Consider the following 115,343-nt stretch of genomic DNA (forward strand, 5'->3'; position numbering starts at 1 on the left):
GTGTTCTGTTTTTGATATTTAATGCTTCCATAATTTCTTTTACAGTATATCCATCTTCTTTCATTTCAATAATTTTATATTTTGTTTCTATTGAATAAGACATTATTTTCATAGAAAAAACACTTTCGTTGAATTCATTTTAAATGAATTCAACGAAAGTGTTTTTATTTTATTCCCGTTATTTGGGGTCAGTTCAATGTATATGAGTGGTTTGTTGTTTATAGTCTTTGGAAGAAATCAATGTATTAATCATTAATTGTTGATTCTCTAAAATTAAAACATTTTGGCAAAAATTATTATAGTTTTAAATTTTCAAAATTGCCATTTGAATTGATAGTAAAGAGAATATATAACTAAAGAAACTTTTATTAGCAATTCTATAGGGCATTTCTTTCAAAATTGTCACATGTGAGTGATATTTTGTAAGGATTTTCGAACGATTCAATCATAATGAAATGTTAGTATTGAATTAAAATTTAGGAGGTTTAAATAATGAAAATAATTTTTAAGATATTTATATTTATAGTGGTAATAATTTTGGCATTATTCTTTTGGAAGCTATATGCTGAATCACATACAGATAGTAAAAACGTTAGAAATCTTGCTAATTTAAATCCTTTAATTACAAGTGAAAAATATTATATACAGACTAATGAGCCTAGAAGTGTAAAAGATTCTGGTAAAGGTACTAAACAATATGAATATACAAATAAAGCATATGATAAGGACGGTAATGAAAAAGAGATTACTTATACAGCTATTAAAAAATTAAAGACCAATCATTATTTAGAATTAGATTATAAAGTTGGAGAAGTTAAAGGGTATAGTGAAGTGAAAGAAAAAGATATACCTAGGAAAGCAAAAATTAAACTATAATGTCTAAACCTCATCATTATTGATGAGGTTTTTAACATTTTTGTATGTTAATGATTTTGATTAGAAGCGTGAAATGATGGTTATGTAACGAAAAACTAGGTATTCATTTCATAAAAAAGGATAAGTGCTGAATTTTTCACTTATCAATTGTAAATATAAGTATGGATAGGATATTTCTGTCTAAGAAATTATATAAGTATTTGCTAGAATTACATAAAAACCACTGCCTTGTTTATGCCAGTGATTAATATTCTGTATTCCATAAGTTAAATAATCGATAGTTTCATTAATCTTCAAGTGTTTTAAATTATTTATTGTTGTCTATTGCATCAGCAAGTTCTTCCAATTTAACTTTGACTTCTTTAAGCGTGTGACTATCTGCAAAAGTAAAACTAAATTGTTTCCCTTTTGCTGTTTCTGCCACAATAGTAACAAGTTCGCTAAAAACATCGTGTTCTATACTATAATTTAATATTTTCATATTAACTCCTCTAAGTTTGATTTCCCGTTTTGCTAAATGTAATAAGTTAGTTATTGTTGTTCAATTTGTCTTTCTCTTTGAAGTAATTCAGAATTAACTTTATTAGGTGGCATATCTTTGTGCACTGAATGAGAAAATACGACACCTGACATAGTTTTTACAATGTAAGTATAATTTTCGTGGTTATAACTAAAATCTACAATTTTCATAAATATGCTCCTTTAAATAAAATTTTAAGGATTTTTCGGATCTTATTAATTTTGTATTAATAATTTTTTAAATACTCCCAATACTAAAATTTATTAGTAACACTTATATGGGTTATTCTGCATACCTACGTAAAATAATTATATTAGTTAATTGTACTATATATAATTAAGTTTTGTGATAACAAAATCTTATATCTTGCAATATAATTACTTATAATTAAATAGGAACTTGATATTAACTACTTAATATTTTTTGTATATCAGTAATTTGAAGTAATTATTACTAATGATGTTTCTAAACGATAATATAAAGATAAGTATATATAAAGTAAGTGGGGGATTTTAAATGGAAAAGTTAAACCAAGTGATGTTATATGTTGATGATCAAGCGAAATCAGTTGAATTTTGGACCGATATTTTAGGGTTTATTGTAGTTTCTGAAGAAGAAATGGCAGAAGGCTTTAAAGCAGTAGAAGTGGCATCAAATTATAATGTTGAAACATCTATTTCAATTATTGAAAAAGAGTTTATGGAAAAATACAGTCCTGAAGTAAGTGTTACAACGCCATCTCTAATGTTCAAAGAAAAGGACCTTGATTCATTGTATGAAAAATTAAAAGAAAAAGGGTTAACTGGTCATGACATAATTGAAATGTCAGGTACAAGAGTGTTTAATTTTCAAGATGGTCAAGGCAATTATTTCGCAGTGAGTGACTAATTAGAGTTGTACAAAGTTATAGAAAAAAGAGCGCTATTTATGAATTTCAAAAATCATAAGAAGTGCTCTTTAATTTTATGTAAAAATGTTAGTGAATGATTATTGCGTTATTTCTAATATATTTAGTCCTTCAGATTCATTAGGTTCTTCAAAAAACTGGTTTACATAATTAAACGTTTCTAATGTGTCAAAATTAGCTCTTTCAGGATTTTCAATATTTCGCTGTTTTAACCTTTGTAAACATGTTTCGTCTGATATATTTAGATAAATGAGTTTATGACTAACGTTGATTTTTGAAGTCATATTGCTAAGCCACTTGCGTTGTTTTTGAGTGTTGCCTGGAAAATCCATGACCACATTTGTACCAACTCTTAATAAATTTTGAACGTGATTTTTAATAAAAGGTTTAATACGATTTGAATAAGTTAAGTAATCATCAAATGTCTTTATTTGATTTGGATAAAATTGTTCAAGAATTTCATCTTCTGATAATAGTACGGCATTTTTATCTTTAGCTATTTTTTTAGCAGTTGTTGATTTACCAGCACCCATTTTACCAGTGAAAAAATATAATGTAGCAAAATATTCCATTATGTTACCTCCGTTTATGTTTTGTGACAATAGTTTTAGTATAAAGAATTAATGAAATAAGTTATAGTGAAAATTAAAGGTACATAATAATTATAATAAACAAAGGGGCTTTGTATGTTTAGGTATATTTTAAAAATCAGTACGTTTTTAATGATGGCAACATTATACATATTTGTAATAAATCAATCTAGTAATGCTTCAGCTGCTACAAATGCAACACAACAAGATGCAATTAATCATGTTGAAACTTTAAACGGTCAAGGTTGGGATTATGATTCGGAATATGGATGGCAATGCTTTGATCTTGTAAATGAACAGTGGGATTATTTATATGGTCATGGATTAAAGGGTGATTATGCAAAAGATATTCCAGAAGAAAATAATTTTATAGGTGAAGCGACAGTTTATGAAAATACGCCTGATTTCAAAGCAACTGCAGGCGATATTGTGGTGTTTAATGAAAATTATGGTGAAGGTGCTGGTCATACTGCGATTGTAACTAACGGCAATTATGATGGTAATTATCTTCAATTTCAATCCTTAGACCAAAATTGGGAAGGCGGCGGTGAAGATAAAACCGAGGTTGCGCATAAGGTTGTTCATGATTATGAATCAGAATTGGTATTTATTCGACCACATTACAGTAAATAAATGAATAATTAAAAATTAATAATAAGACAGAAACCGAATCATAATCTTCAATTTCAGTTTTTAAATATGTAAGCATTTTACTGTAAATTCTATAAGCATACAGGATTAGATGTGATTCTTATTTTGACGGGGCATTAAAATCTTATTTTTTAAATTAGATTGATGTTCCGTATTTTTTGATTTTTAACTGAATATTGTGGAGTTATTGGTGGAGTATAAAAACTAAATTATATAGTAGTTAGTGGATTTTCTATTTAATTATGATGTTAAATATTATACAATACATTCAAAAGTATTTTTGAATGAGGTGTGTTATGCTACAAACTATTATTACAGCAATTATTCTGTACACAGCTACAGCGGTAGATTTATTAGTCATTTTATTAATATTTTTTGCTAGAGCTAATACAAAAAAAGAATATCGAGATATTTATATTGGCCAATATGTAGGTTCATTAGCATTAATTTTAATAAGTTTATTTTTAGCATTTGTATTAAACTATGTTCCTGAAAAGTGGATTTTAGGGTTATTAGGTTTAATACCAATTTATTTAGGGGTTCGCGTAGCTATTTCTGGTGATTGTGAAGGTGAAGAGAGAGCTAAAAGAGAATTAAATGAAAAGGGCCTAAGTAAGCTTGTTGGTATTGTTGCACTTGTTACCATAGCTAGTTGTGGCGCAGACAATGTTGGTTTATTTGTGCCTTACTTTGTAACTTTAAATACAGTAGAACTGATAACTACATTAATCATATTTATTATTTTAATTTTGCTATTAGTATTTTCAGCACAACTTTTATCAAAAATCCCAGGTATAGGTGAAGTAATTGAACGATTTAATCGTTGGATTATGGCTGTAATATACATAGGATTAGGATTATTCATTATAATTGAAAATGAGACAATACAAACTATTTATAATTTAATTATAAATTAAGGAAGTGGAAGAGATGGTTAATGATTATATTTGTGAAGTACAGTATATGCATAAACAAAAAATTGAAAACGCACAGAATTTCATTGAGGAAGCTGCACCTAAGTCGCTATTAAGTATTTTCAGAAAGATTTCTGATGAGACCAAAGTTAAAATTATACTTGGATTATTAAAAGAAAGTGAAATGTGTGTATGTGATATATCCGTATTATTAAATATGAGTATCGCAACTACATCACATCATTTAAGATTATTATATAAAAAAGGGGTACTTGATAAATACAAAGAAGGAAAAATGTCTTATTACTTTATAAAAGATGAACAAATAAAAACATTTTTTATAAATAATTTATAATGTTAGGTAACTAATATATTAGTTACCTAACATGAATAAGAATAAAGGAGTGGGTCAGCCAACTAATTGTATTAATAAGTAGGTCGATTCACTCCTTTGTTATACAAATTAAAAGTATTTATTTAATTTTTCCTTCATCCATAGTATTTGATAATAGTATCAAATAACGTTGAACATTATCTGATGGTGTATCTTTAGGAAAAGCATGCGTAAACACATGACCCTTAAATGTCTCGACTGTGTAATTAATGTTTATACTACCAATTTCATATTTAATAATTTTCATAATGTCCCCTTAAAATAACTTTTTAAAAATTTAGTTAAGTATATACTTTTAAATAAATCCACTATTTAACTATAAAACTAATATTCCTATAGAAATAGTATGTTTTGTTTAATTGTACTACATATAAACGCTTTTGCAACTATAAAGTGCACTATGTTTATATGTGGGATGATAAGGTCTAATTTTTAAAGAAATCTGTTTTGACTGTTTTAATGAATTGTTATAAAGTTATCTAAAAAAAGATCACAATAATTAGCATTGTGATCTTACATAAGTTATTATTAATTATTTAATTTATCGATAATGCCACTGATTTTGTCTTTAACGTTTTCAGTTACTTCTTTTGCTTTACCAGAAGCATTATCTTCTTTACCTTCTTTTTCTAATACTTTATTATCCATAACATTGCCTGTTGTCTCTTTTATGTTTCCTTTAACTTGTTCAAATTTAATTTCATCTGTCATGTTATTCACTTCAAAATATTTTTAGACCATTCTATAAATAATATATAAAATGATAAAATTTGAAACAAATCAAAAAGTATGTAACTTGGTATATTTGTATTTAAAATGAATTATATATGGTAGAAATAACGAAGTTTATAAGATAGAGAAAAGTGATGGTGAGCAGCATATGTTACTCTAATGAAAATTCATTTTTTCGCTCTGAAAAAGGAGGTTATGAATAAAAAAATATTCCTCCTAAGAAAGAGAGTGACAATAATTCAATATGTGCTATAAACGCATTTTTGAGTAGTAAACGCGTATAAGATGTATTATTAAGAAATATTAGATATTATCTAAATAAATCAATATTTTATGCATCTAGTAGTTTTTGAATTTCAGAATATTTTTTTGCATTTAATGTACCTGAAGGGCTTTGTTCAATTTCAAAAATTAGAAAATCATCAGTTGCATTAAAAGATGTTTTGATACTTTCACATATTGTATTTTTGTCTAAGTCGCTTTGCAAAAACCACAAACCACTATAAATAAATAGTGCATTACCTAAAGATTTTAATTGTGCAGGTAATTTTTCATATCCGTATGAAATGGAATTTAAATTATAAGATAAAATATATTTTAACATTTATATCACGCTCCCACACAAGCATATCATTATCTGTAATTTAAAAGTTGTAGGAGCCTAGTATTAACTTTATTTTTAGTTTTTTTAATTCTATCTGTAAATTCAATAATATAGATGTTGTTCTGGTTTGTAAAAATGAAAATAAGGTAATAATAGCTATAAAGATAAGAAAAATAAATATATATCATGTTTTTAACTTATATATTACATCAAAAATATGTTCTTCAATTAAAATATATTTTTTAATGGGAGTTAAAAAGGATGCATTACAATGAGTCAACAATATCAAATTGAGCAGTTATGGAAACAGCATAAATATGAGGTGTTATGGCATGATCAAAATAAATATAAATTGATTAGAGAACAATTGAAATACGATACAACGATAGAAGAAATTGAAACTTTAATTAATGAAGCACTAAATACTACACCAAGTAATGGGTCAATTATTAACGCATATGATCATATGTGGGGTTATTTTAAAAGAAAATGTAGTTCATCAGAAAAATGTTTACATAACTATTTAAAGGAAGCCTTTAAAAAAGAAGAAGTTGATGAAATATATCTATTACAATTTTTAAAAAGCATGGCAAATTATTATGATGTAAACTACATTAAAACTTCAACAATAATACAAAAATTAAACTAATGTTATGCATAGATTATAATTAGTTTTTTGATTTCCAAAAGTTGAAACGCAGAGAATATATGAAGTTATATTTTATAGTATTTAATATTATCTAAATATTGTTAGTTGAATTTTTCATTTTAACAATTTGTATAGTGAATCTTTATCAATATTATCAGTTAAATCAATAAAATAATTTGATTGCCAATTTTGAGTTTTAATTGCAGTTTGATTTAATTTGTGTTCCCAAGTTGGATAAATTCTTATTGCCATTTTTCCTTTTTTTCCTCCGTTAGCTATAATATTCTGTTTAGCTAACACGTCTCTTGGAAATATAAATAACCCTTTATGACTTTCATCAATTACTGTAATAATTAATTTGTCACATGATTCATTATAAGTAAAAGGTCTGTTTTTATTATTGTTATCTTTAGTCCAAAATACTACAAAATACCCTTGCTTATTTGGTGTTTTTTTAGCGATTCTACTTCTAAAAGATTGTTTATTAGCTTGAAAAGTACAACTCTCATACTCCTCATTAAAAAATTCTGTTTCCCAATTTTTAAAATTAATATTATTCGTAGATTTAAATATTGAGCTTATAAAGTCTATTGATTTATACATAATATAACCTTCTCCATTGAGTTTTGATTATTTTGAGTATACCAAATTCATTAGTGTATAACTATTTTTAAAAGTGCAAATCAAATAATATCTACAATAAAAAGGAAAGTAATTACATAAAAAGGTAAGTGTAAATTGATACAATAAGGGTAGACATAATTGCGAGTATAAAATTTATAAATTGAGGGGTGAACTATATGCATTATATTAAATATTTAAATTCATCAGATAATACGAAACTATATACTAAAATTAATGATACTCCAGAAGCGAATGCAAATATAATTATAGTACATGGGTTAGCCGAACATTTAGATCGTTATGATATTTTAACGGCATATTTAAATGAAAATGGTTTTAATGTAATAAGATACGACCAAAGAGGACATGGCAGATCGGGAGGAGCACAAACTTATTACAGTAATATGTATGAAATTGTTGAAGATTTAACAGCTATAATAGAATATGTAAAAACCACTTTCGAAGGGAAAGTATATCTCATTGGGCATAGCATGGGCGGTTATACAGTGACTTTATTTGAAACAATTTACCCTGGTACTGTAGATGGTGTAGTTACATCAGGTGCGTTAACAAGGTATAATAATAAATTATTTGGTAATCCTGATCCAAGCATTTCATCAGACACTTATATTAAAAATGAATTAGTGGATGGTGTATGTTCTGATGCTGAAATTATTAGAAAATATGAAATTGACCAATTAAACGCGAAACAGATATCTATGGGGCTTATTCGCACATTACTAGATGGCATAACATATTTGAAAAATAATGCGGAACGTTTTACTAACAATATTTTGATATTACATGGTAAAGAAGATGGATTAGTAAGTTATCATGATTCGCTACAATTATACGAAGAAATAGAATCTGAACATAAATCTATTCATATTTATGATAGATTACAACATGAGATATTAAATGAATCGTCTTATAATTTAAGTATTTTCAAAGAAATTGTTGATTGGCTAGATAACGAAATACGTATTTCTAAAATTTAAAAAGTATCCTTACAATAAAAGTGTTTAACCAAACTAAACAAGTATCGTAATGTTTGTTATGAAAAAATTAAAGATTTACAATTGGTTAAGGAAAAAATGGTTGAAAGGAAAGATAATAATGAAGATAAAAACATTACACATGCAATATGAAGAAAGTTTTGAAGAATTTGATGAACGTGTTAACGAATTCTTACAATATGTAGATGAGAAGCAACACTGGGAATTAGTGAGTGTTACACCATCTGTAACAAATAGTATTGAAGGCGTTGACTACTTTATTACGATTGTCTACAAAAAATAAATTGTAATGATATGAGTTGTAATGTAATTGATAGATATAGTTACTTTTAGTGAATTAGAGCCTGTTATTAGAGTTGTTTAATAATATCACTTACATGATGAAAGGCTATGACATTTGCTATGCCATAGCCTTATTAACAATTTGTTGTCCCTTAATTTATATTACATTCCGTTTAATGCAATTATGAATTAAATGTTTCTCCTGAAACATTAAAATAGTCTGCTAGCATTTCAGCATCTTTTTCTGAAATTGTGCGATAGCCATTTTCCCAGTCCCATATTTGGTAATTTCTGATATCTGTACCATAGCCATTGTTTAAATTAATAGCTAGTTTAGATATGCTTAAATTAGATTTCTCGCGTAATTCGTTAAGAATTTTCACAATCATTCACTCCTATAAATAGATAATACTAATACCACTTTTAATTATAATATATGGTTGCTATTATTACAAAATTTATGTTTTTTTATTTAAGTAAATTAAATAAAAAAATATATGTTTACATGTATTTTTTATCTTGATATAGAAAAGTGTAAATTGAATGGTTAATTGTAGATATGTGTCAAAATTATCTGATTTGGGAATATGTATAAAATAAATTAAAAATAAGGAGATTTATAATGAAAATAATTGCTATGAGTATTTTTGTTAATAATCAAGATGAGGCACAACAATTTTATACCAGAAAATTAGGGTTTAAATTAAAGCATGACATTGAAATGGGCGGTGGCTTTAGATGGTTAACGGTAACTGAAGATAATTCTAATAATCCGGTTGAAATCGTTTTGGAGCCTAATGAAAGTCCAATTGCAAAGAACTATCAAGATGGTTTATATGAAGCGGGTATACCGGTAACCATGTTTGGTGTAGATAACTTGGAGAAAGAACATGAATTATTGTTAAATAAAGGGGTTGAATTTCATACAGAACCCAAAGAGGTTGAAGGTGTGAAATTTGCCATATTTGATGATACTTGTGGTAATTTAATTCAAATTGTTGAACAATAAAATATAAATTTTTAGTTAAAGTCATCATCATGAAAAGTACAAATAATCTTATACTGAATGGTTTCAAATCGAATGAAAATTAAATATATATTGTTTGTTATTTAATGGATTAATTTCGTTGATAGTGCTAGATTTATGCTATATGTTCTCGTTTTAAGATGGTGAGGTAAATCTGGTGCTTTTTATTTATTGGAGGAACATAGGATGGAATTAGTTGTTAAGCACACAAAAGAAATGTCAAATATAGAATTGGTTAAAGTTTTTCAAGCTAGAGTCAATGTATTCATAGTTGAGCAAAATTGTACATATCAAGAAGTAGATGAATTTGATTTAAATACGTTACATGTAATGCTTAAAAACGGAGAAGAAATCATTGCATATAGTCGTGTTATTGAACATCCGTCTTATATTACTTTTGGTAGGGTACTAGTAGTAGAAAAATATAGAAAATCTCATTATGGTAGAAAAATTGTAAAAGTAACACTAAATAAAATTAAAGAAATCTATAAGCAAACGCAAGTTCGAATATCCGGTCAAGCATACCTTAAGTCATTTTACGAGTCATTTGGATTTAAAAGTGTCTCAGATGTTTACTTAGAAGACAATATTCCTCATATAACTTTTCAAATGCATTTAGATCGTTAATAACCTGATAATATAATGAGAAAAATGCGTGAATTCGAAATCTAAAACAATGTTTAGGTTTCATATTCACGCATTTCATATGTGTTAATACTCTCAAAATTATTTATTAGAAACATATTATTAAGTTTTTATCTCATTATATTACTACTGTTAATGTATTTTTTAACTTAAGAAGATGTTTTATTGTTTAATTGCCCCTTTCTTTAAACATGCACCTAATAAGTTACTGTATTATACATTTTGTAGTAGTCTATAAAATGTAATCGTTTATTTTTTCATTTTATCAATATCTTGAGATACTAGTGTTAATAGTTCTTCAGTTTCTTGGTCTGTTAATTCATCAGAACCTTTGATTCTAATAACTGATCCTTTGTCAGTCTTTACATGATAGACTGGTTCATCGTCCTTATAAACTTTACGTAGTACTTCCATTTCATCACCCTTTTATTGAAACATTTCTATTTAATCTACTACCTAACTAAATAGAAATGCGTTGTAAATTATTACTACGAATAACGCTTATTTATCACTTATTTCATTTAATGCTTTATATATAGGATAACTTTTTATTAATTTGTTTTCCAACAGTATGATTGAATTTATTTATTTTTTTTCTTAAACAGCAAAGTTTATATTATTGAAGGGGTTAAAATGAATTTGTAGAATTAATAAATAAATCTAAGGAATTTAATAATAAGTTAGTTATTTATGTTTTTATTAAATGAATTTGGGGTACATATTAATAAGCACAAGAAGTCCTCCAAACTCTAGTGTGGATTATATTTTCGAGATTTGCGTCATTCTTAAGGGTGGCGCTTTTTCTTGTTATTTAATCTCTAAGAAATTTTGAAGTTATTCTTTAATAAAATTATAAAACTGTGAAAAAATCTTTAATTATAGATTCTTTCACAGTTAATTTAAGTGTCTTATGATATTAATTCCTTAAGAAGTGAATAGTTTATAGAAATGAAATAGCTAATGGGGAAGGCATTAGACATAAGCAGTCATTAAATTCTCTAATATCGAGTCTGTTATTTATTCGATATTGCTCCTCAATTTATCATCCATTTCATTTGCTACATCAACCAGCATTTGTTTTGTTTCGGCTTTGTTTAAAGAGGGGTTAGCTTTAATTCTAATAATTAAGCCTAGGTCAGTTTTTACATAATATAAAAGACTGTCATTGTCAGTCACTTTTCTTAGTATTTGCATAAAATCACCTCAAATTTAGAAATTTCTCATGTATAGAGGGGTTAAAGGTTTAGTGAATTAATGGAATACAAAATCATTAGGAAAGAAAACTATATATCTATTTTATAGTAAAAATACACAAATTAACAATATTTGAATTGTGTTTAAAATTAGCAAAATAAAAAACCAACAAAATCTTAAGAGTTTGTCGGCGCTTTTGAATATATTTATAATTAACTTATTGTAATTTATAAATAGTTGAGTTTAAAATTGTTCGTTTGTTCGATCCTCATCAACACTTTCGTCTTCGTCATCGACTACAACTGTTAATAATGGTTTGATTAAAAATGCTATGCCTAATACCCCTAATAAAACTAAAATAAATTTCTTCAAAACATCCACTCCTTAGTTTAATAGTTTAATTTCAATATGAAACATAATGAATTCATATCCAAACGTATTAAAATATTAACTTATACGAAGATTTTAAACCAAAAGGTAATATTTTACTATTGATATCTATCATAACAAAAGTTTTAGTTGTATGATATGTAATCGCTAATAAATAAAAAACGTTTTTTATATCTGGGGGTGTTGAGTTTGTTGGTTTAAAGATTCTACAGAAAACTTTATTTGATTAATTTAGGTATGATTTTTATATAAAAGACCTCTCCTACTAATTCAACCAACGTTTGCGTGATAATCACAGTTGTTGTAATCGTTACCCAGCTATCTGGTAATGAAAGAGCTAAAGGTAATACAACCAAAGCGTTTCTTGTACTTGAACTAAAGGCTAATGTTCGTAAAGTCACAGTTTCTAATGCGAATATTTTTCCTGATAGATATCCAATGAAAGGAGCGATAATCATAAATATGATATAGATTGGGATAACAGTAACTAAGATGCTTAAATCATGAGTGATTTTATGTATTTGAGATCCAATGACTGCAAAAAGTACAAAAGACATAAAAATTTCTGGAAGCCATCCAGTAATTTTTAACGTTTTCTCAATAGGCAAAGCATGTTTACTAAAATATTGTAGTAATGCAGCAATCATAAATGGTAGAACGATAAAAATGATAAATGATTGAATAAATGGTGCTAAATCTCTGAAAGAAAAGGCGTTTTCGCTATTAAAGATAACAAAGTACAAGGGTAATAAGATGATTTGTAAAATAAATAAAATAGGTGTAGAAATCAACATATATTGTGCGTTGCCTTTGCCTAGTGAGGTGAAGACAATTACATAATCAATACAGGGTGTTAACAATACGAGCATTAGACCTATCAATATAGCAGGGGAAGTAATGTTGAATAACTGAATTAAACAATATACGAAGATAGGGATAAGTATAAAATTTGATAAAAATAGGGCCATAATAAATTTGCCACTGAGAATATTTTTGCGTAATTTAAAAAAAGGAACCTGTGCAAACATACTAAACATTAAAATTCCAATAAAGATAGGTATGGCAGATTCAAGTAATTTAGTTAAATGATCTGATGTTAATCCCGTAATTATAGCAAGTAATATAGCAGTAAAATATATGTAGATTTGGTAATTTTCAATTTTAGTTTTTAAATGTTGCATAGTTACCTCTCTTTAAAATATAAAATAAATCCTAGAATATAATACTAACAATCATTTTATAGAATTTTAATGATTGTTAGTTAAATTAATATTAATTTATTATTTTTGCTTATCTTGAACGTTAACTTTGTTTTCTACTTTTTCGTTAGTTGAACTATCAACACTTAATAACAGTGCACGGACAACTAATACACCAGATACGAGTAACAATAAATTTCTAAAGAATTTCATTCAAATCACTCACCCATCTTATATTAGATAAAATAAATAACTCATGCTATAAATATTATACCCGCTAATTACTTAAATAAGTGAAAATATAATTCTAATACTTCATCTTAATTTATGTTCAGAATATAGTATTTTAAATATCTTTAATTATTAAGTATTTCTTTGATTCGTCGATTTCAATATTTAAAGATTTGCTATTATTTTCTACTTTATAGTTTGTGACAGTCCCTTGTTCGATATCAAAAGATACCTGGCTTAAAATACCCATAGCGTAGTCATTTATAGGACTAACTATTGAAATAGACGTGGCATCATCTTGTATAACAAATTGCTTTTGACTTTGATTAATAACTGACCATTGTGGTAAGTAAGTTAAATTCAAAATGGTACCTCCTTTTAAAATTTTATCGAGTTAAATCGAAATTAATTTCATTATAAATCATAAAGCTGTAACACTACTTCTAATATATTTAATCAAATTTCCATTAAAGTACAAAATACAGGGAATAAGAATTAAGTAAACAATGTTTTTATAGAGGTGAACCTATGAACATAGTTATTATTGTAATATTAAGTCTTATTTTCGCGTTTTTAGCGACAATGCCGTTTTTATTTATTAACACTAGATTACATGAAAATAAAAATTACGCTAAAGATGAAATACGTCATGAAAAGAAACGTACTTTCCAACGATTTATTTATTTTTTTGTTTTAGCAATAGTGATATTAATCATTTACACCTTTCTTCAAGATTAAAAGGGGAAGTTTAAAATAATAGAAAAAGTAGTTTAATTTTATTAAAAAGGAACAGTACAACAATCAAAATTGATTTCTGTCTTGTTCCTAATTTAAAGTAATATGGACTTATTTTCTGAAATTACCATTAGATTTGTGTTTAGTATTTTGCGCCGATTAATCTATGTTAAGAAATAATATACGATATTTTTCGAAGTATAGTTTTATAGATACTTCGAAAAAATAAATTTTAAATTTATTTTTTAACTAAATATTAATGAGAATAGTATACCGACAATACCAAAAACAATTAGCATGACTGTAACACCAAGTAAAGATTCTTTAGCTTGTTGCGATTCTCTTACTTTATATGCGATAAGCGCACCTATACCACAAATTAAGAAAATTACCGATAACCAAAAAACAACCATGAAATGTAGACTCAAAATACTACACCTCCTTTTTATGTGTATGCACTTATGAAACTGCTAATTTTGTGCAAAATTTAACTGTAGTTACATTTAATCTTATAGCATTATCATCTTATCACTAATTTACAATCTCATATAGGATGAATTTTAAAGTTTCACTTATTAAAGAATGGATAATAAATAGTAACTTCTAATTATTTGAAGTATGAAAAGAGGGATAATAATGGAAGAATATGACAATAACTTTGCACAGATTGAACAAAAGATAGAAACATTAAAGTCGAAAAGCGTTAGTGATTTTGTTGAGTTATATAATCAAGTAGAAAATGATATTGTTGAACAAAAAAACATGATTCGTGAAGGATTAATGCCCAAAAATAAACAAGAAGATGAGAGAATTAGAGAAATCGCTGACAAAATGCATTTGCATATCCAAACTGGGCTTAAAACTTATAGTAGTGTAGATGACATGCTTAATTATTTAGAGCCAGCTTTTCAAAGAGGTAAAGTAGATAAAACTTATGGACGCGCATTAGTACTCTTAGAAGAAAATACGATAATTGAACAAATTAAACAAAAGTTTAAAGATGATAAGTATAACGTACGCTTGATAATTTTTATTTTAGACAAGTTTATCGAATTAAGCATTGAAATTATGCCAAATAGTTATTCAAATATTTTGAAGTTAGAACAGACATATTTCAAAGTATATTATGATAATATGTAATATTATTTAATTTATTAAATGGTTTGATGTATAATGAAGTCAATATAAATAAGTAAGGAGACAAAAATATGAATGAAGTTAATAAAGTTATTTACATTGTTTTAGCTGTTTTTTTAGGTAGCTTTGGAATTCATAAGTTTTATGCTAGAAAAACAGGAATGGGCTTATTATTCTTGGTCTTTTGTTGGACTGGCATTCCACAAATACTAGCTATTATAGGTGCAATATTAACATTATTTAAACCAGCAGATCAAAATGGTAACGTGTTAGTATAAGTACAACTAAAAAGTTTATGCATGTGAGCTATAAAGTAATCTGTTATTTTGGATTGCTTTATAGCTCTTTTTGTTTGAAAGGGAAAAGTGTATGTTCATGGTAAGTAGTTTTGGTGAATGACAAAGGGGGGCAAAAAGAAGTTATTAGTTGAAAAATATTTGTAATCAACTCGCTTGTACATATAGAAAGATTTGCTAGTTTAAGTAACAGTCAATATATATTAAGGGAATAGTGATTAGAGATTTTATTACTTTTTGCAATGTTATATTTAGTGCGTTTATTTTATTAGACACATTGAAAAGGTAGGTTATTTATACAGTCATATTATATAAATACCCCTACCTTTAGTTTAATTTATGAAATTAACATTAAATTAAAAAAACTTTGTAAATTTTACAATACAAATTAAATATTGTCATAGCAGTATTTAATTTGAAAACATTTAAATTTATAAATGTATCGTGATAGACAAAAAATTATTATTTGTTATGATTAAACAAACGCTCACATTTGAAAAAGACTGTAACGATTAAAATATAGATAATCGAGGTAATGCTTATGACATTTTATGATTTTGTAATCGGTTTTATAGAAGATGATACACCACTCGGGCAACTTGCGCATAATATTATAGGCGACAAAAATTTTCCGAAAAATGAAACAAGTTTTATTGCATTAAATTCATATTTCTATAGTAATTATTTTGATCACGAAGTTTTAGCTTCTGCAAAACGAGCATTAAGTTTATATCGAAATAACATAGAATTAGCTAACTAGTACTTTAATTGTCATAATACCAATTTTGTTTTTCTAAAGCAGCTTTTATATCTGTTGTTTTAAAATTAATCTCGTTGTTTCTAATAGAAAAAGGTTCAATGATATTTTGTGCCATCCAAGAATTAATGAGTTCCTTTGGCAATCCATCTAATTCCATGTCACTTTTGCTTAATACAAAGCATTCCCAATCAAGTGAAACTTTAGAAGGATTGATATAATTACATTCATTAATTTGATTCATAAAAACACTCCTCAATATTGTAAATCCGACGTTAACTTTTACCCATGTAAAACATAAATCAAACGGTTTGCATAATAAAAATTTATTTCTTCTAAAGTATTTTATTTGTTGTCTAAGTTTGTAATGGAATTTTATATTTAAAAAAGTTGCAGTGGGGTATGCAGGACAACCTAACATAAATATGGACTGACAAAAATTATAATCTTGCATATTGATACTATTTACCAAAAATGGGGCTATGTCATCTATCTTTTTTAGATAGGTAACATAGCCCTCATGTTATAATTTATTTTAAAAGTTTAATATATTGTTACCACGGTATAATTCCTAAAATACATGCCACAAGTATCATAAATAAACTAGATCCTACTGCCCATTTTATAACGATTCTTTGATTTTGTCCGTATTCTATATCAAGCATGCCGACTAGTAAATAACCAGCGGCATATAAAGGACTGAGCACATGTAATGGTTGGCCTAAAACGGATGCTCTTGCCATATCAACTTTTGAAATGCCGAATTGTTGTGCAGACTCGGCAAGAATTGGTAGTACACCGTAATAAAATGGATCGTTTGCCATGAAGTATGTAAATGGTCCACTTAATATGGCAGTTATTAATGCAAAGTGATTACCCATAGCATCAGGAATGATATTAACTAAGGTATTTGCCATTTCGTTAACCATTTTAGTACCGTTCATTACGCCTGTAAAAATACCTGAAGCAAATACTAAACTGATAACTGATAGGACGTCTCCTGCATGTTTTTTTACCACAGAATTTTGAATACTAAGATTTGGATAATTTAATAAAATCGCTACTCCAAACCAAAGCATGAACATTACTGGGATTGGTAATATACCAATTATCAAACAGACAATAAGTGAAATTGTAAGTATTGCGTTTGGTATAAGCATTTTTGGTCTTTTTAACAATGAGTCTTCAGTTGAAATTTCTGGCTTAATATCATTTAAATCTATATCGGTATAAGAAGTAATATGTTTTTTGGCACGCTTTCCTAGTATGAATGCAACACCGAAAGCAAAAACAATACCTGCCACCATTGCAGGTATGATTGGAATAAATACCTCTTCAGTTGTTACTTGTAATGAGGAAATAGCTCGTGCTGTCGGTCCGCCCCAGGGTAGCATATTCATAACGCCAATGGACAATAACGCGAGTGTTGACAGTGTATATAAGCTCATACCAATTTTTTTATAAAGTGGCATCATTGCTGTAACTGTGATGATAAACGTAGTCGTGCCATCTCCATCTAATGCTACCATTGAAGCTAAGATTACAGTACCAAATGCAATTTTAACTGGATCCCCTTTGACCACTTTAATGATTTGGTTAATTACAGGCTCAAATAAACCTGCATCTATCATGACGCCGAAGTAGAGAATAGCGAATGTAAGCATAATCCCAGTCGGTGCAACTGTTTCTATTCCTTCGAGCATAAATTTACCTAACCCAGCGTAGAAGCCACCAAGCAAAGCGAAAATCGTTGGTAAAACAATTAAAGCTGTTAATGCGGACATTTTACGTGTCATGATTAATATCATAAAAATAATAATCATGATAAAACCTAATAGTGCTAAATTCATAACGTTCTCCCCCTTATTTTTTATATTATAGCGTTTTCAGAAAATTTGTAAAATTAAAAATGTGTAAATTCATATTTATTGCATTAATAAACTATAAAAAAGCTTTATGATTACAAACAAAGTAAACATAAAGCTTTTATAAATAAGTAGGGATATTTATTTAGTAATATAAAAAACCAATTACAAAAGGTTTCCATAACGGATAGCTTAATAAGATGAATGAAAAGATGGAGACACATAAGGCAAATAAATTAGCAATACGGTCGCCACGTATTGCTGCATATATATTAATTAATATAACGCCTAAGATAAATAGTCCACCTGCTAATATTGGTAGGTTACCCTCTAAAACTTTATTAACTACTAATAATGGGGTAGCAAGTGTGATTAATGACAAGAACAGTGATAATAACGTTGTAGCATATTTCAAAATGTTCAGCCCTCTCTTAAATAATAAGATGAATAGAATATTTATTAATAAAATAGCACTTAACAAAAATAATATTTGTTTAGCAATATAATTGCAAGTCATTTTTAAGATTAGTAGATTAGGCTCATATTAATTAGGTACTTTGAAATAAAAAACAATTTATCAACTTTCATTTAAAATTAATTATGAAATAGGGGGGAGTTGCCCTGTGACAACGATTTAGCAATTATAGCTATTAAACAAATAAGTCACTGTCATTTCCATCAAAATAATAAATAAGCCAGTGCTCATCTACGTAATAATTATCGTATTTTCTAGCATGCTGTTCCAACACAAGTGTTTCAAAATTTAAGTTACTAAAAAAGACTTTACCACTAATGTTATTTGAAATAAGTGAAGTCATCAATATTTCAATTTCTTTTTCATTACAAATTTCAAATATCTGGCGCATAAGCATTTTTGAAATTTCTTCTTTAGAATTTTGATCTACATTTTTAATGCACATATTTTCTAAGGTTGCTTTATGAGACAAGCTATAGGTTTGATGATGAATTAGTGTAACAGCGCCAATAAGTATATCCTGTTCAAAAGCTCCAAGAACGATACAATCTGTTGAGTCTGAGGATAGTACCTTGTGTAAATCTGTATCATTTAAGCATTTCTCATTTTGTAATTTCCAGGCTAATACTTCGAGTTCTTTATTAATACCTTGTAGTAACAAGGATTTATAATTAGAAAAATCTTCAGTTGTTAAATAGCGAATTTGAGTCATTAAATGCCTCCTAACCTCTGCAAAGTATTTTTTAAAATGGATAAATAGTTCTCGTTTGCCAATTTAATTATAATATTAAAGGAAATAATTTATTTGAGCAATACTATCTTTAATTTTTTGCAAAAATATGTGAGTATTTTCAATTCATTATGAAAAAGAATTATTTTTTATAAACTTTATAATTAATATTAATAAATAATTTAAGCAAATAATATAGATATGATAATTATGGTATAATATATCAATATGCATAAATGTGAATGGAGGCATAAATTGTGGGAGCTTTAATAACTATTATAGTTTCACTGGTAGTGCTAATCCTGATTTCTTTTGCAGTGTTGATTACTTACATCTTATCTCACAATAAAGATGAAGGGGAAAATTAATTAAATATTCATTAAGTACTAAAACATCTAGATTGTACACCAGGAATAAAAAGACAAAAAAACTCCCCGAAAAGTTTCAATTAAGAACTTTTCGGGGGAATATATTAGTCAATAACTGCTACATTTAAGTCGACATCGATGTTGCCACGTGTAGCTTTTGAGTATGGACAAAATTCGTGTGCATCTTGTAAATATTTCTCAGCTTCTTCTTGAGATAATACATTTTTTACTTTTGCATCAATTGAGACACTTAATTTAGGACTTTCAGCCTCTGGGTCATCTTCTAAACGTACTGTCAAAGTAACTTCTGGCTCAGCGCCTCTCACTTTGTTTTGTTTTAAGATTAAATCAAATGCGCCATTAAAACATGAAGCATAACCTGCTGCAAACAATTGCTCTGGGTTTGTGCCTTTTTCAGCATCAGCTTGAGCCGGTGGTACAATTGCTACATCAATTGCTTTATCGTCAGTTTGAACGTGACCATTACGTCCACCTGTATTTGTTGCTTTCGTTTCATAATTTACTGCCATTTTATGACCTCCTTAAAAACTTCTAATTCATGTTTACCCAAGAAAAATTATTTAAATCATTTCACTGAGTAATTTATATGTTTTTTAATTGTATTATTTTTAGAAATTGTTATACAATAATTTCAATATTACTAATAAAAGGAAGTTTAAACATGGCCAAAGTTGATATAGCTGTTACAATTGCACCCAAACATGAACTTGCACAACATACAATTGAGGATTTAAAACAATATCAAGACTCCATAGATATTATAGAACTAAGAATTGATCAGTGGTTAAATTTTGATGAAGCATCTGTAGCAAAAATTGCTAAAGACATATATAATCTAAATTTAAATAAAAAATTGTTAGTAACATATCGAACAAAGATTCAAGGTGGAGAAGGTCAATTAGCAAATGATAAATACTTAAATGTGCTAGAGAAAATAATCCCATTAGATTATGTTGATATGATAGATATTGAATATGAAGAAGGGATGCCTATAGAAAAATATCAAACCTTGATAAAATCAGCTCATAGTGAAAATATAGAAGTTGTATTATCACAGCATAACTTTAAGAAAACACCTAAATTGGAAGTATTAAAACGTTTATATTATAAAATGCATCAGCTTGAACCAGATTATTTAAAAGTAGCAGTTATGCCTCATGATAAACAAGATGTTCTAAATCTATTAAATGCAATGTCTGAGACTGCAGACACAGTTTCACAACAAGTTGTTGGTATAGCGATGTCTAAGCTTGGATTAATTTCAAGAACTGCTCAGGGATTGTTTGGAGGCTCAGTTTCATATGGTTGCTTAGACGATCCAAAAGCACCTGGTCAAATCCATGTTGAAAAGTTAAAGCAACAAATTAAATTATATGAGTAGTTTGAAAATAGTGGTCGCCTGATTTATAATTGAAAATAATTATCACTAACGAAAGGGCGATAATCAATGGAACTACAAGATGCAATTGCACATCGTAGAAGTATTAAGGTTTTTAAAAGAGACATGACTATAGATGATAATGCTCTATATCAAGCGATACAGCAAGCGACAGATGCCCCTAATCATGGCATGAGAGAGCCTTGGAGAGTGGTTCATATTGCTAAAGATCGCTTGGGTTCTATGAGTAAACAACTCTCAGAGGTCGCATTCCCTAATTTAGATAAAAAACAAGAAAATCATTATAACACTGTTACAAATCTTGGTGGCATGCTTGCCTTAATTCTAAAAAGAGACCCAAGACAACGAGAAGATTTAGAGAATAATATGGCATTTGGGGCTTTCGCACAAAACTTAATGCTATTATTACATGAAGCGGGTATTGGCACATGTTGGAAATCACCGGCATATATATTTACCCCTGAAATAAGATCGATATTTAATGTAAAAGATGATGAACAACTTGTAGGTTTCTTGTATCTCACAGATTTACAGGATGAAATGCCACATAGAAAGCGTCATACTGATCAAGTAATAGAAAAGTTTTAAAGTTATTTTAAGAATGGGCAATCAAAATCAAAAGTGAAATTTGACTTTGATTGCTCATTCTTAATTTTTATAATTATATACTCAAATATTAAAAAGTTGCGTCATTATATTTCGATAAAGATGACTAATGCTAACAGGAGCTTTATCTGAGCTGAAATTCATATTCATGAATATATCACACTAACTTAAAACTGATTACAATAGCTTACGCTCATGCATAAGAACCACTAACTCAATAAATTGAGAAGTGGCTCTTTAAAGGAGTGGCTCTTTAAAATGCTGTCATTACAATGATTAAGGCTGGGACAATTAATTTCTCCCAGCCCATAAAATGAGATGAAATATCTCATTTATTAATCAATTATTTAAATGTTTCAGCTAAAAATGCTTCTACTTGTTCTGGTGATTTCGCATTAGCTGAGTGTAAGTGAGCTAATTTTTCTCCGTTTTTAAATACTAGTAAGCTTGGTATGCCCATCACATCGTTGTCAGCTGCAACATCTTCAAGCTCGTCACGATTGACTGTAAACCAGTCGTAATTATTATATTTTTCTTGGATAGGGTCAATCCACATATCCATTGCTTTACAGTCAGGGCACCAGCCAGCTTCGAATTTTACAATGACAGGGTTATCACTCTGTACAGTTTCTTTAAATGCATCATTTGTATTAATAGGTTTCATAATTTTCTCCTTTTTAAAAATATAATTAAGCTTATTATAACGGACATTTTGAAGTTATAAAAAAAATCAGCTTATTAATTAGAGCGTTTTGGCAATAAATTTGATATATTAATGTTAACTAGTTATAGGAGGTACAGAATAATGATAAAATTTTACCAATATCCTAATTGTACTACTTGTAAAAAAGCAGCAAAATTTTTACAAGACTACGGTGTGAGCTTTGAACCAATCGATATAGTACAACATACGCCCACTAAAAACGAGTTTAAAGAAATTTTAGAGGCGACAGATATCGATATAAATAAACTCTTTAATACGCACGGTGCTAAATATCGTGAATTAGGTCTTAAAGACAAAATGAAGGACCTTACTGATGATGAAAAGTTAGATTTATTATCAACTAATGGTATGTTGGTCAAAAGACCATTAGCTATTTCTGGAGACAAAGTTACAGTTGGTTTCAAAGAAGATCAATATAAGGAAACATGGTTATCTTAATTCCTCTTTTGGAGATAGAGCCATCTCTTTAAATAGAGCCATCTCTAAAAGTTGAAATTATAAGTTGTGTTTGTAAACGCTTCATCTATTGTTATGAAAAGATTATAATAATATTAATATGCTAAGAAATAGTTGATTGTATGGTATGCATATGGCATCATTAATATGTAAAATCATTTAGGAGGGGATTCTCGTGGCAGTACCGAGTGAATTAAAATATTCTAAAGAACATGAATGGGTAAAAGTTGAAAGTAATACAGTAACAATTGGTATCACTGAATATGCTCAAGGTGAACTTGGCGATATCGTATTCGTTGAATTACCAGAAGTTGATGACGAAATTAATGAAGGCGACACTTTTGGTAGTGTTGAATCCGTAAAAACTGTTTCAGAACTATATGCACCTGTATCAGGTAAAGTAGTTGAATCTAACGATGAGTTAGAAGATAGCCCAGAATTCGTAAATGAATCACCTTACGAAAAAGCTTGGATGGTTAAAGTTGAACTAAGTGATGAAAGTCAATTAGATGAATTATTAACTGCTGAACAATATTCAGAAATGATTGGCGAATAACATAACACTTAACTCCATGATATAACTATCTTGGAGTTTTTTCTTATCATTGAGGCTATTGGAGAGTTAGTGATTTTATAAGTCTAACGAGTTCACCTCAACTTTAAAAAATGATAAATTATTTTATTATAATAAGAAATATTTTAACTATGTAAATTATGTTTATTGTCATCACGGATTGTGAAGAACTAAGTAGAAAGATTTACTATCAACATTTAGAGGGTGGATGTCATGACGATACTGAACCAAGCAATTGTTGTCGAAGGAAAGTCAGACAAGAAGCGTGTCAAACAAGTGATTGATCAACCTATAGAAATTATCTGCACAAATGGTACAATGGGTGTGGATAAATTAGATGAAATGATCGATACTCTATATGACAAACAAGTGTATATTCTTGTAGATTCGGATGATGAAGGTGAAAGAATACGAAAATGGTTCAAACGCTATTTAAGTGAAAGTAGACATATAAGGGTAGATAAACAATATTGTGAAGTTGCCCGTTGTCCTAAACCATATCTATCTAGAGTATTAGAAAAACATGGTTTTATAGTAAAGGATGAGGAAAGGGTGGCGAAAGCAAAATTGGATTATATAGCTGAGAGGGTAAGTTTATTAACATGAATGTAACAAGTGAGCAACGCGTTGACGTCAATAAATATATAAATGAAGATAAGTATCTTATCTTTGGGTATACACCAACATGTGGAACATGTAAGGTTTCTGAACGAATGCTGGATATTGCTAACGATATCTTACAATTACCTACAATAAAAATGGACTTAAACTTTCATCCTGATTTTAGCCAATCGTATGAAATTCAATCTGTACCAGTTTTATTAGTAATGTCAAAAGGCGAAGAGCAAAAAAGGATTTATGCATTTCAATCGGTGCCTTATCTGTTAGAAAATTTAAAATAGTTATTGACGAAATATTAGTACAATGGTAGGATTAAAAATAATTAAATAATGAAACTCTTATCACGAGAGGTGGAGGGATGTGCCCTTTGAAGCCCGGCAACCGTCTTTAAAAGAAATGGTGCCAATTCACATAAAGTTTTAAAACTTTAGAAGATGAGAGAAGCTATTTTGCTTTCTCTATACTTCGGTGAACATAGGGGAAGCATTTTTTAATTGAAGGATTAGCAACACAAGGAGGAAACAGAATGATTGAGTTAAATCAAATAGTCAAAAAGTACAAAACGAAAAAACAGGACGTACTGGCGGTAGATCATGTTGATTTAAGTATTCAATCAGGCTCGATTTTTGGAGTAGTTGGTTTTTCAGGTGCGGGGAAAAGTACTTTAATTAGACTTCTAAATAACCTCGAACAACCAACTTCAGGAGACGTCATTATCGATGGAGATACAATTGGTAAGCTATCAAAATCACAGTTAAGAAAAAAACGTCAAAAAGTGAGCATGATATTTCAACATTTTAATTTACTATGGTCTCGTACTGTATTAAATAATATTACATTTCCATTGGAAATAGCAGGAGTGCCTCGCCGTGAAGCAAAACAACGGGCAAAAGAATTAGTAGAACTTGTTGGACTGAAAGGTAGAGAAAGTGCATATCCTTCAGAGCTATCAGGTGGTCAAAAACAACGTGTCGGTATTGCGCGAGCGTTAGCAAATGAACCAACTGTATTGCTTTGTGATGAAGCGACAAGTGCGTTGGATCCTCAAACAACAGATGAAATTTTAGAATTATTATTGAAAATTAAAGAAGAAAGAAATTTAACAATCGTGATTATCACACATGAAATGCATGTTATTAGACGTATATGTGATGAAGTAGCTGTTATGGAAAACGGTCGTGTGATTGAACAAGGTCAAGTTTCCACAGTCTTTGAAAATCCACAACATGCAGTTACAAAACGTTTTGTTAAAGATGATTTAAATGATGATTTTGACGAATCTATTAGTGACTTAGTATCACTTAATAAAGATGATTATGTTGTACGTTTGAATTTCACAGGGAATAATGCCACGCAACCCCTAGTGTCATACATAACAAAAACGCATAATATCGATGTGAACATATTAGAAGCTAATATTAAACATACAAAAGATGGTTCGCTTGGATTCTTAGTGATTCAATTGAGCAATGTAAATTCAGAAAAATTCGAAAAGTTCAAAAACGACTTAGAAGCGCAACATGTTTCAGTGGAGGTGTTAAGACATGGGTAATTCATTGAGTGACATCCTCCGCGAGATGTTTACAATGCCAAACGTCAGCTGGGATGAAGTTTGGTTAGCGACATATGAAACAATTTATATGACAGTTATTTCGACAATTTTTGCCTTTGTATTAGGTTTAATATTAGGTGTATTACTATTTTTATCAGCTAAAAGTAAATCACCTATAGCAAGAGTTTTCTATAGCGTTGTTTCATTTATAGTTAACTTGTTTAGAGCGATACCATTTATTATTTTAATACTTTTATTAATTCCATTTACAAGTTTAGTGTTAGGCACGATTAGTGGTCCAACGGGGGCATTACCTGCTTTAATCATAAGTGCAGCACCATTTTATGCCAGACTTGTAGAAATTGCATTTAAAGAAATTGATAAAGGTGTTATTGAAGCGGCTTGGTCAATGGGAGCTAATACTTGGACAGTAGTCAAAAAAGTACTTTTACCTGAAGCAATGCCAGCGTTAATTTCAGGTATTACTGTTACAGCGATTGCTTTAGTAGGTTCTACTGCAGTGGCCGGTGTTATTGGTGCAGGCGGTTTAGGTAACCTAGCTTATTTAACAGGTTTCACTAGAAATCAAAATGACGTTATTTTTGTTTCAACAATTTTAATCCTTATTATTGTGTTCATCATTCAATTTATTGGTGATTGGGCTACTAATAAAATTGATAAGAGATAATCTTAAAAAGGGGGACTTTTTATATGAAAAAATTATTTAGTTTAGCTTCTGTACTTGTATTAGCGCTTGTTTTAGCAGCCTGTGGGAATAGTGGAGGTAGTGAAGATAAAAAAATTACAGTAGGTGCTTCTCCAGCTCCTCATGCTGAAATTTTAGAAAAAGCCAAACCATTATTGAAAGATAAAGGCTATGATTTGAAAATTAAAACAATCAATGATTATACAACACCGAATAAATTATTAGATAAAGGTGAATTAGACGCAAACTTTTTCCAACATACACCTTACTTAAAAACTGAGAAAAAAGATAAAGGATATAAAGTAGAATCAGCAGGTAATGTTCATTTAGAACCAATGGCTGTTTATTCTAAAAAGTATAAGAGTCTAAAAGATTTACCAAAAGGTGCCACAGTTTATGTTTCTAATAATCCAGCTGAAGAAGGCCGTTTCTTAAAATTCTTCCAAGATGCAGGATTAATTAAAATAAAAGATGGCGTGAAGATTGAAGATGCTAAATTTGATGATATCGTAGAAAACAAAAAGGATATCAAATTTAATAATAAACAATCTGCAGAATACTTACCGAAAATTTATCAAAATGAAGATGCTGATGCTGTAATTATCAACTCTAATTTTGCAATCGATCAAAAATTAAGTCCTAAAGATGATTCTATTGTATTAGAGAAAGCTAAAGACAATCCTTATGCCAATTTAATTGCTGTTAAAGAAGGACATAAAGATGATAAAAAAATCAAAGCATTGATGGAAGTATTACAATCTAAAGAAATTAAAGATGAAATCAATAAAAAATATGATGGTGCGGTAGTACCAGCTAAATAACAGCGAAATATACAAATAAGCCCTTTAACTGTGATGGTTAGAGGGTTATTTTTGTGTCTGAAAAATAGAAAAAGGGAATAAAAAGGGCAGTGTGTGAAAATTATCGGATATAAGCATAAGAATACGCCCATCTTGGACGCATTAACCTAAATATACTTGTTCAAGTTTGTTCATCATCTCTGTCCATTTGTTCTGTAACGTGAGAATAAAACGTGGTAAATATGTTAAGAATCCAGACACAGGCAAGTACAATATTATTTATAATGAGAGTGTTGAGATGGTAGAAGTACCTATTAAGATAAGTGATCGTTTAAAAGCGCGTGATCTACTTGGTAAATATCATACTTTATTTACTGATAAGAAAGAAATTTCGGTAGAAATACCTATATTCATTAATGTTGAGGGATGGGATGATGAATCAGAAGATGAAATGGATAAGAAGTACCCGAACAGAACTAAAATTATAGATGATGTTCCATTGGAGGATTAGAAGAAAGCCCACTATCAATGAGAATGGGCTTATTATTATGTTAATAAATTTAATAAAAGTTCTGCTAAATAAGTTTCCATAAAGACTGCTATTACAATTAAATGTAAAGAAATAAAAAAATGAATTTTTAGTAAATTAAGTGTTGATAATTTGATAGATAGGTTTTGTTTTTATTTTTTCTAAAAATGTTACTTATTTTTCTAATGATAGATTGATTGACTTTAAATAAGGCACTAGCTATGAAGCAAAAACCTAATATTTCTATGATGAAGTGAGGCGTAGAAGCTACAATCATCATACTCCCTTTATATAAGTCAAAATTAAGTACAATGCCGAATGCTATACCCAGTGGTACTGTTGTAGTTATGATATTCAAATAATATAGAAAAGGAATTGGAAGTATGGTTAATATTAGCATTTGTAAAGGTACTTTAAAGCCATTATTTAGTATATATTCTCAAACTTTTTGCAATCCTTGTGCTTTTTCTAGAGTATTAGGTGTACCATTTGTAGCACTTTTAAAGGTTTTTATAGAGGGGCTAAATATAATGGTCAGAATAAAAGTGATTATGAAAATCAATAATGTTGTAGCTAAAAATCTTAATGTTCTTTTTATATAAGTACCATCTTGAATTTTAAGCATATGTGCCTCCATTTAATAAAGATTGTTTATATAACTAATATTACGCTATCAAATATTTATTAATATTAATAGGTTATTTAAATTAAATATGGTTTCTAACTTCCGGCCATCATTATAAGTTCTGGTGGGTGTTTTATTACTGTTACATTCAATTATTTAAATTAGACATTTAGGAACTCAATTTATACATATAGGAAATAAAAGGAAAATAAACAAAAGATTATGTACAATATGGTTGCGAAGAACTAAAAAAACAGGGGGTATAGGTTTGAAAAACAAATTTTTGAAATTTAGCACTGTATTTTTTAGCAAGTACGATATTATTACAACCTTTAACAATGAGTTCAGCGCAAGTGAAAGCAGCTACTACAGAGAAAAGTAATGACCAACAAGTAAAAGAAGAGTATATTAAGTATAAAGAAGCTTGGATTAAAGCAATTAATGAAATACTAGAGAGTGACTTTAAAGACCCATCAGTTAAACAAGAATTAAAGAATAACATAGCTAGCTTCAGAAGAACGTGGTAAAGCAACAATAGCTGCAAAAGTAGCAGCAGAAGGTATAAGAGCTGTAATGAAAAAGGTTGGCCAAAAAGGCTGGGATAAAATGATAAAAAAATAGAAACTACTTCTGGTCAAGAGCTTGTAGCATTACATTACAAATCGGTAACCAATTTAGTTAACATGCTTGCACAATCTCAGAAAAAAGCAACAGTAGTCATAAGTGATTATTTGCAAAAAAATGCTGGATTAAATAAAGTGGCAGCAGATGGAGTTGCAGCAACATTTGTTGCAGTCATACTATAATTTATAAATAGGAGCGTTTTTACGCCTAAATCACAACAAGTTTTAGTAGGAATTACTTTATTCTTACTAGCGTTTAATATAGTTATACCAGTTATAGGAGAAACATTAAATGTTGGAGTGATAGATTTTAGTTAAACATTAATAAGATGCACTCAAGGGCTATTTATTATAATCTTTGGTATTTTTACGTTTAGACAAATTAAGCGAAAAGGATTTAAGTAGCATTATGCAACCCACTACCTCTGATACGAGGAGTGGGTTTATTTAATGTTAGATCATTGCTTTAAATCAAAATGGAGTTAAGTTATATTGTATATAGAAATGTAAAAGCGCAATTGGGTTGGTAGTCCCAATGCAAATGAAATTATTTGTCAGTAACCTTCCTCCTCAGGTCGTCCATCATTTCTGATTAATTAAGAGGAGGGGTAGCGTGGAGCTATCTATATTTCATGATGGGCAATTTTTTATAGGTATAGTTGAATATAAGGTTGGAAATAAATCCAAGTTTGCCAAATACACTTTTGGAGCAGAGCCAGACGATGGAGAAATTCTCTGTTTTATTGAGAACTATTTGCTAATATTGATAGAAAACACTCAAACTAGTGTTAGAACTAAAAAACGAAAGCAAAAAGTTAATACTAAGAGGCTACAAAGGCAAATATCTAAAGAACAAAAAATGCCTGAAGATTTGACTAGAGCACAATTAGCCTTAAAAGAAGAACAAGAGTTAAAAAAGAAACAAAGTAAGAAGCGAAATAAAGCCAAAAAAGATGCTTTCAAAGAGAGAAAAAGAAAAATCAAGAAATACAAAGCAAAAGAAAAGCATAAAGGTCATTAATTGATTGTGTATAATGATGTATGCAATTAGTAGAATTTGTCTTGGTTTGGTATAATAAGAGTGTGTAGTAGCAACCAATGTCTCCCCGTTATTGGTTGCATTTTTTAAATCTCTATTCCTAGGATTACCAACAATAGTGAATAGATGCCGTTTTTGATACTCGAGCTATTTCCAGATTATAGATAATTTTTTAATAGCTTAATTTTACAATTAGCACAGTTATCTAATTTAAAATGTGAATGAATCAGTGCATTGAATTTTAAATGATAACTACAAATATCTTGAAATGAAAATTTTAAAGTTAAATTAGTGATTTTATTAAAACGCATCTTATTTAATAAATTACTTTTAAATATTAAGGAGTGGATTGAAATGAGTCTAAAAGAAATGTGGAATTACTTATTAAACAAAAAATGGCGTACTAATGATGTATTGACGATTATTGCCTGTATGTTTGTTGTAAGTTTGGTTACAACGCCATTGGTCGGGGTACCAGTTGGTGCTATCGTCTATTTACTTTGGTTTGATAAGAATTTTAAAAAGTAGGTCGAAATTAATTAATATTTAGAATTAATACTAACAGAAAAAGTAATAAAGTATTTCCTAGTAGTTAAGTTTGAATTGAACAATTATAAGGTGTAAAATATAATTAAGTTTTAATTAATATATTTGCTAAGTTAGATACCAAGGTACTACTGTTACTTTGAATATTTAATGTTATTAGTTTCAAATTGTTAATTTTAACTGTAATGGGAGAGCTTAAAATAATTAGAGGTATGAATCTTATTAAAGCTCTATTTATTGATATATTATATGAATGAAATATCATTTTCGCTATTGATATTTTATCATTATTAAACCCGACAATTATGTTATATAAATTTTCATTTCAGTATAGATGAAAACGTATATAAGTTATGTGTCGGGTTTTATTTATGATGCTTCACTTGATAAAAATTGAATAAAACTTCTTATGAGCTGGAGTTACAGAAATCAATTTTTGCAATAATAATTCCGCCATATAAATCTAATACTGACAAAGATGTTTAGCAGTAATTTTAGTATTTCTTGTTGAAATTTTAACAACAACTATTGATAGTAAAATACATAAAAAACCGAGACATTAATTATGTCTCGGAATCATTTGTACTTATTTGATTATTAAGATTGATCGTATTCGTCTTTAATATCGCCGACAATGTTTTCTAAGATATTTTCCATTGTGATAATACCAAGTGGACTTTGTTGTTCGTCTTCCACTAGAGCTATATGAATTTGGTGTGATTTCATTTGTTCTAAGACTTGATGATATTTTGAATTTAATTTGATTTTAAGAATACTATGAGTAATATCCTTAAGCGAATTTATATCATTACTTAATAGATCTTTTGCATGTATATAACCTACAATTTGTGTAGTGTTGTCTTTAATTACAGGAAATCTTGTGTAGTTTGCATTACTTACATATGCTTTAGTTTCATCAATATTACTATTGATATCAACAACTGAGACTTTTTCAAGTGGCAAGTACCCGTCTGCAATTTTCATTTCATCAAACGCGAAAGCACGATTAATGTGTGTTAACTCATTTTCAGAAATTTCTCCACCTTCATGGCTTTCTTTAATTAATAGTTTTAATTCTTCTTCTGAATGATATAATTCACTTTCTTTAGCAGGTTGCATACCAAACATTTTTAAAATTAATCTTGCCGAGCCGTTAAGAATGTAAATAAATGGATAAAATAATTTGTAAAACATGATAATTGGCTTAGCGATTAGCAATGTGATTTGTTCGGCTTTTTGAATTGCAATTGTTTTAGGTGCCATTTCACCGACAACCACGTGTAAATAAGTTGCAATTACAAACGCACTAATTAATGTGAATATATGAATCATTGTTTCTGAAAGACCTAAACTACTAAAAATAGGATGTAATAAAAACTCAAAGGTAGATTCACCGACCATACCAATACCTAAAGCTGTAATCGTAATGCCAAGTTGACAAGCAGCTAAATATTCATCTAAGTGTGAAACTACTTTTTGTGCGGCAATCGCTTTTTTATTGTCTCCGTTCGCCAGTGAGTTAATCCTAGATGTTCGAACTTTAACGATTGCGAATTCTGTCGCCACAAAGAATGCGGTTAACACCAATAATAAAATAAATATAATTAAACTAATAAAGGTTCCCAAAAATTAATTAATTCCTCCGATATATTTTTATTCAATCATTTCTGATTAGTATACTATTATATAAAAAGTACGAGTTCATAGCTAGTGTAAAGAATTACTTTATGTGAAATTAGTTGTTCGAACGATCAATTGAATAACTCTTAATTTAATTTGTAGATAAATATGATACAAATTAAAAATAATTAGTCATCTGCTGTAATTTTTCCTAGTTTATAACTAATAACAAATCCTAATATCAGTGTGATGATTGAAATAATCCAAGTTATAAATGTGCCAGGTAGACCTGGGAACACTGCGTAAAGTGAGCCAACTACAAAACCTATAATAAGAGCATATGTGAGAAAAGTATAATAGGATAGTAAATACTGAATTAATTTACTTGAGAATAAAAATCCGCAAATAATACCAAAACCTACAGTTAATAAAACAGGTATTGTCGCAAAGTTTAATGACATAAATTCTGAAATAGCAAACATTACTGTGCCATAAACTCCAAAGACGAGTAACATGAATGAACCTGATATACCAGGTAATAACATGGCACTAGAAGCACACATACCTGCTATAAAATATTTGATTATTAAACCAGAATTTAATGTTAAAGTTTCACCAGCGTGCTTATCTCCATTATTGAGTAATGTAATAACTACTATAATAACGATGCCTAGTAACAATAATATATAATGCTGTATACTAAACGTTTGTTTGAATTTAGACGTTTTCAATAGGTAAGGAATAATACCTCCGATAAGTCCAACAAAAAAGAACATTGTTGGTACTGTGTGTGTACTAAGTAAGTAATTAATGAGTTTACTTAATACTCCGATTGCGATAACCATACCCAGACCAATAGGGATTAAGAATTTCAGACTTACCCAAAATCGTTTTGAAAAAATACCGCTAATGGAACGTATGAAATCATCATAGATGCCTAGTAACAGTGCAATTGTTCCACCGCTTACTCCGGGGACTAAATCAGTCGTACCCATTGCAAAACCTTTCCATAAATTAGACCATTTAATTTTTGACATATCTTTCTCCTTTTTTAATAATGTAGTAATGATATTAGCATAAAAAAGTGAAATACAATATTATAAACACAAAGAAACAAAATGATGTAGATACCATATTTATAATGCGAATTAATATAAAAAAGAGCATTTAATGTATTGAGAACATTAAGGATACTTTTATCATTTACAGAAACCATAGTATTATTATCAAAAATCATTGTGTTTTAATAACGATTTTAATTTAGCACTAGAAAAGGTTTATATTCATATATAACTACGTTATAATTAGATGATGTAACAAGTGCTCAGTCTTTTGACTGTAGATTAAAATTATTATAAACTAGATAGGAAAAACATATCATATAATACGGAGGGAATATGTATGCCATCAACATTAGAAATTAAAGACCTACATGTGTCTATAGAAGATAAAGAGATTCTAAAGGGTGTTAATTTAACAATTAACACAGGTGAAATACACGCAGTTATGGGACCAAATGGTACTGGTAAATCAACATTATCATCAGCAATCATGGGCCACCCAAGCTTTGAAGTAACAAAAGGGGAAGTAATCTTAGACGGCGTTAATATCTTAGAATTAGAAGTTGACGAACGTGCAAAAGCTGGTCTTTTCTTAGCAATGCAATATCCATCAGAAATCACTGGCGTAACAAATGCAGACTTCATGCGTTCAGCAATAAATGCTAAACGTGAAGAAGGTGAAGAAATTAATTTAATGCAATTTATCAAAAAACTTGATAAAGAAATGGGTTACTTAGATATCGATCAAGATATGGCACAACGTTACTTAAATGAAGGTTTCTCTGGCGGTGAGAAGAAACGTAATGAAATTCTTCAATTAATGATGTTAGAACCAAAATTCGCAATTTTAGATGAAATTGACTCAGGTTTAGATATTGATGCATTAAAAGTTGTTTCTAAAGGGATCAACCAAATGCGTGGAGACGAATTTGGCTCATTAATTATCACGCACTATCAACGTCTATTAAATTACATTACGCCTGATCATGTTCACGTTATGTATGGTGGTAAAGTAGTTACTTCTGGTGGTCCAGAATTAGCTAAGCGTCTTGAAGAAGAAGGTTACGAATGGGTTAAAGAAGAGTATGGTGCTACAGAATAAGTCTCAACTCATATTAAACATATTAATTTAGATGAAGATTTAAGGTCTTGATTTATACCGATGAATTAAATCATACAATCATCAAATGGGAGGAAAAAAGTATGACGACTGAAACTTTGAACATTTCTGAAGCGCAACTAGTTGAATATTCACAAGCCCATAATGAACCTACTTGGCTAACAGAATTACGTAAAGAAGCGTTAAAATTAACTGAAACTTTAGAAATGCCAAAACCAGATAAAACAAAAATTAACAGATGGGATTTTGACTCATTTAAGCAACACGAAACAACAGGTAACGTATATCATACGTTAGAAGAATTACCAGAAGCAGTAAAAGATATTATCGATATAGATAATTCTGAGAATTTGATTATTCAACATAATAATACATTGGCTTTTACTAAAGTTTCTGATTCTGCAAAAAATGATGGCGTTATTGTTGAAGGTTTATCTGAGGCATTAGTTAATCATCCAGATTTAGTAAAACAATATTTCATGAATGAAACTGTTACTGTTGATGAACACAGATTAACAGCATTACACACAGCATTATTAAACGGTGGCGTATTTGTATATGTACCTAAAAATGTAGTTGTAGAACACCCAATTCAATATGTTGTCTTACATGACGATGAACAAGCAAGTTTCTACAATCATGTCATTATTAGTACAGAGGAAAGTGCAGAAGTGACATATGTTGAAAACTATCTATCAAATGCTAGTGGTGAAGGTAGCCAATTGAATATCATTTCAGAAGTAAATGCTGGAGCAAACTCAAAAATTACTTATGGTTCTGTAGATTATTTAGATAAAGGCTTTACTGGTCATATTATCCGCCGTGGTATTACTCAAGCAGATGCTACAATTAATTGGGCACTTGGACTTATGAATGAAGGTAGCCAGATTATTGATAATACAACAAACTTAATTGGTGACCGTTCAGAAAGTGAATTAAAATCTGTTGTTGTTGGTACAGGTAGCCAAAAAGTTAATTTAACATCAAAAATTGTGCAATATGGTAAAGAAACAAATGGCTATATTTTAAAACATGGTGTTATGCTTGAAAGTGCCTCAACAGTATTTAATGGCATTGGACACATCAAACATGGTGGCGCTAAATCAAATGCTAACCAAGAATCTCGTGTATTGATGTTATCTGAAAATGCTCGTGGAGATGCTAACCCAATTTTATTAATTGATGAAGATGACGTAGAAGCAGGACACGCAGCTTCAGTTGGCCGTGTAGACCCAGAGCAATTATACTACTTAATGAGTCGTGGTATTTCTCGTCAAGAAGCAGAGCGCCTAGTTATTCATGGTTTCTTAGATCCAGTAGTTCGTGAACTACCAATTGAAGATGTTAAACGTCAATTACGTGAAGTAATTGAATTAAAAGTAAATAAATAGACTTAAAATTGAAGTTAAGACAATAGTAATTAAAGCGGGAAGTCCAATTTTGACCGTAGCGACAAAGATAGTATAACGATCTATCAATTGTGACTGAACCTTTGCTAAGGTCTGCATATTGATTTTTAATAAAGGAAGGCCTGTGAGTAATTTGACTGATACTTTAAATGTTACTGAAATTATAAAAGATTTTCCAATTCTCAATCAACAAGTTAATGGCAATCGCTTGGCTTATTTAGATACAACTGCTACTAGTCAGACACCCGTGCAAGTTATTGATGCAATGGCTGATTATTATAAACGTTATAATTCAAATGTACATCGTGGTGTACACACATTAGGATCATTAGCGACAGATGGTTATGAAAGTGCTCGTGAGACAGTGAGACGTTTTATTAATGCAAAATACTTTGAAGAAGTCATTTTCACTAGAGGTACAACAGCATCAATAAATATTGTCGCTCATAGTTATGGTGATGCTAACATTGTAGAAGGTGATGAGATTGTAGTCACTGAAATGGAACATCATGCTAATATCGTGCCATGGCAACAATTGGCTAAGCGAAAAAATGCATCATTAAAATTTATCCCAATGACTGAAGATGGGGAGTTAGCGATTGAAGATGTAAAAGCTACAATTAATGATAATACAAAAATTGTAGCTATAGCACATGTATCCAACGTACTTGGCACAATTAATGATATAAAAGCTATAACAGAAGTTGCACATGAACATGGCGCAATCATTAGCGTGGATGGTGCACAAGCAGCGCCTCACATGGCATTGGATATGCAAGAATTAGATGTTGATTTTTACAGCTTTAGTGGTCATAAAATGCTTGGTCCAACAGGTATTGGTGTTTTATATGGTAAACGCGAGTTACTTAATAAAATGGAACCAATTGAATTCGGCGGAGATATGATTGATTTTGTAGGCAAATATGAAGCTTCATGGGCTGACTTACCTACTAAATTTGAAGCTGGTACACCATTAATAGCTCAAGCAATTGGCTTAGCTGAAGCTGTAAGATATATTGAAAACTTAGGTTTCGAAGAGATCCAACAACATGAAACAGCATTAACACAGTACGCTTACGACAAGATGTCAGAGATAGAGGGTATTGAAATTTATGGACCTGCGAAAGAAAGACGCGCTGGTGTTATTACATTCAATATGACTGATGTTCATGCGCATGATGTAGCAACTGCGGTAGATACTGAAGGTGTGGCCGTAAGAGCCGGACATCATTGTGCACAACCACTTATGAAGTGGTTGAATCAATCTTCTACAGCACGCGCAAGTTTTTATATTTATAACACGAAAGAAGATATTGACCAACTCGTCGAAGCGTTGAAACAGACGAAGGAGTTTTTCTCATATGAATTTTAATAATTTAAATCAATTGTATCGTTCAGTGATTATGGATCATTATAAAAGTCCAAGAAATAAAGGCACTTTAGATAATGGTTCCATGACCGTCGACATGAACAATCCAACGTGTGGTGACCGCATTCATCTTACGTTTGATATTGAAGATGGTTTCATAAAAGATGCTAAATTTGATGGGGAAGGTTGTTCAATTTCCATGTCTAGTGCTTCAATGATGACTGAAGCGGTAAAAGGTCATTCATTAGCAGATGCTATGAAAATGAGTCAAGAATTTTCTAAAATGATGCTTGGTGAAGACTATGAAATTAGCGAAGATATGGGCGATATTGAAGCCCTACAAGGCGTCGCTCAATTCCCTGCGCGTATTAAATGTGCCACATTAGCATGGAAAGCACTCGAAAAGGGTACAGTTGAAAAAGAAGGCAATACTGAAGAGTAAGATTAAACTGAAGTTGATGCATTGACAATGTGTAAAATTCCATTCAAACTAGGGATTACAACATGATATCTAATGTAGTTAAAGGTTTAATACATTGCCTATTTAACAGCATATAAAAAGTAATACACAAATGATTTTGCACGTAAGTCGTTTTTAATATATAAAAGGAGTGATTTAAATGGCTAAAAAAGCACCTGATGTTGGGGATTATCAATATGGTTTCCATGACGAAGATGTTTCCATTTTTAGATCAGAACGTGGTTTGACGGAAAATATTGTCCGTGAAATCTCAAGCATGAAAGATGAACCAGAATGGATGCTTAACTATAGATTGAAATCATTAAAACAATTCTACAAAATGCCAATGCCACAATGGGGTGGAGACTTATCTGAATTGGACTTTGATGATATCACTTACTATGTTAAACCATCTGAAAATACAGAACGTTCATGGGATGAAGTACCTGAAGAAATCAAACGTACGTTTGATAAATTAGGTATTCCTGAAGCAGAACAAAAATACCTTGCTGGTGTTTCTGCACAATATGAATCTGAAGTTGTTTACCATAATATGGAAAAAGAACTTGAAGATAAAGGAATTATCTTTAAAGATACAGATAGTGCATTAAGAGAAAACGAAGAGTTATTCAGACAATATTTCTCAACAGTTGTACCTGCAGCTGACAACAAGTTCTCAGCATTAAACTCAGCTGTTTGGTCCGGTGGTTCATTCATTTATATACCTAAAAACATTAAATTAGATACACCATTACAAGCATATTTCCGTATTAACTCTGAAAATATGGGACAATTTGAACGTACATTAATCATCGCTGATGAAGGCGCATCTGTTAACTATGTTGAAGGTTGTACAGCTCCTGTTTACTCAACAAGCTCTCTACACTCAGCAGTAGTTGAAATCATCGTTCATAAAGACGCACATGTTCGTTACACAACAATTCAAAACTGGGCAAACAACGTTTATAACTTAGTTACAAAACGTACGTTAGTTCATGAGAATGGTAACATGGAATGGGTTGACGGTAACTTAGGTTCTAAATTAACGATGAAATATCCTAACTGTGTATTGATGGGTGAAGGTGCCAAAGGTAGTACTTTATCTATTGCATTTGCAGGTAAAGGACAAGTACAAGATGCTGGTGCTAAGATGATTCATAAAGCGCCAAACACTTCTTCAACAATTGTTTCTAAATCTATTTCTAAAGATGGCGGTAAAGTTGTTTATCGCGGTATTGTTCACTTTGGACGTAAAGCTAAGGGCGCACGTTCAAATATTGAATGTGATACTTTAATCTTAGATAATGAATCTACTTCAGACACGATTCCATATAACGAAGTATTTAACGATAATATTTCTTTAGAACACGAAGCGAAAGTTTCTAAAGTATCTGAGGAACAATTATTCTACTTGATGAGTCGTGGTATTTCTGAAGAAGAAGCGACTGAAATGATTGTAATGGGCTTCATTGAACCATTTACAAAAGAATTACCAATGGAATACGCGGTAGAGATGAACCGTTTAATTAAATTTGAAATGGAAGGTTCAATCGGTTAAATTTAATCATTGAAATCACTATTTAAAAATAATAAAAGCACGAAGTGATACTAAATTAATAGCATTTATCTTTAAATGTTGTTAAAATTGCGTATCATTTCGTGTTTTTTATTTTGAAAATAAAAAATGAAATGAACTAATAGATTTTTCTTTTTTGAGGGGAGTAATAAATAGTGACAGACCAAAGATTTGATGAGATACAATTAATATGCGTTAAAAAGGATGAATTCGAAGCTTTCAAAAAACAATCTTCATTATCATTTTTGAAAGGTCTCCAAGCAACTTTCCCAGAACAAGAACACCCAGAAAATTTTGCACCAGTCCCATCAGAACAAGAATATAATGAATCTTTTTATTCAGATAATCCTCATATTTATTATTTTTATTTAAATGGTGGGAATATTGGTGGCGCTATCTTTGAAATTGATAAAGAAAATAAAAGAAGTCATGTCGATACATTATATATTAATGACAATGCACATGGCCAAGGGATTGGAACTAAAGTTTGGAAAGCGATTGAAAATCATTTTCCAGAAACTAAAGTTTGAGAATTACATACACCTTATTTTGAAAAGCGTAATATCCATTTCTACATAAATAAATGCAATTTTCATATCACAGGATTTTATAAAGAAATGTTTGATGTGAATGGCATGAAAAAAGAATTTGAGTTCTTTAAATTTGAAAAAATTATGAGCTAAGTTATTTAAAATTGAACAATATTAGCTCTACGTAAAAGGGGTTTTTTAGTAACACTACTAATATATTATTTAACTATAAAAGCCTAAACAAAGGGAGTGTTTAAAACAAAACATCTAATAGTATGAGAATTTTATAAAATAATATTAAATAAGACTGAATCGACTATGTGTGCTTATACTTGTTTTTAACTTGAGAGCAATTGTGTGAAAGTGGCTTAAATAATTCAATTGATTTTGTACTTTTGCATGCTACTAGCGTGTGTTATTTCCAGCGATCTAACTTGGCCATAAATTTTTTAGTATACATTTTGTTTGTTTAAAAAGAATTTTTGTATTTTATTCATGTTTGATTCTTGAAATCTTTTTAGATTATACTCGTACATATCATCAAATCCAAGATCCATAGTAAATGAACCATTTTGATAACAATGATGACAGTATTTTTCTGATGTTGAACCGTCACTTTCTATTACTGCAGGGGCTTTTTTATCTATAGGCATTCCACAACTTTGGCACTGTGTTACCTTAGCCATATGAAAAATTCATCTTCTGTATTATTTTCCTTATCATAACATAGTTACCTGTATCAATTAGCTATCAGTTGTGAGTTCTTTATACTGGGAAACGATATATTATATTACAAGAACAATGCGTTTATAAAGTTATTAAAGTGGGAAATAATATGAAAGTGAATTTATTAATAAAGCTTATTAAAGGAGTCATGAATTTATGGTTATTGGTATAATCATACTTTTGTTTGCCTCATTTTTCTTTTCGGGAAGTGAAACCGCATTAACTGCTGCAAACAGGATGAAAATACAAACAGATGCTCAAGAGGGAAATAAAAAAGCGGGGAAATTATCAAAATTATTAACAAAACCAAGTGAATTTATCACGGCGATACTGATTGGGAATAATATCTCGAATATTATTTTACCTACATTAGTTACAATATTAGCAGTAGACTTGGGTTTAAATGTTGGGATCGCAACTGCAGTAACAACAGTAGTTATCATTGTTATTTCAGAAGTTATTCCTAAGTCAATTGCAGCTACATATCCAGATAGAATTTCACGTTTAGTGTATACACCTATATCGTTTTTCGTCTTTATATTTAAACCAATCACTAAAATTTTAAATGGTATAACAGATGCAATTAACCGATTTTTATCTAAAGGACAGGAAGAGCAACAACGTTATTCAAAAGAAGAGATTAGACAGATGGTTACCATTGCAGGTAGCGAAGGCGCGTTTAATGAAATGGAGCGTAATCGTATTCAAGGGGTTATGGATTTTGAGCAATTAAAGATTACAGACATTGATACAACCCCACGCATAAATGTTACTGCATTTCCTTCAGATATTTCGTATGAAGAAACTTATGAGACTGTAGTTTCTAATCCATATACACGTTATCCTGTATATGGTAAAGATATCGATCAAGTTATAGGTATTTTTCATTCTAAATATTTATTAGCATGGAGCCGTGAACCTGAGAATGATATTTTAAAATATACATCGGAACCCTTATTTGTAAATGAGCATAATCGTGCTGAATGGGTGTTGAGGAAAATGACAGTTTCACGTAAACATTTAGCCATTGTTTTAGATGAGTATGGTGGTACGGAAGCTATTGTTTCTCATGAAGACCTTATTGAAGAAATGTTAGGTATGGAAATAGAAGACGAGATGGATGAAGAAGAAAATGAAAAACTAGAGGAACAAATGAAGGCGTACAATAAAAATAATATATGATTTTAATCGTGGTTTAATGGTGTTATTTTGTTAAAAAGGCAAAGGGGCAGATTAAATGAAATTATCGTCTAGAGTTACTAAATTATTAAATATTAAATATCCAATTATACAAGCTGGCATGGCAGGATCGACCACGCCTGAATTAGTCGCGACAGTGAGTAATAGTGGTGGATTAGGAACGATTGGCGCAGGATATTTTAGTGCAGAACGACTGGAAAAAGAAATCACTTATGTACAACAATTAACTGATTTACCATATTCAGTGAATTTGTTTGTGCCTAGTGAGAAGTTATTTATTCCTGAAAAAGTAGAGCACATGAATGCTTGGTTAAAACCATATCGCAGAGCATTAAATATAGATGAGCCTACTGTTAATATAAGTGAGAAACAGCAGTTTGAAGATACGATTGATATCGTGATTGAAAAAGGTGTGTCTGTAGTTTCGTTTACATTTGGCATTCCTGAACAATCAATACTTACCAGATTAAAAGAAAGAAATATTAAAGTTATAGGAACGGCTACAAGTGTGGAGGAAGCGATTGCTAATGAAAGTGCAGGTATGGATGCTATCATAGCTCAGGGCAGTGAGGCAGGTGGACATAGGGGAGCTTTTACAGAAACGTCCAGCAATCTTACCCCTCTCATAGGTACGATGTCACTCATACCTCAAATTGTCGACCAGGTGAGTATACCTGTCGTTGCAGCAGGTGGTATCATGGATGGCAGAGGTTTGGTCGCTAGTATGATTTTAGGTGCTGAAGGTATACAAATGGGGACGGCATTTTTAACATCGGAGGAAAGCGGTGCAAGCCAACTTTATAAAAACGCAATTCAACATAGTAAAGAAACGGATACTGTAGTTACAAATGTCTTTACTGGAAAACCTGCGAGAGGCATAGATAATGAGTTTATTCATAAGATGAGTGAATACAATGAAGATATCCCAGATTACCCTATACAAAATCAATTGACTAGCGCAATTCGCAAAGAAGCGGCTAGAGAAGGTAATGCGCAGTGGACACATTTATGGAGTGGTCAAAGCCCTAGATTAGCACAATATTCGTCGGCATCAACACTGATGGAACGTATTGTACAACAAGCAAACCAACTATTGAATCAGTGAATAACTATAAATATATGACTAACGCAATATGTAATTTACTTATTAACCTATAACTTAGCTTTAAAAATAGTGTTTTTTAGACAAGAGGAGTAGTATAAATTGAAATCAACTTTAAACTTTTGATTTCAATACTACTTCTCTTTTTTATTATTGAAAATTAACACTAACTATAATTAGCATGTCTTTATATGTTTTTAAATACATTCGATAAATTATAAAGTATCAACATTTACTTTTTTAAGTTATAGTAAATTAAATTTAATCAAGTGAATCCATTAAAACATATATGGTATCATTAACTTGGTGATACTATGATAAATATAGGGTTAACAGGTTGGGGGGACCATGATTCGTTGTATGAAGACTTGCAGCGTAAGACGGATAAATTAACTACATATGCAAGCCATTTTCCAATCGTAGAATTGGACGCAACGTATTATGCAATTCAACCTGAGAGAAATATTAGAAAATGGATAAAAGAAACACCTGAAAGATTTAAATTTATAGTGAAAATACATCAAGCATTAACTTTGCATGCAGACTATCATGACTTTGCTGATACAAGGCAAACTTTAGTAGAGCAATTTAAAATGATGCTTCAACCATTAAAAGATGAGAATAAACTTGCGATGGTGTTGGTACAATTTCCACCTTGGTTTGATTGTACTGTTCAGAATATAACTTATATTCGCTATATCCGCGCACAATTGGAAGCATTTCCTGTATGTGTAGAATTTAGACACCAATCTTGGTTTAATGAGTCTTTTAAAGAAGAAACATTGTCATTCTTAACACAGCAAGATATCATTCATGCAGTATGTGATGAACCTCAAGTTGGTCAAGGTTCTGTACCGATGGTTAACCGCATTACAAATGAAACTGCATTTGTACGGTACCATGGAAGAAATGTACATGGATGGACTAAAAAAGATATGATGGATGATGAATGGAGAGAAGTAAGGTATTTATATGATTATAGTGAACAAGAATTAAAAGCTTTAATTGATAAAGTAAAAGTACTAGAACATAAAGCCAAAGATATTTACGTCGTTTTTAATAATAATTCTGGTGGACATGCAGCACCCAATGCTAAAACCTATCAACGTTTATTGGGCATAGATTATCAGGGTTTAGCGCCACAACAATTAAAATTATTTTAGGAGCGATTGAATGTTAACAGTAATATTATTGATTTTAATTGGCGGTTTTTCAGCAATTTTAGGATCGTTAGTTGGTATTGGTGGAGGTATAATCATTGTACCTACGCTGGTTTATTTAGGTGTTGATCATGATTTACTTGAAGGTATAACGCCTCAAGTCGCTATAGGTACTTCATCAGTTATATTGATAGTAACTGGACTATCTTCAACGTTGGGATACTTAAAAACAAAACAAGTTGATGTGAAAAATGGCTCGATATTTTTATTTGGTTTGCTACCTGGGGCGTTGGTTGGATCTGTAATAAGCCGTTACTTAACATTAGCATCTTTTAACTTGTATTTTGGTTTGTTTTTAATATTAGTAGCAAGTTTGCTTGTAATACGAAAGAAAATAAGACCATTAAAAATATTTGCTAAAGCAAAGTACGAACGGAGTTATATTGATGGTTATGGTAAGCAATATTTTTATCATGTGCCACCCTTAATTTCTTTTATAGCAACATTATTTATTGGTATATTAACAGGGTTACTAGGTATAGGTGGTGGCGCATTAATGACACCACTAATGTTAATTGTATTTAGATTCCCGCCACATGTGGCGGTTGGTACAAGCATGATGATGATCTTCTTTTCTAGTGTTATGAGTTCAGTAGGTCATATTGCACAAGGTCATGTGGCTTGGTTATATGCAATTGTTCTAGTATTTGCAAGTTATTTCGGTGCGAAGATTGGCGTGAAAATTAATCATTCGGTAAAATCAGAGACCGTTGTAATATTGTTGCGTACAGTAATGTTAATTATGGGTATATATTTAATAATTAAATCATTTTTATAAAACGAAGGAGGGGAACTATAGATGAAATTAACAATTTATCACACAAATGACATACATAGTCACTTACATGAATATGCACGAATTACAGAGTATTTGACCCAAAAGAGATCAAAACTAAGACATCATTCACTATATTTAGATATTGGCGACCATGTTGACCTTTCGGCGCCTGTCACTGAAGCAACTATGGGGATAAAAAACGTCGAATTATTAAATACGGCGCATTGCGATATCGCTACTATTGGTAATAATGAAGGTATGACTATTTCTCATGATGCGTTAAATACTTTATATGACAATGCAACATTCGATGTCACTTGTGCGAATGTCTTTGATGAACATGGGCATTTACCCCGTAATATGTCATCATCATTCATAAAAGTTATAGACGGAGTACGCATATTATTTATTGCGGCTACTGCTCCATTCACTCCTTTTTATCGAGCTTTAGACTGGATTGTTACAAATCCTTTAGAAGCAATTAAAGATGAAATAAAAGCTAATGAAGGTGCTTATGATTTACTTGTGATTATGAGTCATGTTGGTGTATTCTTTGACGAAAAATTATGCCAAGAAATTCCAGAAATTGATTTGATTTTAGGTAGTCATACACACCACTATTTTGAAAATGGTGAGATTAACAATGGTGTTTTGATGGCTGCAGCAGGAAAATATGGGCATTTTTTAGGGGAAGTCACACTAGAAATTGAAAATAATAACATAATAAAAAAACAAGCAATACTCCATCCACTCGACAAATTACCAGAAGTTGAGACTCATTTTGATGAAGAAGGAAAAATGTTGTTAAATGATTCAGTGATTGATCGACCAATTTCTTTACCTAGAAAAACAGACACCATTACTCAAACAACTCATATTTTAGCAGAAAGTATTTTTGAATTTACGAATGCAGACTGTACAATTATTAATGCAGGACTCATCGTAAATGGCATAGAGGCAGAGCGATTAACGGAGTATGATATACATCAGATGTTACCTCACCCTATTAACGCAGTCCGTATTAGATTAAGTGGGCGAGAGTTGAAAAATATAATAATCAAAAGTCAAAAACAAGAATATCTTAATGAACATGCCCAAGGTCTGGGTTTTAGAGGTAATATTTTTGGCGGCTATATTTTATATAATTTAGGATTTATTGAGTCTGAATCACGTTACTTTATAAACGGTGAATTAATAAATGATGAAGAAACGTATATATTAGGAACGATTGATATGTATACGTTTGGACGCTATTTTCCTACTTTAAAAGATCAGTCTATAGATTACCTGATGCCAGAGTTTTTAAGAGATATTTTTAAAGAAAAATTATTGGAATATTAAAATATGACTTTATACGTTTTAATTTACCTGAATTTTCGTTATAATGATTAGAGATTTCAAATCAGGAGGATTGTGCGGTTATGGCTACTAAAAATGAAGAGATTTTACGTAAACCAGATTGGTTGAAAATAAAGCTAAATACTAACGAAAACTACACTGGTCTTAAGAAAATGATGCGCGAAAAGAATTTACATACAGTTTGCGAAGAAGCAAAGTGTCCAAATATACATGAATGTTGGGGAGAACGTCGTACAGCTACGTTTATGATTTTAGGTGCAGTTTGTACACGTGCATGTCGTTTCTGTGCAGTTAAAACAGGACTTCCAAATGAATTAGATTTAGATGAGCCAGAACGCGTGGCTGAATCTGTAGAATTAATGAATTTAAAACACGTTGTTATTACAGCTGTGGCTCGTGATGACTTAAGAGATGCAGGATCAAATGTATACGCTGAAACTGTACGTAAAGTACGTGAGCGTAATCCTTTCACATCAATAGAAATCTTACCTTCAGATATGGGTGGAGACTATGATGCTTTAGAAACTTTAATGGCGTCAAAACCAGACATTTTAAACCATAACATCGAAACAGTCCGCCGTTTGACACCGAGAGTTCGTGCTAGAGCAACTTATGATCGTACATTAGAGTTCTTAAGACGTTCTAAAGAGTTACAACCTGATATCCCAACAAAATCAAGTCTTATGGTTGGATTAGGTGAAACACACGAGGAAATCTATGAAACAATGGATGACCTACGCGCTAATGATGTTGATATTTTAACGATTGGTCAATATTTGCAACCTTCACGTAAACATTTAAAAGTTGAAAAATATTATACACCATTAGAATTTGGTAAATTAAGAAAAGTAGCAATGGATAAAGGATTTAAACATTGCCAAGCAGGACCACTTGTAAGAAGTTCATATCATGCCGACGAGCAAGTGAATGAAGCGGCTAAAGAAAAACACCGTATTGGTGAAGAGCAACTTGGTACAGAAATTGGTAAGCATTTAAATAAATAAGTTAGTTAAAGACTTAGTTCATTTGATACAGTTGTGGTGATGCGCAATACTAATGAGCTAAGTCTTTCTTAGAAGTAAAATATAATTACATACAAGTCAAAGAACTATTTATTAATAAATTAGCTAGTGAATAATAGTAATTTGATGCGTTTAGATTAGGTGAATGACATGATAAAGTTAAATGGACAATTTTTTGAAATCATAGAAGATTATAGAGAATGTTTTGATGAAGAAACATTTGTCAATCGCTATTCAGATATATTAGATAAGTATGATTTTATTGTTGGAGATTTTGGTTATGACCAACTGAGGTTAAAAGGTTTTTATAAAGATTCTAATAAGAAAGCCGAATTAAGCAAACGCTTCTCAACAATTCAAGATTATTTATTAGAATATTGTAATTTTGGTTGCCCGTACTTTATATTAAGACGTATTCCAGAAGCAGAAATGAAAAATTATGTAGAGTCAAATGACATAGTTGAAACAGATTTTGAAGAAGATAAGTTGCATGATGTTAAAATAAAGCCTAGTATTCAAGATACTGAAAAATAATAATTTTGATTATATAGTGCTTTAAATAATATTTACAATATACTTTAGTATTACGTGCGATAGTAATGTATGTATAGTGTATTTAAAAATTTGACACATAAATAGAATAGTCCGAATTAAAAAAGCAACTTTATTCAAAAAACGAATAAAGTTGCTTTTGGTTTATGTTGTAGAAGAGAACATATATACATAGCATTGATTTACTAACATTAATATAAGTATTTTTACTTAGCTAAAGTTTGTTACGTTAATAATATTTATATACTAGTGCGCGTTTATTGAATCACTTCATTAAGGTATTCTGAAATTTCATTGCCTTCGTCTTCATTAACTCCTAAGATGTGGGCAATATAACCTTCTTCTTCTAAATCGTCGGTACCTATTATACCAAATTGATTCGTTTGCATATTTAATACAATCGTTTTACCGAAATGACGGTTTGTTTGGACTAACATTAGGTCATAGCGACTATGCTCACCAACAAAACCAACAAATTGCACCTGAGCAGATTCATCATCATCATAAAGATACATATCAATCACTTTGAAACACTCCTTACTTCTTCTATTTTACAAATCTAATTATTATAGATATTTAATTTAGTTAAAAAGTCTTAATTTACAGTATAACCATAAATGAATTCGACTGCAAAGGTATGGTATGATGAGATTGATAGGGGTGAAAAGATGTATTTCGTGAATAAAGATCAATTAAATACAAAATTAAATTACTTGCAACAACTTATTGAAGATTATCCGCAAAACAAAGAGAATGTTTATGCGTTCGAGCGTATAGCACAAATGTTTATTGAATCAGCAGTAGACATAGGAAACATGATTATTGATGGTTTTATCTTAAGAGACCCAGGAAATTATAGAGACGTAATAGATATCTTAGCTTTGGAAAAAGTGATTTCAGAAGATACACAAAATCAAATCAATAAAACTGTAGATGTTAGAAAACAATTTGTTCATTATTATGATGAACTTGATACCGTTAAATTAGTACCACTTTTTGATGAATCGGTATCTTATTATCAAACATATGTAGAAGAAGTTATACAATTTTTAAAGAGTGAAGATGTACCTGTAACTGCATTTGGCAAAAAAGGAGAATAAGTAATATGAAAAAATATCAAGCTTACCTAATTGATTTGGATGGTACTTTATATAAAGGTGATGAACATATAGATGGTGCGTCTCAATTTATATCATATTTAAATCAATACAAAATTCCACATTTATATGTGACTAATAATTCTACCAAAGATCCAGAAGAAGTAGCTGCAAAGTTAAATAAAATGGGATTAGTCGCACAAGCTGATGAGGTGGTTACATCAGCGCTAGCTACTGCAGAATATATTGCTGAGGAATCTCCAGGAGCAAGTGTATATATGCTAGGTGGTAGCGGGCTGAAACATGCGTTAACAGACAAAGGATTAGTAGTTAAAGAAGATGAATTTGTAGATTATGTTGTTATTGGTTTAGATGAAGCCGTTACCTATGAAAAATTAGCAACTGCTACTTTAGGTGTGCGTAATGGTGCGAAATTTATTTCAACTAACCAAGATGTATCTATACCAAAGGAACGTGGATTTTTACCTGGAAATGGCGCGATTACAAGCGTGGTCACAGTGTCAACCGGCGTTCAACCCACATTTATCGGTAAACCAGAACCAATTATTATGAAAAAAGCGTTAGACATTTTAGGATTAGAGCGCTCAGAGGTTGCGATGGTCGGTGACTTATACGACACAGATATTATGTCGGGGATCAATGTGAATATTGATACGATTCATGTACAAACGGGTGTAACAACCAAAGAAGAAATTGGACAGAAGCCAGTACCTCCGACATATACATTTAAAGATTTAAATGATGTTATCAAAGAACTCGAGAGTTAGGAGTGATTGAATGGAAAAAATCATTGTAAGTAGAAGTATTCCACAACCATTTATAGATCAATTAGAGACTATTGCACAAGTTGAAATGTGGGAAGAGTCTTTAATACCAATGCCAAGAGAGCAATTTCTAGAGTCTATTAAAGATGCAACTGCTTGTTTGATTACTTTAAGTGAAAAAATAGATAGTGAAGTTATCAAAGCTGCTTCAAAATTGAAAGTGATTGCTAATATGGCAGTTGGTTTTGATAATATAGATGTACCCCTTGTAAATAGCAAAGGGATTACTGTAACTAATACACCTAGTGTACTTACTGAAACAACTGCAGAACTTGGATTTACATTAATGTTAACAGTAGCTAGACGTATTGTGGAAGCTGAAAAGTATGTTCAAAATGGAGAGTGGAAAAGTTGGGGACCATACTTGTTTGCCGGAAAAGATTTGTCTAATGCCAATGTAGGAATATATGGTATGGGCGAGATTGGTAAGGCATTTGCAAGAAGATTAAAAGGTTTTGATACTAAGATAATGTATCATAATAGATCTAGAAATAAAGATACTGAAAAAGTACTTGGTGCATTGTACGTTCCTTTTGATACTTTGCTTGAACATAGTGATTTTATTATTTGTACTGCACCGCTTACAGAAGAAACTAGAAATAAATTTAATGCTCAAGCATTTGAAAAAATGAAAAATGATGCTATTTTTATAAATATAGGACGAGGTTCTGTCGTAGATGAAGAGGCACTTGCATTTGCGTTACAAAACGGACAGATTGCAGCTTGTGGACTAGATGTTCTGCGTGAAGAGCCTATAGACATGGCACACCCTTTATTATCAATGGATAATGCGGTTATCGTCCCACATATTGGAAGCGCGTCTGTTATAACTAGAAATCGTATGATTCAATTATGTGTTGATAATATAAGATTAGTATTAAATAATCAACGAGCTAAAACACCCGTCAATGTAAAATAAATTTTGTAAATAGATAATATATCTATGCTTTGTATTATTATATCCTAATTTAAAATAAAAAGGTTAGAGCATTAATTACTTAACGATAATATAGAAATACGCCTCTGTTAAAAATAGAGGCGTATTTTTATGTGAAATTTTAATTATTAGACTATCAATAATGACGGAAAGACTATCATATAAAAACTAAGTGAATAAGAGTCAAATTTGTCATAAATTTGACCCAATTAAATACCTATATATTAAATTTAAAAGTAAGGATATAATGAATTATTTTCAAAATAACTTATTATTTTTACACATTACTTTGTACATTTTCCGTAGCAATATAATTAATCTATTGCATATTTTATATGCGATAGATATCAACTACATCGTGAAATTATAGCGTTAGTCAAGCGTTTTTAATATTAATTTATAACTAGTCATTACATGATTTTCACAATAATAAAATATAACTTTGAATCATGTTATGTAAAACAAACTAAGGATTGACAGTAGTTTTGGTTTTATAAAACTCTATAAAATGAACAATCTAACATTTTTGTTATATATAAAAATGTTAATTCGATTGTCACAACATCATAAAAAATGTATAATAAGTTGGTAAAATGTTAAAGTAGTGTAAATAGCACTACAACAAAAAACTTACTTATGTAATAAATAGTTAATAATATAAAAAAATAATCTAAAAGAAGAGGTGAAAAATGCGTACAGAGATGGAAAATACAACGAAATATCAAAAAATTAAACCATGGTTATTAACGCTTTTATATTTTGCAATATTTATAGCACTGTATTTAATTTATGGTTCTGGAGATACGCATAATAACTTTATTTATAATGAATTTTAGTTGAGGAGAATAGTATGAAGGATATTATATATTCATTAATTGAAAATGAAAAAATGCACCCTGAGCAAATAGCGATAAAGCATAATACAAATGTATTAACGTATCGAGAGTTAAATCAATATGCAAATAAACTCGCCGATTTAATCAAAGATACTAAAAGTCCATTAATTGTATATGGTCATATGTCACCATTTATGATTGTTGGAATGATTGCTAGCATAAAAGCGGGGTGTGGTTATGTACCACTTGATATATCAATGCCTAAAGAACGTATTAATACTATTATTGAAAAAATTAACCCAGATTTTATTTTTAATACAAGTGAACATTCACTAGATAGTAATGGCAGAGAAATCATTAATACTGAAACACTTTTGACGGATAATCGTACAGTTGAACTTGAATCTAAAATTAAAGATCAAGATATTGCGTATACTATTTTTACATCGGGTTCTACTGGGGAACCTAAGGGTGTACAAATTAGGTATGAAAGTCTTAACGAATTTACGAACTGGATGGTAGATTTGAATAAATTAGGTGAGAATCAACAATGGCTAAATCAAGCACCATTTTCATTTGATTTATCTGTAATGGCAATTTATCCATGTATAGCTACTGCAGGCACATTAAATTTAGTAGATAAGACAATGATTAACAAACCAAAATTATTAAATGATATGTTAGAGCAATCCAATATAAACGTTTGGGTGTCTACACCATCCTTTATGGAAATGTGCTTAATGTTACCTAATTTATCTGAAGCACACTATGAAAGCTTAAAAGAATTTTTCTTTTGTGGTGAAATTTTACCTCATAAAACTGCTAAGATGTTGTTGCAATGTTTCCCATCTGCATATATTTATAATACATACGGGCCGACAGAAGCGACAGTTGCAGTTACAAGTATCTTAATTACTGAAGCAGTTATTAATCAATATAATCCATTACCAGTAGGTAAAGTGAGACCGAGAACGCAATTGTCTTTAGCCGAAAATGAAGAATTAATCATTTCTGGACAATGCATAAGTGAAGGTTATGTGAAAGATGAGCAACGCTCTAATGCAGTGTTTAAAAATATAGATAATAGCAGGGCGTATTTTACTGGTGATAAAGCAACAGTTCAAGGTGACCTATGGTTTATCACAGGGCGTATAGATTTTCAAGTGAAATTAAATGGATACCGTATGGAACTAGAAGAAATAGAATTTCATTTAAGACAATTAGATGTAGTCAAAGAAGCAATTGTTGTACCAGTGTACAAAAACGATAAAGTAACGCAATTACAAGGCGTTGTAGTGTTGAATGACTTAAATGATAACAAAGATGAACAAACGTTGATACACGATATTAAACAAGAACTTAAACAAGCGATGCCAGAATATATGATTCCGAGAAAGATTATATTTAAAGAACAATTTCCTTTAACAATAAACGGAAAATTAGATCGTAAGCAGATTGCCGAGGATGTATTAGCATGATTCCATATGGTACATTTACGTTCTTTCTTATAGCATTTATAGTTTTAATTCCGGTAATTATATTAGGTTTAGCTGGAAAAAGAAGCCGTATTTATAATGGTATAAGTACAGCTATTATGATTGTGCTCATTTTTTCCTCAGATAAACATAATTTGTTTGGTCAAGCATACTTAAGTGTTCAACTTATAAACTTTGTTTTATATCTATTATGGCAAGTAGCAATCATTATGTTTTATTGGAAATCACGTTCAAAAAACAACTCATTTATAAAGTTTTTCACGGTTATTGTTTTATCAATCTTGCCACTTGTAGTGGTGAAAGTAATGCAAAGTTCATGGTTTGGTGCTGCACAATTAAAGCTCCATGAAAATAAAGTAATTGAATTTATAGGTTTCTTAGGTATTTCTTATGTTACTTTCAAAAGTGTTCAATTATTAATGGAAATTCGTGATGGTTCAATAAAAGAAGTGAAAGCTAGTAAAGTATTTCAATTTATTTCGTTTTTCCCTACAATTTCATCTGGTCCAATTGACCGCTACAAACGTTTTGTTAAAGATGAAAGTAAAATACAAAGTAGCGAAAGTTATCGAGCATCACTTAATAAAGCAATACATTTCATCATGTTAGGTTTTTTATATAAATACATTATTGCTTATTTAATACAAGTTTATACAATTAATCCATTAATGTTAGATTTTTCAAATTTCACTGCTAAATGGTTATATATGTATGCATATAGTTTGTATCTATTCTTTGATTTCGCTGGTTATTCATTATTTGCGATGGCGTTTAGCTATTTATATGGCATACAGACGCCACAAAACTTTAAGCAACCGTTTAAAGCAAAGAATATTAAAGATTTTTGGAATAGATGGCATATGTCCTTGTCTTTTTGGTTTAGAGATTGTATCTATATGAGATCGCTATTTTTTATGTCGAAAAAACGCTTATTAAAAAATCAATTTACAATGTCTAATATTGCTTTCTCATTAAACTTTTTAATTATGGGTATTTGGCATGGTATTGAAGTTCATTATATTTTGTATGGTTTATATCACGCAGTTTTGTTTATTGGTTATGGTTATTATGAAAAATGGCGGAAAAATCATCCGCCAAGGTGGTCTAACCAATATACATCAATGTTAAGTATTATTGTTACATTCCATTTTGTAACGTTTGGTTTTCTTATCTTTTCTGGGAAACTGTTTTAATTATAAGGAGGATTTATTATGGAATTTAGAGAACAAGTATTAGATTTATTAACTGAAGTTGCTGAAAATAATGTCATTAAGGAAAATCCAGACGTAGAGCTTTTTGAAGAGGGGATTATTGATTCGTTTCAAACGGTAGGTCTTTTGTTAGAGATTCAAAATAGATTAGATATTGAAGTATCGATTATGGATTTTGATAGAGATGAATGGGCGACACCTAACAAGATTGTAGCGGTATTAGAAGAATTACGATGAAATTAAAACCGTTTATACCTATTATTTTCAGTCTTGTATTGTTTGGAATTTTCTTAGTGTTGCCAGCAAGTTGGTTCACTGGGTTAATTAATTCCAAGACAGTAGCTACGCAAAGTGTTGCTCTAACAGATCAAGTACTAAAAGGAATTTTAGTGCAAGATAAAATGTATCAGTCTGATGCTTATTATCCGATATATGGTTCTAGTGAATTAGAAAAAGATGATCCATTTAATCCAGCAATTTTATTAAATAATCGAAATCAAGTTAGTAAGAAACCATTTTTAATTGGTACTGGTGGTTCGACAGATTTAGTAAATGCTGTGGAACTAGGTTCACAATATGGGAATTTGAAAGATAAGAAAATGGCATTTATTGTTTCACCACAGTGGTTTACAAAAAATGGCTTAACACAAGATAATTTTAAGGCGCGTATTTCAAAGGCACAGCTCAATCAATTGTTTAACCAAGAGCAATTAAGCCCTGAACTTAAACAACGTTATGCCAAACGATTATTACAATTTAAAGATGTGGAGAATCGTGCATATTTAGAAAAAGTGGCACAAGGAAAAACACAAAAAAATAAAAATTATCTTTCAAAATTTAATGATGAACAATTGAAGAAAATTGAAGCTATTAAATCTGTGTATCCATTGAGAAAATCGCCTGTATCGCATATCGATCCTATTACTTCAAAAAATGATTCTTGGAATGATATGATGACAGAAGCTGAAATCTATGGCGCGAAGCATACAAAAACAAATGAATTTGGTATTAGAGATGAATATTGGGATTTAATCAAAAAACATAAACGAAAAATTAATAGAAATCATGAATTTAGGGAAAATTCTCCTGAATTTAAAGATTTAGAATTACTCGTAGATACATTACGAGAAGCTGGTGCGGATGTTGACTATATAATTATACCTTCTAACGGTAAGTGGTATGACCACATCGGTATTGATAAAGATAGACGTCAGAAAATATATAAAAAAATTGATAAAACTATAGTGGATCATGGCGGACAGACATACGATATGTCAGATAAAGACTATGAACCATATGTTGTAAGTGATGCAGTACATATTGGCTGGAAAGGCTGGGTATACATCACTAAAAATATCGATGAACATATGGACCAAAAATAACATACTAAAAATAAAAATTCCTTTCAATATTTAAACAATTAAGTGAAATATTGAAAGGAATTTTCGCATGAAAATTAAAACAAGACAATGAAATCAATCGTATTGAAGGTTCATTGCCCTGTTTCTTATAAAAGTGTTCGAAAGGAACCAAATTTTCTGATGTTATATTTAAAGCATCTATTATTTAGAATACTTGTTCTACTTCGATTACTCCTGGTACTTCTTCGTGTAAAGCACGTTCTATACCTGCTTTTAATGTAATTGTTGAACTTGGGCATGTACCACAAGCACCATGTAATTGTAATTTAACAATTCCGTCTTCTACGTCAACAAGGGAACAGTCACCACCATCACGTAGTAAGAAGGGACGTAATTTTTCGATAACTTCCGCTACTTGATCAAACATTGTTACGTTTTCAGTTGGCATGGAAATGCCTCCTTTCAAGTATATTATTTCATTTTCTACTTATCTTTTTATTATAATAGAAATGTAACGAAAAATCTATAATTCAAGATAAAAGGGGAAAAGATATATGGACAAAATAAGTGTTGTTGTTTATGGGGCAGATGTTATTTGTGCAAGTTGTGTCAACGCACCGACGTCTCGTAATACATTTGACTGGTTGCAACCATTATTACAGAGAAAGTATCCAGATAAACAATTTGAATTTACGTATATCGATATCGAAAAAGATACCGAAAATCTGTCAGATCATGATCAACAATTTATTGAGCGTATTCAAGATGATGAACTCTTTTATCCACTCATAACTATGAATGACGAGTATGTTTCTGATGGATATGTACAATTGAAGGATATAACTCGCTTTTTAGATAATCATTAAATCAATTAATTCGATTAAAAAGATACTTAAGTTATGACTATTAATCATATAAAGTTTACGGTACTAAAATCTTATTTTTAAAAACACAGGCACCGTCATTAACAAATGACGGTGCCTGTGTTTTTAAAAATAAAATGGACTTTCAATAAAATTAATTCATTTAGTTTATATTTACTAAAGTCATTAATTAACCGTTATGATATTTATACATCCAAAGTACACCGGATTTTAAAATGGAAGCTAAGCGACCTGTAACGGTACGATCCATAATATAAGCAAATCCCTTTTTGTCTCCTAAGGAACCAAGGAAACCTTGTATTTTGATTTCTGGCATCTTTTCAGGTAGAGGTTTACCTTGCCATTGTAATTTCATAACATCTGCAATTTGGTCGCCTTGAGCTTCTGCTAGTTGAGCACTTGGTGCATGTGGTAATTCTGCACAATCACCTACGACATACACATTTTTGTAAGTTGGTACTTGGTGATATTGGTTTAAAATCACACGACCACTTTTACTAATGTCTATAGGTAAATTTCTTACTAACTCTACTGGTTGAATTCCAGCAGTCCAGACAATTAAATCCACATCTTCAGGTACGTCATTATTATAAATGCGACCTGGTTCCACGCGATTAATATCAGAATTAGGAACAACTGTTACATCATGCTCGTTGAACCATTTTTCAATATACTTACTAAGTTTTTCAGGGAAACGATATAAAATACGTTCGCCTCTATCGTAAAGAAAGATTTGAAGGTCTTTACGGCTTTCTCTTAATTCACTAGCTAATTCAATACCACTTAATCCAGCACCAACGATACCTACTTTGGCACCATTTGGTAGTTCGCTTAAATGATGGAAAGTCTCACGTGATTTAGAAAGTGTTTGAATACTATGCGTGTATTCTTCAGCACCAGGGACATTATGATATTTATCTTCACAACCTAAACCAATCACTAATTCATCATAGTCTACTTTCGTGTTACCAACAGAAACAATTTGATCTTCTAAATTAATATCATTGATTTCACCATAGACATTGTTAATTCTATCTGAATCAGGAAAGTTCATGCGAATATCTTTATCTGACTTTGTACCAGCTGCTAATTCATAAAATTCTGGTTTTAAACCATGATAAGGCATACGATCTATTAATGTAATCGTATAATTTTCAGGCAGTGCAGATGGTAAGATATGTGACATGATACGCATATTTCCATAACCGCCACCTAATAATACTAAGTTTTTCATTTGTGATACCCCTCTAGTAAAAATTGTATTGAGCATAAACATACAATTACTTACTTCTATAGTAGGTAATTGAACTTGTTATCTCGTCAATGTAAGTTATTAAATATAATTTGGTTAAATCATATTTCGTCCTGCATCGATATACCAATTTTCTATAATCAGCTTACTTATATTTATTATATGCTTTTTTATTTGTTACTACAAATAAAGAAGACAAATTGTAATTATTAAAAATATATATTTTATTTTAACGGACATTATTTCTTGCAATTTTATTGTGTACGTAATGCAAAGTGCATATTATTTCTAACTATTTATCAAGTTATATTTTATAAGCTAGTATGTAGAAATAACAATAACGTTTTTGTTATAATTGCTTAACTGATATTTTATGAGAGGGTGTATTATGAATCCAATAATCGAGTTCTGCATTTCGAATTTAGCGAAGGGTGGAGATTATGTATATAATCAGCTTGAAAATGACCCAGGTGTAGACGTATTAGAATATGGTTGTTTACAAAATTGTGGCATTTGTTCTAGTGGGTTGTATGCATTAGTGAATGGTGATATCGTTGAAGGTGATTCGCCGGATGATTTATTACAAAAAATTTACGCACATATAGAAGAAACATGGATTTTTTAGGGAGGTAAAAATAATGGCTATTATTGAAATGACTGAAGCTGCTGCATATGAAGTTAAGGATATGTTACAGCAAAATGATATGGCAGATGGTTATTTGAAAGTTAAGGTGAACGGTGGCGGTTGTACCGGATTAACTTATGGTATGTCTGCTGAAGCTGAACCTGCTGAAAATGATGAAATATATGAGTTTCATGGTTTGAAAGTATTAATAGATAAATATGATAAACCAGTTTTAGATGGAACAACGATTGATTTTAAACAATCACTAATGGGCGGTGGCTTCCAAATAGACAACCCTAATGCAATTGCTTCATGCGGTTGTGGTAGTTCGTTTAGAACTGCAAAAGTTGCTGGTTCACCAGAAGATTGCTAAATTATAGTATCTAGATTAAAAGACTATAGTTCACTTAAAATAAGTGTAAACTATAGTCTTTTAATCTTTTATGTGAAATAATAAACAATATGGTCGTTGGTGCTTGAAAATCAGCAGTAAAAACTATAAAATTAGTATTGGATGAAAAATGTCTTTTTTGTGAATTACTATATTGCGAATGGGGTATAGAAAAAGACTATAGCAACAAAAAAATTAAGAAAGCTTAGGTGAATGAAATGGCTCAAGATCGTAAAAAAGTATTAGTTCTAGGCGCTGGTTATGCCGGTTTACAAACTATTACAAAATTACAAAAGCAAATTTCAGCAGATGAAGCTGAAATTACATTAATTAATAAAAATGATTACCACTACGAAGCAACGTGGTTACACGAGGCTTCAGCAGGTACTCTTAGCTATGAAGATTTACTATATCCAGTTGAAAGTGTTGTAGACAAAAACAAAGTTAACTTTGTTAAGGCAGAAGTTACTAAAATTGATCGTAACGCGAAAAAAGTCGAAACAGATGCTGGAATCTTTGACTTTGATATCTTAGTTGTAGGTTTAGGCTTTGAAAGTGAAACGTTTGGTATCAAAGGTATGAAAGATCATGCTTTCCAAATTGAAAACATATTAACTGCTCGTCAATTATCTCGTCACATCGAAGATAAATTTGCTAACTATGCATCTTCAAAACAAAAAGATGATAAAGATTTAGCAATCATTGTTGGTGGTGCTGGATTTACTGGTGTTGAATTCTTAGGTGAATTAACTGATAGAATTCCAGAATTATGTAATAAATATGGTGTTGAGCAAAGCAAAGTGAAAATTACTTGTGTTGAAGCTGCTCCTAAAATGTTACCGATGTTCTCTGACGAACTAGTTAACTATGCAGTAAGTTACTTAGAAGATAAAGGTGTAGAATTCAAAATTGGTACACCGATTGTTGCAGCTAACGAAAAAGGTTTCGTTGTAAAAGTTAATGACAAAGAAGAACAATTAGAAGCTAATACAGTTGTATGGGCTGCTGGTGTTCGTGGTAGTAAATTAATGGAAGAATCATTCGAAGGCGTAAAACGTGGACGTATTGTAACTAAACAAGATTTAACTATCGAAGGTTATGACGATATCTTTGTTATTGGCGACTGTTCTGCATTTATCCCTGCTGGAGAAGAACGCCCATTACCAACTACAGCACAAATCGCTATGCAACAAGGTGAACATACTGCTAAAAACATTAAAAATGTATTAGAAGGTCAACCAACTCAAGAATTTGATTATGTTGATCGTGGTACTGTATGTTCATTAGGTGCGCATGATGGTGTTGGTGTTGTTTATGGTAAAGATATCCAAGGTAAAAAAGCAGCATTCATGAAGAAAGTTATTGATACTCGTGCAGTATTTAAACTTGGCGGTATCGGTTTAGCATTCAAAAAAGGTAAATTTTAATATAGAATTTAAACATGTAATTCACATATCTAACTGTGATGAAAATTTTTAAAGGAGCGGGATGAAAAAAACACTTTCTAAAATGATTTTATTGTCCCGCCAAGACCTTGATGAAAAGTGGATGAAAGGGAAAAGTTTCTATACTACAGTCATCATTATCTAAAACATATCTGAGGCCGAGACATGATTTATGTCCGGTCTCTTTTTATTATACTTTTTAATAGTATTACTTTAAAATGCATTAAAAAGAAGTTCAAACTAATAAAGGAGAGATAGTATATGTTAGTTAACCTTAAAAATACTAACGACATAGCAACAAACACCCTGATTATCGGTTTGCCTGAACATTTAAATCAGTTAGGGGAAATCATTATTAATGGTGAAAATATTAATGATAAATTAAAATTATTAAAACAAAATCAAATAGTTAATACTACTATTGGTACAGTTTCCAGCACGATGTTTACAATACATGATGAATATATCAAACTGATAACTGTTGGCATAGGGAATATCAAAACCTTGGCTTATAATGACTATTTGAAAATATTTGGAAATCTGTTTCAATACTTAAAACAAAACCGTATTACACAAGCCTCTTTTAAATTAGAAACTTTTGAAGCGCAAGCTTTAAATAGAAATGCAGTTGCAGAGATATTAGGGCAACAAGGTGTTCGTGCGATCTATCAATTTGATAACTATAAAACAGATAAATCTACGCCTTATGAACTAACATTAGATATACATACAGACGATGATGACATACTGAAATCTGTTGAAGAAGGTCAAATTATTGGCAGTTCAATAAATTTAGCGCGTGACTATAGTAATATACCACCAAACATTTTAACTCCTGAATATTATGCAAACTCTATTTGCGATTATTTTAAAGAGACAGAAGTAGATGTTGATATTAAAGATCATGAGACTTTACAAAATGAAGGGTTTGGCTTAATTCATGCAGTAGGTAAAGGTTCTAAACATGGACCAAGAGTCATTACATTAACATATAATGGTGGAAAAACAGATGAAGCACCTATTGCATTAGTAGGTAAAGGTATTACTTATGATTCAGGTGGTTATTCTATAAAAGGAAAAGTAGGCATGCAAACGATGAAATTCGATATGTGTGGATCTGCTAACGTCGTAGGAATGATAGAAGTTGCTCGCAAACTTAAATTGAAAATAAATATTGTCGGTGTTATTGCTGCAGCAGAAAATATGATAAATGAAACTGCAATGAAACCGGATGATGTATATACCGCTTTAAGTGGCGAATCAGTTGAAGTGTTGAATACAGATGCAGAAGGTCGCTTGGTATTAGGTGATGCAGTATTCTATGCGAATCAATTCCAGCCACAAGTGATTTTAGATTTTGCAACATTAACAGGTGCAGCCATTGTAGCTTTAGGAGATGATAAGGCTGCCGTGTTTAGTCATAATGCAACAAATCATTTACAAACAATACTTAATTATGCACAGACTAATGATGAATTTGTATTTGAATTACCTATGACAACTACTGAACGTAATTTAATCAAAAATAGTGATGTTGCAGATTTAGTTAATCATACAAATGGGCAAGGCAAAGCTTTATTTGCAGCAACGTTTATCAATCATTTTGCAGGAGATACACCTCATATGCATTTTGACATAGCTGGCCCTGCAACCATCAATAAAAATACGTATAAAGGTCCAAAAGGGCCGACAGGATACTTAATTCCTACAATAGTTGAATGGTTACGCAATTTAAAATAATTATGAAAGTTTAGAAACACGCTAACATAACGCGTTCTCTTTAATTTGTTGTATTTGTTAATAATATATCATAACTAATACTTTAAAAATTAATAGAAATATAGTTGTTTTTGAGTGGAAGTATGAAGTTAATTTTAAAATATTGATTTTATACTTCCACTTTTTTAGTTATTTAAAACACTAAAAGAGATGAAATGATGATGCTATTAATCGTGCGTAATTAGGCTTTTAAAGATACAAAATGAACATCATACAATTAACTATTAAAAGTAGAATAAGAAATCAATGAATAAATTATTTGTTGTGTTTGACAAGTGCTCATGTTATTGATATTATAGTTTTCATGATGCTTTAGTTCGATAACGTGGTAAAGGAGTTGTGCTTTGTGATAAATGCTGTAGTAATAGCAGTGGTACTGATGATTATTTTATGTTTATGTAGATTAAATGTAGTAATCAGTTTGTTTATCAGTGCCTTAGTAGGTGGATTAATTGCAGGTATGAGTGTTTCAGATATCGTGTCTGTTTTTGGTAAGAATATTGTAGACGGTGCAGAAGTAGCACTAAGTTATGCATTGCTTGGTGGCTTTGCAGCGCTTATTTCTTATAGTGGAATTACCGATTATTTAGTGAATAAAATTATAAATGGTATCCATGCTGAAAATAGCAAGATGTCACGTATTAAAGTGAAAGTAATCATCATATTAGCTTTATTAGTGATGAGCATTATGAGTCAGAACTTAATACCCGTACATATTGCGTTTATTCCTATTGTAATACCACCGTTAATTAGTTTGTTTAATGAACTGAATATTGATAGAAGACAAATAGCAATTATAATAGGATTTGGTTTATGTTGGCCTTATGTCTTATTACCTTTTGGTTTTGGTCAAATATTCCACCAAATTATTCAGAATGGTTTTACCAAAGCAAATCACCCAATTGAAATGGACATGATTTGGAAAGCGATGATTATTCCATCTTTAGGTTATATTTTTGGATTGTTTGCAGGTATCTTTTATTATAGAAAGCCAAGAAAATACATTCAACATGAAGAGATTAAAGATAATAGCCAAATAGAAATTAAACCCTACGTACTTATAGTTACTGTTATTTCAATTATAGCAACATTCTTAGTGCAATTATTAACAGACTCTATGATCTTTGGTGCGTTAGCAGGTGTGCTTGTATTCTTTGTTTCAAGAGCATATAAATGGACAGAATTAGACAAGCAGTTTGTTGATGGTATAAAAATCATGTCATTTATCGGAGTAGTAATTTTATCGGCTAATGGTTTTGCAGGAGTAATGAATGAAACCGGAGATATTAGCAAGCTTGTTGAGAGTTTAAGTGGTGTTGTTGGTGATAACAAGTTATTGAGTATTATAGTGATGTATATAATTGGCTTAGTAGTTACCTTAGGCATTGGTTCGTCATTTGCTACTATTCCAATCATTGCTACGTTATTTGTACCTTTAGGAGAATCGTTAGGTTTAAGCACTATGGCATTAATTGCTTTAATAGGTACAGCCAGTGCATTAGGGGATTCAGGTTCGCCGGCAAGTGATTCTACTCTTGGCCCTACTGCAGGTTTGGATGTTGATGGACAACATGATCACATTAGAGATACTTGTATACCTAACTTTCTATTTTACAATATTCCATTAATTATTTTTGGAACAATTGCTGCTATGGTACTATAAAAGGTATATAAAGAAAATGAGGTGACACAATGGCTAATATGTTAGATGCGTTAGATATTAAAGTTGTGAAACAAGAACGTGGTTTAATGGTAATGTCTATGCCTGTGACAGACAATGTAAAACAGCCATTTGGCTATTTACATGGAGGTGCTAGTCTAGCACTAGGTGAAACAGCATGTTCTATGGGAGCTGCTTATTTAATTGATACTGAACAATATGTACCACTTGGTTTAGAAATGAATGGCAATCATATAGGTTCAACTACTGAAGGGACTATATTTGCAACTGCTACGATTATTCATGAAGGAAAAACCACACAGGTATGGTCTATTGATATTAAAGATAATAAAGATAGATTAATTTGTGTAATGCGAGGTACTATTGCTATAAAACCATTAAAACGTTAATTAATAAAAATAGAGGCCAGAAACATCTATTGAGATGGTTCTGGCCTTTATTTTTGTCTTATTTAGTAGTGATATTTTTAATTATAGACATCTTTAATTATAATGAAATGCTTTATCTAGAATAAAAAAATAAAAATTTCGTTATTGTGTTTATATTTTATTGCTTTATGCTTTGCTTGGTATTTAAGGGATCATGATTATAATAATGCTTCTGTGATTTGTTGTACTGTTTATGTTCAAAAGCTTCTCCGATTCTTAATGAGGCTTCACGTCCTCCCATAATATTACGCGCAAATGGCCCAAGTTCTAAATCAGCCAATCCACCACTTACATAAAGGTTAGGGAGCCATTCTAAATTTGATGTAATTGAAGGTAGCCCACAGCTACATACAGGAGCTTGATATTCTGTTATTAATTGCTGGATTAAAGGTTGTTGCATAATCGTTTCTTTAAAGCCTGTAGCTAATAATATATGGTCGTAATGTATACAATAAGTGTCAGTGCAAATATGGTGATTAACTATATCTGTTATTTCGTTGATATGTACTTTAAGACGACCGTCTTTAATATACTTTTTAAGTCTTAATTCTAGTTCTTTTGGCATAGAGCCTTTATGTCTCTCATTTTTAATTGTGTTTAAACGATCAATAGAAGATTGCATAGCACTAAATTTTTTCATATTTTTAGGTCCTAGCCATCCAGGATCTGCGTCAAAGTCATGGACATTTATAGCTTTATTCATCCATAAATGAATCTGATTATTACTGTTTTCCTTTAAAAGCCTTAACGTGAGGTGAGCTGCAGAAATACCGCTACCAACGACATGCGATGTACCTGCATAATTATTTTGTTCATTTTCAAAAATGTGAGAAATGTCAGGTTGATTTTGAAATAGTTTAGGAACATATATTTCATGATTACAACCAAATGCAACTACTACATGGTCTGAACTGATCCAGCTTTGATTGTTCAATTGCATATGCCATTGTTGTTTATTCAGCTTAATATCACTGACATATCCTTGAATATGACAGGAATTTAAATGATATGAGTGAATTAAATCATGTGTATGGTCGATAAACATATTTCGGTTAGGTCGTTTGTATTGTCCATATGCAGCATTAGTATAATGCATTTTTTTAGCATATTGATTTAGATGAAAAGGGTTAGGATGTACATGGTGTACACATGGTGAACGTAAATAAGGCATGTCGATACGTTGTGAAAAATTATCGAATTGAGCACATAAATTAGGGTTTGGGTCAATAATTGATAATTGTGATGCTTTTAAACCTAAAGATCTTAATTTAATAGCGATAGTTACTGCATGTAATCCACCACCAATAATTGTCCATGTTGTCATAAAATCACTCCTGTTTATTTAAATCGTAACAATTACGATTTAATATATCATGTAATATACTTTATAACAACTGATTTTGTAAATAAATTATGAGAGTAATAAACATATGAATATGAAAGTTTAGTAAATAAAAAAATGGGAGAGACACATGTCTCTCCCACAAATATTTTATAGACAGCACTTGGAGAATGGGAAATGTACTAAACCAAATCCAAGTAATCTATTTTTATAATTTTGTATCTTTCAAATCTTCTTTAATTTCATCATGCTTCGTTCGCTTTGAAGCAGGTGTTTGTAAATTATAAGCTGATTTGATAATTAAATGACTTGCTAAGGGCCCAGTAATTAGAATAAACAAAATACCTATAAGTAATTGCATATTTACATAACCTTCTCGACCGATAAAAAATAAGAATACACCACTAATTAGTAGCATTGAACCTAGTGTTGCAGCTTTACCGGCTGCGTGAGCTCTGGCGTATACATCGTCTAAACGTAATAGACCAATAGCTGCTAGGGCACTGATAAGGGAGCCTAAAATGACTAAGATAAGTGCAATACTAATGACGATCGTCGTTATCATTTTCAATCACCTTACCTTTATCCATATATTTTGCAAATACTGCTGTGCCAAGAAAGGCTAAAATACCTATCAATAAAATGGCAACAATCATATACTTTGTACCTAAGAAAATACTAAATAGTGCAACAATAGCCATGAGTTGAATACCCATTGCATCAAGTGCGACGACCCTGTCAGCAAGAGAAGGGCCGATAATTACACGAACAAGCATGCCTAACATTGATAAAGCTACAATAACTAGCGCAATGATTAAAATAATATTATAGTTCATTAATTTTCGCCTACCTCTCTGACCACTTTTTCAAGGGATGATTTGATACTTTCTATTTCTTCTTCTTTTGTAGTGAAATCGATACTGTGTATATATATTTTTGTACGATCATCACTAACACCTAACACAATTGTGCCTGGTGTTAGTGTGATTAAATTGGATAATAATGCAATTTGCCAGTCATTTTTTAAATCTGTATGGTACGTAAAGAAGGCTGGCTCATTATCAATCTTTGGCTTAATTACAATACGTATAACATCTATGTTTGCTTTTACTAATTCAATTAAAAATACCAAGAATAGTTGCACAATTTTATAGACGGTGATGATATAGAATCTACCTGGTAATACGCCACGCATTAAGTAAACTAATAAAAGTGCGAATAAGTAACCTAAAATAAAGTTATTAAATGTATAGCTGCCTGTGACGAATAACCAAAATACAGAAAGCATCAAATTTACTAATATTTGAACTGCCATATTATTTACCTCCCAATACTGCGTCTCTATAGATACTAGGATTGTAGAATGTCTCAGCAGCATCTTTAATAATTGGTTGCAACCAATCTGCAGAAAGTCCGAAAACAACTGTAATAATGACTGAAACGATTGCTATTGTAAGTATTCCTTTATATTGCAACTTAGGATTTACTTGATAACCTTCAGATTTTCCGAAAAAGCCTAATAAGAAAATACGAATTACAGAATAAAGAACTACTAAACTTGAAAGTAAAACAACAATACCGCTTAGGTAAAATCCTTTTTCAAATGTAGCTTGTACAATATAAAATTTACCATAAAAGCCACTTAGCGGTGGTATGCCTGCTAAACTTAGCGCAGCGATAAAGAATGTCCATCCTAAAACTGGATAATCTTTAATCAGACCGCCATATTTACGTAAATCATGTGTTTTCGTAATTTTATACATAACTCCAATTAGGAAAAATAATGCTGCTTTTACTAACATGTCATGTAGTGTATAGTATATCGCACCCATCATTCCTGCTTGATTCATCATAGCAATACCAACTAGGATAACGCCTACAGCAATTACGATGTTATAAAGTATGATTTTTTTAGTATCAAAATAGCTGACAGCACCGACACACCCGAAAATAATAGTAAGTAATGCTAGGAATAATATTGTATAAAATGAGAAGTTCGATGAATCATTAAAGAATAAACTAGCTGTTCTTGCAATGGCATATACGCCCACTTTTGTTAATAAAGCACCAAAGAATGCAATAATTGCAATCGGTGGGGCATAATATGCACCTGGCAACCAAATATACATTGGAAATGCACCAGCTTTAGTTGCAAAAACAAAGATAAACATGATAAATATGATTGTTATTATACCGCTATCTTCAGCAGATAGTTGGCTTATCTTTTCGCTAATATCAGCTAAATTCAAAGTACCGACTACAGAGTAGAGCATAGCTACAGCTATAACAAAGAATGCTGAAGAAGTCACATTTACTAGAACATATTTAATCGTTTCACTCAATTGAACTTTTGTGCCACCAATAACCAACAAGATATAGGATGCCATCAAGAATACTTCGAAGAATACGAATAAGTTAAAGATATCACCAGTAATAAATGATCCTATAACACCAGTCAACATAAACATGACGGCGAAGTAATAATAATACGTTTCGCGTTCAATACCTACAGACTGATAGGAATATAAGATGATGAGCATTGTGACGATGAGACTTGTGATGACAAGTAATGCACTAAATATATCAAGTACAAAGACAATACTATAAGGTGCATCCCACGAACCAAGCTCTAAAGTAATAGGACCATCTTTTAAAACATTATTTAAATTAATAAAAGCAAAAATTAAAGTTAATGCAGTACCTGCTAAGGCAACATAGCGTTTGATTTTAGGCCGCTTACCAATGAAAATGAGTGCGATAATCGTGATCATTGGTATGACGAGTAATGAAATAATGAGATTACTCTCTATCATCTTCTAGCACTCCTTTCATGCTTTCTACGTTGTCAGTGCCTAATTCTTTATAACTTCTAAAAGCAAGTACTAAGAAAAACGCTGTGACTGAAAATGAAATAACAATGGCAGTTAAAATGAGTGCCTGTGGTATAGGATCAACGTAAGATGTGATTCCTTTTTCATAAATAGGCACTTCACCTTTTTTTAAACCACCCATTGTAATTAAAAATAAGTTTGCTGTATGTGTTTGTAATGTAGTACCAATAATAATGCGTATCAAACTTTTAGAAAGAATGAGATAGACACTCATTGCAGTGAGGATACCACATACGAAAATCATCAAAATTTCCATTACTCATTCTCTCCAATCGCTAAGATTATAGTCATTACTGTACCTACAACTGCACACATAACACCTAAATCAAAGAATGTAGCCGTGTGCATCTCCATTGGTGGTAAAATACCTAATGGAATTTCAAACGGTGTATGTGTAAAGAAGTTTTTATTATAAAACCAACTTGCCATTGGTGTTGCTAAACAAAATAATAACCCGATGCCGATTAATTTTTTAAAATCCCAAGGGAAAATCTTACGCATAGTTTTAATATCAAAGGCTACCGTAATAATAACAAGGGCACTTGATAATAATAAACCGCCAACGAAACCGCCACCTGGCGTATAATGCCCAGCCAAGAATAAAGATAAACCGAACATCACAATGAGGAAGAAGATAACAACTGCTGAATATTGAAAAATCAAATTATTCTTCTGTCTGTTCAACATTTTTACCTCCTTCATCCGTTTTATTATTTTTCGTACGTAATTTAATCATTGTATAGACACCTAAACCAGCTATACCTAATACAGAAGATTCGAATAATGTATCGGTACCACGGAAGTCAACAAGGATAACGTTAACCATGTTGGTACCATGGGCTAAGTCATAAACATTTGATTTGTAAAATTCAGCGATAGAGCCGAAATGTCTATTACCATAAGCAATTAAACCAAGTACCGTTACAACGATACCTGCGCAGACCGCAATAACAATATTTACTAATTTAAAAGAACGTGTTTCTTTATGTCTATTTAAATTAGGTAAGTGATAGAAACATAATAAGAACAGTGCAGTTGAGATAGATTCAACTACAAATTGTGTAAGGGCTAAATCTGGTGCACCAAAGAAAATGAAGAATATGGCAACAGAATAACCTACAGCGCTTGCCATGATAATGCTAAATAATCTAGATTTAGCAAATATAATCATAGAAGCAGCAGTAATAATTAATACTACAATGATTAATTCGAATGGACGTACTGCACTGACATCTTTAAAATCAATATTAAATGGTGTAACTAAAAGTGTTACTAACGTAATTACTATTAATGAAGCAAAGATAATAATTAAGTTATTACGAGTAAATCCAGTGACATAAGATTCGGTAAATTTACCTGAATAATCCGGCGTAACTTGGCCAAATTTGTCATACCAATAATTTAATGTGAGCTTGGTTGGTTGTAAATGCAATAAACGAATCCAATAACCAAAAGTTAATATGAGCAGAATACCTACAACATAAATAACAATTGTTGAGAAGAATGCTGGTGTAAAGCCATGGAACATATGAAATTCTGCAGGTTTACCTGTTGTTTGGCTAATTGCATTTACTGCAGGATCAATTATTGTGCCAGTTAATATTGAGGGAAAGAAACCAAACACAATAACTAATACAGCTAAAATCGCTGGTGAAATTAGCATGAGTATAGATACTTCATGAGCTTTTTTAGGTAATTCATCAGCTTTATGACTACCTAAAAAGATTTGACCAATAAATCTGACAGAATAAACAAATGTAAAAATACTACCAATAATTGCGATAATAGGAATTAATATGCCAAGCGTATTTAAACTAAATATATTAGCATTTGTAATTTCAATCATACTTTCTAAAAATGACTCTTTAGATAAAAAACCATTAAATGGCGGTATACCAGCCATACTTAATGAAGTGATGATTGTAATCGTAAATGAAATCGGCATGATAGTTAATAGTCCACCTAATTTATTTACATCACGTGTGCCTGTTGAGTGATCAATTGCACCAGTTACCATAAATAAAGCGCCTTTAAAAGTGGCATGGTTAATTAAATGGAAAACAGCAGCAGTAAATGCAGCAACATAAAGTTGACTTTCAGAGCCTTCAAAATGATAGCTAACTGCTCCGATACCTAACATAGACATGATCATACCTAATTGTGAAACTGTAGAAAACGCTAAAATACCTTTTAAATCTTGCTGTTTTGTAGCATTAAAAGATGCCCATAATAATGTGATTAGACCAATCAAAGTTACTGACCAAATCCAACCTTGTGAAACAGCGAAAATTGGAGTCACTCGCGCAACTAAATAAAGGCCAGCTTTAACCATTGTTGCTGAGTGTAGGTAAGCACTAACTGGTGTTGGTGCTTCCATGGCATCTGGTAACCATATGTAAAATGGGAATTGTGCCGATTTGGTAATAGCCCCAATTAAAACTAAAATCAACGAAAGAATAAAAAATGGGCTAGTTTGAATTTCAGAAACATTGTGAATTAATTCTTGAATACTTGTTGTCCCACCGGCGATTGAAAGTAGTATAATACCACCTAAAAGAGACAATCCTCCGAATACCGTAACGAGCATAGATTTTTGAGCACCATATATAGATGCTTGCTTATCACGCCAAAAAGAGATGAGCAGGAAACTAGAAAATGAAGTTAATTCCCAAAATAAATATAAGATAATTAAATTATCTGATAATACAACACCTAACATAGCACCCATAAAGAGCAATAGGTAACAATAAAAATTCCCAAGTTGCTCTTGTCGACTTAAATAACTTATGGAATAAAGTACAATTAAACTACCTATGCCAGTTATTAACAAACTGAATAATAAGCCTAAACCGTCAACATATAAATTGAAATTCATACCGAAGTGCGGCATCCAATTGGCTTTTTGCATTATGTTATTTCCTGACATGGTTAGCGAAATATATGATAGGAAATATATAAATAAGACGACGGGGATAGGTAACACAAACCATCCTAAATGTATGCGTTTATAAAAACGATATACAATTGGAATAATGAGTGCGAATATTAACGGTAAAAGTACCGATATATGTAACAAACTCATTATTTTATCCTCCTTTAAAAATGTATTATAAAACCATTATACATGAAGTCGACTATTCTGAAAAACGTCAGGAAGCCTTGAAACACTTGTGTTAGATGTTTTATTAAATAAGAAGAAACACGGTATTTTTATTCAAAATTTTGTTTATATTGAATGGAATAATCATGCTTTAAGCGCTGTAAATTGTCGAGAGACATAGTTGCATGCAATGTATCTTGCCTTTTTAATTGAGCTTCTAATTTAGATATAGCTTGTTGTAATGATTCTATGTAAGACATAGTTTCTACATTGAACTCTCTAAGATGTGATTTTGTCGTATAGCGTTTTTCAAAATGACTAAGTGCTTTACGTTCATGAAAAAAAACATTTTCAGTTTCAGTAGGATTGTGTAAATCTCCTTGTTTAGGGTGATTAATTACTTGTTCAACTTGAACGAGAACTCTATTTTCATTTTCTTCCTTAATTGTTACGCCATAACTGCCAGTTTTATGTGAAAAACGGTATAACATAATTCAATACATCCCTTCATTTGTGTTAGAATACATATATCATCTTAACATGAAATGGAGAATAAAAATGACGAACTATCCTCAATTGAACACAGAAATAAATGACAATGAAATTAAAATGGTAATGCATACAAATAAGGGAGATATGACCTTTAAATTATTACCAGATGTTGCACCGAAAACAGTAGAAAACTTTGTTACACATGCTAAAAATGGTTATTATAATGGCGTTACTTTCCACCGTGTAATTAATGACTTTATGGTACAAGGTGGAGATCCAACTGCTACAGGTATGGGTGGCGAAAGTATCTTCGGTGGACCTTTTGAAGATGAATTTTCAAGAGAAGCGTTTAATATCTACGGTGCACTTTCAATGGCAAATGCAGGTCCAAATACAAACGGTTCTCAATTCTTCATTGTTCAAATGAATGAAGTACCAGAATCAATGCTTAGTCAATTAGCAGACGGAGGTTGGCCAGAGCCAATTGTAAAAGCTTACGGTGAAACTGGTGGCACACCTTGGTTAGATCAAAAACATACTGTATTCGGACAATTAATTGAAGGCAAAACTACGTTAGAAGACATTGCTAATACAAAAGTAGGTCCACAAGATAAACCATTATATGATATTACAATTGATTCAATCGATATTATTGAATAATAAATGAAATATATGAAATTGTAGATAACTATCTTTTTTCAGTATATATAAGCTGATTGATTATTTAGTTTAACTTTAGGAGAAGAGCTTAGAAATCAATGTGGTGTTGATTTCTACTCTTCTTCTTTTTTTATGGATATTTAAAAATGATGTGGTATAGAATTGCCAACAATGAATGGTGGATATTTCAACAGCAATATATTTTCAATAGGAAGTAATAGGATTTTCTAAGAACTAAAATATTCATCTTTAGCTGAAATAGGAGTAATCATTTGTTCAAAATTACTATGAAAAATAGCTGTCAAAGACAATTTCTCAATGTTTAAACATCGTATTTAGTAATAGTTTTATCAATATAAAATTGTAAAATGTGAAATTTTTCTATGTTTATGTTAGTGCCTGCCTATAATGTATGCTATTATAATAGTGTTAAGTAAAACGAATTAAGGGGTTATCACGTTGAATAATCACTATAAAGTAGGTCAACATATTAAAGTTCGTGTGACTGGTATTCAACCGTATGGCGCTTTTGTAGAAACCCCTGACAATGCTGAAGGATTAATCCATATTTCTGAGATTATGGATGATTACGTCCATAATTTGAAAAAGTTTTTATCAGAAGGACAAATTGTAAGAGCGAAAGTAATTTCAATTGATGATGAGGGGAAATTAAACCTTTCATTAAAGGATAATGACTATTTTAAAAATTATGAGCGTAAGAAAGAAAAGCAATCAGTATTAGATGAAATTAAAGAAACCGAAAGATATGGGTTTCAAACAATTAAAGAACGCTTACCGGTTTGGATTAAACAGTCCAAAAATGCGATCAAAGATGAATGAAATCATCTTTTCTTAAGGCTGAGACATAAATTTATGTCTCAGCCTTAAGTGTTTTATAGGGGGTTTTTTAATAGTTATGTTTGGACCGTTTACGCTTTATTGAACAACTTCGATAAACCGAAGTATTGTTAGATTAAGAAGTTAAATAGTTTTTTTCATACGTATGGAAAGAAGAATAATTAGTAAAGAGTTAAAACGACAAATGTCTAATTTGTATTAATTATTATTTCAGTATCTATAGGATTGTCTTCTTTATCTTTTTCAATAAAAAATTTATAAGAAATAATAAGCTACAGAAATAAATATTTCATATATATGTAATTAAAAATAATGAGGAGCGCTTTTTAGAGGAAGACTTTTATTTTTAGTATTCATATATTAAAAGGATTTAAAAAACAGCTATTTAGAAACTAACTTTGGAAAATTACATAAATATATGCGTGAGCATATTTATTTATATATCAGATTATTATAGTTAGAATTATAAAAGCACTAAAAACTTTAAGTGTTTTAAAGATGTTCGAATGTTTTAACGCATAGGAGGAAAAGTAAAATGAATAAAAAGTTTCAACCACTTTTTGAAAAATTAACATTACCTAATAAAGTTGTTTTAGATAATAGATTTGTTTTAGCACCACTTACGCATGTTTCATCAAATGATGACGGATCTATTTCAAATGAGGAAGTTGTTTATATGGAACAACGTTCGAAAGATGTAGGCTTAGCTATTTCAGCTGCTAGTAATGTTACAGATTTAGGGAAAGCATTTCCTGGACAACCATCTGTAGCACACGATTCAAATATTGATGGACTAAAACGTCTAGCTCAAGCTATGAAGAAAAACGGGGCAAAAGCTGTCGTTCAAATTCATCATGGTGGTGCACAATCATTACCTAATTTAACTCCAAATGGAGACGTAGCTGCACCAACGCCAATTTCACTAAAAAGTTTTGGTGAGCAAGAAGAACATCATGCACGTGAAATTACACAAGATGAAATTAAGCAAACAATTAAAGCTTTTGGCGAAGCGACCCGAAGAGTTATAGAAGCTGGATTCGATGGTGTTGAAATCCATGGCGCCAACCATTACTTAATTCATCAATTTGTATCACCATATTATAACCGTCGTGAAGATGAGTGGGGCGAAGACCGTTTGAAATTTGCATTAAACGTTGTTGATGAAGTAACAGAAAAAGTTCAACAATATGGTAAGGAAGACTTTATTGTAGGTTATAGATTTTCACCTGAAGAAGCAGAGTCACCTGGTATAAGTATGGAAATTACCGAATCTTTAGTCAAACACTTAATTGATAAGCCTTTAGACTATTTACATGTTTCACTAATGGATATACATTCAGAAACACGTGAAGGTAAATACAAAGGCCAAGAACGAATTAAATTATTATTAGAGTGGATAGATGGTCGTATGCCTTTAGTAGGTATTGGTTCTATTTTTACTGCGGAACAAGCTCTTGAAGCGATTGAGTCTACTAATGTTGAACTTGTTGCATTAGGTAGAGAAATATTATTAGACCATAACTTTATAAGTAAAATTAAAGATGGTAAAGAAGATGAAATTATTTCACACTTCGATCCAAATAGACAAGATAGACATCATTTACCACCTAAACTTTGGGAACAATTCAATAAAGGTTTTTATCCATTACCTAGAACAGATAATAAGTAAAATATTTATCAAAGTATTCGAGGCCGAAACATATAATTGATGTTTCGGCCTCGAATATTATATAAATTTATGAAATATTCGTAAATTCACGATTGTAATTATAAAAGAAAAATTTTTAAGGAAAACGATGAACGTATGATTAAATATGCAATTTTGTGAAATAATAATAAAAAATAATTAAATTTTAAAATTAATAAAATGGGCTTGTGCTAGTATTAGCAAATGTGTCATTATATATGTAAGGGTTTACAACGGTGTTTTAGTGTTTCATAATTATATTATTTACGCTAATTTAACTGATATAACAGTGTTTATTACATAAAGTCCAAGTAGTTTTAGAAAATAGTTTCAGTTAATCGATAAATACGTTATGCTATGAATGAGTATTACTTAAGAGTCTTTTTACTCTTAAATTTTTACAAAGGGGAGATATCATGTCGAGATCAGAAGAAATCATTGAAGTAACAAATCATTATGGAGCACAAAACTATGTACCACTTCCAATTGTTATATCGGAAGCTGAAGGCGTTTGGGTTAAAGACCCAGAAGGTAACAAATACATGGATATGTTGTCAGCATATTCAGCTGTAAACCAAGGTCATAGACATCCAAAGATTATTCAATCATTGAAAGATCAAGCGGATAAAGTTACTTTAGTTTCACGTGCATTTCATAGTGAAAATCTAGGTGAATGGTATGAAAAAATTTGTAAGCTTTCAGGCAAAGCTAAAGCTTTACCAATGAATACGGGTGCTGAAGCAGTTGAAACAGCTTTAAAAGCAGCTCGCCGTTGGGCTTACGATGTTAAAAAAATAGACCCAGATAAAGCAGAGATTATTGCTTTCAATGGTAACTTCCACGGTCGTACAATGGCACCAGTATCTTTATCATCAGAACCAGAATATCAACGTGGTTATGGTCCATTATTAGATGGTTTCCGCAAAGTAGATTTTGGTGATATTGAAGCTGTTAAAAATGCTATTACTGAAAATACAGCAGCAATTTTAATTGAACCAATACAAGGTGAAGCAGGTATTAATGTTCCACCTGAGGGTTATTTAAAAGAAATAAGAGCTCTATGTGATGAACATAACGTGTTGTTTATTGCTGATGAAATTCAAGCTGGCTTAGGACGTTCAGGTAAATTATTTGCTACGGACTGGGATGACGTTAAACCAGATGTATACATTTTAGGTAAAGCATTAGGTGGGGGCGTATTACCAATATCTGTAGTATTAGCTGATGAAGAAGTACTTGGTGTGTTCTCACCAGGGTCTCACGGTTCTACTTTTGGTGGTAATCCACTAGCTTGTGCGGTTTCAAATGCAGCATTAGATGTAATAATTGACGAAGATTTACCAGGGCGTTCATTAGAATTAGGTAACTATTTCAAAGAAGAATTAGAAAAAATAAATCATCCATCAATTAAAGAAGTACGCGGACGTGGCTTGTTTATTGGGGTTGAATTAAATGAGGAAGCGAGACCTTATTGTGAATCATTAAAAGAAAAAGGTTTATTATGTAAAGAAACGCATGATACGGTCATTAGATTTGCACCGCCACTCATTATTTCTAAAGAAGAATTAGACTTTGCATTAGACAAAATTAGAAGTGTTTTTGAGTAAATTCACAGTTCTGTAACATATGTTTTGAAAACCCTTTAAAAAGGAAAATCTTATGTTACAATTATCATGAAAGCGAAATCATTAGTAACGAAAAAGAGGCGAAATGAATCATGACTGAGAATAATAATTTAGTTACTTCGACGCAACAAATTATTAAAGAAGCATTGCACAAACTGGGATTTGATGATGGGATGTATGATTTAGTAAAGGAACCTTTAAGATTCCTTCAAGTTAGAATTCCTGTGCGCATGGACGATGGTACTGTACAAACTTTTACTGGTTATCGTGCGCAGCACAATGATGCTGTTGGACCTACAAAAGGTGGCGTACGTTTCCATCCAGATGTGGACGAAGAAGAAGTTAAAGCATTATCAATGTGGATGACATTGAAATGTGGCATTGTTGATTTACCATATGGTGGTGGTAAAGGTGGTATCATTTGTGATCCACGTCAAATGAGTATTCACGAAGTCGAACGTTTATCTCGTGGATATGTGCGTTCAATTTCTCAATTCGTTGGACCAACGAAAGATATTCCAGCACCAGACGTATTTACAAACTCTCAAATTATGGCATGGATGATGGATGAATATAGTTCATTAGACAAATTCAATTCACCAGGATTTATCACTGGTAAACCAATCGTGTTAGGTGGTTCACAAGGACGTGACCGTGCGACTGCGTTAGGTGTTGTTATTGCTATTGAACAAGCAGCGCAAAGAAAAGGTTTAGAACTTAAAGGTTCTCGTATTGTTATACAAGGATTTGGTAACGCGGGTAGTTTCTTAGCGAAATTCTTGTATGATATGGGAGCAACAATTGTTGGTATTTCTGACGCTTACGGCGCTTTACATGATCCAGAAGGATTAGATATTGATTATCTTTTAGATAGAAGAGATAGCTTTGGAACTGTGACTAATCTATTTGATGAAACAATTTCTAATAAAGAATTGTTTGAAATTGACTGTGACATTCTTGTGCCAGCAGCAATTGCAAATCAAATTACTGAAGAAAATGCACATGACATTAAAGCTGACATTGTCGTTGAAGCGGCAAATGGACCAACGACACCAGCAGGTACTCGTATCTTAACTGAACGTGGTAAGTTGCTAGTTCCAGATGTATTAGCTAGTGCTGGTGGTGTAACTGTTTCATATTTCGAATGGGTACAAAATAACCAAGGTTATTATTGGACTGAAGAAGAAGTAAACACGAAATTACGTGAAAAACTTACAACAGCATTTGATACAATCTACGAACTAGCTCAAAACAGAAAGATTGATATGCGCTTAGCAGCTTATATTGTTGGTATCAAGCGTACTGCAGAAGCAGCACGTTATCGTGGATGGGCATAAATAAATATTTGAATAGTAATAGTAAGTTTAAAGTCCGAGACATTTATTGATGTCTCGGACTTTTTTGGATTTTATAAATAAATTGTTAAATGTAAGTTATCAGTTATTGTTCGTTTGTGACTTGTTTATATAAATCAGGGTAATTCGTAAATAACCCATCGATTCCATAGTCATTAAGTCTTTCCATGTCGGCTACTTCGTTTACAGTGAAAGGATGAACTAGAAATCCAGTATTTTTAAGATTGGCAACATTTTGTTTAGTTAAATCTGTATATTCAGGACCGACACCGATGGCATATTGTTTAATATAATTCAAATCTTGTTGTGACATATTTGGTAGTTCACCTTTGTCTAATAATCTTATAAGTGGCACATTTGAATTTAAATCTTTCATTTTAAGTAAGCTTTCTTGTGAAAATGATTGAACCATAACATGACCTTTTTTGAGAGACTGTTCATTTAATAATTGATGTTTATTAAGTGTATCTAATAATTTTTCTTCCATACCAGGGTATACATCAGGAGATTTTGTTTCTATATAATAATTGGCATCAGTGCCATAACGTTCTAATATTTCATCTAATGTCGGTACTTTTGCACCTTTATAATTTGAATTAGCATATTGTGGATTTTGTTCATTAAATTTGCTTCCAGCATCAAGTTGTTTTAATTCTTTAAGTGTATACTGATCAACCCGACCGGTGCCATTGGTAGTTCTATCAACTGTTTCATCATGCATGGCTATTAGGTGGCCGTCTTTAGTCATTTGTAGATCAATTTCAATATACGACGCACCTATAGCGTTATGACTTTTGTCGTATGAGTAAAATGTATGTTCTGGAGCGTAGCCACTAGCACCTCTATGGGCAATTGTTGTGAATTTCTCTCCAGTTAAATTATGTATCCAATTTTGTTGATCTGATTTATTATTCTCATTAACTGTTTGAACTGAAGTATTTTCATTTTGGTTGTTTACACCAAGCGAGTTACTAGACGCTTCAGTAATTGTTGAGCTCCCTATACCAGATAAAGCCAATATTGCTATGCTTGAAATCAAAAATTTATTCGAATGTTTCACAAGCTGTCACTCCTTAATATGAACTTTCTTTTTACATTACATAAAAAAACTTAAATTGAAAATAGTATTTACAATATTCTAATTTAAACTATAAAAAATTAATTTTAACATTACATACAATCAATGAATGCTATTACAATGTTTTAACTATATAGAAATATTGTGTTTGAGTTGGCATACAAAAAAGCACAGACACACCTATTAAATAGAGTATCCGTGCAAAAATTTTAATTTAAGTTTTGTTTTATAATTTCTAATTGTTTTTTTACAGCTTCTTGTCCAGTAGAACCGTGACTTATTCTACGGCTGATACAATTTTCAGGTTTTAAATAATTGTAGATATCCGATTCGATACTTTCGTGTGCACTTTGATACTGGTCTAAAGGTACATCTAATAAGTATACGTTATGCTGAATAGCCCAAAGTACGATTTTACCAACAATTTCATGAGCGTTTCTAAAAGGAACTCCTTTGTTGACTAAGTAGTCAGCAAGTTCTGTTGCATTGGAAAAGTCATTATATACAGTTTCTTGTAAATGATTCACATTTACAGTCATCGTATCTATCATTCCTTCAAAGATACGTAAAGAACCTTTTAGTGTATGAACTGCATCAAATAGACCTTCTTTATCTTCTTGCATGTCTTTATTATATGCTAAAGGCAACCCTTTAAGCGTCATTAACATACTCATTAAATTACCTGTTGTACGTCCAACTTTACCTCTGATTAATTCAGCCATATCAGGATTTTTTTTCTGTGGCATAATTGAAGAACCAGTTGAAAATGCATCTGATAATGTAATAAAGTCTGCTTCCGCAGAGGACCAAAAAATAATTTCTTCTGCAAAACGTGACAGGTGAACCATTGTTAATGAAATATTATGCAGCGTTTCAACAATATAATCTCTATCACTAACGGCATCCATACTATTCTCATAAACAGCAGAAAAGTCTAATAATGACTGCGTTTCGTGACGATCTATTGGATAAGTAGTACCACTTAACGCAGCGGCACCAAGTGGAGAGATATCAATACGTTTCAAACTATCTTGAAAGCGTGATTTGTCTCTTTCTAGCATCCAATAGTATGTCAAGATATGATGCGCAAATGAAATAGGTTGAGCTCTTTGGAGATGGGTATAACCAGGCATGATCGTATCTACATGAGACTCAGCTATTTTTACAATTGTTTGTTGAAACGAAATAATTAAATCGATTAATTGAGATACTTCTGCTTTTGTATATAAATGCATATCAGTTGCAACTTGATCGTTTCTGCTACGTCCTGTATGCAATCTACCACCAGCATCACCAATACGTTTTATTAATTCATGTTCGATATTTAAATGGATATCTTCCAATGAGACATCAAGTGCTAAGTTGCCTTGTTCATAATCAGCTAAAATTGCATTTAAACCTTCAATAATTTGCTCGCAGTCTGAATCAGAAATAATATCTTGTTTGGCTAACATGGTTGCATGAGCAATACTACCTTGAACATCATATTTAATTAATGTTTTGTCAAAGTGTATAGAAGCATTAAATTCATCAACCCATGCTTCTGGTTGCTCACTAAATCTACCACCCCAAGCTTTACTGCTCATCTTTGTATCCACCATGTAACATTGAGTTTACTTTAGTTGGTAAGCCAAAGATATCAATAAAGCCAACTGCTGATTCTTGATTAAATGCATCTTCTTTTGTATAAGTAGCTAATTTTTCATTATAAAGTGTATGTGGTGACTTTCTTCCATTTACAATAGCGTTGCCTTTATATAATTTAAGACGTACATCGCCAGTTACATAATCTTGAGTACTATCGACAAATACTTTGAGACTATCTGTTAAAGGTGAGAACCATAAACCGTTATAAATTTGTTCTGAAAATTGCTTTTCAATTACTGGTTTAAAGTGTGCAACATCTTTAGTAAGCGTAATTGTTTCAAGCGCTTTATGAGCATTGACAATTACTTCTGCTGCTGGTGTTTCATAAACTTCTCTAGACTTAATGCCAACAAGTCTGTTTTCAACATGGTCGATTCTGCCAATACCATGTTTACCGGCAAGTTTATTGAGCTCTAAGATGAGTTCGCTAAGTTTATAAGATGTGCCATCTAAAGCAGTTGGTATACCTTTTTCAAATGAAAGTACAATTTCATCAGCTACATCTGGTGCGTCTTCTAGTTCGTTTGTTAAGTCAAATGCATCCTTTGGAGGTGCAGCATAAGGGTCTTCAAGTATGCCACATTCATTACTTCTTCCCCATAAATTTTGGTCGATAGAGTAAGGAGAATCATGTTGGATTGGAACTGGGATATTATGTTTGATTGCATAGTCAATCTCTTCTTCACGGCTCCATGCCCATTCTCTTACTGGTGCAAAAACTTTTAATTCAGGATCTAAAGCTTTAATTGCTACTTCAAAACGTACTTGGTCATTACCTTTACCAGTACAACCGTGTGCAATACCAACTGCATTTGTTTTGCTAGCAATTTCAACTAATTTTTTTGAAATTAATGGTCTTGATAATGCAGAAACTAAAGGATATGTACCTTCATACATTAAGTTACCTTTAATTGCATATGATACGAAATCTTCACTAAATTCTTCTGTAGCATCAATGATATGACATTCGATTGCACCCATATCTAAAGCTTTTTGATGTACTAAATCTAAATCTTTACCTTCGCCGACATCTAAACAACAAGCTACGATGTCATAACCTTTATCTAATAACCATTTTACTGCCACACTTGTATCTAAACCACCAGAATATGCTAATACTATTTTCTCTTTCATAAGTTCCACCTCAATTGAATTTTTATAATTTATTAATATGAATTTGATATTGATTAGTATAGCAGAAAGTGAATGAAAATAAAACCATTTTTATACATAAATATACAAAAATATGAAATGACTTATTTGGAATATATTTTAAATAGCTGTTTTAAAAGCATTCTTAACACTTGAAGGATGTTTGTTTTTGTATAAAATAATGAATAATTAATTCGGGGTATTGAGTGATTTGCTGTTTTAATAGTTAAATTATCAATATAATATAGGCTAGTTGTTTGAATACTCAAAATAAACTTAGTAAAATAATGATGAAATTAAAAACACTGGAGGCAATTCAAAATGACTCATATTCAATTAGATTATGGTAAAACTTTAGAATTTTTCGGCGAACATGAATTACAGCAACAAAAAGATATAGTTAAGTCAATTCACAAAACAATTCATGAAGGAACTGGTGCTGGTAGTGACTTCCTTGGGTGGATTGATCTTCCTGTAGACTATGATAAAGAAGAATTCTCGCGTATTTTAGAAGCTTCAAAACGTGTCAAAGAACATTCAGAGGTGTTTGTAGTAATTGGTATCGGTGGCTCGTACTTAGGTGCACGCGCGGCTATCGAAATGCTAACATCTTCATTTAGAAATAGTAATGAATTCCCAGAAATCGTCTTTGTAGGTAATCATTTATCTTCTTCATATACACAAGAGTTAATCAATTACTTAGATGGTAAGGATTTCTCAGTGAATGTTATTTCTAAATCAGGTACTACGACTGAACCAGCAGTTTCATTCAGATTGTTTAAGCAATTATTAGAAAATAAATATGGTAAAGAAGAAGCGAAAAATCGTATCTTTGCTACTACAGATAAAGAAAAAGGTGCATTAAAGCAACTTGCAACTAATGAAGGTTATGAAACTTTTGTCGTACCAGATGATATAGGCGGTCGTTATTCAGTATTAACTGCAGTTGGTTTATTACCAATCGCTGTTGCGGGTATTGATATTAAAACAATGATGGAAGGTGCTGCAAAAGCACGTGAAGAATTGTCTTCAGAAGATTTAGAAGAAAATATTGCGTATCAATATGCAACAATTCGTAACGTTTTATATGCAAAAGGTTATGACACTGAAATGTTGATTAACTATGAACCATCAATGCAATATTTTAATGAGTGGTGGAAACAATTATTTGGCGAATCAGAAGGGAAAGACTATAAAGGTATTTATCCTTCTAGCGCTAACTATACAACAGATTTACATTCACTTGGACAATATGTTCAAGAAGGTCGTCGTTTCTTATTTGAAACAGTTGTGAAAGTTAATAATCCTAAACATGATATTACTATCGAAGAAGATAGTGATAATTTAGATGGTTTAAATTATTTAGCTGGTAAAACTATAGACGAAGTAAATACGAAAGCATTTGAGGGTACATTGTTAGCTCACACTGACGGTGGTGTACCTAATATTGTCGTCAATATTCCTCGTTTAGATGAAGAGACATTTGGCTATATCGTTTACTTCTTTGAATTAGCATGTGCTATGAGCGGTTATCAATTAGGTGTTAATCCATTTAACCAGCCTGGAGTTGAAGCATACAAACAAAATATGTTTGCTTTATTAGGTAAACCAGGTTTTGAAGATAAAAAAGAAGAATTAGAAAAACGTTTATAATTCTTCAATGTAATGCTATATAGCATTTAATTTAGTAGATGTTAAATTAATTTTTAAGAGGCTGGGACAATTAATTGTCTCAGCCTTAATCATTATGTTGAGATAGAAGAACTTATGTATGATATTCAACTCAGGTAAACTTTTTATTTCTTTCGACTTTAGTCATCTTTGTCAGAGTAGGAAGATGAAAGTTTTTAAATAATTCAAATACGTTTCATCCTTTCTTTTTCTAATTCATATACATAAAAGTATTGCGCAAGCTTAATAACTCAAAGTCAATATTATAGTGGTTATGATTTTGCTTAATATCTTTAAAATTAGTGTTATATTGAAAGCGTGGATAGTCATTCAATTTCGGTTTCGAAAGCATGTCGTTCTTAAGACTGATTTATATTAGAAGGAACGCTTTATAGTTTTAAAAAAGCAACTTTACACTTATAATTATAAAGAATAGTGATGACGAGGATGGGTTTGATGACAGAGGAACAAGTACAGTATTGGTTTGATATATTTGGGAGTTTAGGATATATCGCAGGATTTCTATTACCATTTATTGAGGCTTTTATTCCTATTTTACCAATCATTGTGTTTGTAATTGTAAACGTTAATGCTTTTGGTTGGTTCATTGGTACTTTATTAGCTTGGTTAGGCACTGTAGCTGGAAGTTATATTGTATTTTTATTTTTTAGAAGATTAACACATACAAAATATATGAAAAAAATTCAGCACCGGACATCAGTTCAACGTTTAATACATTTTATTGATAGAAAGGGTGTCATACCTATTTTTATCTTAATGTGCTTTCCATTTACACCAAGTGCTTTAGTTAATATTGTGGCAAGTTTATCCCATATTAAAGCGCATGCCTATCTAATTGTATTAATAGCATCTAAGTTTATAATGATTGGTCTTGTAGGCTGGTTAGGTAATGATATTACAACACTTTTTACTAATCCGATCAGGCTGATAACAATAGTGGTAGTAATTGCTGTAGTATGGCTCGTTGGTAGAAAACTAGAGAAACATTTTATGCATTCGTCAGAGGAGTGACAACTTGCGAAAATTATTAAAACATTTGATTTCCATAATATTTGCGCTTATTATTGTACTATTGATTCAGGCATTTGTGCTTAAAGGATCAGTTATAAAAGATGATAAAATGGCTCCAAATCTAAAACAAGGTGATCGTATTATCGTTAATAAAATAAAAACGACATTTAATTTTTTAGATAATAATGATATTATTATGTATCGTAACGGAAAAGAAATCCGGTTTAGTAGAATCATCGGAAAACCTGGACAATCTATTTCATTTAAAGACGGCTCATTGTACAGAGATGATAGAGAAGTAAATGAACCTTATACAAACAATAGCATCAATAACTTGTCACTTAGAAACATCAAAGGTTCTGAAAGTGATATTATTCCGCCGAATGCTTACTTTGTACTTAATGATAATCGTGATAATAAAAATGATTCAAGAACATTAGGTTTCGTGCATCAGAAAGATATCATTGGCAACACAAGTTTAAGATATTATCCGTTTGAAAAATTTACAGTGACTTTTAATTAAATAAACGAGGTGAAGGAATTGAGAAAAGAAATCGTAGAATGGATTGTGTCCATCGTTGTTGCAGTGGCCTTAGTATTGCTAATTGTTAACTTCGTGGGGAAATCATATACAGTTAAAGGCGACTCTATGGATCCTACATTAAAAGATGGGGAACGCGTTATTGTCAATTTGATTGGTCAAAGATTTGGAGATGTTGAAAAAGGCAATGTGATTGTCTTCCATGCAACTAAGGATAATGATTACGTCAAACGCGTTATCGGTACAGCAGGTGATAACATCGAATATAAAGAAGATCAGTTATTTGTTAATGGTAAAAAAGTAGACGAACCATACTTAGATTATAATGAAAAACATAAAGATTATAATTATATAACGGGTAGTTTTACAACAAAAGAGATGAACGAACAATCTGAAGGTGTAGACAAAGTAAAAGATAAAAATAAAATCCCAGAAGGTAAATTACTTGTACTTGGGGATAACCGTGAAGTAAGTAAAGATAGTCGTTCGTTTGGTTTAATTGACGAAGACCAAGTTGTTGGTAAAGTGTCATTTAGTTTTTGGCCGTTAAGCGAAATGAAATTTGGATTTAATCCAGATACAAAATATGAATAATAAAATTTCATTGCCCTAACTTATTAATAAAGTAAAAGTTCCAAAATTAGAATAGTGTTTATTGACTAACAATAATATGTACAATTCAGTTGCTATTGCAATGAGCATAGAAAAAAGGATCGAGATAACTATCTGTGTCTCGATTCTTTTTGCTATAAATTACTAACAAATAATCAAATTTATAGCAAAGCCATATTCTAATTTATTCGACCTTCAAGGTATAAGAATAGTTATACACAACCATATATATGTTAAAATGTGAGTCAAAGGAGTTGGCGTAAATCATGGAATTAAATGCTTATATTGGCAGAGCAGGCACAGGGAAATCGAAAACAATGATTGAAGAAATTAAAACAAAAATGCGAGAAGACCCATTAGGCGATCCTATTGTCTTAATTGCGCCTACACAAAACACTTTCCAGCTTGAACAATCATTCGTAAGTGATGAATCATTAAATGGTAGTATGAGAACCGAAGTTTTACACTTTGAACGATTAAGTTATCGTGTGTTTCAAGAAGTCGGTGGTTTGATAGAACAACAATTATCTAAAGCAGGCACTGAAATGATGATTTATGACATCATACAACAACATCAATCAGAATTGAAACTATATCGTTCTCAAGTTAAATACTATGGATTTAGTGAAAAGCTTTATGAACAAATACAAGATTTTAAAAAATATGCAGTTACTCCACAACAATTAAATGATTATATTTCAGAAAATGACTTACAAACAAGAACAAAGCATAAATTACAAGATATTGCGCTGGTTTATAAACATTTAGAAGATAGAATTGACGGGACTTATGTATCTACTGAAGATAGTTTACAAAGATTCATTACGATGATGGATCAATCTGAATGGTTAAAGCGAGCGGAAATTTATATTGATGGCTTTCATAACTTTTCGACATTAGAGTATCAAATTATCCGTAGTTTAGTTAAATACGCTAAAAAAGTTACGATTGTATTAACAACTGATGGCGATAAAGATATGTTTAGTTTATTTAGAAAGCCTTCGGAATCACTGACACACATAGAAGAAATTGCAAGTGACCTCAATGTACAATTACGTACGAAGCGTTTTGATGAAGTATATCGCTTTGATAATGCTGACCTAGCCAATTTAGAACGTAATTTTAATGCATTACAATTTGAGCCGACAGTTGCAAATGGTGATATAGCAATTTTAGAAGCGAGTGGGATGAGAGAAGAAATAAATGAAGTTGCTCGTCGTATTTTAAGAGAAATACGTGAGAAAGGCTATAGATATCAAGATATAGCAATTTTATATAGAGATGAAGCTTATGCCTATCTCATGGAATCAATTTTGCCACAATTTGGCATACCATATAACATCGATGTGAAGCCGTCAATGACACATCATCCAATAATGGAAATGATAAGATCACTTATTGAAGTAATACAAACCAATTGGAATTTTGATCCACTTATGCGGCTTTTTAAAACAGATATTCTATCGAAGAAATTTAAAGATAGTAATTACTTGATAGACATATTAGAGAATTTTGTTCTAGAACGTGGTATTTATGGCAAACGCTGGTTGGATGAAAAATATTTTGATATTGAGCAATTTAGAAAAATGGGGCTAAAACGTCAACAATTAACAGATGAAGAACGTGAGACCTTTGAGCGTGTTATTCAAATGAAAACAGATGTTATCAATAAAGTGATGTTATTTGAAGAAAGTATGAATCGTGCAACTACAGCTATTGAATTTGCCACTGCTTTCTATGAATCGATGGAAGCATTCGACTTACCGAGCCAATTAATGACTGAACGTGATACGTTAGATTTTAACAGTCAACATAGAGCGGCTGAGGAAATTGACCAAATATGGCATGGCTTTATTCAAACGTTGGATGACTTAGTTACGGTATTTGGGGAGCAAACAATGTCTAAATCGCGTTTTCTAGAATTGTTTGATATTGGTTTAGAACAGTTAGAATTTGTAATGATTCCTCAAACGCTTGATCAGGTGAGTATTGGTACTATGGATTTAGCAAAAGTAGATAATAAACAACACGTATATTTAGTAGGAGCGAATGATGGTGTTATACCACAAACTGTTTCATCTTCAAGTTTAATTACGGATGACGAAAAGAAATATTTCCAAGAACAATCCTCTATAGAATTAAGTCCTACGGCAGATATACTGCAAATGGATGAAGCATTTGTAATTTATATTGCAATGACGCGTAGTTGTAAACAAGTTACATTTTCATATTCACTTATGGGTTCTAGTGGTGATCAAAAAGAACCAAGTCCATTTTTAAGCCAAATTCAACAATTATTTACTAATTTAGAAGTTCAAAATATACATCATCAACATCAAGCACAACCACTTACTTTAATGGAACATCCACATCAAACTAAAATTGCTTTATTTGAATCGTTAAAAGCTTGGTTAGATGATGAAATTGTTGCGGAAACTTGGTTAGATACGTATCAAGTGATGCGAGACGATGAAAGTTTAAATGACGGTTTAGATTACTTATTAACTGCCTTAACTTATGATAATGAAACGGTTCAATTAAGTGAATCATTATCTAAAGAATTGTATGGTTCTACAATTAATGCAAGTGTTTCTAGATTTGAAGGCTATCAAGCTTGTCCATTTAAACACTTTGCATCACATGGTTTACGTTTAAATGAACGTACAAAATATAAGTTGGAAAACTTTGATCTAGGAGATATCTTCCATCAAGTATTGAAATTTATATCAGAAAAAGTAAATGGTGATTTTAAAAATCTAAACCCCAAAAAAATTCATAAGCTAACAGTTGAAGCTCTAAGTGAAATATTACCTGAAGTCCAATTTAATTTATTAAATTCAACAGCCTATTACCGTTATTTATCACAGCGTATTGGTGCAATTGTAGAAACGACTTTAACAGCATTAAAATATCAAGGTAGCTATACTAAATTTACGCCACAACGGTTTGAAGCTGGTTTTAGAAGAAAACCAAGAGATAATAGTGAGTTATTAGCTGAATCGTTACATACAAAACAAGGTATACCTATAAATATACGTGGACAAATCGATAGGATAGATACGTATAAAAACGGGGAAGAGAGTTTTGTAAATATTATTGATTATAAGTCATCTAAATATAGTGGTACGTTGGATTTAACAAAAGTTTATTACGGTATGCAAATGCAAATGATGACATATATGGATATTGTACTTCAAAATAAATCACGTTTAGGGTTAACAGAGTTAACTAAGCCTGGCGGGCTATTATACTTCCATGTACATGAACCGCGCATTAAACTCGCATGGAACCAATTGTCGGAAGAAAAAAGAGACTCTGAATTCATCCAATCCTTCAAGTTAAGCGGCTTACTAAATAATGATGAATCAGTATTAGACGCTTTTGATACTAGACTGGAGCCAAGTTATAATTCTGATATTGTACCTTTAGGATTAAAGAAAGATGGCGGTATTAAAAGTAATAGTAAGGTTGCAGATGAGGATACCATTTATAAATTAATTCATCATAATAAACAAAACTTTATTGAAACGGCATCAAATATCATGGATGGACATACAGAAGTGGCACCAATGAAATACAATCAGACATTACCGTGTGATTTTTGTAGCTATAAATCAGTCTGTCATGTAGACGGTATGATAGATAGTAAACGTTATCGTACAGTTGACGAATCTATTGATCCATTAGAAGCGGTACAAAATGTAGTTTTAGAAAGTGAGGACGATGGAGAATGAGTCAAATACCAGTGAAACCTGGGAACACGAGATGGACAGACAACCAATGGAAGAGTATTTATGCAAAAGGTCAGGATATACTTGTTGCTGCTGCCGCAGGTTCTGGAAAGACTGCCGTACTTGTAGAACGTATTATACAACGTATTATTAAAGATGAAGTTGATGTGGATAAACTGCTTGTTGTTACATTTACGAATGCAAGTGCAAGAGAAATGAAACACCGTGTAGACCAAAGGATTCAAGAAGCTTCGAATGAAGACCCAAATAACACACATTTAAAGAATCAGCGTGTGAAGATACATCAAGCACAGATATCTACGTTACATAGCTTTTGTTTGAAATTAATTCAACATCACTATGATGTGTTAGACATTGATCCTAACTTTAGAACAAGTAGTGAAGCTGAAAATATATTGCTACTTGAACAGACAATAGATGAAGTGTTAGAAAAACATTATGACCAACTTGATCCTAATTTCATTGATTTAACGGAACAACTATCTTCAGATAGGAATGACAATCAGCTAAGAAACACCGTTAAAGAAATGTTTTATTTTAGTGTGGCGAATCCTAACCCGTCGGCTTGGTTAGAGCAGCTATCAGCACCATACGATGATATTACAAAACAAGCTGACTTACTAAAACTATTAAATGATTTAGCTATGATTTTTATGAATTCTGCATTGGAAGCTTTGAATAAAAGTTATGATTTGTTCATGATGCTTGAAGAAGTAGATAAACAACTTGAAGTCTTAGAAAAAGAACGGCATTTTATTGCTCAAGCAATGGAAGACGGTATATTAAACACACAAGTTATTGCAGAACACCAATTTGAAGCACGTTTTCCAGCTAAGAATAAAAAAATAAAAGAAGCTAATGAAATGATGTTAGATGCATACGATGATGGTAAAAAACATTACGATCAATATAAAGCGTTGGTAACTAAGGTGCAAGAAGATTATTTTTCACGTAATGCTGAAGATTTAAAAATGGATATGCAGCGCTTAGCGCCTAGAGTAGCATATTTAGCACAAGTAACAGCGGATGTAATTGATCTATTTAATCAAAAGAAACGCAGTAGAAACTTACTTGATTTTTCAGATTATGAACATTTTGCATTGCGGGTATTGATGAACGAAGATGGCACACCATCAGATATTGCTGATATGTATTGTAAACAGTTTGAAGAAATACTTGTCGATGAATACCAAGATACTAACCGTGTACAAGAGCAAATTATTGCATGTATTAAACGAGGTAGTGAGGCAGATGGGAATTTATTTATGGTAGGTGACGTAAAACAATCTATTTATAAATTTAGGCAAGCGGATCCCAGTTTATTTATAGGGAAGTATAACCGTTTTACATTAGATGGTTCAGAGAATGGTATACGTATTGATTTATCACAAAATTTCCGTTCTAGAAAAGAAATTTTGACTACCACGAACTATTTATTTAAGCATATGATGGATGAAGCGGTTGGAGAAATTGTCTATGACGATGCTGCCCAACTTTATTATGGTGCTCCTTTCGATAATGAGCCACATAATGTCCAGTTGAACATGTTAGTGGAAGATGCTTCTTCGGACTTAAATGGTTCGGAACAAGAAGCAGAATATATTGTCCAACAAGTGGAAAAGATTATGTCAGACCATGAGATATATGATATGAAAACTGAGCAATATCGTAAACCAAGTTATAAAGATATTGTCATTTTAGAACGTTCTTATGGGCAGGCACGTAAGATACAACAAGCGTTTAAAGATCATAACATTCCATTTCATGTAAATAGTAAAGAGGGATACTTTGAACAGACTGAAGTTCAACTCATATTATCCTTCTTAAGAACGGTAGATAACCCATTACAAGATATTTATTTAGTTGGGCTCATGCGTTCTGTAATATATCAGTTTACTGAAGATGAGTTATCAAATATAAGGGTATTTAGTCCAAATGATGATTATTTTTATCAATCGATTCAACATTATATAGCTAATGATGCTGCTAATAAAAAATTAGTCACTAAACTCGAAACTTTCTTGAAAGATATTGAAATGTATCAACGCTATAGCCAAAGTCACCCTGTCTATCAACTAATTGATAAGTTTTATAATGATCATTATGTTATTCAATATTTTAGTGGCATCATTGGTGGTAAAGGTAGACGTGCAAATTTATATGGACTGTTCAATAAAGCAGTAGAATTTGAAAGTTCTAGTTTCCGTGGATTATATCAATTTATTCGTTTTATAGATGAATTGATAGAACGAGGTAAGGACTTTGGTGAAGAAAATATTGTAGGACCAAATGATGACGTTGTGCGAATGATGACAATTCATAGTAGTAAAGGGTTAGAATTCCCATTCGTGATTTACTCGGGGTTATCGAGACGTTTTAGAAGAGATGATTTGCACAGACCAGTAATCTTAAATCAAAGCTATGGTTTGGGTATGACATATTATGATATTGATAGTCGTTTGTCTTATCCATCATTATCATCTGTTACGTATAAAGCGATAGCCGAAAAAGAAATGGTTTCAGAAGAAATGAGGTTAATTTACGTTGCATTGACACGCGCTAAAGAACAATTGTTTTTAATAGGCCGCGTAAAAGACGAAAAAGAACTAACTCAATTTGAACAGGTTTCAGTGTCGCAGACGCACTTACCCGTGAGCTACCGTTTAACCGCGCAACGACCGATTGATATGATTTATCCAATATTGGCAAAATATCAATCTACCTCACTGCCAAAAGAATTACGTTTTGAAACAACAATTAATGACATTGATGGCTCAATGATGCCTTTTGTACAGTTTAAAACAGATTTTTATGAAGATATTGCGTCAGAAATCGTTATAGCCGAAAGTGAACAACGTACGCTAGTAGATATACAGTCAGCTCAGACTGGTAATGATGAGCTTAAGTCGCAGATTCATGAACAATTAAGTTTCAAATACCCACATCAAGTAGCTATTGAAAAGCCGTCAAAACAATCCGTATCAGAATTGAAACGACAACTTGAGACAGAACAAGCTGACACTAACTACGATAGAGTTAGACAATATCGAATTGGCTCAGCTTCATATGAAAGACCGGGATTTTTAAGCCATACTACGAAACGAAAAGCAAATGAAATTGGTACTCTTATGCATACGGTAATGCAACATTTACCTTTTAAAAAGGAAGGGTTGTCTCATAGTGATGTGGATGTACTTATCAATCAGTTAATAGACAAGCATATTATTGATGAAGATGCCAAAAAGGATATCCGGTTTGAAGATATTTATCAGTTTATTGAAAGTGAATTATATTCAACGATTGCTACGAGTGAACGTATATATCGTGAGTTACCATTTGTTGTCAATCAAGCTAAAGTAGACCGTATTGAAAATATGGAAGAAGATGCTTCTATTATTCAAGGTATGATTGATCTTATATTTGAGAAGGATGGCCAATATTACTTTGTCGATTATAAGACAGATGCCTTTAATAGACGTCGTAATATGTCAGATGAAGCAATAGGTGCACAGCTAAGAGAACGTTATAAGGTACAAATGGAATACTATCGAAACACTTTAGAAACTATATTGAAAACAAATGTTAAAGGCTATTTATATTTCTTTAAATTTGGTCAACTTTCTATTGATGAATAAACTAGAGTATAAGGGGTGCTTGTTGTGTCATCGCAGCAAAGGTTATATGAAATAGATGCATTACGTGGATTAAGTTTGCTAGGTATTATTTTAATGAATATATTAGTTTTTAGTTTTCCGTACGAGGAAAGTTTATTGTCTGATGTTGTGCAGGGAAGCGATGCTATTTTATTACACGGAATTACCTTATTAATTATTGGTTCATTTTATCCTATTTTTACATTTTTATTTGGTTATGGCTTGAGCATCATGTATGACAATTGTCAGATGAAAGGCATTAACTATTACCCAATAATATTTAGAAGATTAATTTTTCTAATGCTTATGGGTGTGTTACATGGATTTTTTGTGTTTTCAGGAGATATCTTATTTGGCTACGCATTTACAGGTTTAATAGCGGTGTTATTTGTTAAAGCCAAAACAAAACGTTTAATAAAGGCAGCAATCATCTTATTTATCCTAAAAATCTTATTGCTAGTCATACCGTTTGCAGTATTTTCTTTAATAAATGATCCATATACCCAGCATAATTTTAGTGGTGTATCCTTATCTAAATTGATAGAAATTAAACAACAAGGACTTTATACAGATTTTCTGAAAATAAATGCACTAGAAAATTTATATAATGTGTTAGATGTTGTGACAGGGTCTGCCTATTTTGAATTTTTACCATATATTCTTTTAGGTATAGCTGCACAAAAATTAAAGCTAGTTAAGAAAATACAACTACGAAAACAAAGTGCAATTAAATGGGGAACTTTATGCCTTATTATAGGTTATATAGTGAAAATGCCTTTTGCACTTGATTTTTCAAATAGTGCATACCAGAATATCAATATCATTGGTGGTCCAATTGTTGCTGCCGGCTATATATTAATTTTTATTGCTATGTATCAAAGTACACGTATTGCACACTTGCTCAAAGTATTTACATATCCAGGTAAATTAAGTTTATCTGTATATTTAACTCAGAGTATAGTTTTATCATTAATATTTTTAGGTATAGGTGGAGGGTTATATAACCAATTGCCACTATATCAATCATATATCATTGCATTACTTGTTTATGTCTTACAATTAGTAGGCTGTTACTATTATTTAAAACATTTTAAAATGGGGCCTTTTGAATGGCTATGGCGAAAGATCACATACCTTAAATGAATTATAAAAATTATTAAATGAGTATAGGACATCATTAATATGTAATATGTTAGTGGGAGTTATGGATGAGAGGCAGCTCATGCGTAGAATTTATCTTTATTACTCCTAGTCATCTTTGCAGAGATAGGATGGTCAATCTTTTAAATAAATTAGACTGCCGTTCTACTCTCATTTGTTAACTTTAAAATTGTTTTTTTATGTTTAAAAGGACAAATAATAAGTTGAAGTTATAATCAAATCAGACATACAACATGAAAAATACGTTTTGATTGAGTTCAGGAGAATTTTTGTAAGCGCTAGTTATTTATTTGTTATTTCTGGGTAAATATAGTTATAATATGTAATAAGATATAGATGAGGAGCTGATATTGAATGAAATTCCTATCATTCAGACATGAAGGACAGACATCTTATGGTGTGAAAGTTAAACGTGAAGAGGCTGCATGGGACTTAAAAAAAGTTTTTGCAGATTTTGCTGAAGGCGAATTCCACCCGAAAACATTATTAAACGGACTTCAACAAAACCAAGTTGTCGATTTTCAAGAACAAGTTCGTAAAGCTGTTGTTGCAGCAGAAGATAGTGGCAAAGGTGACGACTATAAAGTACAATTTAGCGAAATAGAGTTTTTACCGCCAGTCACGCCAACAAATAATGTGATTGCCTTTGGACGTAATTATCAGGATCATGCTAGTGAGCTAAACCATGAAGTTCAGCGATTATATGTGTTTACAAAAGCTGCTTCGTCATTAACTGGTGATAATAGCACGATACCTAACCATAAAGATATTACTGAACAGTTAGATTACGAAGGTGAACTTGGTATTGTAATCGGTAAATCTGGTGAAAAAATTCCTAAAGGTTTAGCACTAGATTACGTATATGGTTATACTATTATTAATGATATTACAGACCGTAAAGCTCAAAATGAACAAGACCAAGCATTCTTATCTAAAAGTTTAACTGGTGGTTGCCCAATAGGTCCTTATATTGTGACAAAAGATGAATTACCTACACCAGAAGATGTGAACATTGTTACGAAAGTAAATAATGAAATCCGTCAAGATGGTAACACAGGTCAAATGATTCTTAAAATAGATGAATTGATAGAAGAAATTTCTAAATTTGTGGCATTACATCCAGGTGATATTATTGCAACTGGCACACCAGCAGGCGTTGGTGCAGGTATGAATCCACCTAAGTTTTTACAACCAGGTGATGAGATTAAAGTTACCATCGATAATATTGGTACATTAACTAATTTTATTGCTGATAAATAAAAAGTATTAAGACAATATAGAGCGCGGGTATACGTATCAAATTTAAAATTTTGATTTGTATCCCGCTCTTTTTACTTAATCTTTAGTAGAGTAATATAGAATTCTTTTTGAAAAATGAAGTGATTTTAAGTATGATAAGGTAAGTAATCTTTTGATTTTATAATTAAAAGACTACAATATACTTTTGTTTTATATACTTTTGAAGTGAAAAATGTGTGGGGGTTATATTATATGTTACATATGCATATAGCAAGTTGGGTATTATTAATTATTTTATTCTTTGCAGCTTACTTTAACTTTTCTGAAAAACAAGGTGCTTCACCTTATTTTAAACCGATTCATATGGTTTTAAGATTATTTATGTTACTTGTGTTAATTTCAGGTTTTTGGGTTTGGATTCAATCATTCTCATCTGATAATGCAGGTGGACATATGTTACTGACATTGAAAATGATTTGCGGTGTGGCAGTCGTTGCATTGATGGAAGTGACAATTACTAAACGTAAAAAAGGTCAACCAAGTCATAGTTTATTATGGACTACTATCGTAGTTATTATCTTGACTATCATTATTGGAATTATTTTACCGATGGGGCCAATTACACAAATGTTTGGTTTGTAAGTTATATAAAAGAGGCTATGACTTCATTGTCATAGTCTCTTTTTTGTTTTTTTGGTAGATATATTTAAACTAATAGGTATTATAGTGTGAGACAACAAACGTTAATATAGAGTATCAAAGTTGCGATGAAACTTTTCCATTTAATCTATAGAAATACATCAATATGTGGCTCTAACAGATGCCATAGTTCATTACTTAATTCATCAATAGAGCACGGTCTAGACTGCTCTATCCACCATATAATAACACCTACTATTGCCGAACCTAAAAATTGTAACGCTATTTCATTATCTTTTTGCTTTATGTTTTGCATGAATTTCTCAGAAAGTGTTTGTCTTAATATATTTAAATCAGATTTTTGTATTAATTGTTTCAAGATAAAATATTGTTTATCTATAGCTATGAGTATTTCACCCATATTTGCTTTACCATCTTGTTGAAGGTTCATCGTACTCTCGCATTTTTCAATTGCTTCGGCTAATATAAAATCTAATGACTGATTAAGTATGTCGTATTTATCTAAAAAGTTTAAGTAAATCGTTCCTCTATTGATATTAGAAGCTTCGGCAATATCTTTCATAGATATTTTAGCAATGTCCTTTTTTTGCATGAGCTTTATAAAATTTTCGATAATAAGTTGACGTGATTTTTCTTTTCTTTTATCCATAACTATTCCTCATTTATCAACGATTTTTGAAATCTGTACAATAAGCATCAACATACTTATTTTGTTTATTGAGTTTAACTTTTTATAATGATAAGTTCAAGTTAATGAACAAATGTTCATTAAAAAGGAGGACGTATATGAATATACTTATTTATGGCGCTGGAGTACAAGGGCAATATTTAGCACATGTATTAAATCAACCAGAAAATAACATAACACTATTAGCTAGAGGTCAAAATTATAAACACTTAAATGATAGAGGGGTTGTACTGAATCATTATTTACAAAATAAAAGAACTACGGATCACTTTAACTATGTAAGTAATTTAGGTAAGAATGATAGTTATGATATTATCTTTGTAACAATGAAGTATTCAGATTTTTACTCAGTTGTACCTTCAATAGCTCAAAATATAAGCACCAATATTATTTTTATAGGTAATAACACCGATCCTCATAAGCTTCGTGAAACAGTACTTCACCAATCCATCACACATAAAAATATATCTTTTGGTTTTTTAATGACTGGAGGAAATAGAGGGGATAGTGCAACAACTGTTATTCGATTTAATGCAGGGGAATTAAAAGTAAGCCATCTTAATGGAGTAATACCATTCCATAATAAACTTGATGCAATTTTTAAAAATTCATCTATAAAATTAACTTATGAAACAAGGTTCGAAGATTGGTTAATGTCACATGCCGCAATGATAATACCTCTAAACGCAGGGATATCATTGAAAAATAAATATAAAGAAAATCAAAAACAACTTCTAAGTAATATGATTAAGTCATATAATGAATTACATTTATTAATTGGGCATAGTAACTATAATATTGTCCCAAAATTACAGTCAACGCTTTTTAAGAATTTTAAATGTCTTGCTTATCCACTATTAAAATTAATTATTAATATCAAAATAATGAATCAAATTCAAGGTTCCAATTCAGAAGTCAATGCTTTATATAAAGATATAAAATTGTTAAATAAACAAACAGCGTTAACAACAAATTATTTAGATGAAATGATTATAGAATCAAGATAATAAAGTTTAACTATATTATCATCAATTTTTTTCGATATAAAGAAGATTATTCATAAGTATAATTGTTAAAAGTGTAGTTAAGTAAAATACGAAAATTTCTAGAAAAAGAAAGCAACGTTTTAGAATTATTCTGTTTTATAGCAAATCTAAACGATAAATTACTAATAAAAACCGATAATTTCTACTCAGTATGTGATTAGAAATTATCGGTTTTTATTTTCTGTGTTAGTAAAATAAAGTTGATTTTTTATTTATTTCGAGCTTTATAGCCTATCATATTAATAATATCTTTAGGTCTGCTGTATGGTGGTGCATAAGCAACTTCAAATTCTGTCAGTTCATCAATTGTTAATTTTTGCATCATTGCCATCGATAAGACATCGATACGTTTGTCTACGCCTTTTTCTCCAACTGCAGCAGCACGAATAATACGTCTGTTAGCTTTGTCAAAATAAACACGTAAGTGTAATTTTTTATTTCCAGGGTAATATCCCGCATGTTCACCTTGATTAACTTCGACTATTCCATAATCAAAATGTTTTAATTCTTGTGGCGATAATCCCACGCTAGCAAAGGTATAATCGAAGAATTTTACGATATTTGAACCTAAAAAGCCTTTGAATTTTACTTTAGGGTTACCCGCCAATTGTTCAGCAATGATACTTGCACCACGATGTGCTCCCCATGCAAGGGGCACGTGTGCATTTAAGTCAACGTGTCTATAATGTGATGTTATGATATCACCAAGCGCATATATATTTGGTATATTAGTCTGAAATTGGTCATTAACAGGGATATAACCTTTGTCATCTAAAGTGATATTCGATGATTGAATAAACCCTGAATTTGGTTTTACACCGACACCTTCAATAATTAAATCAAATGTTTCTACTTTACCAGAGGAGAAATATACTTCGTTACCATCTACTTTTGTGATTTCTTCATTAAAGTGATAAGTGATATGACGTTTATCCATTTCATCAATAATAGCTTGGTTCATATCTTGATCCATCAATTTATTAATGTGAGTTGAGCGATGGATTAGAGTAGGCGTGATACCGCGTTCATAAAGGTTATCTAAAATTTCTAAGCCTATATAACCCGTACCTACAACAAGTGCTTTCTTTACATTTTGTTGTTCAATAAAAGTCTCAATTGCATCTGTATCTTCCATATTTCTTAAAGTAAATGCTATAGGACTATTTAAGTTCAACGAATTTGCACTACATCCAGGGCTTAATATTAAAGTATCATAGTGTTCTTCAAACGAAGTATCGTTTACGTGATCATAGACTGTAATTGTTTGTGAATCATCATTTATAGATGTCACTTCATGATATGTTTTTACAATAATATTTTTAGAATCATAAAAAGCTTCTGGCGTTGCTTCAAGTACTTTGTCGCGTGAATCAACGACATTGCCTAAATAGTAAGGTAACGCACAGTTAGCGAAACTCATATCACGATCTTTTTCGAAAACAACAATTTCGCTTTCTTGATCCAATCTTCTTATTTGACTAGCTACAGTTGCGCCTCCAGCAACTGCACCAACGACTACAATTTTATTCATATTGAATGGCCTCCTCAAATTAAAATCGCAAATTAAATTTGAGATTTTATAGTTTCTTTATAAGGCATATTTAATTGGAAATAATCATTTAAATATCGTCCAATACCATCTTTATTATTAGAATATGTAACTTGGTTTGCGACGTGTTTAAGTTCGTCCAAGCCATTGTCCATGGCAATACCGTATTTAGCATATTTAATCATTTCTAAGTCATTATCTTCATCACCGAACGCGATAATATGATTTCTGTCGATACCTAAATGAGTCTTTACGTAATCTATACCGCGTGCCTTACTAATTCCTTGTTTAACAATTTCAATGACTGGAAATGGTGATCCCCATCTACGATGCTCTATGTTTTCTGCGTAAAAGCGTGTTAACATTTGTTTGACTCTAGGAATCATGAATTCTTCTGCTTCAACTAAAATAGATGTAGGGGGTTCAGTTAATGAAGTGAGTAAATCTCCAGTTTCTACTTTTGGATTGCCCATTGAAAATCCATCAAATAATCTTTGATCATAGTTATTAATAAACACGTAGTCTTTGACTTCTGCAATGATATTAGATACACCATAATCATTCAAACTTTTTATAATATTTTTTGATAAATCTAAATCTAATACATCATGTTTGATTTCAAATTGATCATCTTTGGGATGATGTACGAATGCACCATTAAAGTTAACAACTGGCGTATCCATATTCAATTCATGGTAATAAATTTGGCTAGCTCTATATGGTCTACCAGTGGCAATCATTAATTTATGCCCTTGTATTTGTAATTTAGTTAATACTTCTTTTGTATAAGGTGTGATTTCTTTTTCATCATTTAAAAGTGTTCCGTCTAAATCTAGACAAATTAAATAAGGTTCCATTGAATTCTCCTTAATGTTTAATAATTGACGTATGAATATCATAGCATTTTATTGGCGTTTTGTAAGATATTTGATATATTGTTAGTATGATTAATTACAAAGAGGTGAAATGTATGGATGAAGGATTAAAAGATAGCATATTGAATGCTTTAGAAATGGTTATTGACCCTGAGTTAGGTATCGATATCGTAAACTTAGGTTTAATATATAACGTAGACGTAGATGACGAAGGCTTATGTACTGTAGAAATGACTTTAACATCTATGGGGTGTCCAATGGGACCTCAAATTGTAAATCAAGTTAAAATGGTGTTAGCAGAAATTCCAGAGATTTCAGATACAGAAGTAAATATTGTTTGGAGTCCACCATGGGGCAAAGAAATGATGTCTCGTTATGCTAAAATTGCTTTAGGTATCGGTTAAACAAAATTAAAATAGTAATTATAAAATAGTCTAATGTACTTAATTGTACATTGGGCTATTTTTTTAGCTAAAATTCAGGGCATTTAAAAACATATTTTTTCTGTAGTGCAATTCATTAAAATAATTGCAGTTGTATTACAGAAGCATTACAATAATTGAGTGTATGATGAGGAATAATAATAAAATATTTTATTTTGGGGATGAAAGAATGAATAGAAATGAACAATAATTTAAATAAGCATAAGCAGTTAAAGTATAATACTCGCTATATGCCAGGTTTAGATGGATTGCGAGCAATCGCGGTCATAGGTATTATAATCTATCATTTAAACAAACAGTGGTTGACTGGTGGCTTTTTAGGTGTAGATACATTCTTTGTGATTTCCGGTTATTTGATAACTAGCTTATTACTTTTTGAATATGAGTCCACAGGTATTATTAATTTAAAACAATTTTGGTTAAGGCGAATTAAAAGGTTAATCCCAGCCATGTTGGTACTTGTGATGGTTATAACGGTAGCAAGTTTAATATTTAAACCTGCTGAAATTGTAAATATTAAACAAGATGCCTTTGCAGCTATTTTTTATGTATCTAATTGGTGGTACATTGCAACAGATGTTAATTATTTCGAACATTTTGCTTTTATGCCATTAAAACATTTATGGTCACTTGCAATTGAAGAACAATTCTATATTATTTTTCCTATCGTCTTTATTTTATTACTGCTCACAATAAAGAAATATAGAAATGTAACTTTAGTGCTTTGGATAATCTCATTAGTTTCTTTATTAACAATGATTATTATTGGCCAAGCACAAACCGGCCATTCACGCGTTTATTTTGGTACTGATACACGGTTACAGACCATGCTATTAGGTGTGATTTTTGCATTTGTTTGGCCTCCGTTTAAATTAAAGAAAAACCCAAACTATATATTGAGAACTATCATTGATAGTATAGGCATTATTGGAATCGCACTATTATTAATGCTGTTCTTTAAAGTGAATGAAAATAGTAATTGGATATATAATGGTGGTTTTTATTTAATTTCAGGATTGACGTTATTTGTAATTATTAGCGCAGTACATCCTTCTGGTTATTTTGCTAAAATATTAGGAAACCCGTTATTTATTTACATAGGGAAACGTTCTTATAGTTTGTATTTATGGCATTTTCCTGTAATTAGCTTTATACATTCATATTATGTAGATGGACAATTACCTGCTTATGTTTATGTTATTGATATTATTTTAACTATTGTGTTGGCAGAAATGTCTTATCGTTATATAGAGACACCGTTTAGAAAACAGGGTATAAGAGCATTTAGTATCTCACGTGGAAATAAACAGGCAGTAATTAGATCAATCGTGTTAATTCTATTTTTATTGCCTGCAATATTTGTCTTTGTAGGGAGCTTTGACAAACTAGGGAAAAATGATATAAATCATAAAGCAACGTCGTACAATACGAATGAAATAGATAAATATTTAGTCAGACCAATTCCAGTTGATAATGTTAACTTTTTAGGAGGTTCTGACTCTAAAAAAGATAAAGATAATGAAGTATATGCAGATTTAAAACCATTACTAATTGGAGATTCTGTAATGGTTGATATTGGAGAAACCTTTAAAATGAAAGTACCACATGCTAATATTGATGGCCAAGTTGGTAGGAATTTATATGAAGCGACACCATTAGTTGATCAAAAATATCAAAATTATAATCAAAAATCAGATCAAGTTATCTTAGAGTTGGGAACAAATGGAGATTTTTCCGAAGAACAATTAAATGAATTAATTAAAAAATTCGGTGAAGCTCAAGTATATTTAGTGAATACTCGAGTACCTAGAAATTATGAAAGTCACGTTAATGAGTTGATGTCAGACGCTGCCAAAAAACATGATAATGTTACTTTAATTGATTGGTACAAAAGATCTGAAGGTCATTCAGAATATTTTGCACCTGATGGTATACATTTAGAAAATACGGGTATCAAAGCAATGATAGATGAAATATTAAAACATATTACTCCTAAAAAGGATAAATAGAGTTTGCATGACTTTACAAAAGAGAATGACAGTGGGGTTAGATGAATCTATTATAAAGAATTAGTATGTGAAGTTGGTAAGTAATAGCATCTCATTTCAATTTTAAAGCTAGTTTACTAGCATAGCTTGGCGAGATTATCTATTCATTTTAAAAAATGGAGTAGTGTGTTCTCGCTTTTTTAATTTTTAGTTATTCATTAAATTAAAACTTATTAAAAAGTTACTAAAACGTTAAGTACTTTATTAGTAATAAAATAGTTAATGATATTATTTTGTAAAAATTTATGGAGGAAAAGGGGTGTTTATTTAATTTAGATAATGGGGAAAACATTAATATAACAAGCTTTAACAATGTTGAAAAAATTTAAAAATTATAATCATAAGTGTTGAAAAGTAACATTGAAAGGACTATAATTAAGTTAAGGTCAAAGAAAGTCAAAGTCAAACTTAAAGACGCTTGATCAAATACTAAATGGTGAGGTGAATCATTTTGGATATTAATCAAATGACCTATGCTGTTCAAGGAGCTTTACAAAAAGCTGTTGAATTAGCAAAAGCAAATGAAAACCAAAATATAGAAATTGAAGCTGTATTAAAAGCAGCGCTTGAAGAAAACGAAAGTTTATTTAAAAGTGTGTTAGAAAGAGCTAATATTGATACTGAACATTTAAACAATGCATATACTAATAAATTGAAAAACTATCCAACCGTACAAGGAGATAACATTCAATACGGACAATATATTAGTTCAAAAGCAAATGAATTATTCAATAGTTCAGAATCATATATGAAATCATATGAAGATGAATACATTTCAATGGAACATATCATATTAGCTGCAATGGATGTTGATGATACAACAAAACAATATGTGGATAATAAAAAAGAAATTATCGTAGAAATTATTAAAAAAATAAGAGGGGGAAACCATGTGACGACACAAAATCCAGAGGCAAATTATGAAGCCTTAGAAAAATATGGTAGAGATTTAGTTGAAGAAGTTCGTCAAGGTAATATGGATCCAGTGATTGGACGTGACGAAGAAATAAGAAATACCGTAAGAATCTTAAGTAGAAAAACAAAAAACAATCCTGTGCTTATCGGTGAGCCAGGTGTAGGTAAAACAGCTATTGTTGAAGGTTTAGCGCAGAGAATTGTTAGAAAAGACGTACCTGAGTCGTTATTAGATAAGACAATATTTGAATTAGACTTAAGTGCACTTGTTGCAGGCGCAAAATATCGTGGAGAATTTGAAGAAAGACTGAAAGCAGTCTTGAAAGAAGTGAAAGATTCAGACGGTAGAATTATATTATTTATAGATGAAATTCATATGCTTGTAGGTGCTGGTAAAACTGAAGGTGCAATGGATGCTGGGAACATGTTGAAACCTATGCTTGCTAGAGGTGAATTGCACTGTATTGGGGCTACAACACTAAATGAATATAGAGAATATATTGAAAAAGATTCAGCTTTAGAACGTCGTTTCCAAAAAGTAAATGTATCGGAACCAGATGTAGAAGACACAATTTCAATCTTACGTGGTTTGAAAGAACGCTATGAAGTTTATCATGGTGTACGTATACAAGATAAGGCGTTAGTAGCGGCCGCAGAACTTTCAGACCGTTATATCACAGATCGCTTTCTTCCAGATAAAGCAATCGATTTAGTTGACCAAGCGTGTGCGACAATTAGAACAGAAATGGGTTCTAACCCAACAGAATTAGACCAAGTTAATCGTCGAGTAATGCAATTAGAAATCGAAGAAAGTGCATTGAAAAATGAATCCGATAATGCAAGTAAACAACGTTTACAAGAGTTACAACAAGAATTATCCAATGAAAAGGAAAAACAAAACGCAATTCAATCTCGTGTTGAAGAAGAGAAAGAAAAAATTGCTAAGTTACAAGAAAAACGTACGGAATTAGATGAAAATAGAAAGGCATTAGAAGATGCTGAAAATAATTACAACTTAGAAAGAGCAGCTGAATTGCAACATGGTACAATTCCTGAATTAGAAAAAGAATTACGCGAATTAGAGGATGCATTCCAAAATGAACAAAATGGAGATAATGAACGTATTATTCGTGAAATTGTTTCTGATGAAGAAATTGGAGATATTGTTAGTTCATGGACAGGTATTCCGGTTTCGAAACTTGTAGAAACTGAAAGAGAGAAACTGTTGAACCTTTCAGATATACTACATGAACGTGTTGTTGGACAAGATAAAGCAGTAGATTTAGTTTCTGATGCTGTTGTAAGAGCACGTGCAGGTATCAAAGATCCTAACAGACCTATTGGTAGTTTCTTATTCTTAGGTCCTACAGGTGTAGGTAAAACAGAATTAGCTAAATCATTAGCATCAACATTATTTGATTCAGAGAAACACATGATTCGCATTGATATGAGTGAGTATATGGAGAAACATTCTGTCTCTCGTCTAATTGGAGCGCCTCCAGGTTATGTAGGACATGACGAAGGTGGTCAATTAACAGAATCGGTTCGCCGTAATCCATATTCTGTAATTCTATTAGATGAAATTGAAAAAGCTCACAGTGATGTATTTAACGTATTGTTACAAATACTTGAAGAAGGTCGCTTGACGGATTCTAAAGGGCGTGAAGTAGATTTTAAAAATACAATTATTATAATGACTAGTAACATAGGTTCGCAAATTTTATTAGAAAATGTTAAAGATTCAGGTGTGATAACTGAAACAACAGAAAAAGCTGTGATGAACAGTTTAAACCAATATTTTAAACCTGAAATTATTAACCGTATGGATGACATTGTTTTATTTAAACCTTTATCTATTAAAGACATGAGTTTAATTGTTGAAAAATTATTAACAGAGTTAAATATTAGATTAATGGGGCAACGTATTTCAATCAATGTATCAGATGAAGCAAAAGCTTGGTTAGGCGAAGAAGCTTATGAACCACAGTTCGGTGCAAGACCATTGAAACGTTTCATCCAAAGACAAATTGAAACACCATTAGCACGTAAAATGATTAGAGAAAACTTACCTGAAGGTACAACTATCGATATTGCATTGACTGATGATGGTTTAACATTTTCTGAAAATAAACCCGAAACAGTTTAATAAATACTATTAATTATAAAGCAATTTTGCTAATTAAAATAATTTAGTTGGGAACGCGTAATAGAAAGCAAATTAAGCACTTGTTTTCTGAGGCGTTCCCTTTTATTATAAAAAAACAAGTCCAAGACATTTATATGCCTTGGACTTGTTTAATGTTATAGTCATCTTTGACGTAGATAAGACAATGGAATCATAAGAATATTGTCCTGCGCCATATTTAGTGGTGTTCTTTGGCCTCATGTTTACTAGGTTTAATCATCATATCAAATAAAACGATAATAATTGTAAAAGCAATCGCTCCAAAGATCGGTGTTACATAGTTAAGTTCACCGCCACCATTCAAACTATTAAGTACGAAATTAATCATTTGTAATAAAACAATAGACCAAAATAAAACTGCGAGGTATTTCATTATGTAATGCCTCCAATATAATATATATAACTTCATTATAAATAATTAAGTGTAGTTTGTATAGAGAGAAGTAATATTTAAAATTTCGATGTGTTGTTCTTGTATTTGAAATGTGTATTATGTTAAATTAATACCTGGTATTAAAAGTTTAATTCAAATAAAAATTAAAATTAAGATTAAGAAGGTGTACAACCATGGATGTGGGTATTAAAGGTTTTGGTGCATACGCACCTGAAAAAGTTGTTGAAAATACCTATTTTGAATCATTTTTAGAAACTTCAGATGAGTGGATTTCACAAATGACTGGTATTAAAGAGCGTAGATGGGCAGATGAAAACGAAGAAACTTCTGACATGGCTTATCAAGCGAGCTTAAAAGCAATCAAAGATGCAGGGATTGAAGCTTCAGAAATCGACATGATTATTGTAGCGACATCGACAGGTGATTTTCCTTTCCCAACAGTAGCTAATATTTTACAAGAAAAATTAGGCGTGGGGAAAGTTGCTTCCATGGATCAACTTGCAGCATGCAGTGGTTTTATGTATGCAATGATTAATGCAAAACAATTTGTACAATCTGGTGATTATAAAAATATATTAGTTGTCGGCGTAGATAAATTATCTAAAATCACTGACTTTACAGATCGTTCAACAGCTATTTTATTTGGAGACGGTGCTGGCGCAGTAGTTATTAGTGAGGTATCAGAAGGGCGTGGTATTTTAAGTTATGAACTAGGTTCAGATGGCTCAGGAGCAAAACACTTATTTTTAAACCCAGAAAATGGCAAAATATTTATGAACGGTCGTGAAGTATTTAAGTTTGCTGTAAGAATCATGGGTGAAGCGTCAACAAACGCGGTGGCTAAAGCAAATTTAACACCTGATGATGTTGATATGTTTGTACCACACCAAGCAAACATTAGAATAATGGAGTCTGCTAGAGAACGTTTGGGTATTACCAAAGAAAAAATGAGTGTTTCTGTAGATAGATTCGGAAATACGTCAGCAGCATCTATTCCATTAAGTATCGGCCAAGAATTAGAAAACGGTAAAATTAAAGATGACGATGTCCTTGTATTAGTCGGTTTTGGTGGCGGCTTAACATGGGGCGCTGTCACACTAAGATGGGGAAAATAGGAGGATAAATTATGAGCAAAGAACAGCGTGTTGTAATAACAGGAATTGGCGCATTATCACCTCTAGGCAACGATGCTAAATCATCGTGGGATAACGCGTTGAAAGGTGTAAGTGGTATTGATAATATTACAAGATTAGATACAACAGATTACAGTGTTCATTTAGCTGGAGAACTAAAAGATTTTAATATAGAAGACCATATCCCGAAAAAAGAAGCACGTAGAATGGATCGTTTTACTCAATATGCGTTAGTAGCTGCTAGAGAAGCGGTTCAAGATGCTAAACTTGAAATTAACGAAAAAACTGCCAATAGAATTGGAGTATGGATTGGTTCAGGAATTGGCGGTATGGAAACATTTGAAATTTCTCATAATCAATTAATTAACCGTGGTCCAAGAAAAGTGAGCCCATTTTTTGTACCAATGCTTATACCTGATATGGCAACAGGCCAAGTGTCTATTGATATTGGTGCCAAAGGTCCAAATGGTTCTACAGTAACAGCTTGTGCAACTGGTACAAACTCAATTGGGGAAGCGTTCAAGATTATTCAACGTGGTGATGCAGATGCAATGGTTACAGGTGGAGCTGAAGCGCCAATCACACATATGGCAATTGCAGGATTTAGTGCTAGTCGCGCATTATCTACAAATGATGATAAAGAAACCGCATGTCGCCCTTTCCAAGAAGGTCGTGATGGATTCATCATGGGTGAAGGTGCTGGTATTGTAGTATTAGAGTCTTTAGAATCAGCACAAGCACGCGGTGCTCAAATTTATGCAGAAGTTGTAGGGTATGGTTCGACTGGAGATGCATATCATATTACAGCTCCAGCACCACAAGGTGAAGGCGGCTCTCGTGCTATGCAAGCAGCGATGGATGATGCTGGTATTGAAGCTAAAGATATTCAATATCTTAATGCGCATGGTACAAGTACGCCAGTGGGTGACTTAACTGAAATCCAAGCTATAAAAAATACATTTGGTGAAGCTGCTTCTACATTAAAAGTAAGTTCAACTAAATCAATGACAGGTCATTTACTTGGTGCAACAGGTGGTATTGAGGCAATATTTTCTGCGCTTTCAATTAGAGATAGCCGTATTGCACCTACAATTAATGCGAACACACCAGATCCAGAATGTGATTTAGATATCGTTCCTAACCAAGCAGAAGATTTAGATATTACTTATGCAATGAGTAACAGTTTAGGTTTCGGTGGACATAATGCAGTGATTGTGTTGAAGAAATTTAGTGACTAAAATTGTATAGTATTTTCATACTGTTATATTATAAATATTAAAATAAACCAAACGCTATATTTTTAGTGTTTGGTTTATTTTGCGTTCAGGTAAATTTTGAAAGATATATTTTAAAAATTTATCAAAATATTTTAATCTCTATTTGAGGCTTTATTCAAAATAGGCAGACTAATATTTATAAATGCTCTTGTTAGTATAAATTAGTTTTATTTAAGCAAATAAAACATATGAAGTATTTAAATAGTTAAAGCATATCCTTATTGGCCATATTAGTATTTAAAAGTATAATTTATTTAATCATCTGTTCACAATATACATTTAATGTATAATACTAAACATTGATAAAGTAAACAAAGGGGGGACATAAGATGAAAAGGTTTTTAACTCTATCCACAACATTAAAAACACGACTTATAGCAGATTTTATATTAATTATTGCGAGCCAAGCGATTTTACCTTTTTTGGCATTATATTTAACTAGTAAAGTGAATGCAGTATTTGCGGGTGTTTTCTTAATTACAAATCTTATTGTAAGTTTCATTGTGTCCTTCATAGGAGGGTATATAGGGGACAATTATAATAGGAAGAAAGTGGTAAATTACATTCATTTTCTTTATGCAATTTGTCTTATTATTTTAAGTATAACAGTTACTATGGATGGTATAGGATTAGTTGTTTTTTGTGTGACAGTCTTTATTTTTGAAATTATGTTTGCTGCGAGTGAACCTATTTTTGAGGCAGCGATTATGGATGCAATTTATGAAGAAGTTCGCGAATACGTGTATCAACTAAATTATTGGATGTTTAATATTAGCACAGCAATTGGAATGGTGCTAGGTGCTTTACTCTATTTAGGTCATAAACGATTATTATTTATGATATTTTTCTTAGCAATGCTTATAAGTTGGTACCTTTTTGAGAAATACTATGATGTAGAGCAAGTTTATAACAAAAAAGAAGAATTAACATCAAAATTTAAACATTTTATTAATAGTTACCATACTGTTATTAAAGATAAATACTTTATGATGTTAAATTTAGGCTTTATGTTAGTAATTATGGCAGAGTTAAGTTTAAATTCTTATATTGTGGTTAGGTTGAAGTCTGATTTTGAACCATTAAGCTTTTTTGGGTTTTACATAGATGGAGTGAGAATGTTTACTGTTATTATGATAATCAATACACTTGTTGTAGCTACATTAACTTTTACAGTAAATAGAGTTGTGGAATCAACATCCAAAAGAATTGCATTTATTTTAGGTATTATATTATATACCGTTGGTTATAGTGTGTTGACGTCTGCGAGTTCATTTTGGATTTTATGTTTATTCTCAATTATTGCTACATTAGGGGAGTTAATATATTCGCCTATACAAAACGCACAAAGATTTTTAATGATACCAGATGATAAACGTAGTACATATAATACATTTGGTATGGTTTCGTTTTATGGTGGTAATTTATTAGCACGTTCTGGATTAATTATAGGGGCTTTTGTTTTACCATGGATGATGTCGGTATATGTTGCAACCGTTGTTTTAATAGGGTTTGTATTGTTATATTATGCTTTGTTTTGTAACCCGAATATTGAAACGAAATAATAAAAAGAGAGCAACAAATCAATTTTAGCTAAAATGATTTAGTTGTATTAATCTGTTTTTAGCAAAGCTAACTAGCAGTAAAACTATAATCATTTAGTGGTATTATAACGCATTAGTCCGAGACATAAGTAGGTGTCTCGGGCTAATTTTTTGTTTGAATGTTTGATAGCATTACAAAACATATATAACGAATCATTATTTTAATTAATTAAATTAACCAATTAGGTTGGACTTTAAATTAAAAATGATATAACGATTGTGAGTATTAAATAAAATAAATTAAAACTAAATGCAATTTTTACCCATGGAGAGACAAAATAGTCATCTTTTTTAACTTGTTTAGGTTTAAAAAATTCATCATTTTCTATGGTATCTTTGTGTTTTTTACTTGAAAGTTGATATTTTAGTCTTCTAAAACCATAACTTGTAGGATCAAAAATACCTTCTTGAACGATAATGATAATATAAAAGAATATGGTTAATGAAATCGAAATATAGAAGAAAATATTAATAAAATATATTAAGGTATGTGAAAAGAAAAACCAAAACAGCAAAGAAAGTATGGGTGTTAAAAACGCCCAACCAAATATAGAAGTTAAAGTTCTCATTATTTTGTCTCCTTTAATTAATAAATTTATTGTAACTTAAAATTACTTAAAAATGAATAATAATTAATGGAATTTCTTTTACAACAATACTTATAAGATTAATAAATTTATTTAAAAATTGATTACTTTAATAATGTAAAGTAAAACAATGTTGATTAAAATATGAACTAAAAGTATAATGTTATTAAATATTTCTGAATATTTTGAAGGGAATGTTTATTCTGAAATTAAAGGGGGATAAAATATGCTTAAGTATATTATGAAGCGATTAGGGTATATGATTTTGTCATTATTCATAATCATAACGATCACGTTTTTCTTAATGAAGTTAATGCCTGGTTCACCATTTAATGATGAAAAATTAAATGAAGAGCAGAAACAAATTTTAAATGAAAAATATGGTCTGAATGATCCGGTACCTGTACAGTATGCCAGTTATCTAAAGAATGTAGTTACGGGGGACTTTGGTAACTCATTCCAATATGACAACCAACCTGTTTGGGACTTAATAAAACCGAGATTATTACCGTCATTTGAGATGGGGATGACAGCGATGGTTATCGGTGTAATACTAGGTTTGATTTTGGGGGTCATAGCAGCAGTACGGCAAAACACCTGGGTGGATTATTCTGCAACGGTAATTTCAGTTATTGCTGTTTCAGTACCGTCATTTGTATTAGCAGTATTATTGCAGTATGTCTTTTCAGTAAGATTACAGTGGTTTCCTGTTGCGGGTTGGGAAGGGTTATCAACAGCAGTGCTACCTTCACTAGCTTTATCTGCAGCAGTACTAGCAACCGTGGCTAGATACATAAGAGCGGAAATGATTGAAGTATTAAGTTCAGATTATATCTTGTTAGCACGTGCCAAAGGTAATTCAACAATGAGAGTGCTATTTGGTCATGCATTAAGGAATGCATTAATTCCAGTCATAACAATTATTGTGCCTATGTTAGCGAGTATCCTGACAGGTACATTAACAATTGAAAATATCTTTGGTGTGCCTGGTTTAGGGGATCAATTCGTTAGATCAATAACAACAAATGACTTCCCAGTTATCATGGCAACGACGATTTTATTCAGTACACTATTTATTGTTTCCATTTTCCTTGTAGACATATTATATGGTGTTATTGATCCACGTATACGTGTACAAGGGGGTAAAAAATAATGGCTGATAAAAGAGATGAAAAATTAAATGATGATCATTCAAATGCAGTGATGACTACTACCTCTGAAGCTATTCCAGCATCCGACTTTATTAGAAGTAACAATGATATTGAAAAAGAACCTGAAATGCAAAGAGAGAGCAAAAACTTTTGGCAAGATGCATGGACACAATTGAAACGTAATAAACTCGCAGTAGTAGGGATGATTGGTTTGATTTTCATTGTGTTATTAGCGTTAATAGGGCCACTGTTAAGTTCACATGATTATGCTGAACAAGATGTTGAGCGTCGTAATCTACCTGCTAAGATACCAGTGCTAGACCAAATTTCATTCTTACCTTTTGATGGTGAGGGTGCACAAGGTGTCGATGCTTATAAAGAAGCAGGGGTTAAAGAGAACTTCTGGTTCGGTACAGACCAATTAGGTAGAGATTTATGGTCAAGAACATGGCAAGGTGCACAAGTATCATTATTTATTGGTGTTGTCGCTGCTTTACTAGATATATTTATAGGTGTCATATACGGAGCAATATCAGGATTCTTTGGAGGTCGAATAGATAATGTCATGCAACGTATAATAGAAGTTGTAGCTTCTATTCCAACACTTATTGTTGTGATTTTATTTGTACTGATCTTTGAACCATCTATATGGACGATTATTTTAGCGATGGCTATTACAGGATGGATTGGTATGAGTCGTGTTGTTCGTGGAGAATTTTTAAAGTTGAAAAACCAAGAATTTGTTTTGGCTTCAAAAACATTGGGTGCATCAAAATTCAAACTGATTTTCAAACATATTTTACCTAACACGTTAGGTGTTATTGTAGTGACTTCAATGTTTACAGTGCCTAACGCAATATTCTTTGAAGCATTCTTAAGCTTTATTGGTATTGGGGTACCTGCACCAAGAACATCTTTGGGTTCTTTGGTAAATGAAGGTAGAGCTATGTTGCTCATCCACCCACATGAACTATTTATACCAGCGTTAGTATTAAGTTTACTAATCTTATTCTTCTATCTATTTAGTGATGGATTACGTGATGCATTTGATCCGAAAATGCGTAGATAATAAAAGGAGGCAACAGATATGTCAGAAAGAATATTAGAAGTTAGTGATTTGCATGTTTCCTTTGATATCGACGCAGGGGAAGTGCAAGCGGTAAGAGGCGTTGACTTTGTTATCGATAAAGGAGAGACATTAGCAATTGTTGGTGAATCTGGTTCGGGTAAATCAGTAACAACAAAAGCTATTACGAAATTATTTCAAGGTGACGCCGGAAGAATTAAAAAAGGACAAATTAATTTCTTAGGTGAAGATTTAGCGAGAAAATCAGAGCAAGAATTAATTAAATTGCGCGGTAAAGACATTTCTATGATTTTCCAAGACCCGATGACATCATTAAACCCAACTATGAAAATTGGAAAACAGGTTATGGAACCACTAATTAAACATAAAAATTATAATAAAGCAAATGCTAAAAAAAGAGCACTTGAAATTTTGAATCTAGTTGGTTTACCAAATGCTGAAAAACGATTTAATGCGTATCCTCATCAATTTTCAGGTGGACAAAGACAAAGGATCGTTATAGCGACGGCTCTCGCATGTGAACCAAAAGTACTTATCGCAGATGAGCCTACAACTGCACTCGATGTAACAATGCAAGCACAAATATTAGAGCTTATGAAGGAGCTTCAACATAAAATCAGTACCTCTATTATATTTATTACACATGACCTAGGTGTTGTAGCAAACATAGCGGATAGAGTTGCTGTAATGTATGGCGGTCAAATGGTAGAAACAGGTGATGTAGATGAAATATTCTATGATCCTAAACATCCATATACTTGGGGCTTACTTTCTTCAATGCCAGACTTAACAACTGGCACTGAGACAGAGTTGCTAGCGATTCCTGGTACACCACCTGATTTGTTACATCCGCCAAAAGGTGATGCGTTTGCGGATCGTAGCCAATTTGCTTTAGATATTGATTTTAAGACACCACCACCGTGGTATCAAGTATCGCCAACACATTTTGTGAAATCATGGTTGCTGGACGATCGTGCACCTCACGTAGAACCACCCGAAATGGTCAAAAAACGTTTGCGTAATATGCCAAATAACTTTGATAAACCACAACAGGTAGAAAGGGTGTCTTTCAATGGAGAATAGTAATGAGTTATTATTGCAAGTGAAAAATTTAAAACAATATTTTAACGAAGGTAAACGAAACGAAGTTAGAGCTATTGAAAACATTTCTTTTGATGTTTATAAAGGTGAAACATTTGGACTTGTTGGTGAATCAGGATGTGGAAAGTCAACGACAGGCAAAGCAATTATTAAATTAAATGAAATATCGGATGGCGAGATTTTATATGAAGGCGTGGATATCCAAAAAATTAAAAATCGTAAAGATTCTTTGAAATTCAATAAAAAAATTCAAATGATTTTCCAAGATCCTTATGCTTCTTTAAACCCAAGACTTAAGGTAATGGATATCGTAGCTGAAGGTATTGATATACACAAACTTTCAACAGGGGTAAAAGACCGAAAAAGACGTGTTTATGATTTGTTAGAAACTGTTGGTTTAAGCAAAGAGCATGCCAATCGTTATCCTCATGAATTCTCAGGTGGTCAACGTCAACGTATCGGGATTGCAAGAGCACTAGCAGTTGAGCCTGAGTTTATTATTGCAGATGAACCTATTTCGGCGTTAGACGTCTCAATACAAGCACAAGTCGTTAATCTATTATTAAAATTACAGAGAGAACGCGGCATAACATTTTTATTTATTGCTCATGACCTATCAATGGTTAAATACATTTCAGACAGAATTGCGGTTATGCATTTTGGTAAAATTGTAGAAATAGGTAGTGCGGATGAAATATACAATCACCCAATGCATCCCTACACGAAGTCATTACTTTCTGCTGTACCTCAGCCTGACCCTGAAAGTGAAAGAGTTAGAAAAAGAACTCAGTTTAAAGAGGATGACACTAAGAATAATCAACGCTCATTACATGAAATTAGAGCGAATCATTATGTATTTACTACAGATGAAGAAGCTGAAGAATTAAAATCTCAAACACAAGAGGCTTCTGTTTAACAGGGAAAGGGGGGGAAATGATGAAAAAATCTAAGTTTTTAATTATTTTAGTAGTACTATCGGTTGTATTAGCAGGCTGTGGCAATGCTGAAGGAATTTATTCCGATAAAGGGGATGTATTTAGAAAAGTGATACCAC

127 protein-coding genes, 1 pseudogene and 1 riboswitch (1 of these 129 running past the window's edge) are annotated in these 115,343 nt (G+C 31.3%); of the genes and pseudogenes, 82 read left to right on the forward strand and 46 right to left on the reverse strand.

Annotated features, from left to right (window positions below; translation table 11 throughout):
- On the reverse strand, positions 1-112 hold a 112-nt coding region (locus ACSUE0_RS09155), incomplete at its 3' end, for a helix-turn-helix domain-containing protein (protein ID WP_436957216.1).
- Positions 113-492: 380 nt separating this feature from the next.
- On the opposite strand from ACSUE0_RS09155, the gene ACSUE0_RS09160 reads away from it, so the two are divergent.
- On the forward strand, positions 493-876 hold the full coding sequence (locus ACSUE0_RS09160; RefSeq protein WP_119615016.1) for a YxeA family protein: 384 nt from the start codon (positions 493-495) through the stop codon (positions 874-876).
- A gap of 307 nt (positions 877-1,183) precedes the next feature.
- Here ACSUE0_RS09160 and ACSUE0_RS09165 read toward each other — a convergent pair whose 3' ends face one another.
- Both ACSUE0_RS09165 and ACSUE0_RS09170 read right to left on the reverse strand, forming a co-directional pair.
- On the reverse strand, positions 1,184-1,357 hold the full coding sequence (locus tag ACSUE0_RS09165) for a hypothetical protein (RefSeq protein WP_017722430.1): 174 nt from the start codon (positions 1,355-1,357) through the stop codon (positions 1,184-1,186).
- Between the two features lie 50 nt (positions 1,358-1,407).
- Complete coding sequence (locus ACSUE0_RS09170) at positions 1,408-1,566, reverse strand: hypothetical protein (RefSeq protein ID WP_182475182.1); 159 nt, start codon at positions 1,564-1,566, stop codon at positions 1,408-1,410.
- 346 nt (positions 1,567-1,912) lie between these two features.
- On the opposite strand from ACSUE0_RS09170, the gene ACSUE0_RS09175 reads away from it, so the two are divergent.
- A complete protein-coding gene (locus ACSUE0_RS09175) occupies positions 1,913-2,284 on the forward strand; it encodes a VOC family protein (protein WP_436957070.1) in 372 nt (123 codons plus the stop codon).
- Between the two features lie 99 nt (positions 2,285-2,383).
- On the opposite strand, the gene ACSUE0_RS09180 is transcribed toward ACSUE0_RS09175, so the two are convergent.
- The gene (locus tag ACSUE0_RS09180; protein WP_436957072.1) at positions 2,384-2,875 is read right to left on the reverse strand and encodes an AAA family ATPase; all 492 of its coding nucleotides are present in this window, start codon (positions 2,873-2,875) and stop codon (positions 2,384-2,386) included.
- A 114-nt stretch (positions 2,876-2,989) separates the two neighbouring features.
- Between ACSUE0_RS09180 and ACSUE0_RS09185 the strand changes: the two genes are divergently transcribed.
- The 3 genes from ACSUE0_RS09185 (at position 2,990) to ACSUE0_RS09195 (ending at position 4,813) form a co-directional block, all read left to right on the forward strand.
- Positions 2,990-3,526 (forward strand): CHAP domain-containing protein, encoded by a 537-nt coding sequence (locus ACSUE0_RS09185; RefSeq protein WP_436957074.1) that lies wholly within the window; start codon positions 2,990-2,992, stop codon positions 3,524-3,526.
- A gap of 314 nt (positions 3,527-3,840) precedes the next feature.
- Positions 3,841-4,461 (forward strand): CadD family cadmium resistance transporter, encoded by a 621-nt coding sequence (locus ACSUE0_RS09190; protein ID WP_436957076.1) that lies wholly within the window; start codon positions 3,841-3,843, stop codon positions 4,459-4,461.
- Between the two features lie 13 nt (positions 4,462-4,474).
- Positions 4,475-4,813, forward strand: a complete 339-nt coding sequence (locus ACSUE0_RS09195) for an ArsR/SmtB family transcription factor (RefSeq protein WP_436957078.1) — start codon at positions 4,475-4,477, stop codon at positions 4,811-4,813.
- Positions 4,814-4,931: 118 nt separating this feature from the next.
- On the opposite strand, the gene ACSUE0_RS09200 is transcribed toward ACSUE0_RS09195, so the two are convergent.
- From ACSUE0_RS09200 to ACSUE0_RS09210, 3 genes are all read right to left on the reverse strand, one after another.
- On the reverse strand, positions 4,932-5,099 hold the full coding sequence (locus ACSUE0_RS09200; RefSeq protein WP_182475202.1) for a hypothetical protein: 168 nt from the start codon (positions 5,097-5,099) through the stop codon (positions 4,932-4,934).
- A gap of 281 nt (positions 5,100-5,380) precedes the next feature.
- The gene (locus tag ACSUE0_RS09205) at positions 5,381-5,563 is read right to left on the reverse strand and encodes a CsbD family protein (RefSeq protein WP_119615305.1); all 183 of its coding nucleotides are present in this window, start codon (positions 5,561-5,563) and stop codon (positions 5,381-5,383) included.
- A gap of 352 nt (positions 5,564-5,915) precedes the next feature.
- On the reverse strand, positions 5,916-6,188 hold the full coding sequence (locus ACSUE0_RS09210; protein ID WP_436957081.1) for a hypothetical protein: 273 nt from the start codon (positions 6,186-6,188) through the stop codon (positions 5,916-5,918).
- 271 nt (positions 6,189-6,459) lie between these two features.
- Between ACSUE0_RS09210 and ACSUE0_RS09215 the strand changes: the two genes are divergently transcribed.
- A complete protein-coding gene (locus ACSUE0_RS09215; protein WP_436957083.1) occupies positions 6,460-6,837 on the forward strand; it encodes a DUF1722 domain-containing protein in 378 nt (125 codons plus the stop codon).
- A 114-nt stretch (positions 6,838-6,951) separates the two neighbouring features.
- On the opposite strand, the gene ACSUE0_RS09220 is transcribed toward ACSUE0_RS09215, so the two are convergent.
- A complete protein-coding gene (locus ACSUE0_RS09220; RefSeq protein ID WP_436957085.1) occupies positions 6,952-7,440 on the reverse strand; it encodes a MepB family protein in 489 nt (162 codons plus the stop codon).
- 197 nt (positions 7,441-7,637) lie between these two features.
- Between ACSUE0_RS09220 and ACSUE0_RS09225 the strand changes: the two genes are divergently transcribed.
- Together ACSUE0_RS09225 and ACSUE0_RS09230 are read left to right on the forward strand one after the other, a co-directional pair.
- Complete coding sequence (locus tag ACSUE0_RS09225) at positions 7,638-8,459, forward strand: lysophospholipase (RefSeq protein WP_436957087.1); 822 nt, start codon at positions 7,638-7,640, stop codon at positions 8,457-8,459.
- A 118-nt stretch (positions 8,460-8,577) separates the two neighbouring features.
- A complete protein-coding gene (locus tag ACSUE0_RS09230; protein WP_107531758.1) occupies positions 8,578-8,760 on the forward strand; it encodes a hypothetical protein in 183 nt (60 codons plus the stop codon).
- 181 nt (positions 8,761-8,941) lie between these two features.
- On the opposite strand, the gene ACSUE0_RS09235 is transcribed toward ACSUE0_RS09230, so the two are convergent.
- Positions 8,942-9,142, reverse strand: a complete 201-nt coding sequence (locus ACSUE0_RS09235) for a helix-turn-helix domain-containing protein (protein WP_119615020.1) — start codon at positions 9,140-9,142, stop codon at positions 8,942-8,944.
- A gap of 239 nt (positions 9,143-9,381) precedes the next feature.
- Between ACSUE0_RS09235 and ACSUE0_RS09240 the strand changes: the two genes are divergently transcribed.
- Complete coding sequence (locus tag ACSUE0_RS09240; RefSeq protein ID WP_119615021.1) at positions 9,382-9,768, forward strand: VOC family protein; 387 nt, start codon at positions 9,382-9,384, stop codon at positions 9,766-9,768.
- 204 nt (positions 9,769-9,972) lie between these two features.
- Complete coding sequence (locus ACSUE0_RS09245) at positions 9,973-10,413, forward strand: GNAT family N-acetyltransferase (RefSeq protein WP_119615022.1); 441 nt, start codon at positions 9,973-9,975, stop codon at positions 10,411-10,413.
- Positions 10,414-10,680: 267 nt separating this feature from the next.
- Here the strand turns inward: ACSUE0_RS09245 and vraX are convergent, their stop codons facing one another.
- The 6 genes from vraX to ACSUE0_RS09275 all read right to left on the reverse strand — a co-directional run bounded on the left by vraX (position 10,681) and on the right by ACSUE0_RS09275 (position 13,809).
- On the reverse strand, positions 10,681-10,845 hold the full coding sequence (gene vraX, locus ACSUE0_RS09250) for a C1q-binding complement inhibitor VraX (RefSeq protein ID WP_017722413.1): 165 nt from the start codon (positions 10,843-10,845) through the stop codon (positions 10,681-10,683).
- A gap of 603 nt (positions 10,846-11,448) precedes the next feature.
- Complete coding sequence (locus ACSUE0_RS09255; protein WP_017722412.1) at positions 11,449-11,625, reverse strand: hypothetical protein; 177 nt, start codon at positions 11,623-11,625, stop codon at positions 11,449-11,451.
- Between the two features lie 243 nt (positions 11,626-11,868).
- Positions 11,869-11,997 (reverse strand): hypothetical protein, encoded by a 129-nt coding sequence (locus tag ACSUE0_RS09260; RefSeq protein ID WP_259338112.1) that lies wholly within the window; start codon positions 11,995-11,997, stop codon positions 11,869-11,871.
- 236 nt (positions 11,998-12,233) lie between these two features.
- Positions 12,234-13,196 (reverse strand): arsenic resistance protein, encoded by a 963-nt coding sequence (locus ACSUE0_RS09265; RefSeq protein WP_119615023.1) that lies wholly within the window; start codon positions 13,194-13,196, stop codon positions 12,234-12,236.
- Between the two features lie 99 nt (positions 13,197-13,295).
- A complete protein-coding gene (locus ACSUE0_RS09270; RefSeq protein ID WP_017722409.1) occupies positions 13,296-13,427 on the reverse strand; it encodes a hypothetical protein in 132 nt (43 codons plus the stop codon).
- 133 nt (positions 13,428-13,560) lie between these two features.
- The gene (locus ACSUE0_RS09275) at positions 13,561-13,809 is read right to left on the reverse strand and encodes a hypothetical protein (RefSeq protein ID WP_436957091.1); all 249 of its coding nucleotides are present in this window, start codon (positions 13,807-13,809) and stop codon (positions 13,561-13,563) included.
- Positions 13,810-13,973: 164 nt separating this feature from the next.
- Here ACSUE0_RS09275 and ACSUE0_RS09280 point away from each other — a divergent pair, with 164 nt between their 5' ends.
- Complete coding sequence (locus tag ACSUE0_RS09280; protein WP_119615285.1) at positions 13,974-14,183, forward strand: hypothetical protein; 210 nt, start codon at positions 13,974-13,976, stop codon at positions 14,181-14,183.
- A gap of 242 nt (positions 14,184-14,425) precedes the next feature.
- Here ACSUE0_RS09280 and tsaT read toward each other — a convergent pair whose 3' ends face one another.
- Complete coding sequence (gene tsaT, locus ACSUE0_RS09285) at positions 14,426-14,608, reverse strand: type II toxin-antitoxin system toxin TsaT (protein WP_119615283.1); 183 nt, start codon at positions 14,606-14,608, stop codon at positions 14,426-14,428.
- 208 nt (positions 14,609-14,816) lie between these two features.
- Here tsaT and ACSUE0_RS09290 point away from each other — a divergent pair, with 208 nt between their 5' ends.
- From ACSUE0_RS09290 to ACSUE0_RS09300, 3 genes are all read left to right on the forward strand, one after another.
- Entirely contained in the window at positions 14,817-15,320 is a 504-nt protein-coding gene (locus tag ACSUE0_RS09290; RefSeq protein WP_436957093.1) for a hypothetical protein, read from the forward strand.
- A 68-nt stretch (positions 15,321-15,388) separates the two neighbouring features.
- Positions 15,389-15,595, forward strand: a complete 207-nt coding sequence (locus ACSUE0_RS09295; RefSeq protein WP_017722404.1) for a TM2 domain-containing protein — start codon at positions 15,389-15,391, stop codon at positions 15,593-15,595.
- A 559-nt stretch (positions 15,596-16,154) separates the two neighbouring features.
- Positions 16,155-16,373, forward strand: coding sequence for a YozE family protein (locus ACSUE0_RS09300; protein ID WP_107531674.1), 219 nt, complete (start codon positions 16,155-16,157; stop codon positions 16,371-16,373).
- 4 nt (positions 16,374-16,377) lie between these two features.
- Here ACSUE0_RS09300 and ACSUE0_RS09305 read toward each other — a convergent pair whose 3' ends face one another.
- The 5 genes from ACSUE0_RS09305 to ACSUE0_RS09325 form a co-directional block, all read right to left on the reverse strand.
- A complete protein-coding gene (locus ACSUE0_RS09305; RefSeq protein WP_017722402.1) occupies positions 16,378-16,614 on the reverse strand; it encodes a hypothetical protein in 237 nt (78 codons plus the stop codon).
- A gap of 310 nt (positions 16,615-16,924) precedes the next feature.
- Positions 16,925-18,220, reverse strand: a complete 1,296-nt coding sequence (locus ACSUE0_RS09310) for a CitMHS family transporter (RefSeq protein ID WP_119614676.1) — start codon at positions 18,218-18,220, stop codon at positions 16,925-16,927.
- 160 nt (positions 18,221-18,380) lie between these two features.
- Positions 18,381-18,650, reverse strand: a complete 270-nt coding sequence (locus tag ACSUE0_RS09315; protein ID WP_119614675.1) for a hypothetical protein — start codon at positions 18,648-18,650, stop codon at positions 18,381-18,383.
- Between the two features lie 235 nt (positions 18,651-18,885).
- The gene (locus tag ACSUE0_RS09320; RefSeq protein ID WP_119614674.1) at positions 18,886-19,422 is read right to left on the reverse strand and encodes a GNAT family N-acetyltransferase; all 537 of its coding nucleotides are present in this window, start codon (positions 19,420-19,422) and stop codon (positions 18,886-18,888) included.
- A gap of 490 nt (positions 19,423-19,912) precedes the next feature.
- Entirely contained in the window at positions 19,913-20,338 is a 426-nt protein-coding gene (locus ACSUE0_RS09325; protein WP_017722398.1) for an organic hydroperoxide resistance protein, read from the reverse strand.
- A 152-nt stretch (positions 20,339-20,490) separates the two neighbouring features.
- Between ACSUE0_RS09325 and aroD the strand changes: the two genes are divergently transcribed.
- Positions 20,491-21,210: a type I 3-dehydroquinate dehydratase gene (aroD, locus tag ACSUE0_RS09330; protein ID WP_436957097.1), complete on the forward strand. Its 720-nt coding sequence runs from the start codon at positions 20,491-20,493 to the stop codon at positions 21,208-21,210.
- Between the two features lie 66 nt (positions 21,211-21,276).
- On the forward strand, positions 21,277-21,816 hold the full coding sequence (locus ACSUE0_RS09335) for a nitroreductase family protein (protein WP_436957099.1): 540 nt from the start codon (positions 21,277-21,279) through the stop codon (positions 21,814-21,816).
- Between the two features lie 361 nt (positions 21,817-22,177).
- Here ACSUE0_RS09335 and ACSUE0_RS09340 read toward each other — a convergent pair whose 3' ends face one another.
- Positions 22,178-22,498 (reverse strand): thioredoxin family protein, encoded by a 321-nt coding sequence (locus ACSUE0_RS09340; protein ID WP_119614671.1) that lies wholly within the window; start codon positions 22,496-22,498, stop codon positions 22,178-22,180.
- 141 nt (positions 22,499-22,639) lie between these two features.
- Here ACSUE0_RS09340 and ACSUE0_RS09345 point away from each other — a divergent pair, with 141 nt between their 5' ends.
- From ACSUE0_RS09345 to ACSUE0_RS09380, 8 genes and pseudogenes are all read left to right on the forward strand, one after another.
- Positions 22,640-22,996 (forward strand): arsenate reductase family protein, encoded by a 357-nt coding sequence (locus tag ACSUE0_RS09345; protein WP_119614670.1) that lies wholly within the window; start codon positions 22,640-22,642, stop codon positions 22,994-22,996.
- Between the two features lie 193 nt (positions 22,997-23,189).
- On the forward strand, positions 23,190-23,570 hold the full coding sequence (gene gcvH / locus ACSUE0_RS09350) for a glycine cleavage system protein GcvH (protein ID WP_119614669.1): 381 nt from the start codon (positions 23,190-23,192) through the stop codon (positions 23,568-23,570).
- A 231-nt stretch (positions 23,571-23,801) separates the two neighbouring features.
- Positions 23,802-24,194, forward strand: a complete 393-nt coding sequence (locus ACSUE0_RS09355) for a toprim domain-containing protein (RefSeq protein WP_119614668.1) — start codon at positions 23,802-23,804, stop codon at positions 24,192-24,194.
- Positions 24,191-24,490 carry a thioredoxin family protein gene (locus tag ACSUE0_RS09360; RefSeq protein WP_107531683.1) on the forward strand — a complete coding sequence of 100 codons (300 nt, stop codon included), beginning with the start codon at positions 24,191-24,193 and terminating at the stop codon, positions 24,488-24,490. The genes ACSUE0_RS09355 and ACSUE0_RS09360 overlap by 4 nt, the downstream gene beginning before the upstream one ends.
- Positions 24,491-24,544: 54 nt before the next feature.
- Positions 24,545-24,650: riboswitch (SAM riboswitch) on the forward strand.
- A gap of 85 nt (positions 24,651-24,735) precedes the next feature.
- Positions 24,736-25,761 (forward strand): methionine ABC transporter ATP-binding protein, encoded by a 1,026-nt coding sequence (locus ACSUE0_RS09365; protein WP_436957103.1) that lies wholly within the window; start codon positions 24,736-24,738, stop codon positions 25,759-25,761.
- Complete coding sequence (locus ACSUE0_RS09370) at positions 25,754-26,449, forward strand: methionine ABC transporter permease (protein WP_119614666.1); 696 nt, start codon at positions 25,754-25,756, stop codon at positions 26,447-26,449. Before ACSUE0_RS09365 ends, ACSUE0_RS09370 begins: the two co-directional genes overlap by 8 nt.
- A gap of 23 nt (positions 26,450-26,472) precedes the next feature.
- Positions 26,473-27,288 (forward strand): MetQ/NlpA family ABC transporter substrate-binding protein, encoded by an 816-nt coding sequence (locus ACSUE0_RS09375; RefSeq protein WP_039068731.1) that lies wholly within the window; start codon positions 26,473-26,475, stop codon positions 27,286-27,288.
- A 199-nt stretch (positions 27,289-27,487) separates the two neighbouring features.
- Positions 27,488-27,778 (forward strand): annotated as a pseudogene (locus ACSUE0_RS09380) (terminase small subunit); the annotation flags it as partial.
- 457 nt (positions 27,779-28,235) lie between these two features.
- On the opposite strand, the gene ACSUE0_RS09385 reads toward ACSUE0_RS09380, so the two are convergent.
- On the reverse strand, positions 28,236-28,421 hold the full coding sequence (locus tag ACSUE0_RS09385; protein WP_436957106.1) for a hypothetical protein: 186 nt from the start codon (positions 28,419-28,421) through the stop codon (positions 28,236-28,238).
- A 338-nt stretch (positions 28,422-28,759) separates the two neighbouring features.
- On the opposite strand from ACSUE0_RS09385, the gene ACSUE0_RS09390 reads away from it, so the two are divergent.
- The 4 genes from ACSUE0_RS09390 (at position 28,760) to ACSUE0_RS09405 (ending at position 30,611) form a co-directional block, all read left to right on the forward strand.
- Positions 28,760-28,948 carry a hypothetical protein gene (locus tag ACSUE0_RS09390; RefSeq protein WP_436957108.1) on the forward strand — a complete coding sequence of 63 codons (189 nt, stop codon included), beginning with the start codon at positions 28,760-28,762 and terminating at the stop codon, positions 28,946-28,948.
- A gap of 156 nt (positions 28,949-29,104) precedes the next feature.
- Positions 29,105-29,227: a hypothetical protein gene (locus ACSUE0_RS09395; RefSeq protein ID WP_259338077.1), complete on the forward strand. Its 123-nt coding sequence runs from the start codon at positions 29,105-29,107 to the stop codon at positions 29,225-29,227.
- 430 nt (positions 29,228-29,657) lie between these two features.
- Entirely contained in the window at positions 29,658-30,065 is a 408-nt protein-coding gene (locus ACSUE0_RS09400) for a YjdF family protein (RefSeq protein ID WP_119614663.1), read from the forward strand.
- Positions 30,066-30,437: 372 nt separating this feature from the next.
- Complete coding sequence (locus ACSUE0_RS09405) at positions 30,438-30,611, forward strand: VraH family peptide resistance protein (RefSeq protein WP_017722387.1); 174 nt, start codon at positions 30,438-30,440, stop codon at positions 30,609-30,611.
- A 615-nt stretch (positions 30,612-31,226) separates the two neighbouring features.
- Here the strand turns inward: ACSUE0_RS09405 and ACSUE0_RS09410 are convergent.
- Entirely contained in the window at positions 31,227-32,255 is a 1,029-nt protein-coding gene (locus tag ACSUE0_RS09410) for a hemolysin family protein (protein WP_436957111.1), read from the reverse strand.
- A 182-nt stretch (positions 32,256-32,437) separates the two neighbouring features.
- On the reverse strand, positions 32,438-33,286 hold the full coding sequence (locus ACSUE0_RS09415) for a DUF368 domain-containing protein (RefSeq protein WP_436957113.1): 849 nt from the start codon (positions 33,284-33,286) through the stop codon (positions 32,438-32,440).
- 364 nt (positions 33,287-33,650) lie between these two features.
- On the opposite strand from ACSUE0_RS09415, the gene sufC reads away from it, so the two are divergent.
- The 6 genes from sufC (at position 33,651) to ACSUE0_RS09445 (ending at position 39,774) form a co-directional block, all read left to right on the forward strand.
- Entirely contained in the window at positions 33,651-34,412 is a 762-nt protein-coding gene (gene sufC / locus ACSUE0_RS09420) for a Fe-S cluster assembly ATPase SufC (protein ID WP_119614647.1), read from the forward strand.
- 101 nt (positions 34,413-34,513) lie between these two features.
- Positions 34,514-35,821 carry a Fe-S cluster assembly protein SufD gene (gene sufD / locus ACSUE0_RS09425; protein WP_119614646.1) on the forward strand — a complete coding sequence of 436 codons (1,308 nt, stop codon included), beginning with the start codon at positions 34,514-34,516 and terminating at the stop codon, positions 35,819-35,821.
- A gap of 151 nt (positions 35,822-35,972) precedes the next feature.
- The gene (locus ACSUE0_RS09430; RefSeq protein WP_430459422.1) at positions 35,973-37,211 is read left to right on the forward strand and encodes a cysteine desulfurase; all 1,239 of its coding nucleotides are present in this window, start codon (positions 35,973-35,975) and stop codon (positions 37,209-37,211) included.
- Complete coding sequence (gene sufU / locus ACSUE0_RS09435) at positions 37,201-37,650, forward strand: Fe-S cluster assembly sulfur transfer protein SufU (protein WP_017722381.1); 450 nt, start codon at positions 37,201-37,203, stop codon at positions 37,648-37,650. Before ACSUE0_RS09430 ends, sufU begins: the two co-directional genes overlap by 11 nt.
- Before the next feature lie 178 nt (positions 37,651-37,828).
- Positions 37,829-39,226, forward strand: a complete 1,398-nt coding sequence (sufB, locus tag ACSUE0_RS09440) for a Fe-S cluster assembly protein SufB (RefSeq protein WP_119614644.1) — start codon at positions 37,829-37,831, stop codon at positions 39,224-39,226.
- 173 nt (positions 39,227-39,399) lie between these two features.
- Entirely contained in the window at positions 39,400-39,774 is a 375-nt protein-coding gene (locus ACSUE0_RS09445) for a GNAT family N-acetyltransferase (protein WP_436957116.1), read from the forward strand.
- Between the two features lie 449 nt (positions 39,775-40,223).
- Here the strand turns inward: ACSUE0_RS09445 and ACSUE0_RS09450 are convergent, their stop codons facing one another.
- On the reverse strand, positions 40,224-40,460 hold the full coding sequence (locus ACSUE0_RS09450) for a zinc ribbon domain-containing protein (RefSeq protein ID WP_436957118.1): 237 nt from the start codon (positions 40,458-40,460) through the stop codon (positions 40,224-40,226).
- Positions 40,461-40,656: 196 nt separating this feature from the next.
- Here ACSUE0_RS09450 and ACSUE0_RS09455 point away from each other — a divergent pair, with 196 nt between their 5' ends.
- From ACSUE0_RS09455 to ACSUE0_RS09485, 7 genes are all read left to right on the forward strand, one after another.
- A complete protein-coding gene (locus tag ACSUE0_RS09455) occupies positions 40,657-41,682 on the forward strand; it encodes a hemolysin family protein (RefSeq protein WP_119614641.1) in 1,026 nt (341 codons plus the stop codon).
- Positions 41,683-41,737: 55 nt separating this feature from the next.
- A complete protein-coding gene (locus ACSUE0_RS09460) occupies positions 41,738-42,805 on the forward strand; it encodes an NAD(P)H-dependent flavin oxidoreductase (RefSeq protein ID WP_119614640.1) in 1,068 nt (355 codons plus the stop codon).
- 311 nt (positions 42,806-43,116) lie between these two features.
- Positions 43,117-43,965: a DUF72 domain-containing protein gene (locus ACSUE0_RS09465; RefSeq protein ID WP_119614639.1), complete on the forward strand. Its 849-nt coding sequence runs from the start codon at positions 43,117-43,119 to the stop codon at positions 43,963-43,965.
- A 10-nt stretch (positions 43,966-43,975) separates the two neighbouring features.
- Positions 43,976-44,800 (forward strand): sulfite exporter TauE/SafE family protein, encoded by an 825-nt coding sequence (locus ACSUE0_RS09470; RefSeq protein ID WP_119614638.1) that lies wholly within the window; start codon positions 43,976-43,978, stop codon positions 44,798-44,800.
- A 21-nt stretch (positions 44,801-44,821) separates the two neighbouring features.
- Complete coding sequence (locus tag ACSUE0_RS09475) at positions 44,822-46,141, forward strand: bifunctional metallophosphatase/5'-nucleotidase (protein WP_119614637.1); 1,320 nt, start codon at positions 44,822-44,824, stop codon at positions 46,139-46,141.
- A gap of 80 nt (positions 46,142-46,221) precedes the next feature.
- Entirely contained in the window at positions 46,222-47,163 is a 942-nt protein-coding gene (lipA, locus tag ACSUE0_RS09480) for a lipoyl synthase (RefSeq protein WP_017722371.1), read from the forward strand.
- A gap of 168 nt (positions 47,164-47,331) precedes the next feature.
- Positions 47,332-47,715: a YutD family protein gene (locus tag ACSUE0_RS09485; protein ID WP_436957122.1), complete on the forward strand. Its 384-nt coding sequence runs from the start codon at positions 47,332-47,334 to the stop codon at positions 47,713-47,715.
- 275 nt (positions 47,716-47,990) lie between these two features.
- On the opposite strand, the gene ACSUE0_RS09490 is transcribed toward ACSUE0_RS09485, so the two are convergent.
- Positions 47,991-48,257, reverse strand: coding sequence for a DUF3055 domain-containing protein (locus tag ACSUE0_RS09490; protein WP_017722369.1), 267 nt, complete (start codon positions 48,255-48,257; stop codon positions 47,991-47,993).
- A 144-nt stretch (positions 48,258-48,401) separates the two neighbouring features.
- Here ACSUE0_RS09490 and ACSUE0_RS09495 point away from each other — a divergent pair, with 144 nt between their 5' ends.
- The 8 genes from ACSUE0_RS09495 to dltD all read left to right on the forward strand — a co-directional run bounded on the left by ACSUE0_RS09495 (position 48,402) and on the right by dltD (position 55,537).
- Positions 48,402-48,833 (forward strand): DUF86 domain-containing protein, encoded by a 432-nt coding sequence (locus ACSUE0_RS09495; protein ID WP_119615197.1) that lies wholly within the window; start codon positions 48,402-48,404, stop codon positions 48,831-48,833.
- Between the two features lie 5 nt (positions 48,834-48,838).
- Positions 48,839-49,618, forward strand: coding sequence for a TIGR01457 family HAD-type hydrolase (locus tag ACSUE0_RS09500; protein ID WP_119615198.1), 780 nt, complete (start codon positions 48,839-48,841; stop codon positions 49,616-49,618).
- Positions 49,619-49,628: 10 nt separating this feature from the next.
- Positions 49,629-50,594: a 2-hydroxyacid dehydrogenase gene (locus ACSUE0_RS09505; RefSeq protein WP_119615199.1), complete on the forward strand. Its 966-nt coding sequence runs from the start codon at positions 49,629-49,631 to the stop codon at positions 50,592-50,594.
- Positions 50,595-51,301: 707 nt separating this feature from the next.
- Positions 51,302-51,448, forward strand: a complete 147-nt coding sequence (locus tag ACSUE0_RS09510; protein ID WP_119615051.1) for a teichoic acid D-Ala incorporation-associated protein DltX — start codon at positions 51,302-51,304, stop codon at positions 51,446-51,448.
- Between the two features lie 14 nt (positions 51,449-51,462).
- Complete coding sequence (dltA, locus tag ACSUE0_RS09515) at positions 51,463-52,926, forward strand: D-alanine--poly(phosphoribitol) ligase subunit DltA (RefSeq protein WP_436957125.1); 1,464 nt, start codon at positions 51,463-51,465, stop codon at positions 52,924-52,926.
- A complete protein-coding gene (dltB, locus tag ACSUE0_RS09520) occupies positions 52,923-54,137 on the forward strand; it encodes a D-alanyl-lipoteichoic acid biosynthesis protein DltB (RefSeq protein WP_436957127.1) in 1,215 nt (404 codons plus the stop codon). The genes dltA and dltB overlap by 4 nt, the downstream gene beginning before the upstream one ends.
- 18 nt (positions 54,138-54,155) lie before the next feature.
- Positions 54,156-54,392 (forward strand): D-alanine--poly(phosphoribitol) ligase subunit 2, encoded by a 237-nt coding sequence (gene dltC, locus ACSUE0_RS09525; RefSeq protein ID WP_119615048.1) that lies wholly within the window; start codon positions 54,156-54,158, stop codon positions 54,390-54,392.
- A complete protein-coding gene (gene dltD, locus ACSUE0_RS09530) occupies positions 54,389-55,537 on the forward strand; it encodes a D-alanyl-lipoteichoic acid biosynthesis protein DltD (RefSeq protein ID WP_119615047.1) in 1,149 nt (382 codons plus the stop codon). Before dltC ends, dltD begins: the two co-directional genes overlap by 4 nt.
- 184 nt (positions 55,538-55,721) lie before the next feature.
- Here the strand turns inward: dltD and ACSUE0_RS09535 are convergent, their stop codons facing one another.
- Positions 55,722-55,964 carry a NifU family protein gene (locus tag ACSUE0_RS09535; RefSeq protein WP_002483816.1) on the reverse strand — a complete coding sequence of 81 codons (243 nt, stop codon included), beginning with the start codon at positions 55,962-55,964 and terminating at the stop codon, positions 55,722-55,724.
- Between the two features lie 106 nt (positions 55,965-56,070).
- Here ACSUE0_RS09535 and ACSUE0_RS09540 point away from each other — a divergent pair, with 106 nt between their 5' ends.
- The gene (locus tag ACSUE0_RS09540; protein ID WP_436957129.1) at positions 56,071-56,382 is read left to right on the forward strand and encodes a YuzD family protein; all 312 of its coding nucleotides are present in this window, start codon (positions 56,071-56,073) and stop codon (positions 56,380-56,382) included.
- A 187-nt stretch (positions 56,383-56,569) separates the two neighbouring features.
- On the opposite strand, the gene ACSUE0_RS09545 is transcribed toward ACSUE0_RS09540, so the two are convergent.
- Positions 56,570-57,634, reverse strand: coding sequence for an NAD(P)/FAD-dependent oxidoreductase (locus tag ACSUE0_RS09545; protein WP_119614577.1), 1,065 nt, complete (start codon positions 57,632-57,634; stop codon positions 56,570-56,572).
- A 406-nt stretch (positions 57,635-58,040) separates the two neighbouring features.
- Between ACSUE0_RS09545 and ACSUE0_RS09550 the strand changes: the two genes are divergently transcribed.
- From ACSUE0_RS09550 to ACSUE0_RS09575, 6 genes are all read left to right on the forward strand, one after another.
- Positions 58,041-58,277 (forward strand): YuzB family protein, encoded by a 237-nt coding sequence (locus ACSUE0_RS09550; RefSeq protein ID WP_017722358.1) that lies wholly within the window; start codon positions 58,041-58,043, stop codon positions 58,275-58,277.
- A gap of 13 nt (positions 58,278-58,290) precedes the next feature.
- Positions 58,291-58,650 (forward strand): HesB/IscA family protein, encoded by a 360-nt coding sequence (locus ACSUE0_RS09555; protein ID WP_029377561.1) that lies wholly within the window; start codon positions 58,291-58,293, stop codon positions 58,648-58,650.
- 236 nt (positions 58,651-58,886) lie between these two features.
- Positions 58,887-60,095, forward strand: a complete 1,209-nt coding sequence (locus tag ACSUE0_RS09560; protein WP_119614578.1) for an NAD(P)/FAD-dependent oxidoreductase — start codon at positions 58,887-58,889, stop codon at positions 60,093-60,095.
- A 279-nt stretch (positions 60,096-60,374) separates the two neighbouring features.
- Positions 60,375-61,853 (forward strand): M17 family metallopeptidase, encoded by a 1,479-nt coding sequence (locus tag ACSUE0_RS09565; RefSeq protein WP_436957132.1) that lies wholly within the window; start codon positions 60,375-60,377, stop codon positions 61,851-61,853.
- Between the two features lie 385 nt (positions 61,854-62,238).
- Positions 62,239-63,555 (forward strand): Na+/H+ antiporter family protein, encoded by a 1,317-nt coding sequence (locus ACSUE0_RS09570; protein ID WP_119614580.1) that lies wholly within the window; start codon positions 62,239-62,241, stop codon positions 63,553-63,555.
- Positions 63,556-63,584: 29 nt separating this feature from the next.
- The gene (locus ACSUE0_RS09575; protein ID WP_017722353.1) at positions 63,585-63,962 is read left to right on the forward strand and encodes a hotdog fold thioesterase; all 378 of its coding nucleotides are present in this window, start codon (positions 63,585-63,587) and stop codon (positions 63,960-63,962) included.
- A gap of 157 nt (positions 63,963-64,119) precedes the next feature.
- On the opposite strand, the gene ACSUE0_RS09580 is transcribed toward ACSUE0_RS09575, so the two are convergent.
- The 9 genes from ACSUE0_RS09580 to kapB form a co-directional block, all read right to left on the reverse strand.
- Complete coding sequence (locus ACSUE0_RS09580; RefSeq protein ID WP_436957135.1) at positions 64,120-65,325, reverse strand: FAD/NAD(P)-binding protein; 1,206 nt, start codon at positions 65,323-65,325, stop codon at positions 64,120-64,122.
- 226 nt (positions 65,326-65,551) lie between these two features.
- Positions 65,552-65,908, reverse strand: coding sequence for a Na+/H+ antiporter subunit G1 (locus ACSUE0_RS09585; RefSeq protein WP_119614582.1), 357 nt, complete (start codon positions 65,906-65,908; stop codon positions 65,552-65,554).
- Complete coding sequence (locus tag ACSUE0_RS09590) at positions 65,886-66,179, reverse strand: Na(+)/H(+) antiporter subunit F1 (RefSeq protein ID WP_038678212.1); 294 nt, start codon at positions 66,177-66,179, stop codon at positions 65,886-65,888. The genes ACSUE0_RS09585 and ACSUE0_RS09590 overlap by 23 nt, the downstream gene beginning before the upstream one ends.
- Entirely contained in the window at positions 66,179-66,658 is a 480-nt protein-coding gene (locus ACSUE0_RS09595) for a Na+/H+ antiporter subunit E (RefSeq protein WP_119614583.1), read from the reverse strand. The genes ACSUE0_RS09590 and ACSUE0_RS09595 overlap by 1 nt, the downstream gene beginning before the upstream one ends.
- A 1-nt stretch (position 66,659) precedes the next feature.
- Complete coding sequence (gene mnhD1, locus ACSUE0_RS09600) at positions 66,660-68,156, reverse strand: Na+/H+ antiporter Mnh1 subunit D (protein ID WP_436957138.1); 1,497 nt, start codon at positions 68,154-68,156, stop codon at positions 66,660-66,662.
- On the reverse strand, positions 68,143-68,490 hold the full coding sequence (gene mnhC1 / locus ACSUE0_RS09605) for a Na+/H+ antiporter Mnh1 subunit C (RefSeq protein WP_002483802.1): 348 nt from the start codon (positions 68,488-68,490) through the stop codon (positions 68,143-68,145). Before mnhC1 ends, mnhD1 begins: the two co-directional genes overlap by 14 nt.
- Positions 68,490-68,918: a Na(+)/H(+) antiporter subunit B gene (locus tag ACSUE0_RS09610; protein ID WP_119614588.1), complete on the reverse strand. Its 429-nt coding sequence runs from the start codon at positions 68,916-68,918 to the stop codon at positions 68,490-68,492. Before ACSUE0_RS09610 ends, mnhC1 begins: the two co-directional genes overlap by 1 nt.
- Positions 68,899-71,316, reverse strand: coding sequence for a Na+/H+ antiporter subunit A (locus tag ACSUE0_RS09615; RefSeq protein ID WP_119614585.1), 2,418 nt, complete (start codon positions 71,314-71,316; stop codon positions 68,899-68,901). Before ACSUE0_RS09615 ends, ACSUE0_RS09610 begins: the two co-directional genes overlap by 20 nt.
- Positions 71,317-71,444: 128 nt before the next feature.
- Complete coding sequence (gene kapB, locus ACSUE0_RS09620) at positions 71,445-71,825, reverse strand: sporulation phosphorelay system protein KapB (protein WP_119614586.1); 381 nt, start codon at positions 71,823-71,825, stop codon at positions 71,445-71,447.
- 67 nt (positions 71,826-71,892) lie between these two features.
- On the opposite strand from kapB, the gene ACSUE0_RS09625 reads away from it, so the two are divergent.
- The 5 genes from ACSUE0_RS09625 to ACSUE0_RS09645 all read left to right on the forward strand — a co-directional run bounded on the left by ACSUE0_RS09625 (position 71,893) and on the right by ACSUE0_RS09645 (position 77,993).
- On the forward strand, positions 71,893-72,486 hold the full coding sequence (locus ACSUE0_RS09625; protein WP_017722343.1) for a peptidylprolyl isomerase: 594 nt from the start codon (positions 71,893-71,895) through the stop codon (positions 72,484-72,486).
- 459 nt (positions 72,487-72,945) lie between these two features.
- Positions 72,946-73,326 (forward strand): S1 domain-containing post-transcriptional regulator Ygs, encoded by a 381-nt coding sequence (ygs, locus tag ACSUE0_RS09630; RefSeq protein WP_017722342.1) that lies wholly within the window; start codon positions 72,946-72,948, stop codon positions 73,324-73,326.
- 553 nt (positions 73,327-73,879) lie between these two features.
- The gene (locus ACSUE0_RS09635) at positions 73,880-75,013 is read left to right on the forward strand and encodes an NADH-dependent flavin oxidoreductase (protein ID WP_436957141.1); all 1,134 of its coding nucleotides are present in this window, start codon (positions 73,880-73,882) and stop codon (positions 75,011-75,013) included.
- A gap of 434 nt (positions 75,014-75,447) precedes the next feature.
- Positions 75,448-76,638 carry an ornithine--oxo-acid transaminase gene (locus tag ACSUE0_RS09640; RefSeq protein WP_017722340.1) on the forward strand — a complete coding sequence of 397 codons (1,191 nt, stop codon included), beginning with the start codon at positions 75,448-75,450 and terminating at the stop codon, positions 76,636-76,638.
- Positions 76,639-76,748: 110 nt separating this feature from the next.
- Entirely contained in the window at positions 76,749-77,993 is a 1,245-nt protein-coding gene (locus ACSUE0_RS09645; protein ID WP_107530119.1) for a Glu/Leu/Phe/Val family dehydrogenase, read from the forward strand.
- Positions 77,994-78,096: 103 nt separating this feature from the next.
- Here the strand turns inward: ACSUE0_RS09645 and ACSUE0_RS09650 are convergent, their stop codons facing one another.
- From ACSUE0_RS09650 to ACSUE0_RS09660, 3 genes are all read right to left on the reverse strand, one after another.
- Positions 78,097-79,071: a glycerophosphodiester phosphodiesterase gene (locus tag ACSUE0_RS09650; RefSeq protein ID WP_436957144.1), complete on the reverse strand. Its 975-nt coding sequence runs from the start codon at positions 79,069-79,071 to the stop codon at positions 78,097-78,099.
- A 227-nt stretch (positions 79,072-79,298) separates the two neighbouring features.
- Positions 79,299-80,675, reverse strand: coding sequence for an argininosuccinate lyase (argH, locus tag ACSUE0_RS09655; protein ID WP_436957146.1), 1,377 nt, complete (start codon positions 80,673-80,675; stop codon positions 79,299-79,301).
- A complete protein-coding gene (locus tag ACSUE0_RS09660; protein WP_119614066.1) occupies positions 80,665-81,870 on the reverse strand; it encodes an argininosuccinate synthase in 1,206 nt (401 codons plus the stop codon). Before ACSUE0_RS09660 ends, argH begins: the two co-directional genes overlap by 11 nt.
- Positions 81,871-82,209: 339 nt before the next feature.
- Between ACSUE0_RS09660 and ACSUE0_RS09665 the strand changes: the two genes are divergently transcribed.
- From ACSUE0_RS09665 to ACSUE0_RS09705, 9 genes are all read left to right on the forward strand, one after another.
- Positions 82,210-83,541, forward strand: a complete 1,332-nt coding sequence (locus ACSUE0_RS09665; protein WP_119614065.1) for a glucose-6-phosphate isomerase — start codon at positions 82,210-82,212, stop codon at positions 83,539-83,541.
- A gap of 474 nt (positions 83,542-84,015) precedes the next feature.
- Positions 84,016-84,591, forward strand: a complete 576-nt coding sequence (locus ACSUE0_RS09670; RefSeq protein ID WP_119614064.1) for a TVP38/TMEM64 family protein — start codon at positions 84,016-84,018, stop codon at positions 84,589-84,591.
- Positions 84,592-84,595: 4 nt separating this feature from the next.
- On the forward strand, positions 84,596-85,114 hold the full coding sequence (gene lepB / locus ACSUE0_RS09675) for a signal peptidase I (RefSeq protein ID WP_119614063.1): 519 nt from the start codon (positions 84,596-84,598) through the stop codon (positions 85,112-85,114).
- An 18-nt stretch (positions 85,115-85,132) separates the two neighbouring features.
- Complete coding sequence (gene lepB, locus ACSUE0_RS09680; RefSeq protein WP_107555670.1) at positions 85,133-85,726, forward strand: signal peptidase I; 594 nt, start codon at positions 85,133-85,135, stop codon at positions 85,724-85,726.
- A 284-nt stretch (positions 85,727-86,010) separates the two neighbouring features.
- Complete coding sequence (gene addB, locus ACSUE0_RS09685; RefSeq protein ID WP_436957150.1) at positions 86,011-89,478, forward strand: helicase-exonuclease AddAB subunit AddB; 3,468 nt, start codon at positions 86,011-86,013, stop codon at positions 89,476-89,478.
- Positions 89,475-93,131 (forward strand): helicase-exonuclease AddAB subunit AddA, encoded by a 3,657-nt coding sequence (gene addA / locus ACSUE0_RS09690; protein ID WP_436957152.1) that lies wholly within the window; start codon positions 89,475-89,477, stop codon positions 93,129-93,131. Before addB ends, addA begins: the two co-directional genes overlap by 4 nt.
- Positions 93,132-93,155: 24 nt before the next feature.
- Positions 93,156-94,292 (forward strand): DUF418 domain-containing protein, encoded by a 1,137-nt coding sequence (locus tag ACSUE0_RS09695; RefSeq protein ID WP_119614059.1) that lies wholly within the window; start codon positions 93,156-93,158, stop codon positions 94,290-94,292.
- A gap of 372 nt (positions 94,293-94,664) precedes the next feature.
- The gene (locus tag ACSUE0_RS09700) at positions 94,665-95,570 is read left to right on the forward strand and encodes a fumarylacetoacetate hydrolase family protein (RefSeq protein ID WP_107530108.1); all 906 of its coding nucleotides are present in this window, start codon (positions 94,665-94,667) and stop codon (positions 95,568-95,570) included.
- A 231-nt stretch (positions 95,571-95,801) separates the two neighbouring features.
- Positions 95,802-96,191 carry a YisL family protein gene (locus ACSUE0_RS09705; protein WP_107555674.1) on the forward strand — a complete coding sequence of 130 codons (390 nt, stop codon included), beginning with the start codon at positions 95,802-95,804 and terminating at the stop codon, positions 96,189-96,191.
- A 145-nt stretch (positions 96,192-96,336) separates the two neighbouring features.
- On the opposite strand, the gene ACSUE0_RS09710 is transcribed toward ACSUE0_RS09705, so the two are convergent.
- Positions 96,337-96,858 carry a TetR/AcrR family transcriptional regulator gene (locus ACSUE0_RS09710; RefSeq protein ID WP_119614057.1) on the reverse strand — a complete coding sequence of 174 codons (522 nt, stop codon included), beginning with the start codon at positions 96,856-96,858 and terminating at the stop codon, positions 96,337-96,339.
- 137 nt (positions 96,859-96,995) lie between these two features.
- Here ACSUE0_RS09710 and ACSUE0_RS09715 point away from each other — a divergent pair, with 137 nt between their 5' ends.
- Positions 96,996-97,904, forward strand: coding sequence for a ketopantoate reductase family protein (locus ACSUE0_RS09715; RefSeq protein WP_436957154.1), 909 nt, complete (start codon positions 96,996-96,998; stop codon positions 97,902-97,904).
- A 247-nt stretch (positions 97,905-98,151) separates the two neighbouring features.
- Here ACSUE0_RS09715 and ACSUE0_RS09720 read toward each other — a convergent pair whose 3' ends face one another.
- Together ACSUE0_RS09720 and ACSUE0_RS09725 are read right to left on the reverse strand one after the other, a co-directional pair.
- Positions 98,152-99,474, reverse strand: coding sequence for a CoA-disulfide reductase (locus ACSUE0_RS09720; protein WP_436957156.1), 1,323 nt, complete (start codon positions 99,472-99,474; stop codon positions 98,152-98,154).
- Between the two features lie 32 nt (positions 99,475-99,506).
- Positions 99,507-100,349, reverse strand: coding sequence for a Cof-type HAD-IIB family hydrolase (locus ACSUE0_RS09725; RefSeq protein ID WP_436957157.1), 843 nt, complete (start codon positions 100,347-100,349; stop codon positions 99,507-99,509).
- Positions 100,350-100,462: 113 nt separating this feature from the next.
- Here ACSUE0_RS09725 and ACSUE0_RS09730 point away from each other — a divergent pair, with 113 nt between their 5' ends.
- The 3 genes from ACSUE0_RS09730 (at position 100,463) to clpB (ending at position 105,919) form a co-directional block, all read left to right on the forward strand.
- Positions 100,463-100,771, forward strand: coding sequence for a metal-sulfur cluster assembly factor (locus tag ACSUE0_RS09730; RefSeq protein ID WP_017722322.1), 309 nt, complete (start codon positions 100,463-100,465; stop codon positions 100,769-100,771).
- A gap of 218 nt (positions 100,772-100,989) precedes the next feature.
- Positions 100,990-102,819 carry an acyltransferase family protein gene (locus ACSUE0_RS09735; RefSeq protein ID WP_436957159.1) on the forward strand — a complete coding sequence of 610 codons (1,830 nt, stop codon included), beginning with the start codon at positions 100,990-100,992 and terminating at the stop codon, positions 102,817-102,819.
- 490 nt (positions 102,820-103,309) lie between these two features.
- Positions 103,310-105,919: an ATP-dependent chaperone ClpB gene (clpB, locus tag ACSUE0_RS09740; protein WP_119615060.1), complete on the forward strand. Its 2,610-nt coding sequence runs from the start codon at positions 103,310-103,312 to the stop codon at positions 105,917-105,919.
- A 217-nt stretch (positions 105,920-106,136) separates the two neighbouring features.
- Here clpB and ACSUE0_RS09745 read toward each other — a convergent pair whose 3' ends face one another.
- Complete coding sequence (locus tag ACSUE0_RS09745) at positions 106,137-106,331, reverse strand: YjzD family protein (protein WP_119615061.1); 195 nt, start codon at positions 106,329-106,331, stop codon at positions 106,137-106,139.
- 194 nt (positions 106,332-106,525) lie between these two features.
- Here ACSUE0_RS09745 and ACSUE0_RS09750 point away from each other — a divergent pair, with 194 nt between their 5' ends.
- The 3 genes from ACSUE0_RS09750 to ACSUE0_RS09760 all read left to right on the forward strand — a co-directional run bounded on the left by ACSUE0_RS09750 (position 106,526) and on the right by ACSUE0_RS09760 (position 110,324).
- Positions 106,526-107,467 (forward strand): beta-ketoacyl-ACP synthase III, encoded by a 942-nt coding sequence (locus ACSUE0_RS09750; protein WP_119615062.1) that lies wholly within the window; start codon positions 106,526-106,528, stop codon positions 107,465-107,467.
- Positions 107,468-107,478: 11 nt separating this feature from the next.
- On the forward strand, positions 107,479-108,723 hold the full coding sequence (gene fabF / locus ACSUE0_RS09755; protein ID WP_017722315.1) for a beta-ketoacyl-ACP synthase II: 1,245 nt from the start codon (positions 107,479-107,481) through the stop codon (positions 108,721-108,723).
- 368 nt (positions 108,724-109,091) lie between these two features.
- Positions 109,092-110,324, forward strand: a complete 1,233-nt coding sequence (locus tag ACSUE0_RS09760; protein WP_436957162.1) for an MFS transporter — start codon at positions 109,092-109,094, stop codon at positions 110,322-110,324.
- 233 nt (positions 110,325-110,557) lie between these two features.
- On the opposite strand, the gene ACSUE0_RS09765 is transcribed toward ACSUE0_RS09760, so the two are convergent.
- Complete coding sequence (locus ACSUE0_RS09765; protein ID WP_436957164.1) at positions 110,558-110,932, reverse strand: DUF3899 domain-containing protein; 375 nt, start codon at positions 110,930-110,932, stop codon at positions 110,558-110,560.
- 244 nt (positions 110,933-111,176) lie between these two features.
- On the opposite strand from ACSUE0_RS09765, the gene opp3b reads away from it, so the two are divergent.
- The 5 genes in view from opp3b to ACSUE0_RS09790 are tightly spaced (at most 20 nt apart) and all read left to right on the forward strand, a layout consistent with a single transcriptional unit that may run on beyond the window.
- The gene (gene opp3b, locus ACSUE0_RS09770; protein ID WP_017722312.1) at positions 111,177-112,103 is read left to right on the forward strand and encodes an oligopeptide ABC transporter permease; all 927 of its coding nucleotides are present in this window, start codon (positions 111,177-111,179) and stop codon (positions 112,101-112,103) included.
- Entirely contained in the window at positions 112,103-113,170 is a 1,068-nt protein-coding gene (gene opp3C, locus ACSUE0_RS09775; protein ID WP_042362992.1) for an oligopeptide ABC transporter permease, read from the forward strand. Before opp3b ends, opp3C begins: the two co-directional genes overlap by 1 nt.
- 18 nt (positions 113,171-113,188) lie before the next feature.
- Entirely contained in the window at positions 113,189-114,271 is a 1,083-nt protein-coding gene (locus ACSUE0_RS09780) for an ABC transporter ATP-binding protein (protein WP_436957166.1), read from the forward strand.
- Complete coding sequence (locus ACSUE0_RS09785) at positions 114,261-115,205, forward strand: ABC transporter ATP-binding protein (RefSeq protein WP_119614029.1); 945 nt, start codon at positions 114,261-114,263, stop codon at positions 115,203-115,205. Before ACSUE0_RS09780 ends, ACSUE0_RS09785 begins: the two co-directional genes overlap by 11 nt.
- A 20-nt stretch (positions 115,206-115,225) precedes the next feature.
- Positions 115,226-115,343 carry the start of a peptide ABC transporter substrate-binding protein gene (locus ACSUE0_RS09790; RefSeq protein WP_436957168.1) on the forward strand. The gene runs 1,538 nt beyond the window's last position, so 118 of the gene's 1,656 nt are visible here — the first part of the coding sequence; the start codon lies at positions 115,226-115,228; its stop codon lies beyond the right edge, outside the window.

It is taken from the genome of Staphylococcus sp. AS1337, from assembly GCF_051408735.1.
Taxonomy (GTDB): domain Bacteria; phylum Bacillota; class Bacilli; order Staphylococcales; family Staphylococcaceae; genus Staphylococcus; species Staphylococcus xylosus_B.

What these genes read in the sequence shown, in the direction of transcription:
- ACSUE0_RS09415 (WP_436957113.1), bottom strand. Translation starts at nt 33,286, where the DNA reads ATGTCAAAAATTAAATGGTCTAATTTATGGAAAGGTTTTGCAATGGGT.
- ACSUE0_RS09510 (WP_119615051.1), top strand. Translation starts at nt 51,302, where the DNA reads ATGCGTACAGAGATGGAAAATACAACGAAATATCAAAAAATTAAACCA.
- dltC (WP_119615048.1), top strand. Translation starts at nt 54,156, where the DNA reads ATGGAATTTAGAGAACAAGTATTAGATTTATTAACTGAAGTTGCTGAA.
- dltB (WP_436957127.1), top strand. Translation starts at nt 52,923, where the DNA reads ATGATTCCATATGGTACATTTACGTTCTTTCTTATAGCATTTATAGTT.
- ACSUE0_RS09225 (WP_436957087.1), top strand. Translation starts at nt 7,638, where the DNA reads ATGCATTATATTAAATATTTAAATTCATCAGATAATACGAAACTATAT.
- ACSUE0_RS09160 (WP_119615016.1), top strand. Translation starts at nt 493, where the DNA reads ATGAAAATAATTTTTAAGATATTTATATTTATAGTGGTAATAATTTTG.
- ACSUE0_RS09765 (WP_436957164.1), bottom strand. Translation starts at nt 110,932, where the DNA reads ATGAGAACTTTAACTTCTATATTTGGTTGGGCGTTTTTAACACCCATA.
- ACSUE0_RS09560 (WP_119614578.1), top strand. Translation starts at nt 58,887, where the DNA reads ATGGCTCAAGATCGTAAAAAAGTATTAGTTCTAGGCGCTGGTTATGCC.
- ACSUE0_RS09355 (WP_119614668.1), top strand. Translation starts at nt 23,802, where the DNA reads ATGACGATACTGAACCAAGCAATTGTTGTCGAAGGAAAGTCAGACAAG.
- ACSUE0_RS09725 (WP_436957157.1), bottom strand. Translation starts at nt 100,349, where the DNA reads ATGGAACCTTATTTAATTTGTCTAGATTTAGACGGAACACTTTTAAAT.
- ACSUE0_RS09465 (WP_119614639.1), top strand. Translation starts at nt 43,117, where the DNA reads ATGATAAATATAGGGTTAACAGGTTGGGGGGACCATGATTCGTTGTAT.
- sufD (WP_119614646.1), top strand. Translation starts at nt 34,514, where the DNA reads ATGACGACTGAAACTTTGAACATTTCTGAAGCGCAACTAGTTGAATAT.
- ACSUE0_RS09450 (WP_436957118.1), bottom strand. Translation starts at nt 40,460, where the DNA reads ATGGCTAAGGTAACACAGTGCCAAAGTTGTGGAATGCCTATAGATAAA.
- dltA (WP_436957125.1), top strand. Translation starts at nt 51,463, where the DNA reads ATGAAGGATATTATATATTCATTAATTGAAAATGAAAAAATGCACCCT.
- ACSUE0_RS09270 (WP_017722409.1), bottom strand. Translation starts at nt 13,427, where the DNA reads ATGAAATTCTTTAGAAATTTATTGTTACTCGTATCTGGTGTATTAGTT.
- ACSUE0_RS09730 (WP_017722322.1), top strand. Translation starts at nt 100,463, where the DNA reads ATGGATGAAGGATTAAAAGATAGCATATTGAATGCTTTAGAAATGGTT.
- ACSUE0_RS09595 (WP_119614583.1), bottom strand. Translation starts at nt 66,658, where the DNA reads ATGGCAGTTCAAATATTAGTAAATTTGATGCTTTCTGTATTTTGGTTA.
- lipA (WP_017722371.1), top strand. Translation starts at nt 46,222, where the DNA reads ATGGCTACTAAAAATGAAGAGATTTTACGTAAACCAGATTGGTTGAAA.
- ACSUE0_RS09375 (WP_039068731.1), top strand. Translation starts at nt 26,473, where the DNA reads ATGAAAAAATTATTTAGTTTAGCTTCTGTACTTGTATTAGCGCTTGTT.
- vraX (WP_017722413.1), bottom strand. Translation starts at nt 10,845, where the DNA reads ATGGAAGTACTACGTAAAGTTTATAAGGACGATGAACCAGTCTATCAT.
- ACSUE0_RS09405 (WP_017722387.1), top strand. Translation starts at nt 30,438, where the DNA reads ATGAGTCTAAAAGAAATGTGGAATTACTTATTAAACAAAAAATGGCGT.
- ACSUE0_RS09165 (WP_017722430.1), bottom strand. Translation starts at nt 1,357, where the DNA reads ATGAAAATATTAAATTATAGTATAGAACACGATGTTTTTAGCGAACTT.
- ACSUE0_RS09460 (WP_119614640.1), top strand. Translation starts at nt 41,738, where the DNA reads ATGAAATTATCGTCTAGAGTTACTAAATTATTAAATATTAAATATCCA.
- ACSUE0_RS09175 (WP_436957070.1), top strand. Translation starts at nt 1,913, where the DNA reads ATGGAAAAGTTAAACCAAGTGATGTTATATGTTGATGATCAAGCGAAA.
- ACSUE0_RS09310 (WP_119614676.1), bottom strand. Translation starts at nt 18,220, where the DNA reads ATGAATTTAGCACTATTAGGTTTTATCATGATTATTATTTTTATGATA.
- ACSUE0_RS09170 (WP_182475182.1), bottom strand. Translation starts at nt 1,566, where the DNA reads ATGAAAATTGTAGATTTTAGTTATAACCACGAAAATTATACTTACATT.
- ACSUE0_RS09700 (WP_107530108.1), top strand. Translation starts at nt 94,665, where the DNA reads ATGAAATTCCTATCATTCAGACATGAAGGACAGACATCTTATGGTGTG.
- ACSUE0_RS09215 (WP_436957083.1), top strand. Translation starts at nt 6,460, where the DNA reads ATGAGTCAACAATATCAAATTGAGCAGTTATGGAAACAGCATAAATAT.
- mnhD1 (WP_436957138.1), bottom strand. Translation starts at nt 68,156, where the DNA reads ATGATAGAGAGTAATCTCATTATTTCATTACTCGTCATACCAATGATC.
- ACSUE0_RS09320 (WP_119614674.1), bottom strand. Translation starts at nt 19,422, where the DNA reads ATGACTCAAATTCGCTATTTAACAACTGAAGATTTTTCTAATTATAAA.
- dltD (WP_119615047.1), top strand. Translation starts at nt 54,389, where the DNA reads ATGAAATTAAAACCGTTTATACCTATTATTTTCAGTCTTGTATTGTTT.
- addB (WP_436957150.1), top strand. Translation starts at nt 86,011, where the DNA reads ATGGAATTAAATGCTTATATTGGCAGAGCAGGCACAGGGAAATCGAAA.
- ACSUE0_RS09580 (WP_436957135.1), bottom strand. Translation starts at nt 65,325, where the DNA reads ATGACAACATGGACAATTATTGGTGGTGGATTACATGCAGTAACTATC.
- ACSUE0_RS09190 (WP_436957076.1), top strand. Translation starts at nt 3,841, where the DNA reads ATGCTACAAACTATTATTACAGCAATTATTCTGTACACAGCTACAGCG.
- ACSUE0_RS09645 (WP_107530119.1), top strand. Translation starts at nt 76,749, where the DNA reads ATGACTGAGAATAATAATTTAGTTACTTCGACGCAACAAATTATTAAA.
- ACSUE0_RS09470 (WP_119614638.1), top strand. Translation starts at nt 43,976, where the DNA reads ATGTTAACAGTAATATTATTGATTTTAATTGGCGGTTTTTCAGCAATT.
- ACSUE0_RS09220 (WP_436957085.1), bottom strand. Translation starts at nt 7,440, where the DNA reads ATGTATAAATCAATAGACTTTATAAGCTCAATATTTAAATCTACGAAT.
- ACSUE0_RS09180 (WP_436957072.1), bottom strand. Translation starts at nt 2,875, where the DNA reads ATGGAATATTTTGCTACATTATATTTTTTCACTGGTAAAATGGGTGCT.
- ACSUE0_RS09750 (WP_119615062.1), top strand. Translation starts at nt 106,526, where the DNA reads ATGGATGTGGGTATTAAAGGTTTTGGTGCATACGCACCTGAAAAAGTT.
- ACSUE0_RS09210 (WP_436957081.1), bottom strand. Translation starts at nt 6,188, where the DNA reads ATGTTAAAATATATTTTATCTTATAATTTAAATTCCATTTCATACGGA.
- ACSUE0_RS09395 (WP_259338077.1), top strand. Translation starts at nt 29,105, where the DNA reads ATGCTTGCACAATCTCAGAAAAAAGCAACAGTAGTCATAAGTGATTAT.
- kapB (WP_119614586.1), bottom strand. Translation starts at nt 71,825, where the DNA reads ATGTTATACCGTTTTTCACATAAAACTGGCAGTTATGGCGTAACAATT.
- ACSUE0_RS09745 (WP_119615061.1), bottom strand. Translation starts at nt 106,331, where the DNA reads ATGAAATACCTCGCAGTTTTATTTTGGTCTATTGTTTTATTACAAATG.
- ACSUE0_RS09705 (WP_107555674.1), top strand. Translation starts at nt 95,802, where the DNA reads ATGTTACATATGCATATAGCAAGTTGGGTATTATTAATTATTTTATTC.
- ACSUE0_RS09485 (WP_436957122.1), top strand. Translation starts at nt 47,332, where the DNA reads ATGATAAAGTTAAATGGACAATTTTTTGAAATCATAGAAGATTATAGA.
- ACSUE0_RS09735 (WP_436957159.1), top strand. Translation starts at nt 100,990, where the DNA reads ATGAACAATAATTTAAATAAGCATAAGCAGTTAAAGTATAATACTCGC.
- ACSUE0_RS09585 (WP_119614582.1), bottom strand. Translation starts at nt 65,908, where the DNA reads ATGATAACGACGATCGTCATTAGTATTGCACTTATCTTAGTCATTTTA.
- ACSUE0_RS09505 (WP_119615199.1), top strand. Translation starts at nt 49,629, where the DNA reads ATGGAAAAAATCATTGTAAGTAGAAGTATTCCACAACCATTTATAGAT.
- ACSUE0_RS09360 (WP_107531683.1), top strand. Translation starts at nt 24,191, where the DNA reads ATGAATGTAACAAGTGAGCAACGCGTTGACGTCAATAAATATATAAAT.
- mnhC1 (WP_002483802.1), bottom strand. Translation starts at nt 68,490, where the DNA reads ATGGAAATTTTGATGATTTTCGTATGTGGTATCCTCACTGCAATGAGT.
- ACSUE0_RS09370 (WP_119614666.1), top strand. Translation starts at nt 25,754, where the DNA reads ATGGGTAATTCATTGAGTGACATCCTCCGCGAGATGTTTACAATGCCA.
- ACSUE0_RS09385 (WP_436957106.1), bottom strand. Translation starts at nt 28,421, where the DNA reads ATGCTTAAAATTCAAGATGGTACTTATATAAAAAGAACATTAAGATTT.
- ACSUE0_RS09475 (WP_119614637.1), top strand. Translation starts at nt 44,822, where the DNA reads ATGAAATTAACAATTTATCACACAAATGACATACATAGTCACTTACAT.
- ACSUE0_RS09590 (WP_038678212.1), bottom strand. Translation starts at nt 66,179, where the DNA reads ATGAACTATAATATTATTTTAATCATTGCGCTAGTTATTGTAGCTTTA.
- ACSUE0_RS09670 (WP_119614064.1), top strand. Translation starts at nt 84,016, where the DNA reads ATGACAGAGGAACAAGTACAGTATTGGTTTGATATATTTGGGAGTTTA.
- ACSUE0_RS09305 (WP_017722402.1), bottom strand. Translation starts at nt 16,614, where the DNA reads ATGAATCAAATTAATGAATGTAATTATATCAATCCTTCTAAAGTTTCA.
- opp3b (WP_017722312.1), top strand. Translation starts at nt 111,177, where the DNA reads ATGCTTAAGTATATTATGAAGCGATTAGGGTATATGATTTTGTCATTA.
- ACSUE0_RS09565 (WP_436957132.1), top strand. Translation starts at nt 60,375, where the DNA reads ATGTTAGTTAACCTTAAAAATACTAACGACATAGCAACAAACACCCTG.
- ACSUE0_RS09555 (WP_029377561.1), top strand. Translation starts at nt 58,291, where the DNA reads ATGGCTATTATTGAAATGACTGAAGCTGCTGCATATGAAGTTAAGGAT.
- ACSUE0_RS09200 (WP_182475202.1), bottom strand. Translation starts at nt 5,099, where the DNA reads ATGAAAATTATTAAATATGAAATTGGTAGTATAAACATTAATTACACA.
- addA (WP_436957152.1), top strand. Translation starts at nt 89,475, where the DNA reads ATGAGTCAAATACCAGTGAAACCTGGGAACACGAGATGGACAGACAAC.
- ACSUE0_RS09280 (WP_119615285.1), top strand. Translation starts at nt 13,974, where the DNA reads ATGAACATAGTTATTATTGTAATATTAAGTCTTATTTTCGCGTTTTTA.
- sufB (WP_119614644.1), top strand. Translation starts at nt 37,829, where the DNA reads ATGGCTAAAAAAGCACCTGATGTTGGGGATTATCAATATGGTTTCCAT.
- aroD (WP_436957097.1), top strand. Translation starts at nt 20,491, where the DNA reads ATGGCCAAAGTTGATATAGCTGTTACAATTGCACCCAAACATGAACTT.
- ACSUE0_RS09335 (WP_436957099.1), top strand. Translation starts at nt 21,277, where the DNA reads ATGGAACTACAAGATGCAATTGCACATCGTAGAAGTATTAAGGTTTTT.
- ACSUE0_RS09780 (WP_436957166.1), top strand. Translation starts at nt 113,189, where the DNA reads ATGTCAGAAAGAATATTAGAAGTTAGTGATTTGCATGTTTCCTTTGAT.
- ACSUE0_RS09185 (WP_436957074.1), top strand. Translation starts at nt 2,990, where the DNA reads ATGTTTAGGTATATTTTAAAAATCAGTACGTTTTTAATGATGGCAACA.
- ACSUE0_RS09240 (WP_119615021.1), top strand. Translation starts at nt 9,382, where the DNA reads ATGAAAATAATTGCTATGAGTATTTTTGTTAATAATCAAGATGAGGCA.
- ACSUE0_RS09665 (WP_119614065.1), top strand. Translation starts at nt 82,210, where the DNA reads ATGACTCATATTCAATTAGATTATGGTAAAACTTTAGAATTTTTCGGC.
- ACSUE0_RS09295 (WP_017722404.1), top strand. Translation starts at nt 15,389, where the DNA reads ATGAATGAAGTTAATAAAGTTATTTACATTGTTTTAGCTGTTTTTTTA.
- ACSUE0_RS09195 (WP_436957078.1), top strand. Translation starts at nt 4,475, where the DNA reads ATGGTTAATGATTATATTTGTGAAGTACAGTATATGCATAAACAAAAA.
- ACSUE0_RS09230 (WP_107531758.1), top strand. Translation starts at nt 8,578, where the DNA reads ATGAAGATAAAAACATTACACATGCAATATGAAGAAAGTTTTGAAGAA.
- ACSUE0_RS09720 (WP_436957156.1), bottom strand. Translation starts at nt 99,474, where the DNA reads ATGAATAAAATTGTAGTCGTTGGTGCAGTTGCTGGAGGCGCAACTGTA.
- ACSUE0_RS09640 (WP_017722340.1), top strand. Translation starts at nt 75,448, where the DNA reads ATGTCGAGATCAGAAGAAATCATTGAAGTAACAAATCATTATGGAGCA.
- ACSUE0_RS09760 (WP_436957162.1), top strand. Translation starts at nt 109,092, where the DNA reads ATGAAAAGGTTTTTAACTCTATCCACAACATTAAAAACACGACTTATA.
- ACSUE0_RS09365 (WP_436957103.1), top strand. Translation starts at nt 24,736, where the DNA reads ATGATTGAGTTAAATCAAATAGTCAAAAAGTACAAAACGAAAAAACAG.
- ACSUE0_RS09455 (WP_119614641.1), top strand. Translation starts at nt 40,657, where the DNA reads ATGGTTATTGGTATAATCATACTTTTGTTTGCCTCATTTTTCTTTTCG.
- ACSUE0_RS09715 (WP_436957154.1), top strand. Translation starts at nt 96,996, where the DNA reads ATGAATATACTTATTTATGGCGCTGGAGTACAAGGGCAATATTTAGCA.
- ACSUE0_RS09635 (WP_436957141.1), top strand. Translation starts at nt 73,880, where the DNA reads ATGAATAAAAAGTTTCAACCACTTTTTGAAAAATTAACATTACCTAAT.
- ACSUE0_RS09540 (WP_436957129.1), top strand. Translation starts at nt 56,071, where the DNA reads ATGGACAAAATAAGTGTTGTTGTTTATGGGGCAGATGTTATTTGTGCA.
- ACSUE0_RS09390 (WP_436957108.1), top strand. Translation starts at nt 28,760, where the DNA reads ATGAGTTCAGCGCAAGTGAAAGCAGCTACTACAGAGAAAAGTAATGAC.
- ACSUE0_RS09290 (WP_436957093.1), top strand. Translation starts at nt 14,817, where the DNA reads ATGGAAGAATATGACAATAACTTTGCACAGATTGAACAAAAGATAGAA.
- fabF (WP_017722315.1), top strand. Translation starts at nt 107,479, where the DNA reads ATGAGCAAAGAACAGCGTGTTGTAATAACAGGAATTGGCGCATTATCA.
- ACSUE0_RS09785 (WP_119614029.1), top strand. Translation starts at nt 114,261, where the DNA reads ATGGAGAATAGTAATGAGTTATTATTGCAAGTGAAAAATTTAAAACAA.
- ACSUE0_RS09710 (WP_119614057.1), bottom strand. Translation starts at nt 96,858, where the DNA reads ATGGATAAAAGAAAAGAAAAATCACGTCAACTTATTATCGAAAATTTT.
- ACSUE0_RS09550 (WP_017722358.1), top strand. Translation starts at nt 58,041, where the DNA reads ATGAATCCAATAATCGAGTTCTGCATTTCGAATTTAGCGAAGGGTGGA.
- ACSUE0_RS09265 (WP_119615023.1), bottom strand. Translation starts at nt 13,196, where the DNA reads ATGCAACATTTAAAAACTAAAATTGAAAATTACCAAATCTACATATAT.
- ACSUE0_RS09575 (WP_017722353.1), top strand. Translation starts at nt 63,585, where the DNA reads ATGGCTAATATGTTAGATGCGTTAGATATTAAAGTTGTGAAACAAGAA.
- ACSUE0_RS09245 (WP_119615022.1), top strand. Translation starts at nt 9,973, where the DNA reads ATGGAATTAGTTGTTAAGCACACAAAAGAAATGTCAAATATAGAATTG.
- ACSUE0_RS09625 (WP_017722343.1), top strand. Translation starts at nt 71,893, where the DNA reads ATGACGAACTATCCTCAATTGAACACAGAAATAAATGACAATGAAATT.
- ACSUE0_RS09500 (WP_119615198.1), top strand. Translation starts at nt 48,839, where the DNA reads ATGAAAAAATATCAAGCTTACCTAATTGATTTGGATGGTACTTTATAT.
- ACSUE0_RS09345 (WP_119614670.1), top strand. Translation starts at nt 22,640, where the DNA reads ATGATAAAATTTTACCAATATCCTAATTGTACTACTTGTAAAAAAGCA.
- ACSUE0_RS09545 (WP_119614577.1), bottom strand. Translation starts at nt 57,634, where the DNA reads ATGAAAAACTTAGTATTATTAGGTGGCGGTTATGGAAATATGCGTATC.
- ACSUE0_RS09615 (WP_119614585.1), bottom strand. Translation starts at nt 71,316, where the DNA reads ATGAGTTTGTTACATATATCGGTACTTTTACCGTTAATATTCGCACTC.
- sufU (WP_017722381.1), top strand. Translation starts at nt 37,201, where the DNA reads ATGAATTTTAATAATTTAAATCAATTGTATCGTTCAGTGATTATGGAT.
- ACSUE0_RS09300 (WP_107531674.1), top strand. Translation starts at nt 16,155, where the DNA reads ATGACATTTTATGATTTTGTAATCGGTTTTATAGAAGATGATACACCA.
- ACSUE0_RS09205 (WP_119615305.1), bottom strand. Translation starts at nt 5,563, where the DNA reads ATGACAGATGAAATTAAATTTGAACAAGTTAAAGGAAACATAAAAGAG.
- ACSUE0_RS09255 (WP_017722412.1), bottom strand. Translation starts at nt 11,625, where the DNA reads ATGCAAATACTAAGAAAAGTGACTGACAATGACAGTCTTTTATATTAT.
- ACSUE0_RS09340 (WP_119614671.1), bottom strand. Translation starts at nt 22,498, where the DNA reads ATGAAACCTATTAATACAAATGATGCATTTAAAGAAACTGTACAGAGT.
- ACSUE0_RS09325 (WP_017722398.1), bottom strand. Translation starts at nt 20,338, where the DNA reads ATGGCAGTAAATTATGAAACGAAAGCAACAAATACAGGTGGACGTAAT.
- ACSUE0_RS09495 (WP_119615197.1), top strand. Translation starts at nt 48,402, where the DNA reads ATGTATTTCGTGAATAAAGATCAATTAAATACAAAATTAAATTACTTG.
- ACSUE0_RS09660 (WP_119614066.1), bottom strand. Translation starts at nt 81,870, where the DNA reads ATGAAAGAGAAAATAGTATTAGCATATTCTGGTGGTTTAGATACAAGT.
- ACSUE0_RS09535 (WP_002483816.1), bottom strand. Translation starts at nt 55,964, where the DNA reads ATGCCAACTGAAAACGTAACAATGTTTGATCAAGTAGCGGAAGTTATC.
- sufC (WP_119614647.1), top strand. Translation starts at nt 33,651, where the DNA reads ATGCCATCAACATTAGAAATTAAAGACCTACATGTGTCTATAGAAGAT.
- opp3C (WP_042362992.1), top strand. Translation starts at nt 112,103, where the DNA reads ATGGCTGATAAAAGAGATGAAAAATTAAATGATGATCATTCAAATGCA.
- argH (WP_436957146.1), bottom strand. Translation starts at nt 80,675, where the DNA reads ATGAGCAGTAAAGCTTGGGGTGGTAGATTTAGTGAGCAACCAGAAGCA.